The following is a 100838-nucleotide window of genomic DNA, read 5'->3' as shown; positions in this document are numbered from 1 at the left end:
AAGCGGTGCTCAAAAATTAACTTTCGTAGTACTCTTATAAGTGAACAAGTCACCTAAATGAATTACTGCTTGGTCACTCTTTAAGACTTGATATTTTTTGCCACCGAGGTGGCTGATATCGTCTTGTGAGTGCCCACACAGATTGTCTGATAAATTGTTAAAGAGCGTTCGTTACCGGAGAAGTTCTCGGTAACGCGGGAGGCAGATAATACGCTTTCCCGCTGAAGAGTCAACCTTTTTCTCTTGCGAGACGCGGTGTTTTCACCGGGTTGACACTTCCTGACTGGGCGACTTGGTTCTCGTTAGAGGAGTCGTTGTTCCCGGTCAGTGGAGGCGCATTATAGGGAGTTCTCAGAAGGCCGCAACCCTTAATTTCAAATAAATGACTGACCGTTCTTTTTTTCAACAAACAAAGCAAAAACGCACAACATACGTGCATTTTGTGTCACAAAACGACCCTTTCAGGGCACTACAGTGGAGTAAACTGCTTTATATAATAGGAAGATGCTTTTTCAGGAATACCTTATATGGCCCTCAGTACCCAACAACAAGCCGCGCAACGTAACCTTTCTTACTTATTGGCTGAAAAAATAGCGCAAAGGATTTTATCCGCAGAATATCCGGAAGGAAGCATTCTGCCTGGGGAGATTGAACTGGGTGAGATTTTTGGCGTAAGCCGTACCGCAGTGCGTGAAGCGGTAAAGACGCTCACTGCGAAGGGGATGTTATTACCGCGTCCACGTATTGGCACCCGCGTTATGCCACAAGGAAACTGGAACTTTCTCGATCAGGAACTTCTGACATGGTGGATGACGCGTGAGAATTTTGATCAGGTGATGTCGCACTTTGTCATTTTGCGTCGGGCGCTGGAACCTCAGGCCTGTGCGCTGGCAGCCATCACGGCCAGCCGACAACAAAAAGAGCAGCTTTCTCTTTATATGGCTGAAATGAGAAAATTACATGGCAGTTTTGACCGGGAGCATTGGATCACCGTTGATACCCAGTTCCACCAGCTTATCTATGAAGCGGGGAAGAATCCGTTCCTAACCTCGTTCTCAAATCTGTTCAGTTCGGTTTATCAGAGTTATTTCCGGGCGATCACCGGCAACGAAGTGATTAAACTGGAATATCATCAGGCACTCGTCGATGCCATTCTGGCCAGTGATAGTGAGCGGGCACTAATAGCTTGCCAGCAGTTGTTAATTGCCGTTGAGTAAACCGACAGATTCCCGCACGACTAATTCAGGCGTCAGAACCAACACTTGTGGTTCCGCGCCCGGCTCTTGTAAGCGATGTAATAGCGTATCGATCGCCAGTTCGCCGAGAGAATCTTTAGGTTGATGAATGGTCGTTAGTGGCGGCGTCATATATTGCGCGAGCTGGATGTCATCATAGCCAATGACGGCCATATCATCCGGCACCCGAAGTCCCTTTCTATATAGAGACTGATAAACCCCGACGGCCATTGCGTCATTGCTGGCAAACACAGCCTGAGGCCGCTGAGGTAATGCAAGCAGTTGGTCCATGGCAGGCAGGCCACTTTCAAACTCAAAATCGCCCGTCACTTCATATCCCGGCAGAATAGGCAAACCCGCACGTTGCATGGCCTGACGATAACCGTTAAGGCGTTCAAGCGAGGTGGTTTTATCCAGCGGCCCAGTAATGCAGGCAATACGCTGATACCCCTGACGGATAAGATACTCCGTCGCCATTTCCCCGCCCAGCAGGGCGTTGTCTTGAATCACATCATTGGCGGCCCCAAAAGGTGCCCAGTCCATCATCACAATCGGTAACGAAGGATACCGGCTCAGCGCATCCTGCGAAGGGCGATGATTCTCGGTGCACATTAATAGCAATCCATCGACGCGCTTTTGCAGCAGGGTTTCCATACTGCGGTTCATGCGCTCAGCATCACCATCGGTATTACACAAAATCAAACTGTAGCCGCGTTCGTAGCAACTGCGTTCCACACCGCGTACCACTTCCGCGTAAAACGGGTTACTGCTGGCCGTCAATAACATGCCAATGGTGCGTGTTTGATTGAGTTTGAGGCTACGCGCCAGTGCGGACGGCGCATAGTTGAGGCTATCAATAGCTGCCGTCACTTTGTCACGGATAGCTTCGCTGACAAAGCGATTGTTATTGATCACATGGGAGACTGTGGAGGTTGAAACGCCCGCCAAGCGGGCGACATCTTTCATGGTGGCCAATCAGGACTCCTGATGTGCAAGAAAATCGTCGATCTCTTTGCGCCATGGGACAGAGGGTTGCGCACCGGGACGCGTTACGGCAATAGCCGCCGCAGCATGAGCAAAACGTACTGCGCTGCCCATCGGCTTACCCTCCAGCAAGGCGGTGATAAGGGCACCATTAAAGGTATCGCCGGCCGCGATAGTATCGACCGCTTTCACGCGAAAACCCTTAATCTGCTTGCCTTCGCCTTGCTGGCTCAGCCAGACGCCTTTATTGCCCAGAGTGATGATGACCGTCGCTATGCCCTTGTCGTGCAGGGCATTAGCGGCGCGCGCCGCATCTTCGTTATTGTCGACTTTAATTCCGGTAAGTTTTTCAGCTTCCGTTTCGTTCGGGGTGATGATATCCACCCGAGACAACAGTTCGTCCGGCAACTCACAGGCCGGTGCAGGATTAAGAATGACCTGCGTGCCGTTTTCTTTGGCTAGTTTCGCCGCCGCAATCACCGTCTCTAACGGCGATTCCAGCTGCATTAATAGAGCAGAGGCATCAATGACCTGCTGTTTGTAGCGACTGAGGTACTCTGGAGTCACAGCGTTGTTGGCGCCCGCATCAATACCGATAACATTCTCGCCTTCGGCATTCACGAAAATCAGCGCCACGCCGGTGGTGGTGTCGGCGATGGCCTCTACGGGAGAAGTATCAATGTTATCACTCGCCAGCTGTTTGCGGACGCGCTCGCCAATATCATCATCTCCAACACAGGCAATAAACGAAATGTCTGCACCCGCGCGCCCAGCGGCAACGGCCTGATTAGCCCCTTTACCGCCAAATGCGACGGTATACTGCTTACCGATCACCGTTTCGCCAGGCTGAGGGAAATGTTTGATATTAAGAATATGGTCGGCATTGATGCTGCCAAGAACAACCAGTTTACCTGTTTCCATTCGCGTTCCCTGAGTGATATTGCGCCACCCTTTCAAGGTGGCGCAGATTGTCCAAAGCTATTTATGGGCAGAGATGAAAGCTGCAAAATTTAAAGATTACGGCTGAGCAACCAGTTTCAAATCAACCGGGATAACGGCTGGGACTTTTTCGCCTTTCAGCACTTTATCCGCAGTCTGAACGCCAATTACACCAATCTGATCGGGACGCTGAGCCACAGTAGCGCCCATTTTGCCACTATTTACCGCTTTAATACCGTCTTCGGTGCCATCAAAACCTACCACCAGCACGTCAGTTTTACCCGCAGTTTGCAGAGCACGCAGCGCCCCCAGCGCCATTTCATCATTCTGAGCGAACACGGCCTGCACATCAGGATGCGCCGTCAGCAGGTTTTGCATCACGTTCAGGCCCTTCGTACGGTCGAAATCAGCAGGCTGGCTGGCCAGCATAGTGAAGTGATGTTTTTGAGCGGACTCGGCAAAACCTTTACCACGTTCGCGGGCAACAGAGGTACCGGCAATCCCTTCAAGTTCGATCACTTTGGCGTTTTCACCGACTTTTTTGGCGATGTAATCACCGGCCATTTTGCCGCCGAAGGCGTTATCTGACGCAACATGGCTGGCAACGACACCTTTGGTCGCCTGACGGTCAAGCGTGATCACCGGGATTTTCGCTTGGTTGGCCATCGCCACGGCATTACCCACTGCGTCAGAGTCAGTCGGGTTGATCAACAGGAGTTTGGTACCGCGCACGGTCAGGTCCTGCACGTTTGCCAGCTCTTTCGCCGGGTTATTTTGCGAATCCAGCACCACCAGGTTGTAGCCCAGTTTGTCGGCTTCTTTCTGTGCGCCGTCTTTCATTGAAACGAAGAACGGGTTATTGAGCGTAGAGACCACCAGCGCGATAGTGTCTTTTGCCAGTACGTTGGCACTGAAAGAGGCAGTGATAGCCGCCGCAGAAACCCAAACTGCCAGTTTTTTCATATTCATGGTCATAATTCCTGTAGGAGAGATTATTTGTTGCTTTTGTTATCTACCAGGACTGCCAGCAGAATGACGACTGCTTTGACGATCATCTGGTAGTAGGAGGAGACACCTAATAAATTCAAACCGTTATTCAGGAAACCGAGGATCAGCGCACCGATCAGCGTTCCGACAATACGTCCTTTACCACCTGACAGGCTGGTTCCGCCCAACACAACGGCGGCGATGGCATCCAGTTCATAACCCGTACCGGCCGTCGGTTGCGCAGAGGACAAACGCGCCACTTCGATGATGCCCGCCAACGCCGCTAAGAGGCCACACAGGGAGTAGACGATGATTTTTACTTTATCGACACTGATACCTGACAGACGTGTGGCGGACTCATTACCGCCTAACGCATAGATATAACGCCCGAGACGCGTGTGATGCAGCATGTACCAGGCCGCGGCAAACACCACCGCCATCAGCCAGACCGGCGTCGGGATACCCAGCGGGCGTCCGATACCAAACCAGCCGAAAGTATCAGCAACATCGGTAAAACCGGTGCTGATCGGGCTGCCGTTGGTGTACACCATGGTGACCCCGCGCAGCAGCAGCATCATCACCAGCGTGGCGATAAATGCCTGTACTTTCCCTTTGGCGACAATCAACCCGGTGACCGCACCGACTCCGGCACCGACCGCCAGCGCAGCAGCAACAGCCACCAGCGCATTCACTTCCAGCCCGACGACCGAAGCCGCAACGGCACCGGAAAGCGCCAGCAGCGAACCGACGGATAAGTCGATGCCCGATGTCAGGATAACCAGCGTCATACCCACCGCCATAATGGCGTTGACGGAGGTCTGCTGAAGAATGTTGAACAGGTTATTCACTGTGAAGAAATTCGGACTCATGGAAGAGACCACGGCAATCAGCACCAGCAGCGCAATCAGCGATTTCTGCTCCAACAACCATTCTTTAGTGATCCAGCGTTTTTTCGCCGGCAATGTCTGAGAACTCATCGTTAATTACTCCTGCTTCACGCCGTATTGCTTGCCGACGGCGGCTGCCATCAACACTTCTTGCGTCGCCTGTTCTATCGGGAATTCACCGCTTAAATGGCCTTCATGCATCACCAGTATCCTGTCGCTCATACCGATGACTTCTGGCATTTCGGAGGAAACTAAAATGATACTTAAGCCTTCGCGCTTGAACTGGTTAATAAGCTGGTAAATCTCTTTCTTGGCACCGACGTCAACGCCACGCGTCGGTTCGTCGAGGATCAATATTTTCGGGCGGGTCATCAGCCCGCGGGCAATCGCCACTTTTTGCTGATTACCGCCTGAGAGCAAACCAATCGGCTGCATCATTGAAGGCGTTTTGATATTAAACATGCGGATAAAGTCGCCCACCGCCTGCTGTTCGTCGGCATGTTTGAGGCTTCCGCCCGCGCGGCTGAAATAGCGCAGCGCCGTCAGCGACATGTTCTCTTTAACCGACATGCCAAGTACCAGTCCGTCGCGTTTGCGATCTTCGGAGATATAAACGATGCCGTTCGCCAGACCATCCTGCGGCGAGTGAGTCACCACTTCGCGGCCATCAAGAGCGACGTAACCGGCTTTGCGCGGTAGTGCACCGTAGAGGATCTTCATCAGTTCGGTGCGCCCGGCGCCCATCAAACCGGAGACACCGAGAATTTCACCGCCATATAAATTGAAGCTCACATCATCGACGCCGGGGCCGGAAACATTACGCACCTGCAACCGCAGCGCGCCACGTTCCTGATTCAGGCGGGGATACTGCTCTTCCAGCTTGCGGCCCACCATCATTTCAATCAGCGTATCTTCCTGCAATTCGCTGACCGGACGTTCGGCGATGAACTGTCCGTCACGAAATACGGTGACGTCATCGCAAATTTCAAAGATCTCTTTCAGCCGGTGCGAGATATAAACCACGCCGCAGCCCGCCGACTTCAATTCACGGATGACGTTAAATAAGGAGGCGGTTTCAGTATCGGTCAGTGCATCGGTCGGTTCATCCATAATGATGACCCGGGATTCGAAACTCAGCACTTTGGCGATTTCCACCATCTGCTGATCGCCAATAGAAAGTTCACCCACCAATCGGTGGCTGCTGTATCGCAGGTTCAGCCGGGCAAGCAGTTTGTCGGCTTCGGCATACATCTTTTTCCAGGTGATGCGACCAAAACCGTTAACGAATTCGCGACCGAGGAAAATGTTTTCCGCGATGGTCAGTTGAGGGATCAGGTTCAGTTCCTGATGGATGATGCCAATCCCAGCTTCCTGCGAGGCTTTAGGGCCGTTGAACACGGCTTCCTTACCCAGAAAATGCACTGAACCGGCATCCTTTTGGTAGATGCCGGTCAGTACTTTCATCATGGTGGACTTGCCCGCGCCGTTTTCACCCACCAGCGCCATCACACGTCCCGGATAGACGCTAAGCGCCGCGCCGGAAAGTGCTTTTACGCCAGGAAACGCTTTATCAATCCCTGTCAGTTGCAGCAAAGGTTGCATAAAGGCCTCAGAAGGTTACGCCGGCACACAGAATAACGTTCGCGTAAGGCGAACATTCCCCGCTACGGACTACGGCCCGGCTATGTTCAGTTTGCGCCTTGAAAGCATCATGACTGATGTAATCCAAAGTAATGGTGTTTCCCTGGTGCTGCTCAAGTTCTTTCAACTGCGCGAGTAACGCTTCATGGAGTTGAGGATTCTTTTCGACGATCTCCCCGGCGAGTATCGCCCGCTCAACCTGCATCTCATGCGTCACTACCTTTAAAACTTGTAGAAAAGTAGGAACACCTGCGGTCAGCGCCAAATCGATGCGTTGGGAAGATGCGGGTACCGGCAAACCGGCATCGGCAATAACCAGCTGATCGGTGTGACCTAACCTGGCAATGACATGTGAGATTTCGGCATTCAAAAGCGGTGATTTCTTCATGGTTAACTCCAACAGCGAAACGTTTCGCTCACGGATGAGTTTAGGAATCTGTGAGAATCTGGCAATGGGCTTGTGGTGGATTTGTGATCGCCGTCGAAACGTTTCGCTGGGGCGTTTAGAAATGAGAGGGAAATTTGGGATAATGCATTTCGTTAAGATTAGAAAAACAAAAAGGCACCCGAAGGTGCCCTTTGTCGTTCTAGCGCAGGATCAGATTTCGACCTGCGTGCCCAGTTCGATAACGCGGTTAGGCGGAATTTCAAACTGGTCCGGCGCGCGCAGCGCATTGCGGCTGAGCGCCATAAACAGCTTGCCACGGAAATAGAGATACCACGGGCGCTTGGTGAGGATCAGTGACTCGTGCGACATAAAGAATGACGTCTCCATCATCCTGCACGGCAATCCTTCCAGTCCGCAGCGGTGGAAAACTTCTTCCACGTTTGGCGTCTCTTTGAAGCCGTAACTGGCGACCACCCGCCAGAAGGTTGGCGATAACTGCTCGATGGTCACACGTCGGACATTATGCACATAAGGCGCATCTTCGGTACGAAGCGTCAGTAAAACCACCCGCTCATGCAACACCTTGTTGTGTTTAAGGTTATGCAACAGCGCAAACGGAATGACGTTAATCGCACGCGACATATACACCGCCGTACCCGGAACGCGAACCGGCGGCGATTTCTCCAGAGAGGCAATCATCGCCTCCAGAGAATTTCCGTGCTCATGCATGCGGCGCATAAGGCGGAAACGTTCGCTTTTCCAGGTGGTCATGACGATAAACATGCACAACCCGAGCGTCAGCGGCAGCCAGCCGCCGGAGAACAGTTTGGTGGCGTTGGCTGCAAACATCGGCACGTCAATAAACAGCAGAACGATCAACAAAATACCGACCAGGAAAGGTTTCCAGTGCCAGTTTTTCAATGCCACGGTGCAAGAAAGAATACTGGTCAGCACCATCGTACCAGTGACGGCAATACCGTACGCTGCTGCCAGATTGCTGGAGTGCTCGAAGCTGGCGATAACAATCACCACGGCGATATACAGCGTCCAGTTAATGGCAGGAATATAAATCTGACCGGCTTCCATTTCCGAAGTATGGATAATGCGCATCGGCGGCAGATAGCCAAGACGCACCGCCTGACGGGTCAGGGAGAACACGCCGGATATAACGGCCTGCGAAGCGATAATAGTGGCCAGCGTCGCCAGTATCAGCAGCGGGATAAGTGCCCAGTCAGGTGCCAGCAGGAAGAACGGGTTTTTAATCGCTTCAGGATTTTTCAGCAGCAGTGCGCCCTGACCAAAGTAGTTGAGTACCAACGACGGCAACACAAAGCTAAACCATGCCAGACGAATAGGGAATTTACCGAAGTGGCCCATATCGGCGTACAACGCTTCTACGCCGGTGATGGACAGCACTACGGCACCCAGCGCCAGGAACGAGAAGGATTTGTGCTCAATAAAGAAGTTAACCGCCCACATCGGGTTCATCGCCCGCAGCACTTCCGGATTCTGAGCAATACTGTTGATCCCCAGCACCGCCAAGGTCAGGAACCACAACACCATCACCGGAGCGAACAGTTTCCCGACAATTCCCGTGCCGTGTTTCTGAATCATAAACAGCAAGGTCAGAACGGTAATAGAAAGGGGAACGATAAAGGGATCAAGCGACGGGGCTGCTATCTCGAGACCTTCCATGGCGGACAGGACTGAAATCGCGGGGGTGATCACCACCTCGCCATAGAAGAAACTGCCACCAATCAAACCGAGAATGACGAGTACCGCCGTGGTTCTGGCAGAGGTGTTTCGTCCGGCCAATGACATCAGCGTCAGAATACCGCCCTCGCCGGCGTTGTCCGCACGCATCACATAAGTGAGATATTTCAGCGAGACAATCAGGATCAACATCCAGAATATTAGCGACAGAAAGCCGAAAACAACGCTGGGTTCTACATTAAAGCCATAGTGGCCGGAAAAACACTCTCTCAGGGTATAGAGAGGGCTGGTGCCAATGTCGCCATATACCACACCAATGGCGGCCAACGTTACTGCCGGGAGTGACCGTTTATGTTCTGTGCTCATAATTGGTTTCTTATGCTGCTCTTTTAAGACAAAGAATTCCGTAAGCGAAAGGTACGCTCAATCCTTGATGCCCACTAAACGGCGCACAGTATGCACGAATAAAACAGATTGCCTACCCTTATATGAACGGTTAAATACACGTTCAGGCGACAGAAGGGACAATGTTGATAATAGAAAATTTCTAGTAATCAACAAGCTATACTGCGAAAAAAAATCATGGTTTATTATTCCTGCCCAGTCCACTATTCATTCACTTATGTCATTAACCTTACACAAGCGGAAGACACAGTATGGCGTATTCTCCCCTACTTGCAGAACGGATTGCCCGTCTTGCCAATGCTTTAGAACACGGCTTGTATGAGCGACAGGAAGCGATCCGTCTATGCCTGCTTGCCGCCTTATGCGGTGAAAGCGTATTTCTGCTTGGGCCGCCAGGTATTGCTAAAAGCCTGATTGCCCGCCGCCTGAAATTTGCCTTCCGCCATGCCCGCGCCTTTGAATATCTGATGACCCGCTTTTCTACACCAGAAGAAGTCTTCGGCCCGCTGTCTATACAGGCGCTGAAAGATGAAGGGCGCTACCTGCGCCTCACGCAGGGTTATCTGCCGGAAGCAGAGATTGTCTTTCTCGATGAGATCTGGAAAGCCGGCCCGGCTATTTTGAATACCTTACTGACCGCCATCAATGAGCGCCGTTTTCGTAACGGCGAGCGCGAAGAGGCTATCCCGCTACGCCTGCTGGTCAGCGCTTCCAATGAACTGCCCGAAGCTGACGGCAGCCTGGAGGCGCTCTACGACCGTATGTTGATCCGCCTGTGGCTGGACAAAGTGCAGGATAAGCAGAATTTCCGCTCGCTGCTGACCACCCGTCAGAACGAAAGCGCCAATCCGGTGCCGGAAGCGCTGAGCATCAGTGATGACGAATACCAACAGTGGCAACCCGAAATCGACAAGGTCGCCCTCCCGGAGCCCTGTTTCGAGCTAATATTCCAGCTGCGTCAGCGGCTGGACGCGCTAGATACCGCACCTTACGTCTCCGACCGCCGCTGGAAAAAGGCTCTGCGTTTGTTACAGGCCTGCGCCTTCTTTAGCGGGCGTCAAACCATTACGCCTATCGATCTTATCCTGCTGAAAGATTGCCTGTGGCATGACCTGAATACGTACCATCTCCTGCAAACACAAATCGAACAGATGATCACCGAACAGGCTTACCAGCAGCAGACGCTATTAATGAAGCTGCGTCAGCTGAATCAGGACTGGATGCAATATCAGCAACAGCAGAGCTCCCGTCAGTCGATAAAGGTGAATAAGAAAGCCGGTATCTTTAGCCGCAAACCGCAATACAATCTGCCAGATTCACTGTCGGCCACCAGCCTGACTTTATTGCTGCAAACGCCGCTGCATTTGCATGACATCCCGGTATCGCATTTGCTGGTGGAACGCTCAGTTCTGGAAGAGTGGCTCAATAAAGGCGGCGTGCTGAAAGTGAAACTTAACGGCATGGGATTTGCACAAAATGTTGATGCCGAAGTCGATGAAAAACAGCAGCTGGTGGTGCGGGATATCAGCCGTCAGGCAACACCGCTGACGCTGCCGGGTAAAGAGCACATTGCCGTGCCTGACGAGATGAAAAATACGCTTGAGGGGCTGAGCGCCAAACTCAATCAACAACGGCATGAATTTGGTCAGCATCAAAACTGCCTGTTTGTCGCGCCCGTATGGAGTGCAAAAATTGAGGCGAGCCTGGTCGCGGTCTCTGAACAGTTACTTCATCAACAACAGCTGTTCAGCGGACACTAACCGATGCTCAGTCTGGAATCCCTCGATCTCTTACTGTCGATCAGCGAAGGCGAGCTGATCGACGAACTGATCATCGGCTTACTGGCAACGCCACAGCTGGCTATTTTCTTCGAGAAGTTCCCCCGGCTTAAGCGGGCACTGACCAAAGATCTGCCCGAGTGGAAATTCCGCCTGCGCCAGAGGATCCACGACACGCCGGTGCCGCCAGATTTAGCCAAGGAGTTCTACCTTTACCAGCACAGTCAGCAGATCGACGCTGCTACTTTTCAGTCCGAGCTGGCAGGGCTGATTGATTCACTCGAAATGCTGAGCTCTCCTTTTCTTACTGAAGCCCGTTCGCTGCAGCAAAATGCCGATGAAACGCGCAGCCCGCGAACCGGCAACAGTTTTCAGACGTTGTTCCTCCAGCGCTGGCGGCTAAACCTCACCTTCCAGACGGTGACCGTTCATCATCAGTTGCTCGAACAAGAACAGGAACAGTTGCAGGAAGAGCTGCAACAGCGTCTGGAACTGAGCGGCGAACTCTCTCCTTTACTGGCCGAAAACGATGCTGCCGCAGGCCGCCTGTGGGATATGAGCAAAGGCCAGCGCCAGCGCGGTGAAGTGCAGGCACTGGCGCGATACGGCAGTTTTTTGCAGCAACAGCCAGAACTGCAGAGGTTGGCAGAGCAATTGGGCCGCAGCCAAAAAGCCAAAACCAGCCCGCATGATGACGCAAAAATGGAAGAGCACCGGCTGATGGTGCGTGAACCGGCCACGGTTCCCGAAGAAGTGAATGGTATTCACCAGAGCGATGACATTTTGCGGCTGATGCCGACCGAGCTTGGTACGTTGGGGATCCCTGAGCTGGAATATGAATTTTACCGCCGGTTACTGGAAAAGCGCCTGATGACTTACCGCCTGCAGGGCGACGTCTGGCGGGAAAAAGTGGTCAAACGCCCGGTGGTTCATCAGCAGCAAGAACCGCAACCGCGCGGGCCTTTTGTGGTCTGCGTTGATACGTCGGGTTCTATGGGGGGCTTCAACGAGCAGTGCGCTAAGGCATTTTGTCTGGCGCTGCTCAGGATCGCGCTGGCGGACAACCGCCGCTGCTACATCATGTTGTTTGCGAGTGATGTTATTCACTACGAACTGACCTCATCCAGCGGGCTGGACCAGGCGCTGCGCTTTCTGGGTCAGCATTTTCGTGGAGGCACCGATCTGGCAGCCTGTCTGAATGCCACGCTCGATAAACTCTCGTCGCCGGAATGGCAAGATGCGGATGCAGTGATCATCTCTGACTTTATCGCCCAAAGGCTGCCAGATGACGTAATGAAGCGGGTGAAACGTTTACAGCAGGATAAACATCATCGTTTTCATGCACTGGCCATGTCGCAGTACGGCAAGCCCGGCATCATGCGTATTTTTGACCATATCTGGCGCTTTGATACCGGGATGAAAAGCCGCGTTCAGCGTCGCTGGCAGCGGCCTTAATTCACATCACGTTCTTACAGCACACCTTCCACACTGTGATGTAACATCGGCGACCAGACGCCACACTGCACCTGCGCAATATGCGGCTTTTGCAGCAATAGCATCACCAAGCGTGACTGGCCGATCCCACCACCGATAGTCTGCGGCATATCACCGCGCAGCAGCGCCTGGTGCCAGTCGAGCTGCAAACGCAGTTCATCATCGGTCAGCGCCAGCTGATGCTTCAGCGCGGCGGCATCAACGCGGATCCCCATAGAAGAGAGTTCAATCGCATCCTCCAGTACCGGGTTCCATACCAGAATATCGCCATTCAGACCGGCTAAACCGGCTTCGCCTGCGCTGCTCCAATCATCATAATCAGGAGCGCGCACGTCGTGATATTTGCCGTGGGACAGAGAACCACCAATGCCCATCAGGAAAACTGCGCCCAATTCTTTGGCTATCGCTTGTTCGCGCTGCTTGGCGTCCAGCTCAGGGAAACGCTGTAGTAAGGTTTCGCTGTGTATAAAGTGGATGTCATCAGGCAGGAAAGGCTTCAAGCCAAACTCACGGCTTACCGCCGCTTCGGTTTCCTTTATACCTGCATAGATCTTCTGCACCGTCGCTTTGAGATAGCTGAGTGAGCGTTCGCCGTCACCCATGACTTTTTCCCAGTCCCACTGATCAACGCAGACGGAGTGAACCGGCGACAGGCGATCTTCATCAGGGCGCAGCGCTTTCATGTGAGTATAAAGTCCTTCACCGGCGCTGAAATCATAAAGCCCGAGCGTTTTGCGCTTCCACTTAGCCAGCGAATGCACAACTTCAAAGGTAGAGTCTGGCAAGGATTTCACGTGAACCTGCACCGCCTTCTCACTGCCTGAAAGGTTATCCTGGGTACCATCGCCGAGCTGGCTTAATAAGGGTGCCTGAACTTCAATTAAATCCAGATGCTTTTCAAGCTGCTGAGAAAAAGTCGCTTTGACGAAGCTTATCTGACGCTGCTTCTCGATAAATTGTGTTTTCATTGCCGTATTCTCATTCCCTTGTCGTTGATGGCAATGATTAAGCAACAGAATGGTCTCCCTATTCAATATCTCACAATAAATATTGCTTTGAGGGTTTTAATCCTTCATTTTTAGGGCACATAAATTGTTGAAACGAGAATAACCGGGGAAAAAGATGACTGAAATTTATCAGATCGATAATCTCGATCGCGCCATTCTTAATGCGCTGATGGAAAATGCACGCACGGCCTACGCCGAACTGGCGAAAGTATTTGCCGTCAGCCCAGGAACCATTCACGTCCGGGTCGAGAAAATGAAGCAGGCTGGGATCATTACCGGCGCCAACGTCACGGTGAACCCGAAACAGCTGGGCTACGACGTGTGCTGCTTTATCGGCATTATTCTAAAAAGCGCCAAAGATTATCCCTCCGCGCTGAAAAAACTCGAAAGCATAGAAGAAGTGGTCGAAGCTTATTACACCACCGGGCATTACAGCATTTTCATCAAGATCATGTGTCGCTCTATCGACTCCCTCCAGCACGTACTTATCAACAAGATCCAGACCATTGATGAGATCCAGTCAACCGAGACCCTGATCTCCCTGCAGAACCCCATTATGCGCACCATCAAGCCATGACCGCTAATTTCTATACCCCTATTATCCACAGGTAGATCCCAGCTGATTCACAGCGTACAATGTCGTTTCTTTTATCGGGTGCGAGCATTATGTCTGACATTACCCTGATCAGTGGCAGTACGCTTGGCAGTGCTGAATATGTCGCTGAACACGTCGCAGAGAAATTGGAAGAGGCGGGTTTCAGCACGCAGACTTTTCATGGTCCTGAGCTGTACGAAGTGCCCACTGAAGGCATTTGGCTGATGGTGTGCTCGACACACGGTGCCGGGGATCTTCCCGATAATCTTCAGCCTTTCCTGGAACAGTTGGAAGATCAGCAACCAGATCTGTCAAAACTCCGTTTTGGTGCTCTGGGATTAGGCAGCAGTGAATATGATACGTTTTGCGGTGCGATCCAGTCTCTGGATCAAAAACTGACCTCATTAGGGGCAAAACGTATAGGGGATCGCATGGAGATCGACGTAACCCAACATGAGATTCCTGAGGATCCCGCTGAGATTTGGGTGATCAATTGGATTAATTTGCTCAAGTAAGTGTAAATTTTCAGCGATCAGATGTGGATAACTATGCTTATAAGCAGGGTAAAACCGGTAGTTATCCCTATAACAACCTTAGGTCGCATTTCATGCTGTGTATAACTCTTCATTTTGATCCCAGCTTATACTGAGCAGGATCACCGATCATTCACAGCATTCGATCCTCTTTAGTGCCTTGATCTTCATCGACAATAAGCACTTATGCACAGAGGATCGCGATCCTAATAGAAGTATTAATAAGAGATCTTTAAATAAAAAAGATCTTCTTTTAATTAGTGACGATCCCCCGGGACTTGTGGAACCTCTAAACTTGAGTAGAATCCCTCCTCCCAACTCCACACATCAATTTCATCGCATGAACTCCGAGGTGCAGTACCATGTTTTATCCGGAACAATTTGACGTCATCATCATCGGTGGTGGCCATGCAGGCACTGAAGCCGCCATGGCTTCTGCCAGAATGGGACGTCAAACTCTGTTGTTGACCCACAATATCGACACGCTGGGACAAATGTCGTGTAACCCTGCCATTGGCGGGATCGGGAAAGGACATCTGGTTAAAGAAGTGGACGCACTCGGCGGATTAATGGCAACAGCCATTGACCATGCGGGGATACAGTTTAGGATACTAAACGCCAGCAAAGGCCCGGCCGTTCGTGCTACCCGAGCCCAGGCCGACCGCGTACTCTATCGTCAAGCGATCCGTACCGCACTGGAGAACCAGCCAAACCTGATGATCTTCCAGCAGCCTGTTGAAGATCTTATCGTTGAGAACGATCGGGTGGTTGGCGCAGTGACTCAAATGGGTCTTAAATTCCGCGCCAAAGCGGTGGTATTGACCGTGGGGACTTTCCTTGACGGCAAGATCCACATTGGTCTGGAAAACTACAGCGGTGGCCGTGCAGGCGATCCTCCTGCAATTTCGCTTTCACAACGTCTGCGTGAATTGCCATTGCGCGTTAACCGCCTGAAAACCGGGACCCCTCCGCGTATTGACGCACGTTCCATTGATTTCAGCTGCCTTGCTCCACAGCATGGAGACAACCCGGCGCCGGTCTTCTCGTTCATGGGCAATGTGTCCCAGCACCCGCGCCAAATACCGTGTTACATGACCTACACCAATGAAAAAACGCATGATGTGATCCGCAATAATTTGGATCGCAGCCCGATGTATGCCGGGATCATCGAAGGGATCGGCCCGCGTTACTGCCCGTCGATCGAAGATAAAGTCATGCGTTTTGCCGATCGGACATCTCACCAGATCTTCCTGGAACCTGAAGGGTTAACCAGTAATGAAGTCTATCCAAACGGGATCTCCACCAGCTTGCCTTTTGACGTACAGATGAAAATTGTGCGTTCGATGCAGGGTCTGGAAAACGCGGTTATCGTTCGTCCGGGCTACGCCATTGAATATGATTTCTTTGATCCGCGAGATTTAAAACTGACGCTGGAAAGCAAATTTATTCCAGGTCTGTTCTTCGCTGGACAGATCAACGGCACCACCGGTTATGAAGAAGCGGCGGCACAAGGCTTACTCGCGGGTTTAAACGCCGCACGTCATGCTTTCGAACAAGAAGGTTGGGCACCGCGCCGTGACCAAGCTTACCTTGGTGTTCTGGTCGACGATCTCTGTACTCTGGGTACCAAAGAGCCGTACCGCATGTTTACTTCACGTGCGGAATACCGCCTGATGCTGCGTGAAGACAATGCCGATCTGCGACTGACTGAAAAAGGCCGTGAGCTAGGTCTGGTTGATGATGCCCGCTGGGCCCGTTTCAATCAGAAACTGGAAATGATCGAGCTGGAGCGTCAACGTCTGCGTGGGATCTGGGTAAACCCACGTTCTGAGCACGTTGAACTCGTTAACGCTAACCTTTCTGCACCACTTTCCAAAGAAGCCAGTGCGGAAGAACTGCTGCGTCGTCCTGAGATGACCTATGCGCTGTTAACCAGCCTGATGCCGTTCACCCCTTCCGTTCCTGATGTACAGGCGGCAGAGCAGGTAGAAATCCAGGTTAAATACGAAGGCTACATCGCCCGTCAGCAGGACGAAATCGAAAAACAGCAGCGTAACGAAAATACATTGTTGCCACTGGATCTCGATTACCGTCAAGTAAACGGTCTGTCGAACGAAGTGATCGCCAAACTTAACGATCATAAACCTACCTCGATCGGCCAGGCTACGCGTATTTCAGGTATTACACCTGCGGCTATCTCAATTCTGCTTATTTGGTTGAAAAAACAAGGTCTGCTGCGCCGCAGTGCCTGAGTTATCCCTCCTAAAGGCCGCCGGCTCATTTCAGTCAGGCGGCCAAATCTTGCTTTTTCCGCCTGTCAGGCTGTCTTATTATTCTTTTCCCGGACTTCTCCGGACCTACGTTTTTGTCAGAGGACCAAATTGTGCATAAGAAATTAGACTCGCTGCTTGCTGCGGCAGAATTATCGCTACCCGATCAGCAAAAACTGCAGTTAGTCGCCTACGTCGAGATGCTGCACAAGTGGAATAAGGCTTATAACCTGACGTCGGTCCGTGATCCGATGCAAATGTTGGTGCGTCACATCATGGACAGCATTGTGGTGAACGCTCATCTGACCGGCTCACGTTTTATTGATGTCGGCACCGGTCCTGGTTTACCGGGCATCCCGCTGGCTATCGTTCGACCTGACTCACACTTCACCTTGCTGGACAGCTTAGGCAAGCGCGTACGCTTTCTGCGTCAGGTGCAACATGAGCTGGCGCTGACCAATATTGAACCCGTACAAAGTCGTGTAGAGGCGTTCATTCCTGAACCGGCGTTTGATGGCGTAATTAGCCGTGCCTTCGCCTCGTTACAGGACATGCTTTCATGGTGTCATCACTTACCGGTGAAAGGACAGGGGCGATTTTATGCCCTCAAAGGTGTGCGCCCGGATGATGAACTGGGCTTACTTCCGGAAGGAGTTACGCTGGAAAAGATCGTTAGATTGCGGGTGCCGGAACTTGACGGTGAACGTCATTTGGTGATTCTTAATGCAAACTAACTTTGCGGTGAGTCAATAAATCTTCAGAATTCAAATGTGTATGAAAGGTAAAATAAGCACGCTAAGCAAATTAGCGTTCAGTCTTTCCATTAACCTCATTTTTACACACTTGTAGCACTTGAGTGAATTTTTCAATTTATTCAGGTCCGAAATAGTGACATTTGGGAATAAATTGCTCTTCATGCCACGTTAATGAATATGTAATGAGAATGTTGTTATTTGTTGGGTTATTGTTTCACTGGGGTGTTGTTATTTTGCATTCTCTTTTAATAAACAACATTTTTACATCATCATATTGATTATTAACGCTTTTAAAAGGCTTCTTTAGCTAAAGACAATCTTGATCGCTGGGGTATAAGAGAATAAAAATAGCAATTATGTGATCGGGCGCACGCTTCTTTGTTAATCAGTAGAATACTTAGGCAAACACGCGGCACCCATTCCTAGCTATAGTTTCCTTATGAAAATAGCGATAAAGGGTAAAATTTAAATAATTGTTCACCTTTTCGCTACTTATCCATTGAATTCGTTTGAGTGGCCCGTATAATTTGCTCGTTTTTTGCTGCTTGACTCAAAACCGTAAAGGCTATGATATACGGCACTCAGCATACCTCTAGCTAGGTACTTGTACGGAGAGAACAAACGTCATGTCTGTACCGGGTGTTTTAAACAGTGAGAACGGCGTGAAGGTAGCCAGAAAGCTGTTAATACTGCAGTTACTGACCTTTGTTCTGCTCAGTGCATTATTTGGCTTTAAAAGCCTGACATGGACGACGTCAGCCTTGATGGGAGGGATGGCCGCCTGGCTACCCAACGTACTGTTCATGCTGTTTGCATGGCGTCATCAGGCGCAAACAACGGTATCTGGACGGGTTGCATGGACTTTTGCCATCGGAGAAGCGCTGAAGGTTCTGATAACGATTATCTTGATGATTATCGCGCTGGGCCTGTTTAAGGCGGTTTTTGCTCCGCTGGGTTTGGCTTATTTATCGGTGTTGATGACACAGATTTTAGCACCGGCCGTCATTAACAGTTACCGTACTTAACTACAAAAGGGTAAGAGGCATCATGTCTGGAGAAATCTCTACTCCACAAGAGTATATCGGTCACCACCTGACGCAACTTCAGGTAGGGACGGGATTCTGGTCGATTAACATCGATTCGATGTTTTTCTCCGTGGTCCTCGGGGTACTCTTTCTGGTTGTCTTCCATCGCGTCGCTAAAAATGCCACCAGTGGTGTTCCGGGAAAACTGCAAACGGCCATCGAGCTGGTTGTAGGCTTTGTCGATAGCAACGTGCGTGACATGTATCACGGCAAAAGCAAGGTCATTGCTCCGTTAGCTCTGACTGTCTTCGTCTGGGTGTTCATGATGAACATGATGGATTTGCTGCCAATCGATTTGCTGCCAACTATTGGTGAAAAGTTGCTTGGTCTGCCTGCTCTGCGTGTTGTACCCACGGCTGACGTGAACATCACGTTATCCATGGCGCTCGGCGTATTCATTCTGATTCTTTTCTATAGCATTAAGATGAAAGGCATTGGCGGTTTCGTTAAAGAACTGACAATGCAGCCATTCAATCATCCGGTTTTCATTCCGATTAACCTGATTCTTGAAGGTGTCAGCCTGCTGTCCAAACCAGTTTCACTGGGTCTGCGACTGTTTGGCAATATGTATGCGGGTGAGTTGATCTTCATCCTTATTGCTGGCCTGCTGCCGTGGTGGTCACAGTGGATTCTGAGTGTGCCTTGGGCCATTTTCCACATCCTGATCATTACGCTGCAAGCTTTTATCTTCATGGTTCTGACGATCGTCTATCTCTCGATGGCATCTGAAAAACACTGATTTTCTTTCAACACTACTGCGTTTTAACTGAAACAAACTGGAGACTGTCATGGAAAACCTGAGTATGGATCTGCTGTACATGGCTGCCGCTGTGATGATGGGCCTGGCGGCAATCGGTGCTGCAATCGGTATCGGCATCTTGGGTGGTAAATTCTTGGAAGGTGCTGCACGTCAGCCTGACCTGATCCCTCTGTTGCGTACACAGTTCTTTATCGTTATGGGTCTGGTCGATGCAATCCCAATGATTGCTGTTGGTCTGGGTCTGTACGTGATGTTTGCTGTCGCTTAACAACGAGCTTGCTCGCGGTTAAACGAACTACATCAAATATTTCACTTTGAAAGAGGCATTGTGCTGTGAATCTTAACGCAACAATCCTCGGCCAGGCTATCGCGTTTGTCCTGTTTGTGCTGTTCTGCATGAAGTACGTATGGCCGCCAATTATGGCTGCCATCGAAAAACGTCAGAAAGAAATTTCTGAAGGTTTATCTTCCGCAGAACGTGCCAAAAAAGAACTGGATTTAGCGCAAGCCGATGCGACCGACCAACTGAAGAAAGCCAAAGCTGAAGCTCAGGTAATCATCGACCAGGCGAACAAGCGTAAAGCCCAGATCGTCGACGAAGCGAAAACCGAAGCCGAGCAGGAACGTAACAAGATCGTAGCGCAAGCTAAGGCAGAGATTGACGCCGAACGCCAACGTGCACGTGAAGAGTTGCGCAAACAAGTCGGGATTTTGGCTATTGCTGGCGCCGAGAAGATCATCGAACGTTCCGTAGATGAAGCTGCTAACAGCGACATCGTTGATAAACTGGTCGCTGAACTGTAAGGAGGGAGGGGCTGATGTCTGAATTTGTAACTGTAGCTCGCCCCTACGCCAAAGCAGCTTTTGACTTTGCCGTTGAGCACCAAAGCTTAGATCGCTGGCAGTCCATGCTGGCGTTCACCGCTGAAGTCACTCGTAATGAACAGATTGAAGAACTGCTTTCAGGGGCTTTAGCGCCTGAAACTATGTCTCAAACGTTTATCGCGGTATGTGGTGAACAACTCGACGACGCAGGCCAAAATCTGATTAAGGTTATGGCTGAAAATGGGCGTTTACGCGTTCTTCCGGAAGTGCTGCAACAGTTCATCGAACTGCGGGCCTCTTTAGAGGCCATTGCCGAAGTGGATGTCACTTCTGCAACGCCACTTTCCGAAGCACAGCAGGCAAAAATTGCTGCTGCTATGGAAAAACGCCTGTCTCGCAAAGTTAAGCTGAATTGCAAAATTGACAAGTCTGTTCTTGCCGGTGTCATAATCCGTGCAGGAGATATGGTGATAGACGGCAGCGTTCGCAGTCGTCTTGAACGACTTGCAGACGTATTGCAGTCTTAAGGGGACTGGAGCATGCAACTGAATTCCACCGAAATCAGCGAACTGATAAAGCAGCGCATTGCTCAGTTCAATGTAGTGAGCGAAGCTCACAATGAAGGTACTATCGTTTCCGTCAGTGACGGGATCATCCGCGTACACGGCTTAGCCGATGTTATGCAAGGGGAAATGATTGCGTTGCCGGGTAACCGTTACGCTATCGCCCTGAACCTGGAGCGCGACTCCGTAGGTGCTGTAGTTATGGGCCCTTACGCTGACCTCGCCGAAGGGATGAAAGTAAAATGTACTGGCCGTATCCTGGAAGTCCCCGTTGGCCGTGGCCTGTTAGGTCGCGTTGTTAACACTCTGGGTGCGCCAATTGACGGTAAAGGTCCGGTAGAACACGACGGCTTCTCAGCTGTTGAAGCTATCGCACCAGGCGTTATCGAACGTCAGTCCGTAGACCAGCCTGTGCAGACAGGTTACAAATCCGTTGATGCCATGATCCCAATCGGTCGTGGTCAGCGTGAATTGGTCATCGGTGACCGTCAAACCGGTAAAACTGCTCTGGCCATTGATGCGATCATCAACCAGCGTGATTCCGGCATCAAATGTATCTATGTGGCTATCGGCCAGAAAGCGTCCACCATTTCTAACGTGGTTCGTAAGCTGGAAGAGCACGGCGCACTGGAAAACACCATCGTTGTTGTTGCGACTGCATCAGAATCTGCTGCACTGCAATACCTGGCACCGTACTCCGGTTGCGCAATGGGTGAATACTTCCGTGACCGCGGTGAAGACGCACTGATCGTTTATGATGACCTGTCTAAACAGGCTGTTGCTTACCGTCAGATTTCCCTGTTGCTTCGTCGTCCACCAGGTCGTGAAGCTTACCCAGGCGACGTTTTCTATCTCCACTCCCGTCTGCTCGAACGTGCTGCGCGTGTAAACGCCGACTACGTTGAAGCATTCACCAAGGGTGAAGTGAAAGGCAAAACCGGTTCCCTGACTGCGCTTCCTATCATCGAAACGCAAGCGGGCGACGTTTCCGCGTTCGTTCCGACCAACGTAATCTCGATTACCGATGGTCAGATCTTCCTGGAATCAAACCTGTTCAACGCCGGTATTCGTCCTGCGGTAAACCCAGGGATTTCCGTTTCCCGTGTTGGTGGTGCAGCTCAGACCAAGATCATGAAAAAATTGTCCGGTGGTATTCGTACTGCACTGGCACAGTATCGTGAATTGGCTGCGTTCTCCCAGTTTGCTTCCGATTTGGATGAAGCAACGCGTAAACAGTTAAACCACGGTCAGAAAGTGACCGAGCTGCTGAAACAGAAACAGTACGCGCCAATGTCTATCGTTGCGCAGTCACTGATTATCTTTGCAGCAGAACGTGGTTATCTGGAAGACGTTGACTTGTCTAAAGTTGGTAGCTTTGAAGCTGCGCTGTTGGCCTATGCTGACCGCGAGCACTCAGAGCTTCTGCAACAAATCAACCAAACTGGTGCGTACAACGATGAGATCGAGGGGAAATTCAAAAATATCCTCGATACCTTCAAAGCAACCCAGTCCTGGTAACACTAAGCGGTCCTGCTGCCCTGCAAGATGCAGATAAGCAGCAGGCCGTTTGGTAATGAGGAGAAGCAGAGATGGCCGGCGGAAAAGAGATACGTAGTAAGATCAGCAGCGTGCAAAACACGCAAAAGATCACTAAAGCGATGGAGATGGTCGCCGCCTCCAAAATGCGTAAAACGCAGGATCGCATGGCGGCCAGCCGTCCTTATGCAGAAACCATTCGTGAAGTGATCGGTCACCTCGCGTTAGGTAATCTGGAATACAAGCACCCCTACCTGGACGATCGCGAAATTAAGCGCGTTGGGTATTTGGTGGTGTCTACTGACCGTGGTCTCTGTGGTGGTTTGAACATTAACCTGTTCAAAAAAGTGCTGACAGAGATGAAAGACTGGTCCGCAAAAGGCGTTGAGGTTGACTTAGCCCTGATCGGTTCCAAAGCAGCCTCTTTCTTCGGCTCCGTCGGGGGCAACGTTGTTGCTCAGGTCACTGGCATGGGGGATAACCCTTCCCTGTCAGAGCTGATCGGACCGGTGAAAGTGATGTTGCAGGCTTTCGACGAAGGTCGTTTAGACAAGTTATGCGTTGTTAGCAATAAATTCGTCAATACCATGTCTCAGGAACCACGCATCGTACAGCTGTTACCTCTGCCACCGGCAGAAGATGGCGTACTGGCGAAAAAATCTTGGGATTACCTGTATGAACCAGATCCTAAAGCACTGCTTGATACCCTCTTGCGTCGCTATGTGGAGTCTCAGGTTTATCAGGGCGTCGTAGAAAACCTGGCCAGCGAACAGGCCGCGCGAATGGTAGCGATGAAAGCCGCAACCGATAACGGCGGCAGCCTGATCAAAGAGCTGCAGTTGGTTTACAACAAAGCTCGTCAGGCCAGCATCACTCAGGAACTCACCGAGATCGTCGGGGGAGCCTCCGCGGTTTAAGCTAGGTTTACGAATTACGTAGAGGATTCAAGATGGCTACTGGAAAGATTATCCAGGTAATCGGCGCCGTGGTGGACGTCGAGTTCCCTCAGGATGCAGTACCGAACGTGTACAATGCTCTTGAGGTAGAAAACGGTACCTCCAAACTGGTGTTGGAAGTTCAGCAACAGCTGGGTGGCGGCGTTGTTCGTTGTATCGCAATGGGTACTTCAGACGGCTTGCGTCGCAATCTGAAAGTAAACAACCTGGAACACCCAATCGAAGTTCCGGTTGGTGTAGCGACTCTGGGTCGTATCATGAACGTATTGGGTGAACCAATCGACATGAAAGGTGAAATCGGCGAAGAAGAACGTCGTGCAATTCACCGCCCGGCTCCTTCTTACGAAGAGCTGGCAAACTCCCAGGAATTGCTGGAAACCGGTATCAAAGTAATGGACCTGATGTGCCCGTTTGCTAAAGGCGGTAAAGTCGGTCTGTTCGGTGGTGCGGGTGTTGGTAAAACTGTAAACATGATGGAGCTGATCCGTAACATCGCGATCGAGCACTCCGGTTATTCTGTGTTTGCAGGCGTGGGTGAGCGTACTCGTGAGGGTAACGACTTCTACCACGAAATGACTGAATCCAACGTTATCGACAAAGTTTCCCTGGTCTATGGCCAGATGAACGAGCCACCAGGTAACCGTCTGCGTGTAGCACTGACCGGCCTGACCATGGCGGAGAAATTCCGTGATGAAGGTCGTGACGTACTGTTGTTCATCGATAACATTTACCGTTACACCCTGGCCGGTACTGAAGTGTCCGCACTTCTGGGTCGTATGCCATCGGCGGTAGGTTATCAGCCAACGCTGGCGGAAGAGATGGGCGTTCTGCAAGAACGTATCACCTCTACCAAAAGTGGTTCTATCACCTCCGTACAGGCCGTTTACGTCCCTGCGGATGACTTGACTGACCCCTCTCCAGCCACCACCTTCGCCCACTTGGATGCGACCGTGGTACTGAGCCGTCAGATCGCGTCACTGGGTATCTACCCGGCGGTTGACCCACTGGATTCTACCAGCCGTCAGCTGGATCCACTGGTTGTTGGTCAGGAACATTATGATGTGGCTCGTGGCGTGCAGTCTATTCTGCAACGTTACAAGGAACTGAAAGACATCATCGCGATTCTGGGTATGGACGAGCTGTCAGAAGACGACAAGCTGGCTGTATCCCGTGCGCGTAAGATCGAACGCTTCCTGTCCCAGCCATTCTTCGTGGCCGAAGTCTTTACCGGTTCTCCGGGCAAGTTCGTATCGCTGAAAGATACCATTCGTGGTTTCAAAGGCATTATGGACGGCGACTACGATCACCTGCCAGAGCAAGCGTTTTACATGGTTGGCACCATTGAAGAAGCAGTGGAAAAAGCCAAGAAACTGTAACGCTAGTTTGTTGTGAGAGAGGATGACATGGCTGAAAAAGCTTACCATCTGGATGTAGTCAGTGCGGAAAAGAGAATGTTTTCCGGCATGGTACAGAAGATCCAGGTGACGGGTAGCGAAGGCGAACTGGGTATTTTCCCGGGGCATGCTCCGCTGCTCACCGCCATCAAGCCTGGCATGGTGCGCATTGTTAAAGAACACGGCGAAGAAGAGTATATCTATCTCTCCGGCGGCATCCTTGAGGTGCAACCGAGCGCAACGACCGTGTTGGCTGACACTGCAATCCGTGGGCAAGACCTCGACGAAGCACGAGCGCTTGAAGCTAAGCGCAAAGCGGAAGAACATATTAATAGTTCTCACGGCGACGTCGACTACGCTCAGGCGTCTGCGGAACTGGCTAAAGCGATCGCGAAACTTCGCGTTATCGAATTGACCAGAAAAGCGATGTAACAACATCAGTTGAAAAGGCGACCCTCGGGTCGCTTTTTTTTTACCTTTAAAAAAGCCCTCTTTCAGTCTCATTCTCATGACATTACCCCGGATTAAATGGAATACTAGCCACCAAAGCAGAGACTTTATGTCTGATTTCTCCTCTATTGCCTATAGAGTGCTCAACCCTTGCAGGCTGTGGCCTGTACGCGTTTTTTGATGCGAAATATGTAGTAATCCTGTTGTCTGAAAGGTTACTTTTGTCCCTCAAATTGGATTTGTCAGGTTACCTATGTCTAACAGCGCATTGAGTGTTGTGATCCTTGCCGCAGGCAAGGGGACACGCATGTACTCCAATCTCCCTAAAGTTCTTCATCCATTGGCTGGCAAGCCGATGGTTCAGCACGTTATTGATGCTGCGACGAGCCTCGGCGCGAACAATGTTCATCTGGTTTATGGCCACGGCGGTGACTTGCTCAAGCAAATCCTGACAGGCAGCGGTCTGAACTGGGTGTTACAGGCCGAGCAATTGGGTACAGGCCATGCCATGCAGCAGGCGGCGCCCCATTTTGCCGATGATGAAGATGTGTTGATGCTCTACGGAGACGTTCCGCTGATTTCAGTCAACACGCTGGAAAAATTACTGAAGGCGAAACCGGAAGGCGGCATTGGCTTACTGACCGTCGTGCTGGATGACCCGACCGGCTATGGCCGCATAGTGCGTGAAAATAACACAGTGACCGGCATCATTGAGCAGAAAGATGCCAGCGCTGAGCAGCTGAAAATTAAAGAAATTAACACCGGGATTTTGGTGGCTAACGGCGCGTCACTGAAACGCTGGTTGAGCAAGCTCAACAACAATAACGCTCAAGGTGAGTATTACATCACCGACATTATTGCCATGGCCCATGCCGAAGGGCATCAGATTGCCACCGTTCATCCGGCGCGTAACAGCGAAGTGGATGGGGTGAATAATCGCCTGCAACTCTCCCGTCTAGAACGCGTGTATCAGAGTGAACAGGCTGAACGTCTGTTACTGGCTGGCGTGATGCTGCTGGACCCGGCGCGGTTTGATCTGCGCGGCGAGCTTGCTCACGGTATCGACGTACAGATTGACGTCAACGTGATCATCGAAGGTCAGGTTAAGCTCGGCGATCGCGTCAAAATTGGCGCCGGTTGTGTGTTGAAAAACTGCGTGATTGGTGACGACTGCGAAATCAGCCCGTACAGTGTGTTTGAAAATGCCGTACTGGAATCCGACTGCACCGTGGGCCCGTTCGCCCGCTTACGTCCCGGAGCCGAATTGGGGCAAGGCGCGCATGTGGGTAACTTTGTCGAAGTTAAGAAAGCACGGCTGGGTAAAGGCTCAAAAGCCGGACATCTCTCTTACCTTGGCGATGCGCAGATTGGTGACAACGTGAACATTGGCGCGGGCACCATTACCTGCAACTACGACGGTGTGAATAAACATCAGACGGTTATCGGCAATGATGTTTTTGTCGGTTCTGATACCCAACTGGTGGCGCCGGTGACGGTGGGCAATAACGTCACAATCGCGGCGGGTACCACGGTGACCCGTGACGTTCCGGACAATGGCCTGTTACTGAGCCGAGTGGCGCAGGTTCATAAGCCTGCTTGGTTGCGTCCGCAAAAGAAAAAATAATTTTTTTGCAGCTACAGTTAACTCAGGCGTAGTTCGCTGCGCCTGAGTTAACTGTAGCTGTTTTGGTCTGTGTTTTCTCTGGAGAACGCAGACCAAAACATAATAATCCCCAACTTCTACCAGGCTCGGGGAACCCGGAAAAAACCGGATATCAATCAGGTCAGGCTTCAAACAAGGTCTGTGAACAGACCTTAAATAGGAATAAAACTGATGTGTGGAATTGTTGGCGCAGTAGCGCAACGCGATATTGCTGAAATTCTGTTGGAAGGTTTACGCCGTCTTGAGTATCGCGGCTATGATTCGGCCGGTTTGGCGATTATCGATGCCGACGGAAAACTGGGCCGCCTGCGCCGTTTGGGTAAGGTACAGATGCTGGCAGAAGCGCTTGAAGCGCATCCGCTGCACGGCGGTACCGGCATTGCGCACACCCGCTGGGCAACACATGGTGAACCTTCTGAAGCAAATGCGCACCCGCATGTGTCTGATTATATTGCGGTCGTGCATAACGGTATTATCGAGAACCACGAACCTTTGCGCGCGCTGCTGATTGAGCGTGGCTATCGTTTTGACTCGGAAACCGATACCGAAGTGATTGCGCATCTGGTGCATTGGGAACAACTGCAAGGCGGCACGTTGCTGGAAGTGGTTCAGCGTGTGATCCCACAACTGCGTGGCGCTTACGGCACTGTCATTCTCGACCGCCGCGACCCGTCCGTGCTGGTGGCCGCCCGTTCTGGCAGTCCGCTGGTGATCGGCCGTGGCGTTGGAGAAAACTTTATCGCATCCGACCAGCTGGCACTGCTGCCTGTCACCCGTCGCTTCATGTTCCTGGAAGAGGGCGATGTGGCAGAAGTGAAACGTCGTTCAGTCAGCGTTTATGACAAAAATGGTCATGCAGTTGAACGCGCTGAAATCGAATCTAAAGTGCAGTATGACGCCGGTGATAAAGGCGAATTCCGTCACTACATGCAAAAAGAGATCTACGAGCAGCCGCTGGCGATTAAAAACACCCTGGCCGGGCGCTTCAGCCACGGTAAGGTTGATCTCAGCGAACTGGGTGAGAAAGCCGACGAGATCTTGTCCCGCGTTCAGCACGTGCAGATCATCGCCTGTGGCACCTCTTATAACTCGGGAATGGTGGCACGCTACTGGTTCGAGTCTCTGGCGGGTATGCCTTGTGATGTCGAAATTGCGTCAGAATTCCGCTACCGCAAGTCTGCCGTTCGTCCGGGTAGCCTTATCATCACGTTGTCGCAGTCTGGCGAAACTGCCGATACGCTGGCAGCGCTGCGCCTGTCCAAAGAGCTGGGTTATCTCAGTTCTCTGGCGGTGTGTAACGTAGCGGGCTCCTCGCTGGTGCGTGAATCCGATCTGGCGCTGATGACCAAAGCCGGTACGGAAATCGGTGTAGCGTCCACCAAAGCCTTCACCACTCAGCTGACGGTTCTGCTGATGCTGGTGGCGCGCATGGGGCGTCTGAAAGGGATGGACGAGAAAGTCGAACATGACATCGTTCACGCGCTTCAGGCATTGCCTGCTCGTATCGAACAGATGCTGTCGCTGGATAAAACCATCGAATCGCTGGCGGAAGGTTTCTCTGACAAACATCACGCACTGTTCCTCGGCCGTGGAGATCAATACCCGATTGCCATGGAAGGTGCGCTGAAGCTAAAAGAGATCTCCTATATTCATGCTGAAGCTTATGCGGCAGGTGAGTTAAAACATGGTCCGCTGGCGCTGATTGATGCCGATATGCCGGTTATCGTCGTAGCTCCGAACAACGAGCTGCTGGAAAAACTGAAATCGAATATCGAAGAAGTCCGCGCTCGTGGTGGTTTGCTGTATGTGTTTGCCGATCAGAACGCCGGTTTCACTGACAGCGAAGGCATGAAGATTATTCAGCTGCCACACGTCGAAGAGATCGTTGCGCCGATTTTCTACACCGTTCCGCTCCAGTTACTGTCCTACTATGTCGCGCTGATCAAAGGCACCGACGTAGACCAGCCGCGTAATCTGGCGAAATCTGTGACGGTCGAATAACCGCCTCAGTTTTCCGCTTCTAAGCGCCTCTCGTGGGCGCTTTTTTATTTCTGCGCCGCAACAAGGTATAGTCCGCCTTTTACTGAGGTACTCTGCGCAATGCCGACCCCTTCCTCCACCCGGATTAACAAATATATCAGCGACAGTGGGATCTGTTCCCGTCGAGATGCCGATCGTTACGTCGAAAATGGGCAGGTGTTCATTAACGATACGCTGGCCGGATTAGGCGCTCTGGTATTTGCCGGAGATGTGGTGACCGTGAATGGCCAGCCTATCGGTCTGCGGGATGAAAACGATCCGGTGCTGATCGCGCTGAATAAACCGGATGGGATCATTACGACGATGGATGAGCGTTTAGCGAATAACATCACGACTCTCATTCACCACAGCAAACGCATCTTCCCAGTAGGGCGTTTGGATAAAGACTCGCAGGGGTTGATTTTACTGACGAATCACGGTGACCTGTTCAACAAAATCCTGCGCGCCGGTAATGGCCACGAAAAAGAGTACGTCGTCACCGTCAACAAGCCGGTAACTGACGCGTTTCTTCGCGGCATGGGCGCGGGTGTTCCGATCTTGGGCACCGTGACCAAAGAGTGCAACGTGACGAAAGAATCCGAATTTGTATTTCGGATCACGCTGGTACAGGGACTCAACCGTCAGATTCGCCGCATGTCTAAGCACTTTGGCTATGACGTCACCCGGCTTGAACGCGTCCGCATCATGAATATCAACCTGGGCGAATTGCCACCGGGTGAATCACGGGAGTTGACCAACGTTGAACGGCACGAGTTATTTAAACGCATTGAAAACTCAGCATCTGACGAATAACGGGCGACACTTTCACTCTTCCTGATCGCTGCGTTTAGACAAGGTCACAGGAATTTTCACGGTACCCATCAAAAACAGCAATGTCATCACTGTCATCGAAAGCAGCCCCGCACGTGTCACTCTTGCCCGCGAGCGCTGATAAATCGGCGTCAGTACTGCAAGATCCTGCGGCACTGCCCCGCTTTTCACTATCATTGTCTGAAAACCTGCATCACTGAGATAGGGAATGACCGTCAGATTTTTTACCGTGAGGAAGGTTTGCGGGCTCAGCGTGGATACTTCGGCGGTAAACTTTTTCATGCTGAAAGTCATCGCTGTCAGCATCACCATACTCACTAACGCGACACCCAGGGCCTGCCCGATATCTCTGGCCGCCGCCTGCATTCCACCCGATTGCTGGGCGTCCCGTTCAGGCAGTGCGCTGGTGATAAGAAAAGGGGCATTGGCGGCAACGGTGCCCATGCTGGCACCGATCAGGCAGAGTCCCGACGTCACTATTGCCATGTTGAAATTCAGTCCCTGAATGCCGCAGGCGGTGATCGCCGAGCCTGCCATCCCCAGCAATAAACCGGCCCGGCACTGGCGGCGTGGGTTACGCTGGCGGAAAATCAGCGGTAACCCCATCGACGACCCGGCCAGGCAGACGGCAAATGGAATGATCATCAGGCCGGTATTTACGGCATCCAGCCCTGCCACCACCTGCACAAAACTGACGACTACGAAAATCCCCGAACTGTATGCAAAGAAGATATACATGGTCAGATACAGCCCCGCACGAACCTGCGCTGTGCGTAAAAAAGACTGTGGGATCATCGCACTGCCAGTGGTACTTTCGCGAAGTTTTTCCCAGCGCAGCATCGCTATCAAAATCATCAAACCTAATGCGACCAGTGTCAAAGCCGGGCTGAAGCCGAAAAGAGTAAAAGGAGGGCTGAAGGGGGTTAACAGTCCCCAGGTGGATATCTGCAAAATGCCAAAGACCACGAAAAACAGACCCAGCGTTGAGAGAATAAAACCTGCAAAATCAAATCCTACACGCCGTTCGGGTTTGGAAGGGGACGGAATCATGCGTGAACAGAGCAGGATCACCATCGCCAGAACCGCCAGAACGCCGAAAGCCCAGCGCCAGCCCAGCGTATCGAGCAGTAAACCGCACAACACCGGGCCCATCGCAAAAGAGAAACCACTGGCAGCACCCAGCGCACCAAATGCAATCGCCTGCTGACGTCCTTGAAAACTACCGGTAATAATGCCAAATACCGCCGGAATCATCAGGCTTCCACTGATGCCCGCCAGGATCCTTGCTGCCCAGATGAAAACGTTTATTGAGGGGGAGAAAACCGCGATAGCTTCCGCCAGGAAATAGAGAATGCAGCCTGTACGGAATGTCTTACGCCAGCCAATAATCAGCCCGAGCATTCCTCCGGCAATCATAAAGGTGCCAGCGACCAGGGGATACATGGTGTTGGCTGTGCTGATTTGCGACATCGACGCACCGAGATCGCGCATAAGTGCGCTGGTGGCGATACTTAAGGTCACGTTATCTGCCGACGCCAGAAACTGAGCGAGGCACAGAACCAGAAGAGGCAAACCAATGGCTTGTCGGTTAAGGCGTAATTTTTCAGCCATCTCTTTTTTCCTGATGATTTCAGCTACGCAAAAGCGCGCAACCTGATAAACAGAGTGCGCGCTAAGATATCGGAATAATAATCAATGGGTTATTACCCGGCCTGTGACGTTAATTTTTCTTTTTACGATCCGCAGTCAGATTCCCTGACTGCGCAACTTTAGTTTTTGTTGGCAGATTTCGGGTTCCGAACAGGAACAGCACGGTCATCAGCGCAGTGGCAATCATCCCAGCGCGAGTTGCGTTCAGTCTCGACATTTGATAATCCTGCGTCAGAGCCGGAACATCTTTTTGCACGATGCCGTGATCGAGCATCAGGGCAGAGAAACCAGCATCACTCAGATAAGGGATCACTGTCATTTCTGACACTTTAGTTTGGGTATCCGCGCTTAACGCAGTATCTCCGCGCGCTGCGCCCTGAAAGCCCATGGTCACCGCCGTCAGCATCACCATGCCACATACCGCAACCCCAATCGCCTGACCGACATTACGGGATGTCGCCTGCACGCCACCGGACTGCTGTGCATCCCTTGAAGGTAATCCACTGGTCACAATATAGCTGGAGTAGGCGGAAACGATCCCCATACTTACGCCAATTAAACACATACCGATCGGCACAATGATCGAGAAGCTGGAAGGGCCAAAACCGAAAATGCACAGAACGGACCCTAAAGTCCCGATTAACAGCGCTGACTGGCACATGCGTTTCGGATTGGCGTTTTTCCACACCACCGGCAGCCCCAGAGAGAAAATCACCACGCCTAAGGCGAAGGGTAAAATCATCAGGCCCGTCTGAATGCCGTTCAACCCGGCAACGACCTGTACAAAACTGACGGTTACAAAAATGCCAGAGCCGTAGGCCAGGAAGATAAAGGCAGTCAGATATAAGCCATTGCGCACCTGTGGTGTGGAAAGGAATGACATCGGGATCAGCGCACTGCCGACGGAGGCCTCACGATGACGTTCCCATTTCAGCATCAGTGCCAGAACCACTAAACCAAACAGCACCAGAAAAGGCGCGGGGCTTAAACCAAACACAGTGAATGGCGCAGCGAACGGAGTGAATAAACCCCAGCTGGATACTTTCAGGAAACCGAGAATGACGCTGAACAGACCAATCACAGTCAGCACGACACCCGGTAAGTCGAATTTCACTTTACGTTCAGGTTTTGCCGGTGTCGGGATGATGAAGGAGCCGACGAAAATCACCACACACAGGCAGGCGATGGCTGCGAAAGCGTAGCGCCAGCCAAACTGATCCACCAGCGTGCCGCAGATAAGCGGGCCTGCTGCAAAAGAGACGCCGCTGGCCGCACCGATGGCGCCAAATGCGACGGCCTGATCGCGACCTTTAAAATTACTGGCGATTAATCCCAGCACTGACGGGATCATAAAGCTGCCGCCGATACCGGAAAGCAGGCGTGCGCCGTAGGTGAAGATTTGCATATTCGGTGAGAAGAACGCGGTCAGCTCGGCGCAAAACAGTAATGCACAACCGATGCGGAAGGTTTTCTTCCAGCCAATAATCAGCCCGACCATCCCGGCCGCGACCATCAGTGAACCGGCCGCCAGAGAGTACATGGCGTTAGCAATGCTGATTAAATCCATCGACGCGTGGAGATCTTTAACCAGCGCACCCGTGGCGATACTCAGCGTGGCGTTATCCCCCGAAGTGGACAACTGAGCCAGACAAAGGACCAGTAATGGAAGCCATTTGGCCCAACCTGACACCGAAAGGGTGGAAGGCGGTACGGCAAGTGGCTCAGTGGCATGTATTGCCATAAGAAATACCTCGTCAAAGTGTGCAGAAATAAAAATTTTAAAAAATATGGTTAAAAAATGAGCAGCATAAAGCCGTCCGGCTGTTTACAGCCGGATAGGAAATCTGTCTAAGAAGGAGACCCCTGACCAGTCAGGTAAGGGGTCAGGCTCGGTTATCGGGAAATTGGCTGTACTTTGCCGCCAAGCACCGTGCCCCAGACCTGAATGTCTTTCAGATGCATCGGCTCAACGGCCAGCGGGTTTTCTTCCAGAATGGTAAAGTCAGCCAGTTTGCCGCACTCAATGCTGCCAATGAGATGATCGAGCTTCATGGTGTAGGCCGCACCGACGGTCATGGCGTGCAGGGCTTCTTCGACGCTGATTTTTTCGCGCTCACCCAACACACGGCCTGAGGCTGTAACACGGTTCACGGCACACCAGCCGGTAAACAGCGGGTTAATTGGCGTGATGCCACAGTCGCTGTGGAAAGCAAACGGAATTTCGTGACGAACGGCGCTGCCGCAGGCATTCATGCGGTTAGCGCGTTCCGGACCCATGGTTTTGCCATAATGCTGATCGCCCCAGTAGTAGATGTGGTTACTAAAGAAGTTAACGCACATACCGAGCGTTTTAATGCGTTTGAACTGATCTTCGCGCAGCATCTGGGCATGTTGCATACCTGCCCGATGGTTTATCGCCGGAATGCGGTTCAGGGTTTTCTCGACCGCCTGAATAAACGCTTCTGAGGCTTCGTCACCGTTGCAATGGCAATGGACCTGATAGCCGCGCTTCATGATTTCATACACCTGCGTGTCAATTTCTGCCGGTGTGGCGTTCCAGGCACCGTTCATACCGGATTTGAAATATCCCGGAGCTAACATTCTGCCGGAACCGCCCTGAATCGAACCGTCGAGGAAAATCTTCATCGGGCCGAAAATCATTTTATCGTGACCGTGTTTCATCACTTCTGCTGCAAACTCTACCGCCTCAACAAAAGGTTTTTTCACAAACGGAGGGCCGTAAGCCACCAGCAGGCGGATTGGGAACTCTTCGGCGCGGGTCATGCGGATATAGTTGGCGGCCAGCTCAGGATTATCGAAATCTGTTAAGCCCATATCGGCAGCGGAGGTGCACCCTGCACGGAAGGCTTCCTGACCAAAATTACGAATGGCCCGTTCGGTCGTTAATGCATCCCAGAAACCGTACTTTTGCAGTACCGGTCCCATGGCAGCAAATTCCACCAGCTCGCCGTGCAGCGAACCATCTTCATTCTTAACGATGCCCTCAATCTGGCTGTCAGCATCGATACCGCAATCGGACAGTGCTGCCGTATTGGCGCCCATCAGGTGGATACTCATATGGATCACCGCCACGGGGCGGGTGGTTGAAACACGATCCAGATGCTGACGGCCAAGCTTTTCGCTGCCGAAATAGATCGGATCAACGCCCCAGGCTATCAGCGGTGCGTGCGGGTCAGTCATGGTTCTTTCGACTTTCTGCAACGCCTCGACCACTTCATCAAAGGAGCGGCAGCCTTTCCAGATTTTACCGGTGTAGTCAGGGCGGTCATAAAAGCCGACATAGGGGAATTGCCACATGCCGCCGCCGGTCGTATGGGAGTGGGCTTCAATCAGGCCGGGCACAATAACTTTGTCGGCAAAGGTGTCATCAAGAACATAATCCCCCCACTCTTTCAGCTCATCCAGTGAACCCACACCCAAAATCCTTCCGTCTTTGACTGCCACATGGCTGGCTTCCGGCAGGGAAGGGCACATGGTGATGATTTTCCTGGCTGAATAAATCACAGTAGTTTGAGCAGACATAAATAATCCTCGAAGAGAGTGAATTTTCCTGGCACCGCGTGAGGTGGAACCCATAGATTGGTATGAATGGCGCTATGCTATTCCTGGCATTGGATGTATAAAAGAGCCAAAACATCCCTATATAAAGGTGCCAATTTGCCCACGCCGTTACCTTTTGAAATCACCGGACTGACACTGAAGCCGGGGCGCAAACTCTCGCTCCAGCTCTATGTCGCGCTGCGTGAATTAATTATAGGGAATCCCAAAAGTAGCGGGGTCAAACTTCCGGCCAGCCGTGAACTGGCGCAAATGCTGGATATCTCCCGCAATACGGTGGTGAACGTGTATGAACGCCTGTTTGCCGAAGGTTTTATAGAAACCCGTGTGGGGGATGGAACCTATGTAGCACTGCTGCATACACCGCCTAAAAGCGCGCAATCCGGCGAAGTATTAGCCATTGAGCCACAGTTGCATGTCGGTTACCGCCTGCCCACGGCGTCGCTCTTTAACCATCACCGTATTCACGAAGGTGCTCCCCGGGCCTTTCGCATCGGTATGCCCGCAATCGACCTTTTCCCTTTTGATGTCTGGAGCCGGCTGCAAACCCGTTTTTGGCGCAGTGAACCGATGTCGCATATGGGGTATGGGCATCCGGCGGGTGAGCCGCAGCTGCGGGAACTGATCGCGCAATATTTACGTCATGCCCGTGGTTTGAAGTGTGACCCTTCACAAATCGTTATCACGCTGGGCGCGCAACAGGCGATTATGATCTGCTCGGCGTTATTGTTACGTCCCGATGATGAAGCCGTGATTGAAAACCCCTGCTACTGGGCCGCTGCGGGCGCTTTCTCCTGTTTTGGTGTCAAAATGCATGGGATCGGTGTCGATGACGAAGGGCTGCTGACCGGGCAGTTAAAACAGATCCCTAAAGCCCGGATGGCCTATGTTAGTCCCTCTTGTCAGTATCCTACTGGCGCGACGCTCTCCATGGCCCGCAGGATGGAGTTGTTGCATTGGGCGCAAGAGAATAAAGCCTGGATCATTGAAGATGATTATGACGGCGAATACCGTTACAGCGGAACGCCGTTAACCCCGCTGGCGGCCATCGATCAAAGTAACCGGGTGCTGTATATCGGCTCTTTTTCCAAGGTGATGTATCCGGGATTGCGTTTAGGTTATCTGGTGGCGCCAAAGCAGCTGGTGGATCAATTCCTGCTGATGCGCACCATGACCAGCCGTCAGCCACCGATGAATGACCAGATGGCGATGGCAATGTTCCTCAGCGAAGGGCATTTTCAGCAGCACACCCGCCGTATGCGTCGCGCGGCGCTGGCCCGACGCGATGCTTTGCTTGAAGCCTGGAACCAGCATCTCAGCCACATTGGTGACATGCCGCAGGTCTCTTCCGGTCTGCATGTTACGATCCCATTACCCAGCCTTGAAACAGAACAGCGTTTGGTGGCGCAGGCGTTGGCCGCGGGCATAGAGATCACACCGCTCAGTGCGTCGTGGCTGCCCGGCAGCCTGGAGACACCGGTTGGTCGCTATGGGCTGGTGTTGGGTTTTGCTTGTGTGAAAGTCCCCGATATTATTCTTGCCGTCGAAACTTTAAAGCGCGTCTGGACATAGCGATTGCCCGAATTGTGACCGCTGTCATAAAACTGTCATATTACGTACATTTTACTGTCACCAAACTGTCCTATTTTCCTCCTGTGCCAAACACTTTATGAATCTCGACCTGAGTCGAATCTGATAATAAAACCACCAGGAGTGGAACATGAAATTGATGCGTAACACCGTCGCCGGTCTTGTAGCAGCGACTTTTTCCCTCACAGCAATGTCTGCTTTCGCTGCCACTAACCTGACGGGCGCTGGCGGAACCTTCCCTGCACCGGTTTATGCCAAATGGGCTGATGCTTATCAGAAAGCGACCGGCAACCAGGTGAACTACCAAGGTATTGGTTCTTCCGGTGGCGTAAAACAGATTATCGCGAAGACCGTTGATTTCGGTGCATCAGATGCGCCAATGAAAGAAGAAGACCTGAACAAAAATGGTCTGTTCCAGTTCCCAACCGTGATCGGTGGCGTGGTACTGGCGGTGAATCTGCCGGGTATCAAATCCGGTCAACTGACGCTGGATGGCGCAACGCTGGGTGATATCTACCTCGGCAAAATCAAAAAGTGGAACGACGCGGCCATTGTTAAGCTTAATCCCGGCGTGAAACTGCCAGACACCAATATCGCGGTTGTTCGCCGTGCTGACGGCTCAGGCACCTCTTTCGTGTTCACCAGCTACCTTGCTAAAGTTAACGCCGAGTGGAAAGACAAAATCGGTGCAGGCTCAACCGTAAACTGGCCGACGGGCCTTGGCGGTAAAGGGAACGACGGCGTCGCCGCCTTCGTACAACGTCTGCCGGGTTCAATCGGTTACGTAGAATACGCTTACGCTAAGCAGAACAGCCTGGCTTACACCAAGCTGGTAGACGCAAGCGGCAAAGCCATCAGCCCGACCGAAGAGTCCTTCAGTGCGGCTGCTAAAGGCGCCGACTGGAGCAAAACCTTCGCTCAGGACCTGACTAACCAGAAAGGCGACAACGCTTGGCCAATCAGTTCCACGACGTTCATTCTGGTTTACAAAGATCAATCGAATGCAGAACACGGCGCAGAAGTGCTGAAATTCTTCGACTGGGCTTATAAAAATGGCGGCAAACTGACCACCGATCTGGATTATGCAACGCTGCCAGAAGCCGTGGTTGAACAAGTTCGCGCAGCATGGAAGACCAATATCAAAGACAGCAGTGGTAAAGCACTTTACTAACCCATCATCCTTCACCTTGAATGATTTTGAGTTAGAGTAGGCGTGTTTTACCTCATTCCCTCTCCGGCCGGAGAGGGAATTAAATCTGAATAGAAGAGAGTGGTATGGCTGAATACAAGCCGTCTATCAAAGCACCCGGTAAACACGGTGACATTATTTTCGGCGCGCTGGTTAAACTGGCAGCGCTGATTGTGCTATTGCTGCTGGGCGGAATTATCGTCTCGCTGTTTATCGCTTCTTTACCGAGCATCGAAAAGTTCGGTTTATCCTTCCTGTGGAATAAAACCTGGGATGCCCCGAACGAGCAGTTTGGCGCACTGGTGCCGATTTACGGCACGGTCGTGACCTCTATTATCGCCCTGCTGATTGCCGTACCTGTCAGCTTTGGTATTGCACTGTTCCTGACTGAACTTGCCCCTAACTGGCTGCGTCGCCCGCTGGGTATCGCGATTGAATTGCTGGCGGCTATTCCCAGCATCGTTTATGGCATGTGGGGGCTGTTTGTCTTCGCTCCGCTGTTTGCCACCTATTTCCAGACCCCGGTCGGCGACGTGCTGTCCGGTATCCCGATTGTTGGCGCGCTGTTTGCCGGTCCGGGATTTGGTATCGGTATTCTGGCCGCTGGCGTGATCCTCGCCATCATGATCATCCCGTACATTGCCTCCGTCATGCGTGACGTGTTTGAGCAGACCCCGGTGATGATGAAAGAGTCGGCTTACGGCATCGGTTGTACCACGTGGGAGGTGATCTGGCGCATCGTGCTGCCGTTCACCAAAAACGGCGTGATTGGCGGCATTATGCTGGGCCTCGGCCGCGCGCTCGGTGAAACCATGGCGGTAACCTTTATCATCGGTAACACCTATCAGCTCGACAGCGCATCGCTGTATATGCCGGGTAACAGTATTACCTCGGCGCTGGCGAACGAATTCGCCGAAGCCGAAGCGGGCCTGCATACTGCAGCACTGATGGAACTTGGTCTGATTCTGTTTGTTATCACCTTTATCGTGCTGGCCCTGTCCAAGGTGATGGTCATGCGTCTTGCTAAGAAAGAGGGTCGCTAGATGACGACGATGGAAATGCAAAGTAACGAAGCACTCTTGCAGTCACGCCGCAAACGTCAGGCGTGGCGTCGTCAGAAGAACCGTCTGGCACTGCTGCTTTCGATGGCGACCATGGCCTTTGGTCTGTTCTGGCTGGTGTGGATCCTGTTTACGACGGTCGTCAAAGGCGTCGACGGCATGTCACTCGCCCTGTTTACCGAGAACACGCCGCCACCCAATACCGCAGGCGGCGGGCTGGCTAACGCCATCGCAGGCAGTGGTTTACTGATTTTGTGGGCCACGGTGATTGGTACGCCGCTGGGCGTATTGGCAGGGGTTTATCTGGCGGAATATGGCCGTAAATCCTGGCTGGCCGAAGTCATTCGCTTCATCAATGACATTCTGCTTTCCGCACCGTCGATTGTTGTTGGCTTGTTCGTCTACACCATTGTGGTGGCGAAAATGGGTCACTTCTCCGGTTGGGCGGGCGTGCTGGCGCTGGCGTTACTGCAAATTCCGATTGTTATCCGTACCACAGAAAACATGCTTAAGCTGGTACCGGACAGCCTGCGCGAAGCGGCGTACGCGCTGGGAACACCGAAGTGGAAGATGATTTCAGCCATTACGCTGAAGGCGTCGGTCTCCGGGATTATGACCGGTATCCTGCTGGCGATTGCCCGCATCGCCGGTGAAACGGCGCCGCTGCTGTTTACGTCGCTCTCCAATCAGTTCTGGAGCACCGACATGATGCAGCCGATTGCCAACCTGCCGGTGACCATCTTCAAATTTGCCATGAGCCCGTTTGGGGAGTGGCAGCAACTGGCATGGGCGGGCGTATTGCTTATCACCGTCTGCGTGCTGGTACTGAATATTCTGGCGCGTGTGATTTTCGCCAAGAAGAAGCAATAAGCGAATTCATTATTGAGGGCAGGCGATTGCGGCTGTCCTCACTGTTTACCCGGCGTCGCCACGCGGCGCGCGAAAGATAAAAGAGAGATGTCTGAGAATGACTGATGCATCCAACAGCAAAATCCAGGTTCGTGACTTGAACTTTTATTACGGCAAATTCCACGCGCTGAAAAATATTTCCCTGGATATCGCCAAGAACGAAGTCACGGCCTTTATCGGCCCGTCGGGCTGCGGAAAATCTACGCTGCTGCGTACGCTGAACAAAATGTACCAGCTTTATCCCGATCAGCGCGCCGAAGGCGAAATCCTGCTCGATGGCGAAAATATTCTGGTCGATAAGCAGGACATCGCGCTGCTGCGCGCCAAAGTGGGCATGGTATTCCAGAAACCCACGCCGTTCCCGATGTCGATTTACGACAACATCGCCTTCGGTGTGCGTCTGTTTGAAAAGCTGTCGCGTACCGACATGGATGAGCGCGTACAGTGGGCGCTGACCAAAGCGGCGCTGTGGAACGAGTCCAAGGATAAACTGCACCAGAGCGGCTACAGCCTGTCTGGTGGTCAACAACAGCGTCTGTGTATCGCGCGCGGCATTGCCATTCGCCCGGACGTGCTGCTGCTCGATGAGCCATGCTCGGCGTTGGACCCGATCTCCACGGGCCGTATCGAAGAGCTGATCACCGAGCTGAAGTCTGACTACACCGTGGTTATCGTGACCCACAACATGCAGCAGGCGGCACGCTGTTCGGACCGCACTGCGTTTATGTATCTGGGCGAACTGATCGAATACAGCGACACTGACTCGCTGTTCACTTCGCCAGCGCGTAAACAGACCGAAGATTACATTACTGGCCGTTACGGTTGAGGTAAGAAAAATGGATAACCTGAACTTAAATAAACATATTTCCGGCCAGTTCAATGCAGAGCTTGAACACATCCGCACTCAGGTGCTGGCAATGGGCGGGCTGGTTGAGCAGCAACTGACGGACGCTATCACCGCGATGCACAATCAGGACGCGGAGCTGGCGCAGCAGGTCATCAAAGGTGATGACAAAGTGAACATGATGGAAGTGGCGATCGACGAAGCTTGCGTGCGCATTATTGCCAAGCGCCAGCCGACCGCCAGCGACCTGCGCTTAGTGATGGCGATCATCAAAACCATTTCCGAGCTGGAACGCATCGGTGACGTGGCAGATAAAATCTGCCGCACTGCGCTGGAAAAGTTCTCGCACCTGCATCAGCCATTGCTGGTGAGTCTGGAATCTTTGGGCCGCCACACCGTGCAGATGCTGCATGATGTGCTGGACGCCTTTGCCCGCATGGATCTCGACGAAGCGGTGCGTATTTACCGTGAAGATAAGAAAGTGGATCAGGAATACGAAGGCATCGTGCGCCAGCTGATGACCTATATGATGGAAGATCCGCGCACCATTCCAAGCGTGCTGACCGCGCTGTTCTGCGCCCGTTCTATCGAACGCATCGGCGACCGTTGTCAGAACATCTGTGAATTCATCTTCTACTTCGTGAAGGGGCAGGATTTCCGTCACGTTGGCGGTGATGCGCTGGATAAGTTACTGACAGATAACAAAGAAAAGAAAGACTGATCGGTCAGCTAAACCGTTGAAATGAAAAAGGCCTCGAATGAGGCCTTTTTGCTTTCTGAACAAAGTCCTATTTCATCAGGTACCGCAACGCCACCATCACCGCTAGCTGGCGATAGTGCGCGGTCTGGAAGTCGGCTTCTTCCGGGTTTTCAAACAGGGCGCCGAAGGTGTACTGATTGGCGACCTGATGCACACACAGGCTGCTGATCAGCCGGTGCACGTCCCGTGCCTGGGCATCTTCTTTGAACAAATGCCCTTGCTTGCCGCGTTCGAGGATATCTTCCAGCAGGGTTAATGCTGTCTGGTTCAGCGCGCGGATACTGGTGGACTGGCGGATAAACCGGCCACGCAGCATGTTTTCGGTCGAGACAATACGGATGAATTCCGGGTGCGAAACGTGGAAATCAAAACTGGCTTCCACCAGCTTCACAATGGCTTCCGCGGGCGGAGAGGATGACAGGTCCAGATCCAACTCATGCTGGCGGATACCGCGGTAAACATGCTCAAGAACCAGCATGTACAGCGCTTCCTTGGTCTTGTAGTGATAGACCACCATCCGCTTGGTGGTTTTGGCATTGGCGGCGATATTTTCCATGCGCGCGCCCATCAGACCTGATTCGGCAAACTCATTCAGTGCGCTGTCAAAAATGCGCTGTTTCAGTCCTATCGGATCATTTTTGCGTCCCTGAACCGGGGAACTTTGGCTGCTCAGCGTCTTATCCTCATCATTAGCGAACGGGGCCGCGAAAGAGTAACCATTGCGATACGTCGTGACAACCTGCGTATCGCAGTTTGGGAGCCGCTTAACCGGTGATCTGATAACCTTTCTCATGCCAAAGCGCGGGCAGCTCATGCATGTGATGGAATTCGGTGACCAGCGGGTGGTCGATGGGCGGATTATGCGGGTCGGCGCAGTAGTAAAACACCGGGATCCCGGCGGCGATACCGGCCTGAGCACCCGCAACGGAGTCTTCAACCAGAATGCAGTGGTCGATATTTACTTGCATCACTTCGGCAGCTTTGTATAACACCGCCGGGTCCGGTTTCCAGCGCTGTAAATCATAGCCGCTGAACAGGTTATCCCCCATAAACGCCAGCAAACCGGTTTTGCCGAGTGACATCTGCATTTTGCTGACGGGGCCGTTGGACACGACGCACATCGGTATCGTGATTTTTTCCAGCACTTCCCGTGCGCCTTCAATCGCTTGCAGTTTACTGTCAAATAGCCGGGCGACGTGTTGACGGAAAACGACTTCCATCTCCTCTTTTGCGACGTCCAGCCCGTGCGCATTATTGATGATGGCGATGATCTCGTAGAGTTTTACCCCTTTGTAGGTTTTGTACATCTCATCAAAAGAGACCGTAACGCCGAAATGCGCGAACATTTCTACGTAGGCTTCACAGCACAACAGTTCGCTGTCGACCAGCGTGCCGTCGCAGTCAAAAAGTACACATTCAATCGCGGACATCATTCTTCCTCAGCCATTTCGCATTATTGGCTCAACTCTACCCCGAACAGAGTGACATGTGCCGTTAAATGCCAGAAAAAAAGAGTGTGAGCTGCATCAAAAATGGCATTTTTTGGGTTAGGATAGCCCTCGACCGTCATTCCCCCTCTTTTCGGAACTCATAATGAGCAAACCACAAAGCAATGTCTCCAGCGGACAGGGCCTGTTCGAGCGTCTGTTTAAACTGACGCAGCACGGCACTACCGTTCGTACTGAAACTATCGCCGGACTAACAACGTTCCTGACCATGGTCTATATCGTGTTCGTGAACCCGCAGATCCTCGGTGTGGCAGGCATGGATAAGCAAGCCGTCTTCGTGACCACCTGTCTGATTGCCGCCTTTGGCAGCATCCTGATGGGCCTGATTGCCAACCTGCCAGTGGCGCTTGCACCGGCGATGGGCCTGAATGCGTTCTTCGCGTTTGTGGTGGTTGGCGCGATGGGTATTTCATGGCAAATCGGCATGGGTGCTATTTTCTGGGGCGCAATCGGTTTCCTTTTGCTGACGATTTTCCGCATCCGCTACTGGATGATAGCCAACATCCCGGCCAGTCTGAGAATTGGCATTACCGCGGGTATCGGTTTATTCATCGGCATGATGGGGCTGAAAAACGCCGGCATTATCGTGGCGAATCCGGACACTATCGTCACTATCGGCAATCTGACATCACATAACGTTCTGCTTGGTGCTCTGGGCTTCTTCATTATTGCCGTGCTGGCGTCACGTAACATTCATGCCGCTGTGCTGGTGTCTATCGTGGTGACGACGGTGATTGGTCTGGCAATCGGTGACGTGCATTACACCGGTACCTTCTCCATGCCGCCAAGCGTGATGTCGGTAGTTGGTCAGGTTGATATCAAAGGCGCGTTGAATATTGGTCTGGCGGGGGTGATTTTCTCCTTCATGCTGGTCAACTTGTTTGACTCCTCTGGCACGCTGATTGGCGTGACGGACAAAGCTGGGCTGACCGACGCCAACGGCAAATTCCCGCAAATGAATCAGGCGCTGTACGTTGACAGTATCGCCTCGGTTGCTGGTGCGTTTGTCGGTACTTCCTCGGTGACTGCGTATATCGAAAGTTCTTCCGGCGTTGCAGTCGGTGGCCGTACCGGTCTTACTGCCGTGGTTACCGGCATTCTGTTCCTGCTGGTGATCTTCATCTCCCCGCTGGCGGGCATGGTGCCTGCTTACGCGGCAGCGGGTGCGCTGATTTACGTCGGTGTACTGATGACCTCAAGTCTGGCCCGCGTCACCTGGGATGACCTGACCGAAGCCGTGCCGGCGTTTGTCACTGCAGTGATGATGCCGTTCAGCTTCTCGATCACCGAAGGTATCGCGCTGGGCTTTATCTCCTACGTGGTGATGAAACTCGGTACCGGTCGCTGGAGAGAAATCAGCCCGTGCGTGGTGGTCGTTGCGCTGCTGTTTGTGCTGAAAATTGTGTTTGTCGATAGTCACTAAAGCCTTCCTCTGACGCCATAAAAAAAGCCCGCTAAAACATCAGCGGGCTTTTTTGTTTGCGGGCGAAGTGTTATTTCAACGCAACCCGGCGGGTATAATCTGCGAAGGCCGTTAACTGACCGGTCAGGAAATCCAGCGTGCCCTGTTCGATCACTTCGCCAATCTGCTCATCGACTTTACTCTGAATCACACCCCCCATAAATTCAGGACGGTTCATTACCATCGCGTCGAGGAACACCAGAATCTGACGCAGATGATACTGGCAGCGTGCGCCACCAATCGGTCCCATTGAGCTGGTCTGGATTAGCACCGGTTTACCTGCCAGCGGCTGATTAGGGAGGCGCGACAACCAGTCGATGGCATTTTTCAGGCCACCCGGAACGGAGTAGTTGTATTCCGGGGTGACGATGATCACGCCGTCGGCTTGACGGATCTGCTCGGCGATAGCCTCAATGTCTGCCGGGAAACCCTCTCCCTGCTGAATATCCGCATCGTACAGCGGCAGGCTGCCAATAGATGGCAAGGCCTCAACAGTGACACCTTCCGGAGCCAGTTTTGGCAAAGTACGGGCGATCATGGCGTTGTAAGAGCCTTTACGCAGGCTACCTAACAGTGTGACAAACTTCAGTGGTTGCGTTGACATTGACTACTCCTGTTATGGACGACTTCTGAAATGGAGCTTAGCCTAAATCTAGACCAGATTGTGGGTGCCGGACAGGGGGGGCCCCGGCGTCTTGTGCTGAAGCAGAGTTATTTTGCCGGAGGCAGGCTGGTGAACTTCATAAAATGCGGCGAATCAGGCTGCTGCTGTGGTGACAAAGTTTGTGTGCGGGTGAAGCCGTTGTCCGGATCATAACGCCAGCACAGTAACCGCACGATAGACGGTGAATGCGCACAGGCCCAGGTCAGGGAGCCGTCGATATCGCTCATCACCTGTGCTTCGGGCGTCAGGGCTGAGCGCAGACGGCCCGATGCAGGGTTCAGGCTCAGGCTCTTCTCTCCATACTCGGTCAGGCCGGACAGTTTCAGCATACTTTGACGAATGCACCAAAGTTGCAGAGCGGATTCCACCGGATCGCTTTGCAGGTTAATCCACGTCTGCTCAACGGCGGACAGTTGTGCCTGTTGCTGCGGATTGATCAGCGCGCTGCGGGCATGGATTATCTCCAGATCCAGCCCGACCTTTCCTTCGCTGCTGAGCATGACACCGGCGGTGCTGCCTGCAAATGCCAGACTGAAATCCGGCAGGTTAGGCGATTCAAAACTCGGGCGTCCGCTCGGTAAAATGATGATGGCGGGCAGCTCGGTGATGCCGTACAGGTAAAACATCATCTCTGCCAGCAGAACGCGGCCGGTCAGAAAACGTTTACGCTGTTTTTCGGAAATAATTCTTGCGGATAAAATTACGTCGGCGGGAAGGCGGTGAGTATCCGGCTCAGGATCCGCTGCTACCCATTTAGCGAAATGGCACGCCATTGTTCACTCCATGATTAATGGTTCGGCTTATTTTCTCTCAGGGCTCGAAGAATAACATTAAGAGAAATCATTAAAAACTGCTTAAAAATCGCCTCAAAATCCCTTTTTTTGCTTAAAAAAGCGTTTAAACCGCAAAAAAGTGAGCCAGCTCACATTCTTATGTCGTAGGGGGTAAGAATTACAAACCGAACGATATTCCTACGGGGAATTGATCCCTGTTAGTCACAAGATATATCCACTACAAAGACATAAAGAAACGCCGGAAAATGCCGTTAGTAGTAGAGCAGCGATCTCGCTGCTTTGCCTGTGAGTACCGCGAAAATGTTAAAAACAACGCAATCACGCTTTATCACTTTGATCAGCTTATTTTTTATTGTGCTGGTTATCGTTACGCTCATTGTCATCCAGGTTTTTATCTCTCCTAAACTGAAACAGGCCGAAAGTACGCTGGTCGCAAACCAGGTAGACGACATCGCCGTGGTGATTAACGACCGTCTGAACAAAGTCGAATCTCAGGTTCGCAGCATTACCCAAAGTGTGGCGCAGATGGACAGCGCGACAATCGACACTCTCTTGCCGGCGCTGGTGGATCAGTACGGCGACAGCGCGGTGTTTGGCGGCGGTATCTGGCCGTTACCCAATCAGCGTGACCCTGCCAAAGTGAAGTTCAGCACCTTCTTCGCCCGCAACAGCAATAATGAACTGACCGTTAACACGTTCTGGAACAGCGCAGAATCGTCAAATTACTTTGAGCAGTCCTGGTATCTGGCAGCCTCGAAAGGTGAAAAGGGCCAATGTATCTGGGCACCGGCTTACTTTGATGATGCCAGCACCCAGCCGCGAACCAACTGTGCAATGGCCATTTATAAGGGCGATAAACAGTGGGGCGTGGCCACCATTGACGTGACGCTGGGTTTCTTCAACCAACTGGTTACCGACATGGAGAAAAAGGTCAACGGGGCAATTTACATCGTCGAGCAGGATGGCACTGTCGTTGGCACCAGCCACAGCAGCGATGAAAAACTGCCGAAACTGGCTTCGCTCGGCGAGCAGTCGCCGCTGGCGGCACAAATCCGCAAAAGTCTCGACCAGATCAAAGAGAGCAGTAATCTGGTGGCGGATTACAACAATGATGGGACCGATCACACCCTGTTTATGAGCAAGATTCAGGGGCCGTGGTACATCGTAACCGACATGCCAACCAGCCAGTTATTGCAACGTACCCACGGCATTCTTGCCAGTCTGGGACTGGTGCAAATCCCGATGGTATTACTCCTGTTGCTGGTGCTGATTGCCTCAATCAAAATCTTCATGCGTCAGCTTGCGGCGCTCAATAAAAACATCAGCCAGCTATCTGCCGGTGGGGCCGATCTGACCCAACGTTTACCGCCGAGCAGCAGCCCAGAATTTAACGCCGTAAACCGCAGCTTTAATAACTTCCTCGACTTCCTGCAATCCATTCTTAAACAGGTGGGGGACAGCACGCTGGCGATCGCCTCTGCGTCGCGCCAGATAGCCAGCGGAAATCTGGATCTCTCGGCGCGTACCGAAGAACAGGCGAGCTCTATCGAACAAACGGCGGCATCCATGGAGCAATTGACCAGCACCGTGAAGCAGAATGCCGGGAATGCAGAAGGTGCTAACCAGCTGGCGCGTGATGCGTCTGCCGTGGCAGAAAAAGGCACGCGGGTGGTGCGGCAGGTTGTGGACACCATGGGATCGATCAACGGTTCTTCGAAGAAAATTGTCGATATCATCAGTGTGATCGACGGTATTGCGTTCCAGACCAACATTCTGGCACTGAATGCCGCGGTTGAAGCCGCCCGTGCCGGAGAGCAGGGCCGTGGCTTCGCCGTGGTGGCCTCTGAAGTACGTAGCCTCGCTCAGCGTTCGGCCACCTCTGCACGCGAAATCAAAAAACTGATCGAGGACTCTGTGGCGGATATCACCACCGGCAGTCAGTTGGTGTCGACGGCAGGTGCGACGATGGATGAATTGATGGTTGGTGTTAACAATGTGGCAACATTAATGGGCGAAATCATGTCCTCAAGTCAGGAGCAGAGCCTTGGTATCGAGCAGGTCAATATAGCGATCACCCAGCTTGATAACACCACGCAACAAAACGCCGCGCTGGTGGAGCAAGTTTCTGCAGCGGCACAGGCTATGCAGGACCAGACGCTGCAACTTGAGACGGTGGTCGCCGGTTTTAAACTCTGAAATAACGTTATAACATACTGAAAATAAAAGCCTGATACTTTTCGCATCAGGCTTTTATTAGGCTCAATGGCTGATGAAACTTTCTCCTGTGGAAAAACAGCACAATTTGTACGTTGGTAGGATCTTCTCTTTATCCCCGCTTACCTTGCTTTTTATTCTGAACAAAACCCGCTTAAACCCTCATTGTTGTAGGGGATTTCTGGTATGGCAGTAGAATGTTTTATCAGCAAAATAATCCGCACACGCTGTAATGATTTGCAACCTAACTATGATTAACAATCTATATACAAATAACTATTCTTTTTGGTGGATGTGTTTATTGACTGTTAATTATTAGTGTGAGGATCACCTATGTCGGAAAAAAATAATAACCCGTCTTCGAGGCGCGGCTTTCTTAAAAAGACGCTCGCCTTAGTGCCTCTGGTTGCCACCGTTTCGACTGGCGCAATGGCGCTTTCACCTAAAAGTAGTAAAGCCGCAGAGGGTGTTTCCCCGCATTACGTGCCGGTTTATTTTAACAATGAAGAGTGGCGTTTTCTGCTCGCCGCCTGTGAACGGCTGATCCCAACCGATGCCAATGGGCCTGGCGCCGTCAGTCAGGGCGTTCCGGAATATATCGACAAACAGATGGAACTGCCCTATGGGCACGGCGGTTTGTGGTACATGCACCCGCCCTTTGTTGAAGCCGCTCCGACTCTGGGATACCAGTCCAAACTGACACCCCGTGATACCTATCGCATCGGTATCAAAGCGGTGGATACCTACTGCCAGCAGGAATTTCAGAAGAAATTCGCAGATTTATCCGTTCAGCAGCAAAACGATCTGCTGACGTCGCTCGAAGCCAACAACCTGAAATTTGATGAGCTCACCGGCGCGGCATTCTTCGCTCAACTTCTGGCAAATACCAAAGAGGGCTATTTGTCTGACCCGCTCCACGGTGGGAATCAGGACCTGGCGTCGTGGAAAATGATTGGTTTCCCCGGTGCGCGCGCCGATTACAAAGATTGGGCAGGGAAGCATAACCAGGCCTATCCGCTTGGCCCGGTCAGTATTTCCAGCAAAAGGAATGCGTAATGAGTACTCAAAAAAATAAGCATGTTGATGTGGTAGTCGTTGGGCTGGGCTGGACTGGTGCCATTATGGCGATGGAACTGGCCGAAGCCGGCCTTGAAGTGATGGCATTGGAGCGCGGTGAGCAGCGCGATACCTACCCTGATTTCGCCTATCCGCGTATCGCGGACGAACTGACCTACGGCATACGCCTGAAGCTATTTCAGGAGACCGCCAAAGAGACGGTGACCGTGCGCCATACGTCGGCTGATTTCGCTGTACCTTACCGCCAGTTCGGCGCATTCCTGCCAGGGAACGGCGTCGGTGGTGCCGGGGTGCACTGGAATGGTATGCAGTGGCGTGCGCTGCCTGCGGATCTGACCATGCGTTCAACCGTGGTGGATCGCTATGGCGAGAAATTTATCCCTGCGGATATGACCGTGCAGGATCATGGCGTGACCTATGATGAGCTTGAACCCTATTTCGACAAATTCGAGCGGCTGTGCGGGACTTCCGGTACGGCGGGGAATATTCAGGGCAAGATCATCGAAGGCGGCAATCCGTTTGAAGCACCGCGCCAGCAGGGCTACCCGACGCCCGCGCTGACGCAGCTCTACTCCGGCTCACTGTTTGGCGATGCGGCGAAATCGCTCGGGTTCCACCCGTTCCCCATTCCGGCCGCCAATGCCTCAGAGTCTTATACCAACTTCTACGGTGTGCAGCTGGGTGCCTGTAATTTTTGTGGTTACTGCGAGCGTTTCGGCTGTTACAACTATTCGAAGGCCTCACCGCAAAGCACGATTTTGCCTGCGCTCTACCAGAAGAAGAATTTCACGCTGAAAACCCGCGCACAGGTGGTACGAATCAATACGGACTCCACCGGCAATAAAGCCACCGGCGTCACCTACATTGATGCCTATGGTCAGGAAGTCGAACAAACGGCGGATCTGGTGATCCTGAGTGCCTTCCAATTGCATAATGTGCGTCTGCTGCTGATGTCGAAAATCGGTACGCCTTATGATCCGAAAACGGGGGAAGGAGTGGTGGGAAAAAACTTCGCCTATCAGATGAACAGCGGTATCTCACTGTTCTTTGATGAGAGCAAAATCTTCAACCCGTTTATCGGCGCGGGGGCGGCGGGGACCGTCATTGATGACTTCAATGCGGAAAACTTTGATCACGCCAAACTGGGCTTTATCGGTGGGGCGTATATTTCTGCGGTGCGTACCGGCGGGCGTCCAATCCAGCAAATGTCCTTACCAAAAGGCACGCCAAATTGGGGCAGCGGCTGGAAACAGGGTATCAAAGAGAATTATCTGCATTCGATGTCCATCGGTTCTGAAGGCTCAGTGATGCCGTATAAACAGTGTTATCTGGATCTGGACCCGACCTATAAAGACGGTTATGGCTATCCTTTATTACGCATGACTTTTGACTGGCAGGATAACGAATACAAGATGACCGATCACATTACGCAGCAGATGATGAAAATCGCCAACGTGCTGAATCCAAAAAGTATGTCGGTCAGTCAGCTAAAACCGGGTGACCATTTTGACGTGAAACCTTATCAGTCCACCCACATTACCGGTGGCGCGATCATGGGGGATTCACCGAAAAACAGCGTAGTGAACAAATACCTGCAAAGCTGGGATGTGCCGAATCTGTTCGTGCTGGGGGCGTCGGCGTTCCCGCAGAATCTGGCCTACAACCCGACGGGCGTTGTGGGGGCGCTGGCCTATTTCGCCGCCAACGCGATTCGTACGCAGTACTTAGCCCATCCGGGACCTTTGGTTCAGGCATAATCAGGACGATATCATGATCAAAGCAAAAAAAAGTTCGTTATGGCGCTGCGGATTGTGGCTGGGCATGGGCCTGACCGGAGTGTCACTGACGGCGCAGGTTCTGGCGGCCGAAGAGAGCGACACCAGCGCACGTATTAAACAGGGCGAATACCTTTCCCGCGCCGGTGACTGTGTGGCCTGCCATACCGCACCCGGCGGCAAGCCGTTCGCCGGTGGCCTGAAAATGAGTACGCCGGTGGGCGCTATCTATTCCAGCAATATTACCCCGGATAAAAATACCGGCATCGGTGATTACAACGAGGAAGATTTCAGTAAAGCGCTGCGTCAGGGGATTGCCAAAGATGGTCATCATCTCTATCCGGCCATGCCTTACCCGTCATTCAGTAAGATGACGGATAACGATGTGCATAATCTGTATCTCTATTTCACCCATCAGGTTGCGGTGGTCGATCAGAAGAACCGCGAGAGCGATATTCCGTTCCCGCTGAATATGCGCTGGCCGTTAGCCGTGTGGAACAGCGTTTTCCTCGAGAAGAAGCCCTATTATTCCGACCCGCAACAAACCGCTGACTGGAACCGCGGAGCCTATCTGGTGCAGGGCTTAGGCCACTGCGGCAGCTGCCACACGCCGCGCGGCATTGGCTATCAGGAAAAAGCGCTCGACCAGAACGACGGCGACTATCTCTCCGGCGGTACGCTGGAGGGCTGGCATGCCCCCAACCTGCGTGGTGATGCCACTATCGGTTTGGGGCAGTGGAATGAAGCGGAGATCAGTCAGTTCCTCGAACGCGGCCACACTGAACGCTCTGCGGCCTTTGGCTCGATGGTGGATGTGATTCAGGACAGCACCCAATACCTGAGTGATGAAGACCGCCAGGCCATCGCGGTTTACCTGAAATCTCTGCCGTCCGACGGTAAACTCCGGGTGCAGGTGAATAACGACAGTACGACTCAGGCGTTGGAAAAAGGAGACGTATCGAAAGCGGGGGCGCAGGTCTATCTGGATAACTGCTCGGGCTGTCATCTGTCCAGCGGACAGGGTGAGAAAAATGCCTTCCCGCAGCTGGCGCAGAACCCGGCCGTGGTCAGCGAGGATGCTTCTTCCGTGATCAACATTGTATTAAACGGTTCTCACGCACCGAGAACGCAAAAAGCGCCAACCGGGCTGACTATGCCGGGCTTTGCGTGGCGCCTGAACGATCAGGAAGTGGCGGACGTGGTGAACTTCATCCGCAATGGTTGGGGCAATCAGGCACCGGACATCAGCGCCTCTCAGGTGAAGGAAATCCGTAAACTGACTAAACCGGCAGAGAAGAAAAAGCCCTAACCGCCAGATAACTTTCAACAAAAAGGGTAAGTGATCACTCACTTACCCTTTTTCAATACTGGCTTTGCCAGCATTATTTCCCGATACAGAAGCTGGAGAAAATTCGCCCCAGCAGGTCGTCAGACGTGAACTCACCGGTGATCTCACTCAGGGCAAGCTGCGACATACGCAGCTCTTCAGCCAGTAATTCCCCTGCGCGCGCCCCAAGTAGCTGATCTTTACCCTGAATCAGGTGCTCTGCGGCCTGCTCCAGCGCCTGTAAGTGGCGGCGGCGGGCGAGGAAACCGCCTTCCATGTTGTGATTGAAGCCCATAACCTGCTTCAGATGGTCGCGCAGCAGATCAATACCTTCACCGGTACGGGCTGACAGGCGAATAAGTGAGTGACCATTCACTTCGGTAGTACCCAGCGCTTCACCCGTGATGTCTGCCTTATTGCGTACCACCACGATAGGCAATGTCGCCGGCAGGCGGGCCATAAACTCTGGCCAGAGTTGCGCCGGTTCTGTGGCACTGGTGGTGGTACCGTCAACCATAAACAATACTAAGTCGGCCTGTTCGATCTCATTCCACGCACGTTCGATACCAATGCGTTCCACTTCGTCGCTGGCTTCCCGCAAACCTGCGGTATCGATGATGTGTAAAGGCATACCGTCGAGGTGAATATGTTCGCGTAATACGTCGCGCGTGGTCCCGGCGATATCAGTAACAATCGCCGCTTCACGGCCTGCCAGCGCGTTCAGCAGGCTGGATTTTCCGGCATTCGGGCGACCGGCAATCACGACTTTCATCCCTTCACGCAGCAGGCTGCCCTGACGTGCTTCAGCGCGCACGGCATCCAGATCACCGATAACCGTATTGAGCTGGGCTTCTATTTTGCCATCGGACAGGAAATCAATTTCCTCGTCCGGGAAGTCGATCGCAGCTTCCACGAAGATGCGCAGGTGAGTGAGGGCTTCCACCAGATGATGGATGCGTTTAGAGAATGCACCCTGCAACGAGTTAACCGCTGAACGTGCTGCCTGCTCGGAGCTGGCATCAATCAGATCAGCGATGGCTTCGGCCTGCGCCAGATCCAACTTGTCATTGAGGAAGGCACGCTCGGAGAATTCGCCGGGACGCGCAATACGTACTCCGTCCAGCGAGATAATGCGTTTAAGCAGCAGGTCGAGGATCACTGGTCCGCCGTGGCCCTGCAACTCCAACACATCTTCGCCGGTGAAGGAGTTTGGTCCGGGGAACCACAGCGCGATGCCCTGATCCAGCGTTGAACCATCCGCATCGCGAAACGGCAAATAATCGGCGTAGCGGGGCTTGGGTAACTTACCTAAGATTTCCTGCGCAATTTGCCTCGCCGCACGGCCAGAAACGCGCAGAATGCCGACTCCGCCCCTGCCGGGAGGGGTAGCCTGGGCAACGATGGTATCTGAGGTGCTCATAGCGGATGGTCTCTCTATCTTTTTACGAATATGCAAAAGGCGGTCAAATGACCGCCTTTGTCTTAGTATCATCAGTTTTGCTATCAGGACGGGTTCCGCCCTGAGCTTAACGTAAACTTATGATTTTTTCTTGTCGCGGCTGTGCAGGCCACGTTTTTCCAGCCCGCGATAAATCAGCTGCTGCTGGAGAATGGTAACCATGTTGCTGACGATGTAGTACAGCACCAGACCTGATGGGAACCACAGGAAGAACACGGTGAAGATGACCGGCATGAAGGTCATGATCTTCTGCTGCATAGGGTCTGTGACGGTGGTCGGCGACATCTTCTGGATGAAGAACATCGTGATACCCATCAGAACCGGCAGAATGTAGTACGGGTCTTGCGCTGAGAGGTCATGGATCCACAAGGCGAACGGCGCATGGCGCAGTTCAATGGAGCCAGACAGCATATAATACAGCGCCAGGAAGATTGGCATCTGGATAACCAGCGGCAGACAACCACCCAACGGGTTCACTTTCTCTGTTTTATACAGCGCCATCATTTCCTGACTCATGCGCTGTTTGTCATCACCAATACGCTCACGCATGGCAGCCAGTTTCGGCTGCAACATACGCATTTTCGCCATGGAGGTGTACTGCGCTTTGGTCAGCGGGTACATGATGCCACGAACGATAAAGGTGATAACGATAATGGAGAAGCCCCAGTTACCGATGAAGCTGTGGATAAACTTCAGCAGTTTGAACAGCGGCTGAGAGATGAACCACAACCAGCCATAGTCTACTGTCAGGTCAAGATGTGGCGCGATAGCGGCCATTTTATCCTGAATTTCCGGGCCAACCCACAGAGTTGAAGCAACTTGTTGTTGCGCACCAGGCTGAACAACAAACGGGGAGCTTTTGAAGCCTACCGCTGAGATGCCGTTGTTAGTGGTGGTGTAGAAATGGTTGGTATCGTTGGCTGGTGGGATCCACGCCGTTGCAAAGTATTGCTGCAACATAGCAACCCAACCGCCTTGCGTCGTGACATTTAGCGCATCGCTCTTATCGAACGCATACTTCTGATATTTGTCATCGCTGGAAGAGTAAGCCGCGCCGCGGAAAGTGTGCAGGGCGAAGTTATTGCTTCCGGTGTCTTTGTGTTTTGGCAGGTCAGTCGTCTGACGCAGCTGACCGAACAGGGTCATTTCAAGCGGGGCTGGCGTGGTGTTATTGATGTTGTATTCAACATTTACCGCGTAAGAGCCACGTTTGAGAACAAAGGTCTTGGTGATCACTGCGCCATTCTGAGCCGTATAGGTCAGTGGGATACGCAATTCGGCCTGGCCTTCACCTAACGTGAAGTCATCCTGGCTTGCCTGGAACAGAGGACGTTCGCCGTTTGCCGGATTATCAGGACCATTTTTGCCTGTCAGACCGCTTTGAGCCTGATAGACGAAATTAGGAGTGGTTTCCAGAAGCTGGAAGGGTTGGTTTGAACCCAGAGTCGTTGGGTATGCAGTCAGCAACGCCTGGTCAATGTCGCCACCACGGGTGTTGATGCTTAATGAAAGCACGTCAGTATTAACCGTGATCATTTTGCCCTGTCCGCTGCCAGGAACAGCCTGGTTAGCAGCATCGCCGTTAGCAGTATTCGCTGTCTGTTGCGTGGTCTGGTTGGCTGGTTGCGGAGCGTGGTCCGTCTGCCAGGCCTGCCAGATCATGAAAGACACGAACAGCAGAGCGATGAGAAAAAGATTGCGTTGCGAATCCATCGTTAGAGTTCTCTGTTATTGTCGGTTTTCGGCGGCACGGGGTCATCACCACCTGGGTTCAAAGGATGGCATTTTAATACGCGTTTCAATGTCAACCAACTGCCTTTTAACATGCCAAAACGACCAATTGCCTCAATACCGTATTGAGAGCAGGTTGGTCGAAAACGACAATGCGGCCCAAGCAAGGGACTGATAAAAAGCTGATAACCACGTATCAGCCCGATCAGGATGCGGGAGCCTGCCGGCAATGTCGACGCCATAATTTCTCCAACGCTTCCGTCAACGCACGATTATCTAAATCGGCGACACCCTTCTTGGCAACCACCACAAAATCCATCGAAGGCAACTTATGCTGCAGTAGCCGGAAACTTTCGCGGGTAAGGCGTTTGATCCGGTTACGCTCATGAGCGCGTTTGACGTGTTTTTTGGCGACAGTAAGACCCATGCGGGGATGCCCCAGCTCGTTCAGGCGGCCGAGTATCGTAATTTGCGGCGTGCCAGCTCGTTGTGGCTGCTGGAAGACGAAAGTGAAATGACGGGGAGTTAACAAACGTAACTCCCTGGGAAAAGCGAGCTTAACCACTAAATAGGTTAGCTTTTATTACTTGGAAGCTGACAGACGGGTACGGCCTTTCGCACGACGGCGGGCCAGAACCAGACGACCATTTTTGGTTGCCATACGAGCACGGAAACCGTGGCTACGGTTGCGCTTCAATACGGACGGTTGGAAAGTGCGTTTCATAGCGATTTCTACCTAAACTTAAATTATTACTGATCAGTAAACGCGTTGGCTGTCGGCGAAAAAACGACCGATGCCTTTATCGCAACATATAAAGAAGCGGGATTGTAATAACTGTACAGTCCGGAGTCAATTTACATTGCCAGAAAGTGGCCATATGTATTTACCAGGGATGCCATAATGGCCCGTGGTTACCGCTTAATCCCATCAGGCTGACCATCAGGAACACAGGCATCACACGTAGGGCTGAGGATTATACGGAATCCGCCATAAAGCGCAAGGATCCGCGCCTGATCCTTACACTTTTATCCTCCGATCCTATGATCATTCCTATAACAAATAGCCTGACCACTGGGTTACAAATGCATCAGTGGAATCTTATTTTTTCGCCACCGTGATCGTAACATCGCCTAATTTTTTAAGGATCGGCTAAGCTTACCCACTTGGCGATCGTAGCCTGTGGATAAAAAGGATCTAATCTGTCAGGAAGGGGAGGATCTCTGTGCCGGATTGCGTTATGATCCGCCATTCAGATTCGCGATCCCTCCCGGTTCGCCGTCGACAAATCCGCAAAAAGCGGTTCGCACGTTGCTTCACATCGCTGACAGGGTGATGCGAAGACTTTTCCCCCGCTACGCCGGGCGGAGCGTGTGCCAAAAATCATGATTTAAAAAATATCCTGATCCTTTTCTTTTTTTGATCTTGTTCGAGTGGAGTCCGCCGTGTCACTTTCGCTTTGGCAGCAATGTCTTGCCCGTTTGCAGGATGAGTTACCTGCCACAGAATTCAGTATGTGGATACGCCCCTTGCAGGCGGAACTCAGTGACAATACTTTGGCGCTTTACGCACCGAATCGTTTTGTCTTGGATTGGGTGAGAGATAAATACTTAAACAACATCAACGGATTGCTCAACGACTTCTGTGGGGCGGATGTGCCATTGCTGCGTTTTGAAGTGGGCAGTAAGCCGCTTATCCAGCGTGTTAACCAGCCCGTTACCACCGCCAGCATCAGCTCACCGGCTAGCCACCAACCGGTGCCACGCCTTGCGCCTTCGCGCCCCAGCTGGGACAGCTCTGCGGCGCAGCCTGAATTGTCTTATCGTTCCAACGTCAACCCCAAGCACACTTTCGATAACTTCGTTGAAGGTAAATCGAACCAGCTGGCCCGCGCTGCGGCACGCCAAGTGGCCGATAATCCGGGCGGTGCTTACAACCCTTTATTCCTTTATGGCGGTACCGGTCTCGGTAAAACCCACTTATTGCACGCGGTCGGCAACGGCATCATGGCGCGAAAAGCCAATGCAAAAGTGGTGTACATGCACTCCGAGCGTTTTGTTCAGGACATGGTTAAAGCGCTGCAAAATAACGCCATTGAAGAGTTCAAACGCTATTACCGCTCGGTCGATGCCCTGCTTATCGATGACATCCAATTTTTTGCCAATAAAGAGCGTTCCCAGGAAGAGTTTTTCCACACCTTTAATGCCCTGCTGGAAGGCAATCAGCAGATCATCCTGACATCTGATCGTTATCCGAAAGAGATCAACGGTGTTGAAGATCGCCTGAAGTCCCGCTTCGGTTGGGGTTTGACCGTGGCGATCGAACCGCCTGAGCTTGAAACTCGCGTAGCGATCCTCATGAAAAAAGCCGACGAAAATAACATTCGTCTGCCGGGTGAAGTGGCGTTCTTTATTGCTAAACGTCTGCGTTCTAACGTCCGTGAACTTGAGGGCGCACTGAACCGGGTTATCGCCAATGCCAACTTTACTGGCCGGGCGATCACCATCGACTTCGTTCGCGAAGCACTGCGTGATTTATTAGCGCTGCAAGAGAAGTTGGTCACCATTGATAATATTCAGAAAACGGTGGCCGAGTATTATAAGATTAAGATCGCAGACTTGCTTTCCAAACGGCGTTCCCGTTCGGTAGCCCGCCCGCGCCAGATGGCGATGGCACTGGCTAAAGAGCTCACCAACCACAGCCTGCCAGAAATCGGCGATGCGTTCGGTGGTCGCGATCATACAACGGTGTTGCACGCCTGCCGTAAAATCGAGCAGCTGCGTGAAGAAAGTCACGACATCAAAGAAGATTTCTCCAACTTAATCAGAACATTATCCTCCTAGCGCTATGAAATTTATTGTTGAACGTGAGCATTTGCTAAAACCGCTGCAACAGGTCAGTAGCCCGCTGGGTGGACGACCAACGCTGCCTATTCTCGGTAACCTCTTACTGCAGGTCACTGAAGGCTCGCTGTTGCTGACCGGGACCGATCTGGAAATGGAGATGGTGGCGAAAGTGGCCCTGTCCCAACCCCATGAAGCGGGCGCGACCACTGTACCGGCGCGTAAATTCTTTGATATTTGCCGTGGTTTACCTGACGGTGCGGAAATTTCCGTTGCCCTGGACGGCGACCGTATGCTGGTGAAATCAGGCCGCAGCCGTTTCTCGCTGTCGACCTTACCGGCAACTGATTTCCCTAACCTCGACGACTGGCAAAGTGAAGTTGAATTCACCCTGCCGCAGGCGACGTTAAAACGCCTGATTGAAGCCACTCAGTTCTCCATGGCGCATCAGGACGTTCGCTACTATTTAAACGGTATGCTGTTCGAAACCGAAGGCGAAGAGCTGCGTACCGTGGCGACAGACGGCCACCGTCTGGCGGTCTGTTCCATGCCTATCGGCCAGTCCTTGCCGTCTCATTCGGTGATCGTGCCGCGTAAAGGCGTGATGGAGCTGGTGCGTCTTCTCGATGGCGGAGAAGCGCTGTTGCAGCTGCAAATCGGCAGCAACAATATTCGTGCTCACGTCGGCGACTTCATCTTCACCTCGAAGCTGGTTGACGGCCGTTTCCCTGATTACCGCCGCGTATTGCCGAAAAATCCCGATAAAACCCTGCAAGCCGGTTGCGACCTGCTTAAACAGGCATTTGCCCGTGCTGCCATCCTCTCTAACGAGAAATTCCGCGGCGTTCGCCTGTATGTAAGCCATAACCAGCTGAAAATTACGGCGAATAACCCGGAACAGGAAGAAGCCGAAGAGATTCTGGACGTTGGTTATGATGGTGCCGAAATGGAAATCGGTTTTAACGTCAGTTATGTACTGGATGTGCTCAATGCGCTCAAGTGCGAAGACGTTAATCTCCTGCTGACCGACTCGGTATCCAGTGTGCAGATTGAAGACGCTTCAAGCCACGCAGCGGCCTACGTTGTCATGCCTATGCGTCTGTGATTTGAATTAATGGCTCTCACGCGATTATTGATAAAAGATTTCCGCAACATTGAGGCGGCGGATGTAGACCCGTCGCCCGGTTTCAATTTTCTGGTCGGCCCCAATGGCAGCGGTAAAACCAGCGTGCTGGAAGCAGTCTATACGCTTGGGCACGGTCGTGCTTTTCGCAGCCTGCAGGCCGGACGCGTTATCCGCCACGATCAGGCAGAATTTATTTTGCATGGCCGTATTGATGATGGCGGCGAACGTGAAATTTCGGTCGGGCTAAGTAAAAGCCGACAGGGAGACAGCAAAGTGCGCATTGACGGCAGCGACGGGCATAAAGTCTCCGAGCTGGCGCAAATGTTGCCAATGCAATTGATTACGCCCGAAGGCTTCACCCTGCTTAACGGTGGGCCGAAGTACCGGCGGGCGTTTCTTGACTGGGGTTGTTTCCACCACGACCCCGGTTTTTTTATCGCCTGGAGCAACCTGCGACGGTTACTCAAGCAGCGCAACGCCGCGCTGCGTCAGGTGAGCCGCTATGCGCAAATTCGTGCCTGGGATCAGGAATTAATCCCGTTAGCCGAGCGCATCAGCGAATGGCGGGCAGCTTACAGCGACGCAATCGCGGCTGATATCAGCGCGACCTGTGCGCAGTTCCTGCCAGAGTTCGCCCTCAGCTTCTCTTTCCAGCGTGGATGGGATAAAGAGACTGAATACGGCGAACTGCTGGAGCGTAATTTCGAACGCGACAGAGCCTTAACCTATACCGCATCAGGTCCGCATAAAGCCGATTTTCGCATCCGTGCCGATGGTACGCCGGTGGAAGATTTGCTCTCACGCGGGCAGCTGAAATTATTGATGTGTGCGCTTCGGTTAGCGCAGGGTGAGTTCCTCACCCGACAGAGCGGGCGGCGTTGCCTGTATCTTCTTGACGATTTTGCCTCCGAGCTGGACGCCGACCGACGTCGGTTGTTAGCAGACCGCCTAAAAGCCACCCAGGCTCAGGTATTTGTCAGTGCCATTGGCGCTGAACAAGTAACCGACATGATGGGTGAAAAGGGCAAGATGTTCCGCGTGGAACAGGGTAAAATAGCCGTTCTATCACAGGACTAAAAATGAGCGAGAAACGTTGATGTCGAATTCTTATGACTCCTCAAGTATCAAGGTATTAAAAGGGCTGGACGCGGTGCGTAAGCGCCCCGGCATGTATATCGGCGATACCGATGACGGCACTGGTCTGCACCACATGGTATTCGAGGTTGTGGACAACGCTATCGACGAAGCCCTGGCTGGCCACTGTAAAGAGATTCAAGTCACGATCCACGCAGATAACTCCGTCTCCGTTCAGGATGATGGCCGTGGTATTCCGACTGGCATCCATGAAGAAGAGGGCGTTTCCGCCGCTCAGGTCATCATGACCGTTCTGCATGCTGGCGGTAAATTTGATGATAACTCGTACAAAGTGTCTGGCGGTCTTCATGGCGTGGGTGTTTCCGTCGTTAACGCCCTGTCGGAAAAACTTGAACTGGTTATCCGCCGCGAAGGCAAAGTGCATGAGCAAACTTATGTGCACGGCGAACCACAGAACCCGCTGAAAGTCGTCGGCGAAACCGAAGCGACCGGCACGACCGTTCGCTTCTGGCCGAGCTACAACACGTTCACGAATAACACAGAATTTGAGTACGACATTCTGGCTAAACGCCTGCGTGAACTCTCATTCCTGAACTCCGGTGTGGCGATCCGTTTGCTGGACAAACGTGACGGCAAAAACGATCACTTCCATTACGAAGGTGGTATCAAAGCCTTCGTGGAATACCTGAACAAGAACAAAACCCCCATCCACCCGACCGTGTTTTATTTCTCCACCGTGAAAGACGATATCGGTGTGGAAGTGGCGCTCCAGTGGAATGATGGTTTCCAGGAAAATATTTACTGCTTTACCAACAACATCCCTCAGCGCGACGGCGGCACCCACCTGGTCGGTTTCCGTTCTGCGATGACCCGTACGCTTAACGCGTATATGGATAAAGAAGGCTACAGCAAAAAATCTAAAATCAGCGCCACTGGCGATGACGCCCGTGAAGGCCTGATCGCGGTTGTTTCGGTAAAAGTGCCTGATCCTAAGTTCTCTTCTCAGACCAAAGACAAGCTGGTTTCTTCCGAAGTGAAGACTGCCGTTGAGTCGCTGATGAACGAGAAGCTGGTTGATTATCTGATGGAAAACCCGGGCGATGCCAAAATCGTGGTCGGGAAAATCATTGATGCAGCCCGTGCCCGTGAAGCCGCACGTAAAGCCCGTGAAATGACCCGTCGTAAAGGCGCGCTGGATCTGGCAGGTTTGCCAGGCAAACTGGCTGACTGTCAGGAACGCGACCCGGCTCATTCCGAACTGTACTTAGTGGAAGGGGACTCCGCGGGCGGCTCAGCAAAACAGGGCCGTAACCGTAAAAACCAGGCGATTTTGCCGCTTAAAGGTAAAATCCTCAACGTTGAGAAAGCGCGCTTCGACAAAATGCTCTCTTCGCAGGAAGTGGCGACGCTTATCACCGCGCTTGGTTGTGGCATTGGCCGCGATGAGTACAACCCGGACAAACTGCGCTATCACAGCATCATCATCATGACCGATGCCGACGTCGATGGTTCTCACATCCGTACTTTACTGCTGACCTTCTTCTTCCGTCAGATGCCTGAAATTATCGAGCGTGGCCACGTGTATATTGCCCAGCCGCCGCTGTATAAAGTCAAAAAAGGCAAGCAAGAACAGTATATTAAAGATGACGAAGCGATGGATCAGTACCAGATCACCATCGCAATGGACGGCGCCACGCTGCACACCAATGCTCACGCCCCGGCGCTGGCAGGTGAAGCGCTGGAAAAACTGGTAGCCGAACATTATAGCGTACAGAAAATGATTGGCCGCATGGAGCGCCGCTTCCCGCGTGCCTTGCTGAACCGTCTGGTTTACCAACCAACGCTGGACGAAGCCGATCTCACCGATCAGGCAAAAGTTCAGGACTGGATGGAATCCCTGGTGGCGATGCTGAACGAAAAAGAGCTTCACGGCAGCAGCTACAGTGCGATTGTGCGTGAAAACCGCGAGCGTCAGCTGTTCGAACCCGTTCTGCGCATCCGTACTCACGGTGTAGATACCGATTACGATCTCGATTTCGATTTCGTTCACGGTGGCGAATACCGCAAGCTGTGTACCTTGGGTGAAAAACTGCGCGGCCTGATCGAAGAAGATGCCTTCATCGAACGTGGCGAACGTCGTCAGCCGATCACCAGCTTCGAACAGGCGCTGGAATGGCTGGTGAAAGAGTCCCGTCGTGGTCTTTCCGTACAGCGCTATAAAGGGTTGGGTGAAATGAACCCGGATCAGCTGTGGGAAACCACCATGGATCCGGAACAACGCCGTATGCTGCGCGTGACTATCAAAGATGCTATCGCTGCTGATCAGCTGTTTACCACCCTGATGGGTGATGCCGTTGAACCGCGTCGTGCCTTTATCGAAGATAATGCACTGAAAGCAGCTAACATCGATATTTAACGCGGTACGAGTGCATGAAATAAAAATCCGAAGCAGGAAACTGTCTTCGGATTTTTTTATCCACAATCTGTGGAGAATCAGACTGGCTTTGCCGTAGTAAGTCGCGTTAGCATCAGGGAAGATTATTTAACCTCTGAGGATGCTATGGCTATTGAATTAATTGCAATTGATATGGATGGCACGTTGCTCAATCCGCAGCATGAAGTCACTCCCGCCGTAAAACAATCACTGATCGCTGCCCGCAAAAAAGGGGTACAAATTGTTCTGGCGACCGGCCGTCCTTACATGGGCGTCGAGCGTTATTTACAGGAGCTGGATTTACAGCAGGAAGGTTGTTATTGCATCACCAACAACGGCGCTTTGGTGCATAACGCGCAAGATGGCAGCGTGATTGCCGAAATTTCCCTCACTATTGACGACTATCACTATTTCGAAAAACTGGCGCGTCAGCTGGGCGTGCATTTCCACGCGCTGACCAAAACAGACCTCTACACCGCCAACCGTGACATCAGCGAGTACAGCGTGCATGAATCCTATACGACGGGTATTCCGCTGAAATTCTGCCCAGCAGAGGAGATGGAATCGTCGCTGACCTTCCCGAAAGTGATGATAATTGATCGCCCAGAACTGCTCGACCACGCGATAAGCCATCTCCCGGCTGAAGCCAGAGAGCGCTACACCATCATGAAAAGTTCACCTTATTTCCTGGAGATCCTTGATAAACGTGTGAATAAGGGCGAAGGCGTCAAAGTGCTGGCGACCAGGCTGGGCATTCCACGCGAAAACGTGATGACTCTGGGCGATCAGGAAAACGACATTGCGATGCTCGAGTACGCCGGTGTGGGCGTGGCGATGGGCAATGCGCTGGACAGCGTAAAAGCGGTTAGCCAATTTGTGACCAAAACCAATATGGAAGATGGTGTGGCGTTCGCCATTGAAAAATTCGTGTTAAACGACTGAATATTATCAGTAATAACGGCGGCCAGTGGCCGCTTTTTTTATGCCTGCCTTTTGTACTCATCTCGCATTTTTGTTACGCCAATGTTACTGGTTGTCTGTTTTGTGATCTTGATTGTAGTACAACCCAAATAACGAGTACTACAATCATCCGCAAGATGCATGATTTTTAGCCGGAGTACGCATGGACGTAGCAGTGACCGAATCTCAGCCGTTAAGCAAAACCGACCGTATTATTCTCGCTGTTGGCCAGCAGATTGTGGCCGGAAAATATCCGCCGGGCACACCTCTGGCGTCAGAAGCGGAACTGTGCGATGAGTTTCAAACGTCGCGCAACATCGTACGTGAAGTGATGCGTTCGCTGACCGGCAAACGCCTGATCGAAATCAAACGCTACCGGGGCGCTTTCGTCACACCGCGTGAACAGTGGAATTTTCTGGATACTGACGTACTGCAGTGGTCACTGGAGCAGGGAGATAAACCTGAACTGATCGCCGCCATGAGCGAGATTCGTAATCTGGTTGAACCGGCCATTGCCCGCTGGGCCGCGATGCGAGCCACCTCCTCAGATCTTGTGCGCATCGAACAGGCATTAAAAGAGATGGTTGAATTTGCGCAGAAGCGTCAGTCATTTAATGAGGCCGATGTTCGTTTTCATGAGGCCGTGCTGGCGGCGGTACATAACCCGATCATGCAGCAGCTGAGTGTAGTGATCAGCTCGCTGCAACGCGCTGTTTTTGAACGCACTTATATGCCTGATGAGGCCAATATGCCCGGTACGCTTAGGGAACATCAGGCGTTATATGACGCCATTCGCCTGCAACGACCGGAGCGCGCGGAGCAGGCCGCCCTCACCATGATCGCCAGCACCACGCGACGCCTGAAGGAGATGCCATGATCGCGGATTATATCGCCGTGGACTGGGGGTCGACCAATGTCCGCGCCTGGCTTTATCTGCAAGGCGAATGTGTGGCCAGTCAGCACTCCCCTATGGGGGTCACCCGTCTGGGAGAAAGCACGCCCGTTGAGGCTTTTGAAAAACTTATCGCGCCGTGGTGGCAGCATCAGGTTCCGGTTGTTATGGCCGGCATGATTGGCAGCGATGCCGGATGGGTTTCCGTTCCCTATTTGCGCTGCCCGATCAGTCTGACCGATATTTCACATCAGCTGACAAAAATTAAAGAAACCCCGGGCAACGTGCGCATTATTCCCGGTATTTGTGTTGAACGTGACGACAACATGAACGTGATGCGCGGTGAGGAAACCCAGCTTATCGGTGCGTATCGCGAAACATCGGCTGAATTCTATTTGCTGCCTGGCACGCACAGTAAATGGGTGCGTACCGATAGCGGCGTTCTCCGGGATTTTCGCACCGTCATGACCGGCGAACTGCATCATCTGTTGCTGAGCAACTCATTGATTGGCGCCAATCTGCCTGAGCAATCTACTGACCCTGAGGCTTTCACGCAAGGTTTGGAACAGGGTTTTGAAGAGCCCGATCTGGTGCGCCGACTGTTTGAAGTTCGTGCCGCCCGCGTGCTGGGAAAACTGGCGAAAACCTCTGTTAGTGACTGGCTATCCGGTCTGCTGATCGGTCACGAAGTGGCGCAGATGAAGCGGCATTATGCCTTGCCGTCAGGCAACGGTCCGTTGGTTGTGGTGGGCAGTGACAACCTGCTGCAACGCTATCTCCCCGCACTCCATATGGCGGGTCTGAAAAGTCAGACCGTAGACGGCGACCAGGCATTTCAGGCTGGAATAAGGAGCATTATCAATGATCTGGAAAACTGAAGTCTTTAACGGAAAACTTCTGCCGTTGATCGCTATTCTGCGTGGCATCACGCCGCAAGAAGTGGAAGCGCATGTCGATGTACTGATCGCCGCCGGGTTCAATGCCATTGAAATTCCGCTCAATTCGCCGGACTGGCAAATCAGCATCGCCAATATGGTGGAAAAATACGGCAAAAGTACGCTGATTGGCGGCGGAACGGTGCTGACGCCCAAGAATGTGGATCTGCTGGCAGGTATCGGCAGCAAACTGGTGGTGACACCAAACACGTCTCCGCCGGTTATCCGCCGCGCCGTTGAACTGGGCATGACGGTATGTGCCGGCTGCGCCACGGCCACTGAAGCGTTCAATGCGCTGGATGCCGGTGCGCAGGCGCTAAAAATTTTTCCTTCCTCGGCTTTCGGCCCGGATTACATCAAAGCCCTGAAAGCCGTGTTATCGCCAGAGGTGCCGGTGTTTGCTGTCGGCGGTGTGACGCCGGAAAACTTGCATCAGTTTCTGGCCGCGGGCTGCGTAGGGGCAGGTCTTGGCAGCGATTTATACCGCGCCGGACAGCCCGTTTCACGTACCGCGCAGCAGGCCAGTGCCTTCATCAAAGCCTATAAGGATGCACAATGAAAATTACCAAACTGACCACCTACCGGCTGGCACCCCGCTGGATGTTTTTAAAAGTGGAGACCGACGAAGGCATCACTGGCTGGGGCGAACCGGTCATTGAAGGGCGCGCACGCAGCGTCGAAGCGGCGGTGCATGAGCTGAGTGAATATGTTATCGGCCAGGACCCGGCGCGAATCAACGACATCTGGCAGACCCTGTACCGCGGCGGTTTTTATCGCGGCGGCCCGATTCTGATGAGTGCCATTTCCGGTATCGATCAGGCGTTATGGGACATCAAAGGTAAGGCGCTGGGTGTGCCTGTCTATCAGCTACTGGGCGGTCTGGTGCGTGACAAAATCAAAGCCTACAGCTGGGTGGGGGGAGACCGTCCTGCCGATGTGATTGCCGGTATCCGCAAACTACAGGTCATTGGTTTTGATACGTTCAAGCTCAATGGTTGTGAAGAGATGGGCCTTATCGACAATTCGCGCAAAGTGGATTCTACCGTCGCGGTGGTGGCGCAAATCCGTGAAGCCTTTGGCAACAGCATTGAGTTTGGGCTGGATTTTCATGGTCGCGTGAATGCGCCGATGGCGAAAGTCTTAATCAAAGAGCTGGAGCCTTACCGGCCACTGTTCATTGAAGAGCCCGTACTGGCTGAGCAGGCTGAATACTATCCGCGTCTGGCGGCACAAACGCATATTCCTATCGCCGCCGGTGAACGGATGTATTCACGTTTCGAATTTAAACGGGTACTTGAGCAGGGCGGGCTGGCGATCCTTCAACCCGATTTGTCGCACGCGGGCGGCATCACTGAGTGCTATAAAATTGCCGCTATGGCCGAAGCTTATGATGTGGCCCTGGCCCCACACTGCCCGCTGGGCCCTATCGCGTTGGCCGCCTGCCTGCATATTGATTTTGTTTCCCGCAATGCGGTGTTCCAGGAGCAGAGTATGGGAATTCACTACAACCAGGGCGCTGAGTTGCTTGATTACGTCATCAATAAAGAAGACTTCTCGATGGATGGCGCTTTCTTCCTGCCACCGACCAAACCGGGGCTGGGTGTTGAAATCAATGAAGAACTGGTGATCGAGCGCAGTAAAAATGCCCCTGACTGGCGCAATCCTGTGTGGCGCTATGAAGATGGCGCGGTAGCGGAATGGTAAATACCCGTCATGAGTTATTTAGGAAAAATTTTAATATATAAAAGGTTGTGATCAGGCCTGCTACTGTTTTTAAAAATAAGAAAGATAAAGCATCACTCTGTGGATTTTATTTCCTTGCTGTAGGGAATAAAACCTCTCCTACAAAATGATTAACGCCAAGGTGTGTACGATGAATAATGAATTGTACTCCTCAACGATTAAAAAAATGAACATCAGGATAATTCCTTTTATTATGCTGTTGTATCTTATTGCTTATATTGATCGTTCCAATATTTCTGTTGCCGCTTTGCAAATGAATGCGGATTTAGCCCTGACCGCCGAAATGTACGGTATCGCCGCCGGGATATTTTATGTTTCGTATATTATTTTCGAAGTACCGAGTAATGTCATATTAACCAAAGTCGGGGCTAAAGTATGGATAGCCAGAATCATGATCACCTGGGGCTTACTGGCCGCCGGGATGAGTCTGGTACAAACGCCGTTTCAGCTGTACGTCATGCGCTTCCTGCTGGGGGCGGCTGAAGCGGGCTTTACGCCGGGGATCATCTACTATCTCTCCTGCTGGTATCCCCGCAGCGACCGCGCCCGTGCCATGTCTCTGTTTTATATCGGTGCTGCACTGGCGTCAGTCGTGGGCTTGCCGATTTCAGGGACAATTTTAAATATGCACGGCTTCTTTGGCGTTGAAGGCTGGCGCTGGTTATTCTTACTGGAAGGGATACCGGCTTTTATTTTAGGATTTGTGGTCTGGTTTTATCTGGATGATTCACCGGAAAAAGCCAAATGGCTGACTCCGGAACAGCGTGAAGGGCTGACAAAACAGTTAAATCAGGAATCCGGTGAGTCGGTAATTAATAAAAATCACAACTGGTCGGCGGCATTAAAAAGTAAAAAGGTCTGGGCATTAAGTTTACTGTGGTTATTGCAGGCGTTTGGTACTATCGGGATCACGCTCTTTTTACCGCTGATTGTAAAAGGCGTCGTATCAGATCAGAGTAATTTTATCGTCAGCCTCTTATCCGCAGTTCCTTTCCTATTTGCCTGTATTTTTATGTACCTGAATGGCCGTCATTCGGACAAAACCAAAGAGCGCGCACTGCATCTCGGGCTGCCACTGATCCTCTCCGGTATCTTACTGTTTGGGGCGCTTTTCACCCACAATCTGGTGCTGGCTTACATCATGCTGGTGTTGACCGTCGGGCTGAACTGGGCAATCACGCCGATTTTCTGGGCGGTTACCACGGAAACGGTAGCAGGCGTTGCGGGGGCGGCCTCTATCGCATTGATCAATGCTGTCGCCAATATCGCCGGGCTGACCTTTCCGCCGATCATGGGACGAATCAAGGATGTCACCCACAGCTATGACGCTGCGCTGATTGCCGTTGCAGTGGCACTGGTGCTCGGTGGCTTTCTGGGGCTGATTCTGGGGCGTAAGCGGTCAATGCTGCGCACGGCGCAGAAAGGGTTAGCGCCGGCCGCCAAATAGATTTTTCCGCCCTGTAAAAACGTTTACTCTTAAGCAAAGCCGTTTGGCGGCAATGAATAAGAGGAAAAAAAAGTGGCGGGTGAAAAACAGTTAACCGCAGACACGCGCGGACATCAGCTGACCAACATCAACGTCTGGACGCCGGACAGTCAGTGGCTGGTCTATGATGTCCGTCCGCATGGCGGCTCTTTTACCGGCTCAACCATTGAGCGGGTAAACGTTGAAACCGGTGACATGCAGGTGATTTATCAGGCTCCTCCGGGCGCACATGTGGGGGTCGCGACGGTCAGCCCGAACGATCCGGCGCGTTATGCGTTTATACATGGCCCCGAAAATCCGGACAGCGCCTGGCAGTATGACTTTCACCACCGGCGCGGCGTGATTGTCAGCGAGCCGCTTCCCTCGCAGGCCATCACGCTGGACGCGCTCGATATCACCGCTCCCTTCACGCCTGGGGCTCTGCGTGGTGGTACGCACGTGCATGTCTTCAGTCCTGACGGCAGCCGCCTGAGCTTTACTTATAACGATCATGTTATGTACGAGTTGGACCCGGCACTTGACCTGCGCAACGTCGGCATAGCTCTGGGTTTCCATCCTGTTATCTCCTCTAAACATCACCCCCGCGAATATGACGGCAGCCATTTCAGCGTGCTGGTCAGTCAGACGACGCCTCACCCTCAGCCGGGCAGCGACGAAATTAACCGTGCTTACGAAGAGGGCTGGATCGGGACAGAAGGCTATCTGAAACCCGACGGGCGGCGCCAGCGCTGGGCGCTGGCTTTTATTGGTGATACGCGTTCTGCCTCGGGTGAAAAACATCCGGAGATTTTTGTGGTGGATTTACCCGAGCACGACAATGGCTACAGTCAGGCCGGTGAGAGGCCGCTTGAAGGGACACCGGACCGGCTGCCAGCCCCCCCGGCGGGCGTCAGACAGCGACGCATTACCTTCACGGAAAAAGGCATCGCACAGCAACCGCGACACTGGCTGCGCACCTCGCCCGACGGTTCGGCGATTGCCTTTCTGATGCAGAATGATGACGGGGTAGTTCAGGTGTGGACCGTTTCACCCAACGGCGGTGAACTGCGGCAAATCAGTCATGAGGTGACGGGCATTCAGTCAGCCTTTAGCTGGAGCCCGGATGGCCGCAGTCTGGCGCTGGTCTGCGACAACAGCGTGATGCAACTAGACGTTGAAAGTGGAAAGATGCAACGGCTGACGCAGAGAACCGAGGTGGCACCCTGCGCCGATGCAGTGGTGTTTTCACCCGATGGCGAAAAAGTGGCGTTTATGCGCCAGTGTGGGGAATTTGCCCAGATCGCGGTCACGTCCAGCCGCTAAACACAGAGAACCGGCCAGTGCAGGCCGGTTACTCGTCAATTTTTCTGAAAACGACTATTTTTTGTGGGTCGATGACTTCTGCGAATGTGTCGTCGCCGTCATGGGTGGAACGTGGTCGATATCCACGCCGTTGCTCAGCGCCAGATTATGCTCTTCGCTGGCTTTGATGCGATCGCGCGTATTTTCATTTCCCTGACGGTAATAGTCATAAGGCAATAACAGCGTATCAAGCAGCACACTGAAAGGCAGATCGATAATTAACAGAGGCGTCATTGCCCAACTGGTGTCCTCACTTCCAATCATCGTCACGTCAGCGCGGGTGCCGGGATAATATCCCTGATGACCCCCGGTGTGAGTCATTACGCTGGAGCAGCCGCCGGTTGATAAAAAAGCGCATCCGGTCACGAGCGGCAGTAAAACTGTTTTCATCATGGTCGAACTCATCTCATGCTGTCGGGCCGAGGATTTATCGTCAAAGGTGACTTATATCATTCAGCCAAAAAATTTAACAAAGCAAGGCGTGGCTCTGTGGTGGCCGTCTCAATTTAACCCGCCGTGATTGAAGCGGTAACCCCAATCAACGTTGGTTATAGTGTAAGGGATATTTGAGATCCTGCCGGAAACAGCCCGTATTCTCTTAAATACTTTTTTAGCCCCGTTTACAACTCTCAGACCCTTTACCCAATAAATTTTCTTATCGTGACTTGAAATACTTATTTCCGTCGCCATTTTTATCATACGACGCAGGAAAAGCATACGCCGTAAGGGTATGACGCGTTACGGACCTGTCCCAAGGGAAGGTCATTAAAAATCGACTCGCTGCATGTTCAGGAGAAGCACCAATGCGTAATTTTGATTTATCCCCTTTATACCGTTCTGCTATTGGTTTCGACCGTTTATTCAATCACATTGAATCCGGCCAAAATCAGAGTGGCGGTTACCCGCCTTATAATGTCGAACTGGTAGATGAAAACCATTATCGCATTGCGATTGCAGTCGCCGGTTTTGCCGAGTCCGAGCTCGATATCACGGCTCAAGATAATATGTTACTGGTCAAAGGCGCGCATAAAGATGCCGCAGCGGAACGCACTTATTTATATCAAGGCATCGCCGAACGTAATTTCGAGCGTAAATTCCAGTTGGCCGAACATATTCAAATTAAATCCGCCAATCTGGCGAACGGTTTGCTTTACATCGATCTCGAACGCGTTGTACCGGAATCATCGAAACCGCGTCGTATTGATATCCGGTAATTCTGACCACAGATATCAGACAACCGTTTTTATAACAAGTTGCTCGCCGTCAGGGAGCAGAACCGTCACGTCGATAATTCCGTGGCGGCTTAACTATCTCGCTTCACAGAAGGAGTTACATTATGCGTAATTATGATATTTCCCCGTTACTGCGTCAGTGGATTGGTTTCGACAAACTTGCTAGCTCAATGCAGGGCGCTGATCATGCGTTCCCTCCGTATAATATTGAGAAATCAGACGATAATCACTATCGCATCTCACTGGCGCTGGCAGGGTTCAAACAAAGTGATTTGAATATTGAAGTCGAAGGGCCACGGCTGACCATCAGCGGGACGCCCGTAGAGCCGCAAACCAAAGTGGAATACCTGCATCAGGGATTAGTGATGAAGCCTTTCAATCTGAGCTTCACGCTGGCTGAGCACATGCACGTTTCCGCGGCTGAGTTCACCAACGGTTTACTGCACGTCAGTCTGGTGCGTGACGTACCACCGGCACTGCAACCGCAGAAAATCGCCATCGGTACTGAGAAACCGGCGTTAGAAAACCAGAGCGCGTAATTCGGTTTCCACAATAAAAAACAGGAGGACATTGTCCTCCTGTTTTTTTATGGCCTGAATTCAGACTGACTGATGTTCCGCGTGCGCTTTTTCTACTTCTTCAGCCAGAATCCGCACACCACGCTCAATCTGCTCGCCGTCAGGCACGTAATTCATACGCATACATTGATGCGTATGCGGCCACGGATGCTCCAGCCCAGGGAAGAAATAATGACCCGGAACCATCAGCACGCCGCGCTGTTTCAGGCGCTGATAAAGAATTTCGGTGCTTATCGGCAGATCTTTAAACCATAACCAGAGGAAAATCGCGCCTTCGGGTTTATGGATCAAACATCGCTCAGGCGGCAAATATCGGCGAAGCGTGGCAATCGTTTCCTGCACGCGCTGATAATAGAAAGGCTTAATCACCTCTTCAGAAAGGCGCAGCAGATCGCCACGGGTAATCATCTCATTGGCAATCGCGGGCCCGACGCTACCCGGCGACAGACTGATAATGCCGTTCATGTTGCTGATGGCGGTGATCACCTTCTCATCGGCAATCACAATCCCGCAGCGCGATCCTGGCAGGCCAAGTTTCGACAGACTCATGCACAGAATAATATTCGGGTTCCACAGCGGCGTGGCGTCGGTAAAGACGATGCCTGGGAAAGGCACACCGTAGGCGTTGTCGATCAACAGCGGAATGTCATGTTGCTGTGCCAGTGCGTCCAGACGCCGTAACTCCTGATCGGTGATCACATTGCCAGTCGGGTTGGTCGGGCGTGACACGCAAATCAGGCCGATATCTTCGGTAATATGCAGATGGTCAAAATCGACGTGATACTTGAACTGGCCTTCCGGCAGCAGCTCTATATTGGGTTTGGCGGACACGAACAGGTTTTCATCCAGCCCGGCATCGGCATAGCCAAGATATTCCGGTGCCAGTGGGAACAGCACTTTTGCCATCGAACCGTCGGCGCGGCGGCCGGCATACAGGTTGAACAGGTAGAAGAAGGCGCTCTGGCTGCCGTTGGTCAGCGCGATATTTTTCGCGTCCAGCTCCCAGCCCAGCTCTTTTTTCAGCAGATCTGCCAGCGCATGGCGCAGCACGTCTTTGCCCTGAGGGCCGTCATAGTTGCACAGCGCTTCGGTCAGCTTGCCTTCAGCTAACATCCCGGTTAACAGCGTGTGGAAATAGTCCTGCATCTCCGGTATTTGCGCAGGGTTCCCACCGCCGAGCATGACCGCTCCTGGCGTGCGCAAGCCATCATTCATATCGCCCATCAGGCGGCTAATGCCTGTGAAACGGGTAAATTTATCGCCGAAAACAGAAAACGTCATAGAAAGCTTTGTGTGTTATCAGAATGTGACGTCCACCATAACGTTTGCTGTAAAACAGTGCAATCGGACGCGGTGGGTTGAAATGCGTTGTTACGCAACGACAGACAAAAAAATACCGCCCGCAGGCGGCATTTCATGCATTACACGGACGGTTTATTTCTTCATTACCTGCGGGTTAACACAGTTCTCTTTGACGTCACCGGTCAGGGCGGCGATCAGGTTATCCACGGCACAGGCCGCCATACCGTAACGCGTTTCATGGGTGGCGGAACCGATGTGCGGCAGCGCGACCACGTTGGGCAGACTGAGCAGCGGGGAGTCTTTTGGCAGCGGCTCAGTTTCAAATACGTCCATTCCGGCGGCGTGGATCGTGCCCTCTTTTAGTGCTGCGATCAGCGCTTTTTCATCAATCACCGGGCCACGACCAGCGCTGATCAGAATGGCGCTGGACTTCATTTTTTCCAGTTGTTCTTTGCCGATGGTGTGGAAGGTCTGATCGGTCAGTGGCAGCAACACGCAGACGAAATCTGACTTCGCCAGCAGTTCATCCAGTTCACATTTCTTCGCGCCGAAACGCTCTTCGGCTGCTTTATGCTGGCTGCGTGCGTTGTAGAGTACCGGCATGTTGAAGCCGAAATGCGCACGCTGCGCCACTGCGAGGCCAATGCGACCCATGCCGATGATCCCGATAGTTTTGTGGTGCACGTCGACACCAAACCAGTCGGCGCCAATATTGCTGGTCCACTCTCCGGCTTTCACGCGTTCGGCGACATTCACCACGCGGCGGGCGGTGGCGAGCACCAGCGCCATCACGGTATCGGCCACGGTTTCGGTCAGTACGGTCGGCGTGTGCATCAGGGGAATTTCGCGACGGGTCAGTTCGTCGACGTCAAAATTGTCATAACCTACCGAAATCGTCGAGACACCGCGCAGACGTGGCGCGTGGTCCAGCAGCTCTTTATTCACTGCGCCGCCTGAACCCATCAGCCCTTCAGCCTGTTGCAGGGCATCGAACACTTTGGTGCGGTTCTCGTCGGTGATCCCTTCGAACTCGACGATGGAAAAATGTTGTTCCAGACGTTGATGCAGATCGGCAGGTAGCTTCTTATACAAAACGATAGACGGCTTCATCACACACTCCAAATTAAAGGACGAATATACATAGCATTAGGTCAGGCTGATTGCGGTTTAGCGGACGTTTGCTCTGGTTTCACCATCAGCGTCAGTACCACCGAGACCAGCAGGGAGACGGCCATGAAAATAAACGAGGCCGCCGGGCTGCCGGTGTTGCCGTTGAGATAACCGACAAACCACGACCCGAAGAACGAACCGAGCGCACCGAGGCTGTTGATCAGCGCCATCGCGCCACCGGCGACATTTCTTGGTAGCATCTCAGGAATGATGGCGAAGAACGGGCCATAAGGCGCGTACATCGCGGCGGCGGCAATCACCAGCAACGAGTAAGAGACCCAGAAATGATTCGGGCCGATTGCCCACGAGGCGAAGAATGCCAGCGCGCCAATTAACAGCAACGGCCAGACGAAAATCTTACGGTTCTGCATTTTGTCCGACGCCCATGACACCAGAATCATAGCGATTGTCGCCGCCAGATAGGGTACCGACGACAACCAGCCCGCTTCCACCATACCCATCTGCATGCCGCTGCGCAAAATCGACGGCAGCCACAGCACGAAGCCATACACCCCGATACTCCACGCGAAATATTGCATACACAGTAGGATCACATTACGTGATTTGAATGCCTCGGCGTAGTTATGCACCGCCTTGATGCCTTCCTGCTCTTTCGCCAGCTGGTCCGCCAGCGCTTTTTTCTCATCCTGCGTCAGCCAGTTCACCTGCTCGGGTTTGTCTTTGACCAGGAACCACCAGCAGACGGCCCAGATCACCGCCGGAATACCTTCGAAGATGAACATTTCACGCCAGCCGAAGGCGTGGATCAGATAACCGGACAGCACCGACATCCACAGCACCGTGACCGGATTACCGAGTATCAGGAACGTGTTGGCCCGTGAGCGTTCAGACTTGGTGAACCAGTTACTGATATACACCAGCATCGCGGGCATGACGGCGGCCTCGACCACCCCAAGTGCGAAACGAATCGCTGCCAGCATCGGAATGTTACTCACCACGCCGGTCAGGGAAGCAAAACCGCCCCACAACAGCAGACACCAAAAGATCAGCTTCCTGACGCTGCGGCGCTCGGCGTAAATAGTGCCGGGGATCTGGAAGAAGAAATAACCAAGGAAAAACAGGGCGCCAAGCAGGGAAGACATCCCTTTGGTGATGCCAAGATCGTCGTTAATTCCTGCCGCAGAGGCAAAACTGAAATTGGAGCGATCGACATAGGCCAGACTGTAGGTGATAAACACGATCGGCATGATATACCACCAACGTCTGATGGCGATTTTGGCTTCGTTCATGACTTTTATCCTCAGTTTCGCGACTGATGTGCGTTATTTTCTGTTATATAGGGTGCTAAGTAAGTGTAGCAAACAGGATAAAAATGGCGCGGGTCATGCGCCATTGAGCTGCTCGCGCGTCGGTAACCCTTCGCTGTCGCCCACGGCCTGCACGGCCAGACTGCCGATTTTATTGCCGCGTTTCACCGCCTGCTCCAGCGTCAGCCCTTCGAGCAAGGCACTGACCAACCCGACCGCAAAACCGTCACCGGCACCCACGGTATCGACCACGTTCTCGACTTTACAGGCCGCGACCTGCGCCTGTTCACCCCCGGCAGCTTTGAACCAGGCGCCGTCAGGACCGGTTTTGATGATCACGGCTTTAACGCCCTGATTGAGGTAAAAATCAGCGATACCTTCCGGCGTTTTCTCGCCGGTCAGCAGCTGACCCTCGCTGAGGCCGGGTAAAACCCAGTCGGCGGCAAAGGCCAGTGCATTAATTTCTTTGCGCATCGCCTCTTCGCTGCGCCATAAAACAGGGCGCAGATTAGGGTCAAAAGAGATGCTTTTCCCGGCCTTTCTCATCTGCTGCGCAGCGAACTTTGACAGCTCCAGCGACGAATCCGACAGTGCCGCACAGACGCCGGAAAGGTGCAGATGACGGGCGGTGCAGAAATAGTCTGGGTTGAAATCGGCCACCGAAAGGTGACTGGCTGCCGAGTTTCTACGGAAGTATTCCACGCGCGGATCGCGGCCTTCGGTCTCTTTCGATTTCAGCTGGAAGCCGGTGGAAAAATGGTTATCCACCGTGACCTGACCGGCGTTAATCCGCTCTTTTTCGAGCTGTTTGAGCACGAAGCGGCCAAACACGTCATCGCCCACGCGGCTGGCCCAGCCGACTTTCAGCCCTAAGCGCGACAGCCCGATAGCAACATTGAGTTCGGCACCGGCGACCTGGCGGGTGAACTGTGTCACCTCTTCCAGAGGGCCGGTTTCACAGGCGACAAACATCGCCATGGCTTCGCCGACGGTGACCACATCCAGTGCGGCGTGGGACGATAATTGCGACATGTTTTGGCTCCTTATGCCTGCGCCGCGTCCTTACGCAACATTTCAACGTAGTGACGAGTGACGGCGGTCAGATCTTTACCTTCCAGCGGGAATTCAATGCCCCGCGGTACGTCCTGCGGCAATTTTGCCAGCAGCGGCGTCCAGCTGCCGTCGGAATCGTCCAGCGCCACGGCGTGCCATTTGTCGCCGCGCTTTTCGGCGGCTTTAACGTGAACATAGCCGACGTGCTGTGCCACCAAATCGGCGGCCGCCATCGGGTCCTGACCCACCCACAACCAGTTGGCCATATCAAAGGCCATCGTCAGCGGTAAATGCAGGGCCGTTGCGGCAAACATGAACGCGTTCATCTGCGATAAAATGCCGCAGTCTGAGGTCTGGTCATTTTCCACCACCAGTTTGACCGGGTGCTCGCTCAGAATGACTTTCAGCGGCGTGAGATCTTCTCCCGCTTTGAAATGCCCCAGCGCGACTTTCAGAGAACGTGCGCCGAGCGTCGCCGCTTCTTCCAGGAATTTTGGCAGCGACGGGTTAACTTTTCCGCCTTCTGCAAACAGCGATTCGGGAACGGAATAAACGGTAAATAAATTTTTCTGCCGGATGTTTTCTGCCAGAGCAGGCAGATTATTAAGATCACTTTCTGTGAACAACTCACGGCGGATCTCTACGCCGTCGGCACCGGCATCAGCAATCACCGGCAACAGCGCAGCCTGTCCGCCCAGTGCTCTCACGTTGTCATTGCCGTACGCAGCCATCACCACCACAATTTCTTTTTTCATCTGAATGTCCTTGTAAAAAGCGGCCCGGAAACGCGGGTCAATGTTCAATCTTAGACGGTTAAATAGGGTGCGGATTTATGTTAAGCATTTGCTGCATCCCAATTCACGTTAACTGGGACCGGTTCCATCGAAAAGGCACAAGGCTGAAAATTATGATCCCGCTCACGAAGTTAACGCGGTCGGGACGCTTAAAAGAGGGGAATTATGGGAAGGAGAGTCAGGTTTTCGCCGTGGACCCGCGCACAATCAGTTCACCGGAGAACTCCTGCTCGCGGATCGGCTCCTGGCTGCCGTGAATTCGGGTCACCAGTTGCTCGAGTGCGGCGACGCCCATGTCGTATGTCGGCTGTTTCAGGGTGGTAATGCCCACGCCCGCGAGTTCCGCCCATTCCAATTCGTCAAAGCCCAGCAGCCCGATATCCTGGCCCCAAACCAACTCTAACCGGCGCATTGCACGGGCGACCAGCAGCGTCAGTGCACCGTTGGCGGCCAGAACGGCTTTGCGTTTTTGCGGATGGCGCGAGACGAAATCACGCAGCAAATTTTCCAGCCCGGCGGTGTCACTGAGTTCAACTTCACCCTGTTCGGCGATATGCTGCGGTTCACGCTGCATCCGTTGTAAAAAGGTATGCAGGCGGTCGAGACGCGTGTTGATGGTCATGGGTTCGCTGAGGAACAAAATTGCCTCAAAACCCTGTTGCAGAAGATGACCGGTCACCATGTTGGTGGCCTGCGCGTTATCGAGACCAACGACGTCGCAGGAAAAATTCGCCACCTTACGGTCAATCAGCACCATCGGTAACTGCGCCTGTTGCAGGGTGGAAATCGCCGCTTCGCGCATACCAACGGCGTTCACGACCATGCCGTCGACGCGGTAGCTGCTGAGCAATTGCAGGTAGTGTTTTTCCTGATCGAGCTGATTATTGGTATTACACACCAGCAGCGTTAACCCCTGCTGGCGGCAGGCCGCTTCGACGCCTCGCATGACATCAACGGAATAGGGATTGGTAATGTCCGCCAGAATCAGGCCAATCAGCCGCGTCTGGCCGCTTTTCAGGCTGCGCGCCATCTGGCTAGGCTGATAGTTCAGCAAGGCAATGGCCCGTTCAATCCGCTCTTTGAGATCGTCAGAAAGCAGATTCTTCTCGCCGTTCAGATAGCGCGAAACGCTGGTTTTACCTGTTTTCGCCGCGCTGGCGACGTCACGTATAGTGGCGCGAACGGCACTGCCTGACTCCTGATTTCTGCTCAAACCCTTTCCCCCTGAATGCTCAACCACAGGAGACTAGCACACAGTGCGGAAAGGCTGAATGCGTAAAACCTGCCGTGGCGCGGCTTTCAGCTCACTCCGCCCGCTTTGGTGGCCATACCCGGATGCTCCGCACTGACCGGCGTTTTACTCCGGCCGCTCAGCGTAAAGGCTGATATCACGGTCACCGAGAAGGCGATAGCGCCGAGGATCAGGTAGGTATCGCTAAAACCGATACGGTCATACAAACTGCCCGCGAAGGCCGAAAGAAAAATCGCCGCCAGCTGTTTGGCAAAATTAAACCCAACCAGATAAAGGGTCGCCGAGAACCGGACATCAAAAATTTGTGTGATGTACTTGAAAACGCCGACCAGCAGGAACGGTACCTCCAGCGCATGGAGCATTTTCAGCAGCACCACTTCCACGGCGGTGGTGGCGAACGCCGAGCCAACAATGCGGATCGACATAATCGTACCCGCCAGCAGCAGCGTGTTTTTCGCGCCGATGCGGTTAATTATCCACGGTGAGCAGAACATGATAATGGCGTTGCACAGCTCACCCGCGGTCGTCACGAAGCCAAACATCTCCGTGCCCTGCTGCGGTGAGGCGAAGAAGTTTTTGAAGAAGGTGGCGAACTGCTGATCAAAGACGTCATACACGCAGGCGACGCCAACCACATATAAAATCAGCATCCACAATTTTCGCTCTTTCAGTAACAATGCCGCCGTTTTCAGCGAAAATTGTGGCTGATTGGCACCCAGTTTATCCAGTACCTGCGCATTCTTATTTTCCTGCGGACGCGAGACGAGCAGCAAAATCATCAGGATTAATGCCGCGCCCGATCCCATCCAGAACACGATATTCGGGTTGATATTAAACAGAATACCCGCCGTCGAGGCGCAAATTCCCCAGCCAAAACAGCCAAACATCCGCGCTTTGCCGTATTCAAAATGGCTGTTGCGACTGACCCGCTCAATGTACGCCTCGGTGGCGCCCGATCCTCCGGCAAACACGAAACCGATATAAGCCCCGCCGAGAATGGCGCCGAGCACGATGTTCAGTTTGAGCAGCGGTGCAAAAACATAAATAAAGAATGGCGCGAACAAAAACAGCAGAACGGCGATGATCCACAGCAGGTGTTTTTTCAGTCCCAGCTTGTCTGAAATCACCCCGAAAATCGGCTGAAACAGAATGGCAAACAGCGACATGCTGGAGAAAACCACGCCGGTTTCCGTTTTGGTCAGGCCGATAACGTCCGACAGCCAGATCGGCAGGAACGGATAACAGGTGGCCATGATGAAGAAATAGAGAAAGAAATAGGCGCCGAAAATCCAAAAATTCGGATTGTTTTTGTAGAAGCAAACACTGTCATTTTGTGTAGGGTTCATCGTGATTTCCTTGCCGAAACCAGTAAAACAGGCACCGCAGCGCCGGCGTTTTATGTTTTTATTTAAATGCGTTCAACATGCAGCAGCAGGGCACTTTCCGGATCCAAAACCGGCAGCGCCAGCCCGGCTTTTTCCAGCCACTCGCCGCTCAGCTCCTGCGGGTGTTGCATCCAGTCAGGCTGTTTGCGCATGGTGTGGCCGGGTTCACCCTTCGCCAGCAGCGCCGGTGCGTCTAGCACGGATACGCGGTAGCGCGCCTGCGTGTCTAACCCTGGCAGCCGTAAATTGCCCGGCAATGACCAGGCTGGCATCGCTAACTGGCTGACCAGAAATACTGCGCGCCCCTGATTGTTGCTGACCACGCCGTTGATCAGCGTCGTGTCATCATGATGGTCAACGCGATAAACGTTGCCGCTGTGCAGCAGTTCGCGCAGTTGCTGATGTAAACGGGTATAGCGGGCAAAACCGGCGCGCTCGGCCTCACCTTCTTTTACCGGATCCAGTTCGATGCCCATATGACCGAACAGCGCCGTCAGCCCGCGAAATTCAATGCTGTGCTGGCGCGAGGTGGCGTGACACAACTTGTTGCCGATGTGCGAGCCCATCACTTCCGGCGGGAAAAAGTAGCTCATGCCGCGCTGGATTTTCTGCCGTTCCAGCGCGTCGTTGTTGTCGGAGGTCCAGAACCGGTGGCTGCGTTTGAGCACCTCATAATCGATACGTCCGCCGCCGGAGGCGCAGGACTCAAACTCAATCTGCGGGAAACGTTCGCCCAGCACGTCGAGCAGGCGGTAAAACTGCTGAGTTTGCGTGGTCAGGGCGGCGCGGCCCTGATGGCCGGGCTGGACAATTTCGCGGTTCATGTCCCATTTCACATAGTCCACGTCATGTTCGCCCAGCAGCCAGCTCATGCGGTCCACAAGATAATCAAACACCTGGGGATTATTGAGGTTGAGGACAAACTGGTGGCGACCGCTCGGTTGCTGGTACCCCGGCAACGCCAGCAGCCAGTCAGGGTGCGCGCGATACAGATCAGAATCCGGATTAATCATTTCCGGTTCGACCCAGATACCAAACTCCATCCCCAGATTTTTGACGTGATCGATCACCGGTTTCAGGCCGCGCGGGTATTTCTTCTCATCCAGATACCAATCACCAAGCGCAGCGCGGTCATGGTCACGCCCGCGGAACCAGCCGTCGTCGATAATGAAGCGTTCAACGCCTAACGCCGCTGATTCAGTTGCCATCTTCATGATGTAGTCGGGATCGTGATTAAAATAGATTCCCTCCCAGGTATTGAGGTGTACCGGACGCGGCTTTTCAGTCGGGAAGCGTAAAATATGCTGGCGCACAAAGCGGTGAAATTGCTGGCTCATCTGGTTGAGGCCGCTGGCCGAATAGCTGGCATAGAGCCACGGCGTCTCCAGCGTTTCACCCTGTCCGAGTACCTGTTCGCCGGGGAAATAGAGCGCCTCTGCCTGCATCAGGCGGCGGCCGTCGGTTTTCACATCGGCCCGCAGCCGGTGATTGCCGCTCCAGCCAAGGTGCATCCCCCAGACTTCGCCCTGCTGTTCGCTGAAACCTTGATGACCGGTCATCATCGCCGGGAAATATTCTGACGAGGTTTTACCCCGGCGGTTTTCCTGAATGACACCCCCGTGTTCAAGGCGGGTACGGTGCGGCTGGAACTCTTTAATCCAGCGGCCATGAAATGCCATCACTTCGTCAGCGCGCTCCGGCAGCGGTAGGGTGACGGCGAGACGCGTCACCTGATAATTTCCCGCTTTGAGGCTGGTCAGTGCATTGCGCATCTGCAACACGCCGCTGTCATCCAGGCGCAGTTCGCTACGCAGTTGCAGGCCCGCAATGGCGTCTTCGGTAACGATCGTCAGCTGATTTCCCTGCTGAATAACATCAACCGTATCGAACACTGGCGACCAGTCCAGACCGTCGCGGTGGCCTTCCACGCCCGGCGTGCCGAAAGAGCCGCGCCCTAAATCGGCGCTGAAATTCAACGGTGCATCGACGTCAACCCGGCCATTGGGCACCGCGCGGCTAAGCGAAATCACGTCGTCTGCGCTGAAGCTGTTGAGACGTTGACCCCAATAGAGAATTTCAGCAAAAGGGGCGCAGCGTACGATCAGGCTGGTGCTGTCACTGGTGAGATGAACGATGTCGTTTTCCATGAATTATGGCTCCTGCATTCTTGTTTTCATGCAGTAAGCATTGATCCGAAACGTTTCGGGTGCGTAATGAAAAAGGTCATATTTGTGACACAGCATGGAAAATTAATTTTTGGCGGGAGGGTTGGCGGTCATGCCAAGTTGCAGCACAGGTTGCCATAATACCTGCAAATTAGCGGGTTTTTCGCCGCAGATCAGCGCCAGTGTCATGTCGGCAATCTGTTTGCCTACGGCTTCACGGGTATTCTCCACGATGGCCGTGACGGCGACGTCCGGCAGGCTGTCGGCGGGCAGGCCGTCATAAATGATCAGCGAAACTTTTCTGCTCAGCAGCAGCCCGGCTTCGTGCAGCGCCATGGCGGCCCCTTCCCCGTGCATATTGCAGTCGCAGACAATGGCAGTGGGGGACACCGCGTGCGCTATCAGTTCTTTGGTGACCAGATAGCCGTCGCGGCGGCTGGGGCTGACTTTGCGGATCCACTCAGGCATGACCGGCAGACCCGATGCGGCCATACCGTCCAGATAACCTTGCAGGCGCATACCAATAAACGACTGCGGATTATTCTCGCCGAGAAACGCAATACGCTGGTGGCCGAGACTGGCCAGGAGCGTCACTGCCAGGTCCATACCGGCGCGGTTATCGAAATCAAACCAGGCATAATCCTGCGTCAGCTGGCTGCGGCCCAGCGCCAGAAAGGGGAAGTTACGGCGCTGTAAGTCTTCCAGACGCGGATCCTGTACCAGCGTGTGAGCGACCAGCATGGCGTCCACCCGTTTACTCTCCACTAGACGGCTGTAGGAAAAGTGCGGCAACTCATCGGCGACCAGCAGCAGGTCGACCTCATTTTTCGCCAGTTCAGACGTTATGCAGCCAACCATTTCGATAAACGAAGAGTTGCTTAACGGATGCGAAGTGAAGGGGAAAAGCAGGCCAACGGCATCGATCTTGCCCATTTTTAGACGCCGTGCCAGCGTATTCGGGCGATAGCCGCGTCGCTGCGCCGTGTCCTGCACCCGCGCTTTGGTTTCAGCCGACACATCACTGTAACCGTTCAGCGCACGGCTGACGGTGGTAATGGATAACCCGAGTTCTTTCGCAATATCTTTCAGTGACATAGCAGGCTCCGGCGCGGGATAAGGGAGGTAACAGAGGGCGTAAGAATATCACATCAGCAAGGCGGGAACGTAGCGCAGGAAGTAAAACGGGGCCTTTCGGCCCCGCGGTAATATCGGGCAAAAAGTTACTGTAACGGGCTGAGGGTGATCTCAACGCGGCGGTTCTGCGCTTTGCCTTCTTCGGTGCTGTTACTGGCGATCGGGTTATCCGGACCTGCACCGGTGGTGTGAACGCGACTGCCCGCAACACCCTGGGTGATCAACGCACTGCCCACGCCGTCGGCACGTTGTTGTGACAGTTTCATATTCAGGGCACGGGTGCCGGTGCTGTCAGTGTAACCGACGACGTTAACGGCAGTTTTCGGGTACTCTTTCAGTACCATCGCCACGCCGGTCAGCGTATTGGCGCCCGCCGGTTTCAGCGTGCTGCTGCTGGAGTCGAAGGTCACATTGTTTGGCATATTCAGCACAATGTTATCGCCCTGACGGGTCACGCTGACGCCGGTGCCTTTCATTTTGTCGCGCAGTTTAGATTCCTGCACATCCATGTAATAACCTGCGCCGCCGCCAAGGGCTGCGCCCGCAGCTGCACCGATCAGTGCGCCTTTGCCGCGATCTTTTTTGGAAGATGAAAGCATCCCAACGCCTGCGCCCAGCGCAGCACCCAGGCCCGCGCCAATGCCCGATTTCCCTGCTTCAGACTCGCCGGTATAAGGGTTGGTGGTACAGGCCGATAGGCCCATTGTTACGCAAAGGGCGCCTGCAACCACAATAAGTCGTTTGTTCATCTTATTTCCTTTCTGGATGTTTTCTGTTTTAAGTCGAATAATTTCCATTATGACTGCGTGGCGCGGTACAAGTTGCAAATAAAAACATGTCAAAACATAAAGAAGTGCAACCGGCAGACATCAGCCATGCGGCGTTAAGCCGCTCTTTATGCAGAATTTTACGGCGTTAAGCAGTAGGAGTATTCCGGAACTCTGTTTTTGTAACCTTGGAAGATTTCCAGAATTTATTCAGAAAGGGATTCGTACCAGCGCAGAACCCAGGTCGGCAGACCGGTTCCGGGGTGAAGGGTGTCGTTGACCACCAGGAACGCTTCTTTGCGATAAAAAGCCACGGCGCGCAGGTTTTGCTGATAGACCTCGAGCAGCAACAGCGGGAAATGTGCCTTCGCCTGCTGCATTAATTGTTGCGCCACGCCCTGACCATACACGCTCTCTTTAACAAACAGCGCGCCGATAAACTGCTGATTCAGCACGCTGATAAAGCCGTTGATCTCGCTGTCAGCATCGCAGGAAACCCAGGTGATGGCCTGCGGCAGAAAGGTTTCCCGCACCATGGCCGCACTTTCGTACCAGTAAGATTCGGCAATAAACGGATGGGCCGCCAGCGTACTGCGCAGCCACAACAGCATGATGGCTTCAATGTCAGCAGGCTCTGAGCGGCGGATCATGCGGATTGATTTTTCGGATGACAGAAGCAGTACGACTGATGATCGTTCACCAGCCCGCTGGCCTGCATGAAGGCGTAGCAGATGGTCGATCCGATAAACTTAAAGCCTTTCTTTTTCAGCGCTTTGGACATAGCGTCAGACACGGCGGTTTTGGCCGGAACGCCCTCCGGGCCGAGCGGATTATTGATGAACGGTTCATTCCCGACAAAGCTCCAGACGAAGGCCGAAAAATCCTCGCCGCTGGCCTGCATCGCCAGATAAGCCTGCGCATTGCCAATAATGGCTTTGATTTTACCGCGATGGCGGATGATCCCGGCGTCCAGCACCAGTGTTTCGACATCATCGTCGGTCATTTTGGCGATGCGTACCGGGTCAAAATTATGGAAGCAGCGGCGATAATTATCGCGCTTTCTCAACACGGTGATCCAAGACAGTCCTGCCTGCTGGCCCTCAAGACAAAGCATTTCGAACAGTTCGCGCCCATCTTTGACCGGAACGCCCCATTCCATATCGTGGTAGTCGAGATAAATAGGCTCTTTGGAAACCCAGCTGCACCTTGTCATGTCGTCTGTCCTTGCCGTAATGAAAGTGGCCCATAGTGTTACTTATCAGATTACTCTGCAACGTCCCGTTTTACGCACCGCCGCCTTGACCCTCCGCCAATCTGAACCATAGTCAAAACCACAAATTACAGAATCCTTACATTCTGACTCACTTTCACCTTTAGCTCTTTTTGGAAAACCTCTATGACCCGCAAAACAATAATCCGCAAAAAAGCCCCGATATTCCGTCTGGCGCAGGGCGCGCTGGCAACGGCGCTGTGCTTAGGGATATACGCGCCGGCGCAGGCTTACGACCAGCTTTATGTGTTTGGTGACAGCCTCAGTGACACCGGCAACATTGGCCGCTGGACCTTTGACAGCAGTTCGCATCTGCTTTACGACGAAATCCTGGCTAAAAATATCGGTACCGCGCTCAAACCCTCCTCGCAGGGTGGCCTGAACTATGCGCAAGGCGGTGGTGTGGCAGTGCCGGGGCTGGACTCGGATTATACCACGCAGGATCAGGTGAAAAATTATCTGGCCTCGACCGGAGGGAAAGCGGACCCGAACGGTCTTTATGTTCACTGGATCGGCGGCAACGATTTAGCCGCTGCGGCGCTGAGCCTCAACCCGATCAAAGCCGTGGACATCGCCACCAACAGCGCCGCCCAGGCGGCGTCGCAGGTAAATGATTTACTGAAAGCCGGTGCCGGAACGGTCGTCGTCCCGACGGTACCAAACATCGGGCTGACGCCGGTTTTGATGGAAGGCATTATTCAGGTCGGATTATTGCCGGTGCAGCAGCAGGCGCTGGAAGCCGCTTATAAATACCTGAATGCGCAAGATACGCCGAACGCCGATGCCCGTACCGAAGCGATTCACAACGCGCTGAAGGCCTCGACCACCGCCGGTCTGGATTCCGAACTGGTTCAAGATTTGCTCTCCAAAGGGCTTATCGCCGCCTATGACGCGCTCAAAAGCGTGGCGGGCGATCTGACCGACACCTACAACACCACGGAGGATATCGCGCTGGCGAAGACCGGCGGCAACATTGCGCGAGTGGATATCAACGGCCTGTTCAACGAAGTAATTGCCAATCCGGCCCGCTACGGTTTCGCCAACACGGCCGGTACCGCCTGCCCGGTAGGGACGTCCGCGTCGGAATGTACGTCGAATCTGCCGGGTTTTGACGCCAGCAAATCCTTCCTTTTTGCTGACCACTTCCACCCGACACCGCAGGCCCATGCTCTGATTGCGGATTATATGCAGTCGGTGATCAACGGTCCGCTGGAAGTGACGGCGCTAAATCAGGGATCGCTGGCGCTGACCCGCAATACGCAGGGGTTACTCGACAGCCGTTATCAGCAGCTGCGCACCCAAGATAACGACTCCGGTACCTTTGGCATGTTCGGCGGTTATGCCGGGCAGAGTGCAGACAGTAAATTTAATCCGTCACTGGGTTTAGGCGATGGAGATCTGACCACCAACTCGCTGAATATCGGTATGGACTACCAGATGACCGAACGCTGGATGATGGGCGTGATGCTCTCCGGTGCTGACGATAAGCAGGACCCAACCGGTAATTTCAACTACCGTACGCGTGGCTGGATGGCGACGGCCTTCACTGGTGTGAAAATCGCCGATAACGGCTGGATAAACGGCGATATTCACTATGGCTCGATGAATTACGACGATATCAACCGCAGCATGAAACTCGGCCCGACGACCCGTACTGAAAGTGGCGAAACCCACGGCAAGCAGATTGGCGGGCGTGTTACCGCAGGCTGGGACTTCCCAATTTTATCGGTGCTGAAAACCGGCCCGGTGGCGCAATACAGTTGGGATTACAGCAACATAGAGGGTTATGAGGAGAAGGATAATAACAGCACCTCGATGCGCTTTGGCGATCAGACTTCTCATTCGCAAATCGGCGCGCTGGGCTGGCGTCTGAATGCGGAGCTGGGCATCGTGAACCCGTATGCGCAGGTGACCTATGACCGCCAGTTCGGGGACGACACTTACACCGCTACCGGCGCGATAAAATCCACCCGTACCCGTTTCAGCCGCACCACCGGCGAGCAGGATAACGATTGGGTCGACATGACTCTCGGTGCCAACGTGCAGATCACTGACAATATCGCCGCCTTCGCCGCCGTGTCACAGACCACCGGGCTGGATTCCGGTGAACAAACGTCATACAACGCGGGGATCAGTGCGAGATTTTAAGGTTTGGGGGGGTGTTATGCCCCCTGATAGTCGACGTAATTTATGTCCGGAATGCCCTATTTTGTGTTTTATGGGTTGAGAACTGTAGTCAGTGACTTCAAACGAAGTCATTCTGGCTGATTATCTTCCGCTCAGCGGGTATACTGGCGCACTCTTTTAAACTCACTGTCTCGCGTGCGAAACCAACATGCAAAAGTTTGATACCAAGACCTTTCAGGGCCTGATCCTGACACTCCAGGACTATTGGGCGCAGCAAGGCTGCACAATCGTTCAACCACTGGATATGGAAGTCGGCGCAGGGACCTCCCACCCGATGACCAGCTTGCGCGCACTCGGCCCTGAGCCTTTTGCGGCGGCTTACGTCCAGCCTTCCCGCCGCCCGACCGACGGTCGCTACGGCGAGAACCCAAACCGCCTGCAGCACTATTATCAGTTCCAGGTGATGATCAAACCTTCTCCGGACAACATTCAGGAGCTGTACCTCGGTTCCCTGAAAGAGCTGGGCGTTGACCCGCTGATCCACGACATCCGCTTCGTGGAAGACAACTGGGAAAACCCGACGCTCGGCGCCTGGGGTCTCGGCTGGGAAGTGTGGCTCAACGGCATGGAAGTGACGCAGTTCACCTACTTCCAGCAGGTTGGTGGTCTGGAATGTAAACCGGTCACTGGCGAAATCACCTACGGCCTCGAGCGTCTGGCGATGTACATCCAGGGCGTGGACAGCGTATACGATCTGGTCTGGAGCGATGGTCCGCTGGGTAAAACCACCTACGGTGACGTGTTCCATCAGAACGAAGTGGAGCAATCCACCTATAACTTCGAATATGCCGACGTCGATTTCCTGTTTACCTGTTTTGAACAGCACGAGAAAGAAGCGCAAACCCTGCTGGCTCTCGAAAAGCCGCTGGCGTTGCCGGCTTACGAACGCATTCTGAAAGCCGCCCACTGCTTCAACCTGCTGGACGCGCGTAAAGCCATCTCCGTGACTGAACGCCAGCGCTACATTCTGCGCATCCGTACCCTGACTAAAGCGGTAGCTGAGGCCTATTACGCCTCCCGCGAAGTGCTGGGCTTCCCGATGTGCAAAAAGAACGAGAAGTGAGACAAGTCCATGACTGAAAAAACATTTTTGGTGGAAATCGGCACCGAAGAGCTGCCACCAAAGGCGCTGCGTAGCCTTGCTGAATCTTTTGCTGCCAACCTGACGGCTGAACTGGATGCCGCCAATCTGCCACACGGCGACGTAAAATGGTTTGCCGCGCCGCGCCGTCTGGCGCTGAAAGTCTCCGGTCTGCATGAATCTCAGGCTGACCGCGAAGTTGAAAAACGCGGCCCGGCTGTGGCGCAGGCGTTTGATGCCGAAGGTAAACCGAGCAAGGCGGCTGAAGGCTGGGCGCGCGGTTGCGGTATCACCGTCGGGCAGGCTGAGCGTCTGGTGACGGACAAAGGCGAATGGCTGGTTTACCGCGCTCACGTGAAAGGCGAAAGCGCCCAACACCTGCTGGCACCGATGGTTGCCACGTCGCTGTCCAAACTGCCGATCCCTAAACTGATGCGCTGGGGCGATTCCGACGTGCACTTTGTGCGTCCGGTTCACACTGTGACTCTGCTGCTGGGTGACGAACTGATCCCTGGGCACATTCTCGGTATCGGCTCTGCACGTACTATTCGCGGCCACCGTTTTATGGGCGAACAAGAGTTCACCATCGACAACGCCGATCAATACCCGCAAATCCTGCTGGAACGCGGCAAAGTGATTGCTGACTACGAGCAGCGTAAAGCGATCATCCGTCAGGGAGCTGAGCTGGCGGCTAAACAGATTGGCGGCATCGCTGATCTGAGCGAAAGCCTGCTGGAAGAAGTGACCTCGCTGGTGGAATGGCCGGTCGTTCTGACCGCCAAATTCGAAGAGAAATTCCTCAAGGTGCCTGCCGAAGCGCTGGTGTACACCATGAAAGGTGATCAGAAGTATTTCCCGGTATATGACGCCGCAGGAAAACTGTTGCCGAACTTTATCTTCGTGACGAATATCGAGTCCAAAGACCCGCAGCAGATCATTTCCGGTAACGAGAAAGTCGTGCGTCCGCGTCTGGCCGATGCCGAATTCTTCTTCAACTCCGATCTGAAAAAGCGTCTCGAAGATAACCTGCCGCGTCTGGCAACGGTAATGTTCCAGAAACAACTCGGCACGCTGCGTGATAAAACCGACCGTATCGAAGCCCTTTCTGGTTGGATCGCCGACAAAATCGGTGCCAACGTCGAAAACGCCAAACGCGCCGGTCTGCTGTCAAAATGCGATCTGATGACCAACATGGTGTTCGAGTTTACCGACACCCAGGGCGTGATGGGCATGCACTATGCGCGTCACGACGGCGAAGCGGAAGAAGTGGCCGTTGCGCTGAACGAGCAGTATCAGCCGCGCTTTGCCGGTGACCAGTTGCCAGAGTCGCAGGTGGCCTGTGCGCTGGCTATCGCTGACAAGATGGACACCCTGGCCGGTATTTTCGGCATCGGGCAACATCCGAAAGGCGATAAAGACCCGTTTGCGCTGCGTCGTGCCGCGCTCGGTGTGCTGCGTATTATCGTCGAGAAAAACCTGCCGCTGGATCTGCAAACGCTGACTGAAGAAGCGGTTCGCCTCTACGGTGACAAACTGACTAACGCTAAAGTGGTCGATGAAGTGGTTGATTTCATGCTCGGTCGTTTCCGCGCCTGGTATCAGGAAGAGGGCCACGCTGTTGACACCATTCAGGCTGTGCTGGCACGTCGTCCGACGAAACCGGCCGACTTCGACGCCCGCGTGAAAGCGGTGAGCTACTTCCGTACTCTTGATGAAGCCGCCACGCTGGCTGCTGCCAACAAACGTGTTTCTAATATTCTGGCTAAATCGTCAGATACTCTGCTGGAACACGTTCATGCTTCCGTACTGAAAGAGCCTGCTGAGCTGAAACTGGCTACGCACCTTGTGGTACTGCGCGACAAACTGGAACCGCTGTTCGCCGCGGGCCAGTATAAAGAAGCGCTGGTGGAACTGGCTGCCCTGCGTGAAACCGTCGACAGTTTCTTTGACACCGTTATGGTGATGGATGAGAACGAAGCGGTGAGAGTGAACCGCTTAACACTTCTCTCCAAACTGAGGGAGTTGTTCCTGCAAGTAGCGGACATTTCGTTACTTCAGTAAGTAAGCAAATTTTTAAAATCAAGGCTGTGGGCTCGCTGCCCACACCGCTAAGACCTTGGGCTGCCGCCCAAACTGGCCCAGAAGGTGCGTAAGCGCGCACCCTCTGGACTCCCGCGCTTTGTTAAAAACAGCAGCTGCGCTGGTCACAATGGCTGTGTTTCAGGTGCCACAGTGATAGCCGCACTTCTTGTTTATAAATAAGGCCACCGCTCCGCGGTTCTCTCAGTTCGGGCTTCAACCCGCGAAAAAGACTCGCGGTTTTGCGCCACTCCCTCGACGTCGTTTTGAACGCGGCCGAGGCTTCTTCAAATTCAAATTCCAAACCTGGTCTGTTTTTGTCTTTAAAAAACGTGTGGGCCGCATTCAAAAATGGCGCTGAGCCAGAGGTTCGAGACCTATGGCTCGAACCCGCAGCGAAGGCACCGCCTAAGCGGCGACATTTTGCGGCTATAACAGCGGTGGCTGAAACACGGCCATCCCGATTCAGCGATAGCGCGCAGTTTAAAAACGCAGGATTCCAAAGGAGGTTCGTTTAAACCTCCTTTGGGCCAGTGTGGGCGGCGAGCCCACGGTCTTGACCTTGGCGTTGAATTTAAAAGTCGGTGTGGGCCGACGCCCACGACCTTGAATTTGAATTTGAATTTAAACCGTTTCCAACGCTTTTTTAAAAAGCGTTCTCCCCCCAGATGTTCTATTCTATTACTCGCATGGAAGGCACAGATCGGCAGGGAACTGGCCGGTAAAAAAGAACATTGAAATCAGGAGTCAGGACTCATGGCTGTAGGGATCAGAAGCAGGGCATTCGCGCGCTGGCTGGCGCCGCTTGTGGCATTGCTGGTCGTGTTTCAACTCACGGCGTGTGGTGATAAAGAGCCGGAGCAACGTAAAGCCTTTATCGACTATTTGCAAAATACCGTGATGCGCAGTGGGCAGAACCTGCCATCACTGAGTGAAGATCAGAAACAGAAGTTTGGTAATTACGCCAATGATTACGGCATCATTCTGTCGTATTCACGTCAGATGAAGCAGGCTGTGGAAGGCAGTCTGGTTCCGGCGGTCAGCGCAATCGGGCAGATCCGTACGCCGCAGGATTACATGACTCAGCGTACCGAGCTGCAACAGTCTGTCGGTTCACTGAATCTGCTGAGTGCGCAAATCCGCGACTCGAAGAACAAGGCTGATACCGCCATGGCTGCTCTCAAGCAACCTGACGATCTCAAAGCCGTCTACGCACAGGTTTATTCCAGCGTAGTGACGGAGCCTGCAAACGTGCTGACTCCGTTGGTACCGGCGCTGACCAGCTTCACCCAGGACATCATCGCCGTGGGCGATTACCTGCAACAGCAGGGTGCTCAGGTAGCCTTCGCGAACGGTGGTGTGCAGTTCCCGACGCAGCAGCAGGCGATGCAATACAACACCATGATGTCGAATCTGGTGGGTAAACAGCAGACATTGCTCAGCGCGCAGAAAGCTGCGCAGGGCGATTACAGCCACTAAGGTTTATTCCCGCAGAGATACGGTGAACCGACCTTAAAAGCCACGTTAAAAAACGTGGCTTTTTTAATGTTAAAATAAAAAAAACAATAGTACTAATTTGACGAGGTTCACAATTACATCCTTTTAATAAAAATAATTATTTGTGATTTGGTTATCAAAATGACTATTGACTTATTATTTTTAATTAAAATAAGCAGTAAATAATGTGAGTGCCATTCACTTTTCCACCCCTCATTCTGTTTTATTAGACAGCGATCACAAGATTCCGCCCGTTTGCTAAAAAAGTAGCGTGAGAATATGCTCCGGATTATTCAATGTCCGTCATTATCCTGTGATATTTTATTCGGGGGAACATTACGGGAATAAGGGGTGTGATATGTCAGAGTTAATAAATTTCTTTCATCAGGATGCGATAAATATTTATTCCGGCGCGAAGAGCTGGCAGCATGCGATAGATTTATCGATGGAAAACCTGCTGGAGAATAATTCGATAACGGAAAATTATATTGCCTCCATCAAACAAACCACACTGGATATCGGCCCCTATTATTTGCTGGCTCCGCATATCGCCATGCCCCATGCGCGGCCAGAGTGCGGGGCGCTGAAGACGGCGCTTAGCCTGACGCTGCTGCGCGAAGGCGTGAGCTTTAGCGCTGAAAGCCCGCCGGTGAATCTGCTTATCGGCCTGGCGGCCGCCGATGCGGACTCTCATATCTCCGCCATTCAGGCATTAAGTGAAATGCTGTGTGAAGACGACGTGATTAATGAATTACTCCGTGCGGAAAATATTGAGGAGTTAACCAACATCATCCGGCGTTATTAATTTTACCCTCCCTCTCAAACAGGAATTAAATATGGCTAACAAATCAATGCGCGCCAGAGTGCAGGCTTTTGGCGGCTTTCTGACGGCAATGGTCATTCCCAATATCGGGGCTTTTATTGCCTGGGGTTTTATTACGGCGTTATTTATTCCGACCGGCTGGACTCCTAATGTCCACTTCGGCCAACTGGTTGGCCCGATGATCACCTATCTGCTGCCGCTGATGATTGGTTCCACCGGCGGACACCTGATCGGCGGTAAACGCGGAGCGGTCATGGGCGGTATCGGCACCATGGGGGTGATTGTTGGTGCAGATATTCCGATGTTTATCGGAGCGATGGTGATGGGGCCACTTGGCGGTTATGTGATCAAAAAAGTGGATCAGGCGCTGGAGAAACGCATCCCCGCCGGCTTTGAAATGGTCATCAATAACTTTTCGCTCGGTATTCTCGGCATGTTGTTATGTCTGCTGGCCTACGAGGTCATTGGCCCGGCGGTGATGGCGGCCAATAACGTGGTGAAAGAGGGCATTGAGGCACTGGTGGCAACCGGTTATTTGCCGCTGCTGTCGGTGATTAACGAACCGGCAAAAGTGCTGTTTCTCAATAATGCTATCGATCAGGGAGTTTATTACCCGCTGGGTATGCAGGACACCGCACAGGCTGGCAAATCTATCTATTTCATGGTGGCTTCCAACCCTGGTCCCGGCCTCGGTATGCTGCTGGCTTTCGCGTTGTTTGGGAAAGGGCTGAGCAAAAAGTCTGCACCCGGCGCGATGATCATTCATTTTCTCGGCGGTATCCACGAGCTCTATTTCCCTTACGTCCTGATGAAACCGCTGATGATCATCGCGATGATTGCCGGCGGTATGACCGGTATCTACGTCTTTGAACTGTTTGGTGCGGGGCTGGTAGCTGGCCCAAGTCCTGGCTCAATCTTTGCCTATCTGGCCCTGACGCCGCGCGGGGGGTTTATCGGAACCTGCGCCGGTGTGCTGGCGGGCACCGTGGTCTCTTTTGTCGTCGCTACCGTGATTTTGAAACTTGATACTTCACCGGCGGAAGATAACTTCGCTGATTCCCAGACGGCGAACAAAAAACGTAAGGCCGAAGGCAAGGTGATTACATCACCGCTGGCGGCCCGGGTCAGTCTGATCGCCTTTGTTTGTGATGCCGGAATGGGCTCCAGCGCCATGGGCGCGACCACGTTTCGCAAGAAGCTGGAAAAGGCGGGTTATACGATCGAGGTGAAACACTATTCCATCGAAAACATCCCGGCTGATGCCGACATTATTGTCACCCACGCCAGTCTGGAAGGGCGTGCACAGCGGGTCACGGATAAACCGCTGATCCTGATTAAAAACTACCTTGGTGACCCGGCGCTCGATGCGCTGCTTATCGATATCACCTCACAGCCTCAGCAAGGAGCACTCGCATGAAAACCAAAGTCGCGGCCATTTATGGCAAGAAAGACGTCAGAATCCGGGAATTCGACCTGCCGGAAATCAGCGATGACGAACTGCTGGTGAATGTGGTGTCAGACAGCGTGTGTCTCTCGACCTATAAAGCTGCTCTGCTCGGGAGTGAACACAAACGCGTACCGGAAGATATTGCTGAGCATCCGGCCGTCACCGGGCATGAATGCGCCGGGGTGATCGTTCAGGTTGGGAAAAACCTGACTGGACGTTTTCAGGAAGGAAAACGCTTCGTGCTGCAACCGGCCATGGGGCTGCCGACCGGATATTCCGCCGGTTACAGCTATGAAACGTTCGGCGGTAACGCTACCTATATGATCATCCCGAAACAGGCTATTGATATGGGCTGCGTGTTGCCTTATGAGGGGCGTTACTTTGCGGCGGCCTCTCTGGCGGAACCGATGTGCTGCATTATCGGCGCGTATCACGCTAGCTATCACACCACGCAGTATGTGTATGAACATCAGATGGGCATTAAAGCCGGGGGCAATCTGGCACTGTTGGCCTGCGCCGGACCGATGGGCATCGGGGCGATTGATTACGCGATTAACGGCGATGTGAAACCCGCGCGCGTGGTGGTGGTCGATATTGACGAACAGCGCCTGGCACGGGCAGAGCAATTATTGCCGGTCGCCCTGGCGGCGGAAAAAGGCATTGAACTGGTCTACATCAACAGCAAAACTTTGTCAGACCCCGCAGCTCACCTGCGCGAACTGACTGGCAACCACGGATTCGACGACGTCTTTGTTTACGCGGCGGTCGCACAAGTGATCGAATTGGGCGATGACCTGCTGGCTGAAGACGGCTGCCTGAATTTCTTTGCCGGGCCGACTGACAAAAACTTTCGCGTTCCCTTCAATTTCTACCATGTTCATTACTCTTCGACGCATATTGTCGGCACGTCGGGAGGTTCGACCGGTGATATGGAAGAGGCGCTGGCGCTCACGGCGGCGGGGCGCATTCAGCCTTCGTACATGATCACCCATATCGGCGGGCTGGATGCGGTGCCGGAAACGGTGCTCAACCTGCCCCATATTCCGGGTGGCAAAAAGCTTATCTACAACGGGATTTCTCTGCCGCTGACGGCCATTGACGATTTTGCTGAACTGGGCAAAAGCGACCCGCTGTTTGCCCGGCTGGCAGAGCTGGTGGCACCGACGCACGGCGTGTGGAATGCGCAGGCGGAGCAGGCTTTGCTCAGCCACTTTGGTGTTTCCACCGGCCTGTAATATGATCAATTCTCCTCATTACTGAATTGGCTAAGGGAAGGATGACTGTACTCACTGAAGATCAGGTGCTGGAGACGCTCTCCGCCCAGACCAATCTCAATGATTTTCTGGATGCCGCCAATGTGATTTTACTCAGCGGCATAAAGCAGTTCCTTCCCCACTTGTTTATCAATAATGACGAGGATATCCGTGAATTTGCCGTCAAGCCGCTGCTCGCCAAATCTGGCCCGCTCGACAGTATTGATGTTTCCCTGCGGCTGATTTACGCGCTGGGGAAAATCACAAAACCGGTCTATGCCGATATTTTGCTGTTTTCTCAACTGGATGAGCATCTTAAAACGCAGCCTGAGACGGTCGGATTTCATGAAGAAACCGTTTATGAATTTATCCAGAATCTGCGCTGCGTCACCGATAACCCGCTGATGTTCCAGTCCATTGAGAAAATGAAATATGCCGGTTTTGAGATATTCAATAATGCGCGCTATAGCAATTTGGTGAGAACGGCGCTGTCACTGGCGGTGACGGATTTACTCAAGGAACTCACCTATGAACGTAACGCTGACGATTAACGGGCTGACCACCGAGGCTTGCTTTCCCCATCAGGATATCGACCAGCTCCACCTGCCTCTTTTACAGCGTTTTTCTACGCTACAACGCCTGCAAAACCGGCCTCTGATTGTCTTTCTGGTCGCACCGCCTGGCACCGGTAAAACCACGCTGTCCGCCTTCTGGCAAAAACTCTCCTGCGAAACGCCCGGGCTGGTCCCGTTACAAACGTTGCCGATGGACGGTTTTCATCACCGCAACTGCTGGCTGGATGCCCACGGCCTGCGCCAGCGTAAAGGCATGCCGGAGACCTTTGATCTCGCCAAATTACGCGATGCATTACTGACGTTACGTGAATCCGGCAGCCGCTGGCCGCAGTACTGCCGCAGGTTGCATGAGCCGGTCGAAAACGCTATCAGCGTCACTGCCCCGGTGCTGATAGTTGAGGGAAACTGGTTGCTGCTCAACGAGGCTGGCTGGGCATCGCTCGCTGCGTTGTGTGATGTGAGCATTTTTATTGAAGCCGATCCGGACACGCTTCGCGGGCGGCTGATCGGGCGTAAAATCCGCGGTGGACTGACGCCACAGCAGGCTGAAGATTTTTATGCCATGACCGACGGGCCAAACGTAATGCGGGTGTTAGAACAGAGTCAGCCTGCGGATATCACGCTCAAAATGGGCGCGGATAATGGCTATCAAAAGGTCGATTTATAAAAAATGACAATTTTTAACCTGCAACCGGCGGCAAATTACTCTATTTTTCAACAACGCATCCTATTCCCGGATTGACTAATTAAGGATTTTTGATGAAACGTCTGACGATGACATTGCTGGCCGCGCTGGTTATGGCGCCCACGGTTGTGATGGCCGCTGACAGCGCCACCGCTGATTTTACTCCGGCCCAGCAGGCGGCAATTGGCAAAATCGCCTCCGATTACCTGATGGCGCACCCGGAAATTCTGGTGCAGGTCAGCCAGAAATTGCAGGCGCAGCAGGCTGACCAACAGCAGCAGCAAACGCAAGAAGCCGTGCTGGCCAATGCTAAAGCGCTGGTCAGCGACCCGGCAACCCCAAGTTATGGCCCGAAAGACGCTAAAGTCGCCTTTGTTGAATTCTTCGATTATCAGTGCCTTTACTGTAGCCGCATGGCGCCGCTGGTAGAACAAACCGTGAAGGCCAATCCAAACGTGCGTTTCGTCTTCAAAGAGTGGCCAATCTTCGGTGACCGCTGGAAAGCCTCCATTACCGCCGCTGAAACTGGCATGGCCGTATGGAAAGAGAAAGGCTCACAAGCCTATTTCGACTATCACAACAGCATCTACCGTACCGGCCATGACGAAGGCAAACTGACCGATGCCGATATCGCCGGTGCCGTGAAAGCAGCCAAAGCCACCACGCCGTCGGCGGCACAGCTGAAAGCGACTCACGAAGCCATCGCTTCCAATGACGAACTGGCGCGTACATTAGGCTTTAGCGGTACGCCCGGCTTTATTGTGATGCCAACTTCTGGCGCCACTGCCGGGAACACCACGGTCCTGCCGGGTGCCGTCTCCGCGGAAGATTTACAGGCCGCTATTGTGAAAGCACAGGGTAAATAATTTCTTTCGCCACATAACAGGCATCGTGCAAGCGGTGCCTGTTATTGCTTCCTGCTTGTCCATTGTCCTTCCTGACTGACGTCATTCCCCTGTCATTTTCTTTCAACATCATCTCCGTCAACCCGCTCACGTACGTGATAAATACAGCTGAGTATTTTTTAAGCTGAATTTCAACGTCTGCCAAAAAATACTTTGTGATATAAGTCACATTTTAATAACAAATGCATACTACCAAATGGTGATGTTCGTCACGTTTCAATCACCTCCGTGTCTGTTTTTTGTCCTTTGTGGTTAATTTTCAAGCCTGTTTTGTGATCGCAGTCACCTAAAAGCGGGGTGTGGCGGGGGGTTGGGTGTGATCTCGCTCACGCATCGCGCGCTGGCTACGCGGTGCCATAATCACGTGGTAGAGTCCGCCTCGCAGACAGCAATTCGACGGACGGATTTTTAAAGCAGTGGCAAAAAAACCGTAGTAACCGTCACCGATAATTAACAGATATGACGCGCTCTTATTGTTAGCGCGTATCAATAGGGGTGCGTTTTATGTTTTCACCAAACGTTAAGGTCGGAGTTCAAAACTTTGGCCGCTTCCTGAGTAACATGGTGATGCCTAACATCGGGGCATTTATTGCCTGGGGTATCATTACTGCGTTGTTCATTCCTACCGGCTGGCTGCCGAACGAAACCTTAGCCAAACTGGTCGGCCCGATGATCACTTACCTGCTGCCGTTGCTGATCGGTTTCACCGGTGGGCGTCTGGTCGGCGGCGACCGCGGTGGCGTGGTCGGTGCAATCACCGTAATGGGTGTTATCGTCGGTGCGGATATGCCGATGTTCCTCGGTGCGATGATTGGTGGCCCGCTGGGCGGCTGGTGTATCAAGCGCTTTGACCGTTGGGTTGACGGCAAAATCAAAAGCGGCTTTGAGATGCTGGTTAACAACTTCTCAGCCGGTATTATCGGTATGCTGCTGGCGATCCTGGCCTTCCTGGCAATCGGCCCTCTGGTAGAAGCCCTGTCTAAACTGCTGGCTGCTGGCGTGCACATCATGGTTGTTCATAACCTGTTGCCGTTAGCTTCCATCTTTGTTGAACCGGCGAAAATCCTGTTCCTCAATAACGCCATCAACCACGGTATCTTCTCTCCACTGGGTATCCAGCAGGCGACTGAAACCGGTAAATCTATCTTCTTCCTGATCGAAGCGAACCCAGGTCCGGGTATGGGCGTTCTGATGGCCTATATGTTCTTCGGTCGTGGCAGTGCTAAGCAGTCTGCGGGCGGCGCGGCAATCATCCACTTCTTCGGTGGTATCCACGAAATTTACTTCCCATACGTGCTGATGAACCCGCGCCTGCTGTTGGCGGTAATTCTGGGCGGTATGACTGGCGTGTTCACCCTGACCATGCTTAACGGCGGTCTGGTGTCTCCAGCTTCACCGGGTTCCATCCTGGCTGTTTTGGCGATGACGCCAAAAGGCGCATACTTCGCTAACATTGCTGCTATCGTGGCGGCTTTTGCAGTCTCCTTCATCGTGTCTGCTTTCCTGCTGAAAACCACTAAAGCGAAAGAAGGCGATGACCTGGACGACGCAACCCGTCGTATGCAGGACATGAAAGCTGAGTCTAAAGGCGGCAAAGTAGCGACTGCGGGCGTAGCGGGCGACCTGTCTACCGTGCGTAAAATTATCGTAGCCTGCGACGCCGGTATGGGTTCCAGCGCCATGGGTGCCGGTGTACTGCGTAAGAAAGTGCAGGACGCAGGCCTGACCAACATCAGCGTGACCAACAGTGCGATTAACAGCCTGCCGGACGACGTTGATCTGGTCATTACCCACCGTGATTTGACTGAGCGCGCTATGCGTCAGGTTCCTCATGCGCAGCACATCTCGCTGACCAACTTCCTCGACAGTGGCTTGTACACTGACCTGACTGCCCGTCTGGTTGAAGTGAACAAATCCAGTCAATACAAAGAGAAAGTGACGACTACGCTGGGCGACAGTCTGGTGTCGGACAGTGAAAACGAAAACCTGTTCCGCATGAGTGAAAGCAACATCTTCCTCGGCTTACAGGCAACCAGTAAAGAACAGGCGATTCGTTTTGCCGGTGAGCAATTGGTGAAAGGCGGTTATGTTCAGCCGGAATATGTTGAAGCGATGCTGGCACGTGAACAGCTGACTTCCACTTACCTTGGCGAATCTATCGCGGTACCGCACGGTACTATCGAAGCGAAAGACCGCGTACTGAAAACCGGTATCGTATTCTGCCAGTATCCGGCGGGTATTCGCTGGGGTGACGATGAAGATGACGCAGCACGTCTGGTCATTGGTATCGCCGCACGTAATAATGAGCACATCAACGTGATAACCAAGCTGACCACCGCACTGGATGAAGACGGCGTTATCGACCGTCTGGCAAATACGTCCAGCGTGGAAGAAGTCCTGAGCATTCTTCGCGGTTAAGCGTTAAGTCATATGCCTTAAGTTTCAAACATAAAGAATTAGAGCGTCACTCAGCGGGTCTTACGAGACCCGCTTGTTGATTCGGAGCCGGGCGGCTCCCCAGCTTTACCTAATGATGGCCCCCGATTTGAAGGAAATATTATGAAAGCATTACATTTTGGCGCAGGTAACATTGGCCGCGGTTTTATCGGTAAATTACTGGCTGATGCCGGAATCGAACTGACGTTTGCGGATGTCAGCCCTGTCTTACTCGACGCGCTGAACAGCCGTAAAAGCTACGATGTGCACGTGGTCGGTGAGAAGGCGAGCGTTGAGCCTGTGCGCAACGTCAGCGCCGTCAACAGCGCCGGTCAGGATGCAATCAACCTGATCGCTGAAG

At 52.9% G+C, this 100838-nt stretch carries 87 protein-coding genes and 1 pseudogene (1 of these 88 only partly in view); 55 read left to right on the top strand and 33 right to left on the bottom strand.

Annotated features, from left to right (window positions below):
* The first annotated feature begins 527 nt into the window (after positions 1 to 527).
* Positions 528 to 1217, top strand: a complete 690-nt coding sequence (locus ACZRKO_RS19280) for a FadR/GntR family transcriptional regulator (RefSeq protein WP_463738844.1) — start codon at positions 528 to 530, stop codon at positions 1215 to 1217.
* Here the strand turns inward: ACZRKO_RS19280 and rbsR are convergent.
* The 7 genes from rbsR to kup form a co-directional block, all read right to left on the bottom strand.
* On the bottom strand, positions 1200 to 2210 hold the full coding sequence (rbsR, locus tag ACZRKO_RS19275) for a ribose operon transcriptional repressor RbsR (protein ID WP_463738843.1): 1011 nt from the start codon (positions 2208 to 2210) through the stop codon (positions 1200 to 1202). The two genes, ACZRKO_RS19280 and rbsR, sit on opposite strands and share 18 nt — an antisense overlap.
* Positions 2211 to 3140, bottom strand: a complete 930-nt coding sequence (gene rbsK / locus ACZRKO_RS19270) for a ribokinase (RefSeq protein ID WP_463738842.1) — start codon at positions 3138 to 3140, stop codon at positions 2211 to 2213.
* 96 nt (positions 3141 to 3236) lie between these two features.
* A complete protein-coding gene (gene rbsB / locus ACZRKO_RS19265) occupies positions 3237 to 4127 on the bottom strand; it encodes a ribose ABC transporter substrate-binding protein RbsB (protein WP_463738841.1) in 891 nt (296 codons plus the stop codon).
* A gap of 23 nt (positions 4128 to 4150) precedes the next feature.
* The gene (gene rbsC, locus ACZRKO_RS19260) at positions 4151 to 5122 is read right to left on the bottom strand and encodes a ribose ABC transporter permease (protein ID WP_463738840.1); all 972 of its coding nucleotides are present in this window, start codon (positions 5120 to 5122) and stop codon (positions 4151 to 4153) included.
* A gap of 6 nt (positions 5123 to 5128) precedes the next feature.
* Positions 5129 to 6634, bottom strand: a complete 1506-nt coding sequence (gene rbsA / locus ACZRKO_RS19255) for a ribose ABC transporter ATP-binding protein RbsA (RefSeq protein ID WP_463738839.1) — start codon at positions 6632 to 6634, stop codon at positions 5129 to 5131.
* A gap of 7 nt (positions 6635 to 6641) precedes the next feature.
* On the bottom strand, positions 6642 to 7061 hold the full coding sequence (gene rbsD, locus ACZRKO_RS19250; protein ID WP_463738838.1) for a D-ribose pyranase: 420 nt from the start codon (positions 7059 to 7061) through the stop codon (positions 6642 to 6644).
* A 210-nt stretch (positions 7062 to 7271) separates the two neighbouring features.
* Entirely contained in the window at positions 7272 to 9140 is a 1869-nt protein-coding gene (kup, locus tag ACZRKO_RS19245; protein WP_463738837.1) for a low affinity potassium transporter Kup, read from the bottom strand.
* Positions 9141 to 9430: 290 nt separating this feature from the next.
* On the opposite strand from kup, the gene ravA reads away from it, so the two are divergent.
* Positions 9431 to 10939, top strand: a complete 1509-nt coding sequence (gene ravA / locus ACZRKO_RS19240) for an ATPase RavA (RefSeq protein WP_463738836.1) — start codon at positions 9431 to 9433, stop codon at positions 10937 to 10939.
* 3 nt (positions 10940 to 10942) lie between these two features.
* Positions 10943 to 12412 carry an ATPase RavA stimulator ViaA gene (viaA, locus tag ACZRKO_RS19235; RefSeq protein WP_463738835.1) on the top strand — a complete coding sequence of 490 codons (1470 nt, stop codon included), beginning with the start codon at positions 10943 to 10945 and terminating at the stop codon, positions 12410 to 12412.
* A 14-nt stretch (positions 12413 to 12426) separates the two neighbouring features.
* On the opposite strand, the gene asnA is transcribed toward viaA, so the two are convergent.
* Positions 12427 to 13419 (bottom strand): aspartate--ammonia ligase, encoded by a 993-nt coding sequence (gene asnA, locus ACZRKO_RS19230; protein WP_463738834.1) that lies wholly within the window; start codon positions 13417 to 13419, stop codon positions 12427 to 12429.
* 154 nt (positions 13420 to 13573) lie between these two features.
* Between asnA and asnC the strand changes: the two genes are divergently transcribed.
* The 16 genes and pseudogenes from asnC to rluF form a co-directional block, all read left to right on the top strand.
* Complete coding sequence (gene asnC / locus ACZRKO_RS19225) at positions 13574 to 14035, top strand: transcriptional regulator AsnC (RefSeq protein ID WP_140475459.1); 462 nt, start codon at positions 13574 to 13576, stop codon at positions 14033 to 14035.
* Positions 14036 to 14124: 89 nt separating this feature from the next.
* Positions 14125 to 14568 (top strand): FMN-binding protein MioC, encoded by a 444-nt coding sequence (mioC, locus tag ACZRKO_RS19220; RefSeq protein WP_463738833.1) that lies wholly within the window; start codon positions 14125 to 14127, stop codon positions 14566 to 14568.
* Positions 14569 to 14948: 380 nt separating this feature from the next.
* Positions 14949 to 16838 (top strand): tRNA uridine-5-carboxymethylaminomethyl(34) synthesis enzyme MnmG, encoded by a 1890-nt coding sequence (gene mnmG, locus ACZRKO_RS19215; protein ID WP_463738832.1) that lies wholly within the window; start codon positions 14949 to 14951, stop codon positions 16836 to 16838.
* Positions 16839 to 16969: 131 nt separating this feature from the next.
* Positions 16970 to 17590 carry a 16S rRNA (guanine(527)-N(7))-methyltransferase RsmG gene (rsmG, locus tag ACZRKO_RS19210; protein ID WP_463738831.1) on the top strand — a complete coding sequence of 207 codons (621 nt, stop codon included), beginning with the start codon at positions 16970 to 16972 and terminating at the stop codon, positions 17588 to 17590.
* Positions 17591 to 18237: 647 nt separating this feature from the next.
* Complete coding sequence (atpI, locus tag ACZRKO_RS19205) at positions 18238 to 18636, top strand: F0F1 ATP synthase subunit I (RefSeq protein WP_463738830.1); 399 nt, start codon at positions 18238 to 18240, stop codon at positions 18634 to 18636.
* A 19-nt stretch (positions 18637 to 18655) separates the two neighbouring features.
* Positions 18656 to 19435: a F0F1 ATP synthase subunit A gene (gene atpB, locus ACZRKO_RS19200; protein WP_463738853.1), complete on the top strand. Its 780-nt coding sequence runs from the start codon at positions 18656 to 18658 to the stop codon at positions 19433 to 19435.
* Positions 19436 to 19484: 49 nt separating this feature from the next.
* Positions 19485 to 19724 carry a F0F1 ATP synthase subunit C gene (gene atpE / locus ACZRKO_RS19195; protein WP_004093904.1) on the top strand — a complete coding sequence of 80 codons (240 nt, stop codon included), beginning with the start codon at positions 19485 to 19487 and terminating at the stop codon, positions 19722 to 19724.
* 65 nt (positions 19725 to 19789) lie between these two features.
* The gene (atpF, locus tag ACZRKO_RS19190) at positions 19790 to 20260 is read left to right on the top strand and encodes a F0F1 ATP synthase subunit B (RefSeq protein WP_056775959.1); all 471 of its coding nucleotides are present in this window, start codon (positions 19790 to 19792) and stop codon (positions 20258 to 20260) included.
* A 14-nt stretch (positions 20261 to 20274) separates the two neighbouring features.
* On the top strand, positions 20275 to 20808 hold the full coding sequence (gene atpH / locus ACZRKO_RS19185) for a F0F1 ATP synthase subunit delta (RefSeq protein ID WP_463738829.1): 534 nt from the start codon (positions 20275 to 20277) through the stop codon (positions 20806 to 20808).
* Positions 20809 to 20820: 12 nt separating this feature from the next.
* On the top strand, positions 20821 to 22362 hold the full coding sequence (gene atpA, locus ACZRKO_RS19180; RefSeq protein WP_188474843.1) for a F0F1 ATP synthase subunit alpha: 1542 nt from the start codon (positions 20821 to 20823) through the stop codon (positions 22360 to 22362).
* A 71-nt stretch (positions 22363 to 22433) separates the two neighbouring features.
* Positions 22434 to 23297 carry a F0F1 ATP synthase subunit gamma gene (gene atpG / locus ACZRKO_RS19175; RefSeq protein ID WP_463738828.1) on the top strand — a complete coding sequence of 288 codons (864 nt, stop codon included), beginning with the start codon at positions 22434 to 22436 and terminating at the stop codon, positions 23295 to 23297.
* Positions 23298 to 23329: 32 nt separating this feature from the next.
* Complete coding sequence (gene atpD / locus ACZRKO_RS19170) at positions 23330 to 24712, top strand: F0F1 ATP synthase subunit beta (protein ID WP_140475477.1); 1383 nt, start codon at positions 23330 to 23332, stop codon at positions 24710 to 24712.
* Positions 24713 to 24739: 27 nt separating this feature from the next.
* Positions 24740 to 25162, top strand: coding sequence for a F0F1 ATP synthase subunit epsilon (locus ACZRKO_RS19165; RefSeq protein ID WP_463738827.1), 423 nt, complete (start codon positions 24740 to 24742; stop codon positions 25160 to 25162).
* Between the two features lie 271 nt (positions 25163 to 25433).
* Positions 25434 to 26804 (top strand): bifunctional UDP-N-acetylglucosamine diphosphorylase/glucosamine-1-phosphate N-acetyltransferase GlmU, encoded by a 1371-nt coding sequence (gene glmU / locus ACZRKO_RS19160; protein WP_463738826.1) that lies wholly within the window; start codon positions 25434 to 25436, stop codon positions 26802 to 26804.
* 210 nt (positions 26805 to 27014) lie between these two features.
* Positions 27015 to 28844, top strand: coding sequence for a glutamine--fructose-6-phosphate transaminase (isomerizing) (gene glmS, locus ACZRKO_RS19155; protein WP_463738825.1), 1830 nt, complete (start codon positions 27015 to 27017; stop codon positions 28842 to 28844).
* Positions 28845 to 28943: 99 nt separating this feature from the next.
* A pseudogene (gene rluF / locus ACZRKO_RS19150) lies at positions 28944 to 29672 on the top strand (23S rRNA pseudouridine(2604) synthase RluF); the annotation flags it as partial.
* Positions 29673 to 29687: 15 nt separating this feature from the next.
* Here rluF and ACZRKO_RS19145 read toward each other — a convergent pair.
* From ACZRKO_RS19145 to ACZRKO_RS19135, 3 genes are all read right to left on the bottom strand, one after another.
* Complete coding sequence (locus ACZRKO_RS19145; RefSeq protein ID WP_463738824.1) at positions 29688 to 31304, bottom strand: MFS transporter; 1617 nt, start codon at positions 31302 to 31304, stop codon at positions 29688 to 29690.
* Between the two features lie 109 nt (positions 31305 to 31413).
* The gene (locus tag ACZRKO_RS19140; RefSeq protein WP_463738823.1) at positions 31414 to 33084 is read right to left on the bottom strand and encodes an MFS transporter; all 1671 of its coding nucleotides are present in this window, start codon (positions 33082 to 33084) and stop codon (positions 31414 to 31416) included.
* 152 nt (positions 33085 to 33236) lie between these two features.
* Positions 33237 to 34886: an amidohydrolase gene (locus ACZRKO_RS19135; RefSeq protein WP_463738822.1), complete on the bottom strand. Its 1650-nt coding sequence runs from the start codon at positions 34884 to 34886 to the stop codon at positions 33237 to 33239.
* Positions 34887 to 35021: 135 nt separating this feature from the next.
* Here ACZRKO_RS19135 and pdxR point away from each other — a divergent pair, with 135 nt between their 5' ends.
* The 6 genes from pdxR (at position 35022) to phoU (ending at position 41236) form a co-directional block, all read left to right on the top strand.
* On the top strand, positions 35022 to 36494 hold the full coding sequence (gene pdxR, locus ACZRKO_RS19130; protein ID WP_463738821.1) for a MocR-like pyridoxine biosynthesis transcription factor PdxR: 1473 nt from the start codon (positions 35022 to 35024) through the stop codon (positions 36492 to 36494).
* Between the two features lie 148 nt (positions 36495 to 36642).
* Positions 36643 to 37683 (top strand): phosphate ABC transporter substrate-binding protein PstS, encoded by a 1041-nt coding sequence (gene pstS, locus ACZRKO_RS19125; RefSeq protein WP_463738820.1) that lies wholly within the window; start codon positions 36643 to 36645, stop codon positions 37681 to 37683.
* Positions 37684 to 37787: 104 nt separating this feature from the next.
* Positions 37788 to 38744 carry a phosphate ABC transporter permease PstC gene (gene pstC / locus ACZRKO_RS19120; protein WP_463738819.1) on the top strand — a complete coding sequence of 319 codons (957 nt, stop codon included), beginning with the start codon at positions 37788 to 37790 and terminating at the stop codon, positions 38742 to 38744.
* Positions 38745 to 39632, top strand: a complete 888-nt coding sequence (gene pstA, locus ACZRKO_RS19115) for a phosphate ABC transporter permease PstA (RefSeq protein ID WP_463738818.1) — start codon at positions 38745 to 38747, stop codon at positions 39630 to 39632.
* Positions 39633 to 39729: 97 nt separating this feature from the next.
* Positions 39730 to 40497, top strand: coding sequence for a phosphate ABC transporter ATP-binding protein PstB (gene pstB, locus ACZRKO_RS19110; RefSeq protein WP_140475499.1), 768 nt, complete (start codon positions 39730 to 39732; stop codon positions 40495 to 40497).
* Between the two features lie 10 nt (positions 40498 to 40507).
* The gene (gene phoU / locus ACZRKO_RS19105) at positions 40508 to 41236 is read left to right on the top strand and encodes a phosphate signaling complex protein PhoU (protein ID WP_463738817.1); all 729 of its coding nucleotides are present in this window, start codon (positions 40508 to 40510) and stop codon (positions 41234 to 41236) included.
* Positions 41237 to 41303: 67 nt separating this feature from the next.
* Here phoU and ACZRKO_RS19100 read toward each other — a convergent pair whose 3' ends face one another.
* The gene (locus tag ACZRKO_RS19100) at positions 41304 to 42068 is read right to left on the bottom strand and encodes a TetR/AcrR family transcriptional regulator (protein ID WP_463738816.1); all 765 of its coding nucleotides are present in this window, start codon (positions 42066 to 42068) and stop codon (positions 41304 to 41306) included.
* Positions 42040 to 42705, bottom strand: a complete 666-nt coding sequence (yieH, locus tag ACZRKO_RS19095; RefSeq protein WP_463738815.1) for a 6-phosphogluconate phosphatase — start codon at positions 42703 to 42705, stop codon at positions 42040 to 42042. Before yieH ends, ACZRKO_RS19100 begins: the two co-directional genes overlap by 29 nt.
* 163 nt (positions 42706 to 42868) lie before the next feature.
* Here yieH and ACZRKO_RS19090 point away from each other — a divergent pair, with 163 nt between their 5' ends.
* Entirely contained in the window at positions 42869 to 44206 is a 1338-nt protein-coding gene (locus ACZRKO_RS19090) for an NCS2 family permease (RefSeq protein ID WP_463738814.1), read from the top strand.
* Positions 44207 to 44276: 70 nt separating this feature from the next.
* Here ACZRKO_RS19090 and ACZRKO_RS19085 read toward each other — a convergent pair whose 3' ends face one another.
* Positions 44277 to 44849, bottom strand: coding sequence for an NADPH-dependent FMN reductase (locus tag ACZRKO_RS19085; protein WP_463738813.1), 573 nt, complete (start codon positions 44847 to 44849; stop codon positions 44277 to 44279).
* Positions 44850 to 44956: 107 nt separating this feature from the next.
* Positions 44957 to 45682, bottom strand: a complete 726-nt coding sequence (locus ACZRKO_RS19080; protein WP_463738812.1) for a 4'-phosphopantetheinyl transferase family protein — start codon at positions 45680 to 45682, stop codon at positions 44957 to 44959.
* 321 nt (positions 45683 to 46003) lie between these two features.
* Here ACZRKO_RS19080 and ACZRKO_RS19075 point away from each other — a divergent pair, with 321 nt between their 5' ends.
* From ACZRKO_RS19075 to ACZRKO_RS19060, 4 genes are all read left to right on the top strand, one after another.
* Positions 46004 to 47899 (top strand): methyl-accepting chemotaxis protein, encoded by a 1896-nt coding sequence (locus ACZRKO_RS19075; RefSeq protein WP_463738811.1) that lies wholly within the window; start codon positions 46004 to 46006, stop codon positions 47897 to 47899.
* 351 nt (positions 47900 to 48250) lie between these two features.
* Positions 48251 to 48973, top strand: coding sequence for a gluconate 2-dehydrogenase subunit 3 family protein (locus ACZRKO_RS19070; protein ID WP_463738810.1), 723 nt, complete (start codon positions 48251 to 48253; stop codon positions 48971 to 48973).
* On the top strand, positions 48973 to 50751 hold the full coding sequence (locus ACZRKO_RS19065) for a GMC family oxidoreductase (RefSeq protein ID WP_463738809.1): 1779 nt from the start codon (positions 48973 to 48975) through the stop codon (positions 50749 to 50751). Before ACZRKO_RS19070 ends, ACZRKO_RS19065 begins: the two co-directional genes overlap by 1 nt.
* A 64-nt stretch (positions 50752 to 50815) precedes the next feature.
* Positions 50816 to 52078, top strand: a complete 1263-nt coding sequence (locus tag ACZRKO_RS19060) for a c-type cytochrome (RefSeq protein WP_463738852.1) — start codon at positions 50816 to 50818, stop codon at positions 52076 to 52078.
* Between the two features lie 73 nt (positions 52079 to 52151).
* Here the strand turns inward: ACZRKO_RS19060 and mnmE are convergent, their stop codons facing one another.
* From mnmE to rpmH, 5 genes are all read right to left on the bottom strand, one after another.
* Entirely contained in the window at positions 52152 to 53516 is a 1365-nt protein-coding gene (gene mnmE / locus ACZRKO_RS19055) for a tRNA uridine-5-carboxymethylaminomethyl(34) synthesis GTPase MnmE (protein WP_463738808.1), read from the bottom strand.
* Between the two features lie 117 nt (positions 53517 to 53633).
* A complete protein-coding gene (yidC, locus tag ACZRKO_RS19050; protein WP_463738807.1) occupies positions 53634 to 55268 on the bottom strand; it encodes a membrane protein insertase YidC in 1635 nt (544 codons plus the stop codon).
* A gap of 2 nt (positions 55269 to 55270) precedes the next feature.
* Complete coding sequence (yidD, locus tag ACZRKO_RS19045) at positions 55271 to 55528, bottom strand: membrane protein insertion efficiency factor YidD (protein ID WP_072009927.1); 258 nt, start codon at positions 55526 to 55528, stop codon at positions 55271 to 55273.
* Positions 55492 to 55851 (bottom strand): ribonuclease P protein component, encoded by a 360-nt coding sequence (rnpA, locus tag ACZRKO_RS19040; RefSeq protein ID WP_034794314.1) that lies wholly within the window; start codon positions 55849 to 55851, stop codon positions 55492 to 55494. The genes yidD and rnpA overlap by 37 nt, the downstream gene beginning before the upstream one ends.
* A gap of 18 nt (positions 55852 to 55869) precedes the next feature.
* Positions 55870 to 56010: a 50S ribosomal protein L34 gene (gene rpmH, locus ACZRKO_RS19035; protein ID WP_140475521.1), complete on the bottom strand. Its 141-nt coding sequence runs from the start codon at positions 56008 to 56010 to the stop codon at positions 55870 to 55872.
* A 719-nt stretch (positions 56011 to 56729) separates the two neighbouring features.
* Between rpmH and dnaA the strand changes: the two genes are divergently transcribed.
* The 11 genes from dnaA to ACZRKO_RS18980 all read left to right on the top strand — a co-directional run bounded on the left by dnaA (position 56730) and on the right by ACZRKO_RS18980 (position 70100).
* Positions 56730 to 58127 carry a chromosomal replication initiator protein DnaA gene (dnaA, locus tag ACZRKO_RS19030; protein WP_463738806.1) on the top strand — a complete coding sequence of 466 codons (1398 nt, stop codon included), beginning with the start codon at positions 56730 to 56732 and terminating at the stop codon, positions 58125 to 58127.
* A 4-nt stretch (positions 58128 to 58131) separates the two neighbouring features.
* Complete coding sequence (gene dnaN, locus ACZRKO_RS19025; protein ID WP_463738805.1) at positions 58132 to 59232, top strand: DNA polymerase III subunit beta; 1101 nt, start codon at positions 58132 to 58134, stop codon at positions 59230 to 59232.
* A 9-nt stretch (positions 59233 to 59241) separates the two neighbouring features.
* Positions 59242 to 60330: a DNA replication/repair protein RecF gene (recF, locus tag ACZRKO_RS19020; RefSeq protein WP_463738804.1), complete on the top strand. Its 1089-nt coding sequence runs from the start codon at positions 59242 to 59244 to the stop codon at positions 60328 to 60330.
* Between the two features lie 19 nt (positions 60331 to 60349).
* Positions 60350 to 62764, top strand: coding sequence for a DNA topoisomerase (ATP-hydrolyzing) subunit B (gyrB, locus tag ACZRKO_RS19015; RefSeq protein ID WP_463738803.1), 2415 nt, complete (start codon positions 60350 to 60352; stop codon positions 62762 to 62764).
* Between the two features lie 144 nt (positions 62765 to 62908).
* The gene (yidA, locus tag ACZRKO_RS19010; RefSeq protein WP_463738802.1) at positions 62909 to 63724 is read left to right on the top strand and encodes a sugar-phosphatase; all 816 of its coding nucleotides are present in this window, start codon (positions 62909 to 62911) and stop codon (positions 63722 to 63724) included.
* 181 nt (positions 63725 to 63905) lie between these two features.
* A complete protein-coding gene (locus ACZRKO_RS19005; RefSeq protein ID WP_463738801.1) occupies positions 63906 to 64619 on the top strand; it encodes a FadR/GntR family transcriptional regulator in 714 nt (237 codons plus the stop codon).
* Complete coding sequence (locus ACZRKO_RS19000) at positions 64616 to 65512, top strand: 2-dehydro-3-deoxygalactonokinase (RefSeq protein WP_463738800.1); 897 nt, start codon at positions 64616 to 64618, stop codon at positions 65510 to 65512. The genes ACZRKO_RS19005 and ACZRKO_RS19000 overlap by 4 nt, the downstream gene beginning before the upstream one ends.
* Positions 65496 to 66128 carry a 2-dehydro-3-deoxy-6-phosphogalactonate aldolase gene (locus ACZRKO_RS18995; RefSeq protein ID WP_463738799.1) on the top strand — a complete coding sequence of 211 codons (633 nt, stop codon included), beginning with the start codon at positions 65496 to 65498 and terminating at the stop codon, positions 66126 to 66128. Before ACZRKO_RS19000 ends, ACZRKO_RS18995 begins: the two co-directional genes overlap by 17 nt.
* Entirely contained in the window at positions 66125 to 67273 is a 1149-nt protein-coding gene (gene dgoD / locus ACZRKO_RS18990; RefSeq protein ID WP_463738798.1) for a galactonate dehydratase, read from the top strand. Before ACZRKO_RS18995 ends, dgoD begins: the two co-directional genes overlap by 4 nt.
* A 169-nt stretch (positions 67274 to 67442) precedes the next feature.
* The gene (locus ACZRKO_RS18985) at positions 67443 to 68759 is read left to right on the top strand and encodes an MFS transporter (protein WP_463738797.1); all 1317 of its coding nucleotides are present in this window, start codon (positions 67443 to 67445) and stop codon (positions 68757 to 68759) included.
* A gap of 72 nt (positions 68760 to 68831) precedes the next feature.
* Entirely contained in the window at positions 68832 to 70100 is a 1269-nt protein-coding gene (locus tag ACZRKO_RS18980; RefSeq protein WP_463738796.1) for a DUF3748 domain-containing protein, read from the top strand.
* Between the two features lie 54 nt (positions 70101 to 70154).
* On the opposite strand, the gene ACZRKO_RS18975 is transcribed toward ACZRKO_RS18980, so the two are convergent.
* Positions 70155 to 70532, bottom strand: coding sequence for a YceK/YidQ family lipoprotein (locus ACZRKO_RS18975; RefSeq protein WP_463738795.1), 378 nt, complete (start codon positions 70530 to 70532; stop codon positions 70155 to 70157).
* A gap of 410 nt (positions 70533 to 70942) precedes the next feature.
* On the opposite strand from ACZRKO_RS18975, the gene ibpA reads away from it, so the two are divergent.
* Both ibpA and ibpB read left to right on the top strand, forming a co-directional pair.
* The gene (ibpA, locus tag ACZRKO_RS18970) at positions 70943 to 71353 is read left to right on the top strand and encodes a small heat shock chaperone IbpA (protein ID WP_463738794.1); all 411 of its coding nucleotides are present in this window, start codon (positions 70943 to 70945) and stop codon (positions 71351 to 71353) included.
* Between the two features lie 122 nt (positions 71354 to 71475).
* The gene (gene ibpB, locus ACZRKO_RS18965) at positions 71476 to 71910 is read left to right on the top strand and encodes a small heat shock chaperone IbpB (protein ID WP_463738793.1); all 435 of its coding nucleotides are present in this window, start codon (positions 71476 to 71478) and stop codon (positions 71908 to 71910) included.
* Between the two features lie 60 nt (positions 71911 to 71970).
* Here the strand turns inward: ibpB and ACZRKO_RS18960 are convergent, their stop codons facing one another.
* From ACZRKO_RS18960 to ACZRKO_RS18905, 12 genes are all read right to left on the bottom strand, one after another.
* Positions 71971 to 73230, bottom strand: coding sequence for a valine--pyruvate transaminase (locus ACZRKO_RS18960; RefSeq protein WP_463738792.1), 1260 nt, complete (start codon positions 73228 to 73230; stop codon positions 71971 to 71973).
* A gap of 153 nt (positions 73231 to 73383) precedes the next feature.
* Positions 73384 to 74361 carry a glyoxylate/hydroxypyruvate reductase GhrB gene (ghrB, locus tag ACZRKO_RS18955; protein ID WP_463738791.1) on the bottom strand — a complete coding sequence of 326 codons (978 nt, stop codon included), beginning with the start codon at positions 74359 to 74361 and terminating at the stop codon, positions 73384 to 73386.
* A gap of 41 nt (positions 74362 to 74402) precedes the next feature.
* Positions 74403 to 75671 (bottom strand): MFS transporter, encoded by a 1269-nt coding sequence (locus ACZRKO_RS18950; RefSeq protein ID WP_463738790.1) that lies wholly within the window; start codon positions 75669 to 75671, stop codon positions 74403 to 74405.
* A 93-nt stretch (positions 75672 to 75764) separates the two neighbouring features.
* A complete protein-coding gene (locus ACZRKO_RS18945; RefSeq protein ID WP_463738789.1) occupies positions 75765 to 76721 on the bottom strand; it encodes a sugar kinase in 957 nt (318 codons plus the stop codon).
* 11 nt (positions 76722 to 76732) lie between these two features.
* Entirely contained in the window at positions 76733 to 77497 is a 765-nt protein-coding gene (locus tag ACZRKO_RS18940; protein WP_463738788.1) for a sugar phosphate isomerase/epimerase family protein, read from the bottom strand.
* Positions 77498 to 77714: 217 nt separating this feature from the next.
* Entirely contained in the window at positions 77715 to 78749 is a 1035-nt protein-coding gene (locus tag ACZRKO_RS18935) for a LacI family DNA-binding transcriptional regulator (protein ID WP_463738787.1), read from the bottom strand.
* A gap of 86 nt (positions 78750 to 78835) precedes the next feature.
* Positions 78836 to 80134, bottom strand: a complete 1299-nt coding sequence (locus ACZRKO_RS18930; protein ID WP_463738786.1) for an oligosaccharide MFS transporter — start codon at positions 80132 to 80134, stop codon at positions 78836 to 78838.
* Between the two features lie 62 nt (positions 80135 to 80196).
* Positions 80197 to 82320, bottom strand: a complete 2124-nt coding sequence (locus tag ACZRKO_RS18925) for an alpha-galactosidase (protein WP_463738785.1) — start codon at positions 82318 to 82320, stop codon at positions 80197 to 80199.
* 102 nt (positions 82321 to 82422) lie between these two features.
* Positions 82423 to 83433, bottom strand: a complete 1011-nt coding sequence (locus ACZRKO_RS18920) for a substrate-binding domain-containing protein (protein WP_463738784.1) — start codon at positions 83431 to 83433, stop codon at positions 82423 to 82425.
* Between the two features lie 125 nt (positions 83434 to 83558).
* Entirely contained in the window at positions 83559 to 84221 is a 663-nt protein-coding gene (locus ACZRKO_RS18915; RefSeq protein ID WP_463738783.1) for an OmpA family lipoprotein, read from the bottom strand.
* Positions 84222 to 84445: 224 nt separating this feature from the next.
* A complete protein-coding gene (locus tag ACZRKO_RS18910) occupies positions 84446 to 84889 on the bottom strand; it encodes an N-acetyltransferase (RefSeq protein ID WP_463738782.1) in 444 nt (147 codons plus the stop codon).
* Complete coding sequence (locus ACZRKO_RS18905) at positions 84886 to 85452, bottom strand: DNA-3-methyladenine glycosylase I (protein WP_463738781.1); 567 nt, start codon at positions 85450 to 85452, stop codon at positions 84886 to 84888. Before ACZRKO_RS18905 ends, ACZRKO_RS18910 begins: the two co-directional genes overlap by 4 nt.
* A 183-nt stretch (positions 85453 to 85635) precedes the next feature.
* On the opposite strand from ACZRKO_RS18905, the gene ACZRKO_RS18900 reads away from it, so the two are divergent.
* The 12 genes from ACZRKO_RS18900 to ACZRKO_RS18845 form a co-directional block, all read left to right on the top strand.
* A complete protein-coding gene (locus tag ACZRKO_RS18900; protein ID WP_463738780.1) occupies positions 85636 to 87657 on the top strand; it encodes an autotransporter outer membrane beta-barrel domain-containing protein in 2022 nt (673 codons plus the stop codon).
* A 187-nt stretch (positions 87658 to 87844) separates the two neighbouring features.
* Positions 87845 to 88759, top strand: coding sequence for a glycine--tRNA ligase subunit alpha (gene glyQ, locus ACZRKO_RS18895; RefSeq protein ID WP_463738779.1), 915 nt, complete (start codon positions 87845 to 87847; stop codon positions 88757 to 88759).
* 9 nt (positions 88760 to 88768) lie between these two features.
* Positions 88769 to 90838, top strand: a complete 2070-nt coding sequence (gene glyS / locus ACZRKO_RS18890; RefSeq protein ID WP_463738778.1) for a glycine--tRNA ligase subunit beta — start codon at positions 88769 to 88771, stop codon at positions 90836 to 90838.
* A 774-nt stretch (positions 90839 to 91612) separates the two neighbouring features.
* Positions 91613 to 92335, top strand: coding sequence for a DUF3053 domain-containing protein (locus ACZRKO_RS18885; RefSeq protein WP_463738777.1), 723 nt, complete (start codon positions 91613 to 91615; stop codon positions 92333 to 92335).
* A 376-nt stretch (positions 92336 to 92711) separates the two neighbouring features.
* Positions 92712 to 93158 (top strand): PTS mannitol transporter subunit IIA, encoded by a 447-nt coding sequence (gene cmtB / locus ACZRKO_RS18880; protein WP_463738776.1) that lies wholly within the window; start codon positions 92712 to 92714, stop codon positions 93156 to 93158.
* A 31-nt stretch (positions 93159 to 93189) separates the two neighbouring features.
* The gene (locus ACZRKO_RS18875) at positions 93190 to 94593 is read left to right on the top strand and encodes a PTS mannitol transporter subunit IICB (RefSeq protein WP_463738775.1); all 1404 of its coding nucleotides are present in this window, start codon (positions 93190 to 93192) and stop codon (positions 94591 to 94593) included.
* The gene (locus ACZRKO_RS18870; protein ID WP_463738774.1) at positions 94590 to 95858 is read left to right on the top strand and encodes a zinc-binding dehydrogenase; all 1269 of its coding nucleotides are present in this window, start codon (positions 94590 to 94592) and stop codon (positions 95856 to 95858) included. The genes ACZRKO_RS18875 and ACZRKO_RS18870 overlap by 4 nt, the downstream gene beginning before the upstream one ends.
* A gap of 41 nt (positions 95859 to 95899) precedes the next feature.
* Complete coding sequence (locus ACZRKO_RS18865; protein WP_463738773.1) at positions 95900 to 96427, top strand: MltR family transcriptional regulator; 528 nt, start codon at positions 95900 to 95902, stop codon at positions 96425 to 96427.
* Positions 96405 to 97118 carry a nucleoside/nucleotide kinase family protein gene (locus ACZRKO_RS18860; RefSeq protein ID WP_463738772.1) on the top strand — a complete coding sequence of 238 codons (714 nt, stop codon included), beginning with the start codon at positions 96405 to 96407 and terminating at the stop codon, positions 97116 to 97118. The genes ACZRKO_RS18865 and ACZRKO_RS18860 overlap by 23 nt, the downstream gene beginning before the upstream one ends.
* A 92-nt stretch (positions 97119 to 97210) precedes the next feature.
* Positions 97211 to 98002 (top strand): DsbA family protein, encoded by a 792-nt coding sequence (locus ACZRKO_RS18855; protein WP_463738771.1) that lies wholly within the window; start codon positions 97211 to 97213, stop codon positions 98000 to 98002.
* A gap of 543 nt (positions 98003 to 98545) precedes the next feature.
* Positions 98546 to 100459 (top strand): PTS mannitol transporter subunit IICBA, encoded by a 1914-nt coding sequence (locus ACZRKO_RS18850; RefSeq protein ID WP_463738770.1) that lies wholly within the window; start codon positions 98546 to 98548, stop codon positions 100457 to 100459.
* A gap of 141 nt (positions 100460 to 100600) precedes the next feature.
* On the top strand, positions 100601 to 100838 hold the beginning of the coding sequence (locus tag ACZRKO_RS18845; protein WP_463738769.1) for a mannitol-1-phosphate 5-dehydrogenase. It continues 914 nt past the right edge of the window; the window shows 238 of its 1152 coding nt (coding positions 1-238); it begins with the start codon at positions 100601 to 100603; its stop codon lies beyond the right edge, outside the window.

Source organism: Ewingella sp. C233, assembly GCF_055407225.1.
This window is presented reverse-complemented; position numbering and strand designations above follow the sequence as displayed.

Excerpts from the sequence above, each read along its gene's own strand:
- ACZRKO_RS18920 (WP_463738784.1), bottom strand. The coding sequence starts at position 83,433 with ATGTCACTGAAAGATATTGCGAAAGAACTCGGGTTATCCATTACCACC.
- ACZRKO_RS18915 (WP_463738783.1), bottom strand. The coding sequence starts at position 84,221 with ATGAACAAACGACTTATTGTGGTTGCAGGCGCCCTTTGCGTAACAATG.
- cmtB (WP_463738776.1), top strand. The coding sequence starts at position 92,712 with ATGTCAGAGTTAATAAATTTCTTTCATCAGGATGCGATAAATATTTAT.
- ACZRKO_RS18930 (WP_463738786.1), bottom strand. The coding sequence starts at position 80,134 with ATGAACCCTACACAAAATGACAGTGTTTGCTTCTACAAAAACAATCCG.
- ACZRKO_RS19100 (WP_463738816.1), bottom strand. The coding sequence starts at position 42,068 with ATGAGAAAGGTTATCAGATCACCGGTTAAGCGGCTCCCAAACTGCGAT.
- ACZRKO_RS18925 (WP_463738785.1), bottom strand. The coding sequence starts at position 82,320 with ATGGAAAACGACATCGTTCATCTCACCAGTGACAGCACCAGCCTGATC.
- rbsC (WP_463738840.1), bottom strand. The coding sequence starts at position 5,122 with ATGAGTTCTCAGACATTGCCGGCGAAAAAACGCTGGATCACTAAAGAA.
- ACZRKO_RS18975 (WP_463738795.1), bottom strand. The coding sequence starts at position 70,532 with ATGATGAAAACAGTTTTACTGCCGCTCGTGACCGGATGCGCTTTTTTA.
- yidA (WP_463738802.1), top strand. The coding sequence starts at position 62,909 with ATGGCTATTGAATTAATTGCAATTGATATGGATGGCACGTTGCTCAAT.
- rbsK (WP_463738842.1), bottom strand. The coding sequence starts at position 3,140 with ATGGAAACAGGTAAACTGGTTGTTCTTGGCAGCATCAATGCCGACCAT.
- asnC (WP_140475459.1), top strand. The coding sequence starts at position 13,574 with ATGACTGAAATTTATCAGATCGATAATCTCGATCGCGCCATTCTTAAT.
- mnmE (WP_463738808.1), bottom strand. The coding sequence starts at position 53,516 with ATGAGCACCTCAGATACCATCGTTGCCCAGGCTACCCCTCCCGGCAGG.
- ACZRKO_RS19145 (WP_463738824.1), bottom strand. The coding sequence starts at position 31,304 with ATGGCTGAAAAATTACGCCTTAACCGACAAGCCATTGGTTTGCCTCTT.
- yidD (WP_072009927.1), bottom strand. The coding sequence starts at position 55,528 with ATGGCGTCGACATTGCCGGCAGGCTCCCGCATCCTGATCGGGCTGATA.
- asnA (WP_463738834.1), bottom strand. The coding sequence starts at position 13,419 with ATGAAAACACAATTTATCGAGAAGCAGCGTCAGATAAGCTTCGTCAAA.
- ACZRKO_RS19060 (WP_463738852.1), top strand. The coding sequence starts at position 50,816 with ATGGGCCTGACCGGAGTGTCACTGACGGCGCAGGTTCTGGCGGCCGAA.
- ACZRKO_RS18865 (WP_463738773.1), top strand. The coding sequence starts at position 95,900 with ATGACTGTACTCACTGAAGATCAGGTGCTGGAGACGCTCTCCGCCCAG.
- ACZRKO_RS19000 (WP_463738800.1), top strand. The coding sequence starts at position 64,616 with ATGATCGCGGATTATATCGCCGTGGACTGGGGGTCGACCAATGTCCGC.
- atpG (WP_463738828.1), top strand. The coding sequence starts at position 22,434 with ATGGCCGGCGGAAAAGAGATACGTAGTAAGATCAGCAGCGTGCAAAAC.
- rpmH (WP_140475521.1), bottom strand. The coding sequence starts at position 56,010 with ATGAAACGCACTTTCCAACCGTCCGTATTGAAGCGCAACCGTAGCCAC.
- ghrB (WP_463738791.1), bottom strand. The coding sequence starts at position 74,361 with ATGAAGCCGTCTATCGTTTTGTATAAGAAGCTACCTGCCGATCTGCAT.
- ACZRKO_RS18945 (WP_463738789.1), bottom strand. The coding sequence starts at position 76,721 with ATGTCGCAATTATCGTCCCACGCCGCACTGGATGTGGTCACCGTCGGC.
- ravA (WP_463738836.1), top strand. The coding sequence starts at position 9,431 with ATGGCGTATTCTCCCCTACTTGCAGAACGGATTGCCCGTCTTGCCAAT.
- ACZRKO_RS18995 (WP_463738799.1), top strand. The coding sequence starts at position 65,496 with ATGATCTGGAAAACTGAAGTCTTTAACGGAAAACTTCTGCCGTTGATC.
- ACZRKO_RS19135 (WP_463738822.1), bottom strand. The coding sequence starts at position 34,886 with ATGTCTGCTCAAACTACTGTGATTTATTCAGCCAGGAAAATCATCACC.
- glmS (WP_463738825.1), top strand. The coding sequence starts at position 27,015 with ATGTGTGGAATTGTTGGCGCAGTAGCGCAACGCGATATTGCTGAAATT.
- ACZRKO_RS18875 (WP_463738775.1), top strand. The coding sequence starts at position 93,190 with ATGGCTAACAAATCAATGCGCGCCAGAGTGCAGGCTTTTGGCGGCTTT.
- ACZRKO_RS18860 (WP_463738772.1), top strand. The coding sequence starts at position 96,405 with ATGAACGTAACGCTGACGATTAACGGGCTGACCACCGAGGCTTGCTTT.
- ACZRKO_RS18960 (WP_463738792.1), bottom strand. The coding sequence starts at position 73,230 with ATGACGTTTTCTGTTTTCGGCGATAAATTTACCCGTTTCACAGGCATT.
- gyrB (WP_463738803.1), top strand. The coding sequence starts at position 60,350 with ATGTCGAATTCTTATGACTCCTCAAGTATCAAGGTATTAAAAGGGCTG.
- pstB (WP_140475499.1), top strand. The coding sequence starts at position 39,730 with ATGACTGATGCATCCAACAGCAAAATCCAGGTTCGTGACTTGAACTTT.
- glyQ (WP_463738779.1), top strand. The coding sequence starts at position 87,845 with ATGCAAAAGTTTGATACCAAGACCTTTCAGGGCCTGATCCTGACACTC.
- rbsA (WP_463738839.1), bottom strand. The coding sequence starts at position 6,634 with ATGCAACCTTTGCTGCAACTGACAGGGATTGATAAAGCGTTTCCTGGC.
- viaA (WP_463738835.1), top strand. The coding sequence starts at position 10,943 with ATGCTCAGTCTGGAATCCCTCGATCTCTTACTGTCGATCAGCGAAGGC.
- ACZRKO_RS18940 (WP_463738788.1), bottom strand. The coding sequence starts at position 77,497 with ATGAAAAAAGAAATTGTGGTGGTGATGGCTGCGTACGGCAATGACAAC.
- pstS (WP_463738820.1), top strand. The coding sequence starts at position 36,643 with ATGAAATTGATGCGTAACACCGTCGCCGGTCTTGTAGCAGCGACTTTT.
- ACZRKO_RS18900 (WP_463738780.1), top strand. The coding sequence starts at position 85,636 with ATGACCCGCAAAACAATAATCCGCAAAAAAGCCCCGATATTCCGTCTG.
- recF (WP_463738804.1), top strand. The coding sequence starts at position 59,242 with ATGGCTCTCACGCGATTATTGATAAAAGATTTCCGCAACATTGAGGCG.
- ACZRKO_RS19080 (WP_463738812.1), bottom strand. The coding sequence starts at position 45,682 with ATGGCGTGCCATTTCGCTAAATGGGTAGCAGCGGATCCTGAGCCGGAT.
- ACZRKO_RS19065 (WP_463738809.1), top strand. The coding sequence starts at position 48,973 with ATGAGTACTCAAAAAAATAAGCATGTTGATGTGGTAGTCGTTGGGCTG.
- ACZRKO_RS19140 (WP_463738823.1), bottom strand. The coding sequence starts at position 33,084 with ATGGCAATACATGCCACTGAGCCACTTGCCGTACCGCCTTCCACCCTT.
- ibpB (WP_463738793.1), top strand. The coding sequence starts at position 71,476 with ATGCGTAATTATGATATTTCCCCGTTACTGCGTCAGTGGATTGGTTTC.
- atpE (WP_004093904.1), top strand. The coding sequence starts at position 19,485 with ATGGAAAACCTGAGTATGGATCTGCTGTACATGGCTGCCGCTGTGATG.
- pstC (WP_463738819.1), top strand. The coding sequence starts at position 37,788 with ATGGCTGAATACAAGCCGTCTATCAAAGCACCCGGTAAACACGGTGAC.
- mnmG (WP_463738832.1), top strand. The coding sequence starts at position 14,949 with ATGTTTTATCCGGAACAATTTGACGTCATCATCATCGGTGGTGGCCAT.
- ACZRKO_RS18855 (WP_463738771.1), top strand. The coding sequence starts at position 97,211 with ATGAAACGTCTGACGATGACATTGCTGGCCGCGCTGGTTATGGCGCCC.
- rbsB (WP_463738841.1), bottom strand. The coding sequence starts at position 4,127 with ATGAATATGAAAAAACTGGCAGTTTGGGTTTCTGCGGCGGCTATCACT.
- ACZRKO_RS19070 (WP_463738810.1), top strand. The coding sequence starts at position 48,251 with ATGTCGGAAAAAAATAATAACCCGTCTTCGAGGCGCGGCTTTCTTAAA.
- ibpA (WP_463738794.1), top strand. The coding sequence starts at position 70,943 with ATGCGTAATTTTGATTTATCCCCTTTATACCGTTCTGCTATTGGTTTC.
- atpI (WP_463738830.1), top strand. The coding sequence starts at position 18,238 with ATGTCTGTACCGGGTGTTTTAAACAGTGAGAACGGCGTGAAGGTAGCC.
- dgoD (WP_463738798.1), top strand. The coding sequence starts at position 66,125 with ATGAAAATTACCAAACTGACCACCTACCGGCTGGCACCCCGCTGGATG.
- rbsD (WP_463738838.1), bottom strand. The coding sequence starts at position 7,061 with ATGAAGAAATCACCGCTTTTGAATGCCGAAATCTCACATGTCATTGCC.
- yidC (WP_463738807.1), bottom strand. The coding sequence starts at position 55,268 with ATGGATTCGCAACGCAATCTTTTTCTCATCGCTCTGCTGTTCGTGTCT.
- ACZRKO_RS19005 (WP_463738801.1), top strand. The coding sequence starts at position 63,906 with ATGGACGTAGCAGTGACCGAATCTCAGCCGTTAAGCAAAACCGACCGT.
- ACZRKO_RS18910 (WP_463738782.1), bottom strand. The coding sequence starts at position 84,889 with ATGATCCGCCGCTCAGAGCCTGCTGACATTGAAGCCATCATGCTGTTG.
- pstA (WP_463738818.1), top strand. The coding sequence starts at position 38,745 with ATGACGACGATGGAAATGCAAAGTAACGAAGCACTCTTGCAGTCACGC.
- dnaN (WP_463738805.1), top strand. The coding sequence starts at position 58,132 with ATGAAATTTATTGTTGAACGTGAGCATTTGCTAAAACCGCTGCAACAG.
- ACZRKO_RS18870 (WP_463738774.1), top strand. The coding sequence starts at position 94,590 with ATGAAAACCAAAGTCGCGGCCATTTATGGCAAGAAAGACGTCAGAATC.
- ACZRKO_RS18905 (WP_463738781.1), bottom strand. The coding sequence starts at position 85,452 with ATGACAAGGTGCAGCTGGGTTTCCAAAGAGCCTATTTATCTCGACTAC.
- ACZRKO_RS18985 (WP_463738797.1), top strand. The coding sequence starts at position 67,443 with ATGAATAATGAATTGTACTCCTCAACGATTAAAAAAATGAACATCAGG.
- ACZRKO_RS19085 (WP_463738813.1), bottom strand. The coding sequence starts at position 44,849 with ATGTCAACGCAACCACTGAAGTTTGTCACACTGTTAGGTAGCCTGCGT.
- atpA (WP_188474843.1), top strand. The coding sequence starts at position 20,821 with ATGCAACTGAATTCCACCGAAATCAGCGAACTGATAAAGCAGCGCATT.
- mioC (WP_463738833.1), top strand. The coding sequence starts at position 14,125 with ATGTCTGACATTACCCTGATCAGTGGCAGTACGCTTGGCAGTGCTGAA.
- ACZRKO_RS19165 (WP_463738827.1), top strand. The coding sequence starts at position 24,740 with ATGGCTGAAAAAGCTTACCATCTGGATGTAGTCAGTGCGGAAAAGAGA.
- ACZRKO_RS19090 (WP_463738814.1), top strand. The coding sequence starts at position 42,869 with ATGAGCAAACCACAAAGCAATGTCTCCAGCGGACAGGGCCTGTTCGAG.
- yieH (WP_463738815.1), bottom strand. The coding sequence starts at position 42,705 with ATGTCCGCGATTGAATGTGTACTTTTTGACTGCGACGGCACGCTGGTC.
- ACZRKO_RS19280 (WP_463738844.1), top strand. The coding sequence starts at position 528 with ATGGCCCTCAGTACCCAACAACAAGCCGCGCAACGTAACCTTTCTTAC.
- ACZRKO_RS19075 (WP_463738811.1), top strand. The coding sequence starts at position 46,004 with ATGTTAAAAACAACGCAATCACGCTTTATCACTTTGATCAGCTTATTT.
- atpH (WP_463738829.1), top strand. The coding sequence starts at position 20,275 with ATGTCTGAATTTGTAACTGTAGCTCGCCCCTACGCCAAAGCAGCTTTT.
- phoU (WP_463738817.1), top strand. The coding sequence starts at position 40,508 with ATGGATAACCTGAACTTAAATAAACATATTTCCGGCCAGTTCAATGCA.
- ACZRKO_RS18850 (WP_463738770.1), top strand. The coding sequence starts at position 98,546 with ATGTTTTCACCAAACGTTAAGGTCGGAGTTCAAAACTTTGGCCGCTTC.
- ACZRKO_RS18885 (WP_463738777.1), top strand. The coding sequence starts at position 91,613 with ATGGCTGTAGGGATCAGAAGCAGGGCATTCGCGCGCTGGCTGGCGCCG.
- ACZRKO_RS18950 (WP_463738790.1), bottom strand. The coding sequence starts at position 75,671 with ATGAACGAAGCCAAAATCGCCATCAGACGTTGGTGGTATATCATGCCG.
- glmU (WP_463738826.1), top strand. The coding sequence starts at position 25,434 with ATGTCTAACAGCGCATTGAGTGTTGTGATCCTTGCCGCAGGCAAGGGG.
- atpD (WP_140475477.1), top strand. The coding sequence starts at position 23,330 with ATGGCTACTGGAAAGATTATCCAGGTAATCGGCGCCGTGGTGGACGTC.
- kup (WP_463738837.1), bottom strand. The coding sequence starts at position 9,140 with ATGAGCACAGAACATAAACGGTCACTCCCGGCAGTAACGTTGGCCGCC.
- glyS (WP_463738778.1), top strand. The coding sequence starts at position 88,769 with ATGACTGAAAAAACATTTTTGGTGGAAATCGGCACCGAAGAGCTGCCA.